This window comes from Streptomyces sp. LaPpAH-108, assembly GCF_000373625.1.
Lineage (GTDB): Bacteria > Actinomycetota > Actinomycetes > Streptomycetales > Streptomycetaceae > Streptomyces.
Genome location: NZ_KB891996.1, coordinates 1 through 115,031 on the forward strand (window position 1 = coordinate 1; position 115,031 = coordinate 115,031).

Below are 115,031 nucleotides of genomic sequence, written 5' to 3' on the forward strand. Positions count from 1 at the left end.
GTTCGTCCTGAGCCAGGATCAAACTCTCCGTGAATGTTTTCCCGTAATCGGGATGAACACCACGATGAGCGGAACAGTCGAGCGGAATAGGCTCGACCGTTCACAGCGTCCTCGCTGTGTTTTTTCAAAGGAACCTCGTCCCGATCGTGATGACCGGAGACGGGGTATCAACTAAATCTGGCGTTGATTTTTGGCACGCTGTTGAGTTCTCAAGGAACGGTCGCTTCCTTTGTACTCACCCTCTCGGGCTTTCCTCCGGGCTTCCCTTCGGTGTTTCCGACTCTATCAGATCGTTTTCCGATCCGATTTCCTCGGTGCTTTCCAGGTTCTCGCTTTCGCGTTTCCCTTTCCGGCGGTTCCGACTCTATCAGAAGTTTTTGGCCGGTCTTACCGGCCGCTCATTTCTGAGTAATCGGAGGTTGCTTCCTCGGAATTGTCTGAGCGACTTCTTCGAGGAGCAGATAGATTCTAGCGGTCAACCTTGAGCTTGTCCAGCTCCAGGCAACTGTTTGACTCTACCTCCCCGGTCGACCCGTGTCAACGGGTTTCTTGGGGCGATCGGAAGATTAGCAGCTCACAGGCCGTTTACGCACATCAGGCGGCGGTGGGGACGGTGGAGCTGCGCTCGGAGGCCAGCAGGTCGCCCGTCTCTCCGGCGCGGACCGCACGTCCGCCGAGGACATAGACGTAGGCCAGGAACGCCAGCTCGGCCACGATGCCGATGCCGATGCGGGCCCAGGTGGGCAGGCCGGACGGGGTGACGAAGCCTTCGATGGCGCCGGAGACGAAAAGGACCAGGGCGAGGCCGATGGCCATGCCGACGGCCGCGCGCCCTTCTTCCGCAAGGGCCGTACGGCGGCTTCGTGGGCCGGGGTCGATCACTGTCCAGCCGAGGCGGAGGCCCGTACCGGCGGCGACGAAGACCGCGGTCAGTTCGAGCAGGCCGTGCGGGAGGACCAGGCCGAGGAAGGTGTCGAGGCGGCCGGCGGAGGACATGAGGCCGAAGCCGACGCCGAGGTTGAGCATGTTCTGGAAGAGGATCCAGAGCACCGGCAGGCCCAGGAAGACGCCCAGGACCAGGCACATCGCGGCGGCCTGGGCGTTGTTCGTCCACACCTGTGCGGCGAAGGAGGCGGCCGGGTGACTGGAGTAGTAGGTCTCGTACTCGCCGCCGGGGCGGGTCAGCTCGCGGAGGTGGGCGGGGGCCGCGATGGTGGCGCGTACCTCCGGGTGCGTGCCGATCCACCAGCCCAGGAGGATCGCGACCGCCGTCGAGACGAGCGCGGTGGGCACCCACCAGTGGCGGGCCCGGTAGACCGCGGCCGGGAATCCCTGGGTCAGGAAGCGGACCGCGTCGCGCCAGGAGGCGCGGCGGGTTCCGGTGACGGCGCTGCGCGCGCGGGCGACGAGTCGGCTGAGCCGCCCGGTCAGCTGGGGGTCGGGGGCGCTGGACTGGATGAGGGAGAGATGGGTGGCCGTGCGCTGGTAGAGGGTGATCAGCTCGTCGGTCTCGGTGCCGTTGAGCCGCCGCCTGCGGCTGGTCAGGGCGTCGAGGCGGTCCCACTCGGCTCGGTGTGCGGAGACGAAGACGTCCAGGTCCATCGGGTCTGCCTGCTCCTCGGCCGTCGTCGTTTGCGCGTACTGATGTCAGCTTGTCGTACCGCGACGCGATGTGCGCTCAGCTTGGCAGACTTGCCTCAAGGGGCGGACCAGGGGAAGGACGGCGGGGCATGAGTGAGCTGGTGACCGGGGAGGCAGTGGCGCTCGAACTGCGGCCCGCCAAGCTGCCGAGCAGGGCGCTGGCCGTGTTTCTGGACCTGGTCGTGGCTGGGTTCGTGTACATCGGGGTCTCCGTCGTGGTCCTGCTGGCGACCGCGTCGCTGGACGACGCGGCGCAGATGGCGTTGTCCGTCGCGGTGTTCCTGCTGGTCCTGGTGGGTGGTCCTATCGCGGTGGAGACGCTCAGCCACGGTCGCTCGGTGGGGAAGCTGGTGTTCGGGCTGCGGGTGGTGCGGGACGACGGGGGGCCGATCCGGTTCCGGCATGCGTTGGTGCGCGGTGCCGTCGGGGTGGTCGAGATCCTGATGACGTTCGGGGTGGTGGCGTGCATCGCGTCGCTGGTGTCGGCGCGCGGGCGGCGGATCGGGGATGTGTTCGCGGGCACGCTGGTGGTGCGGGAGCGGGTTCCGGTGGGGCGGGCGTGGCCGATGCCGGCGCCGCCGCCGTGGGTCGCGGGGCGGTTCGCCGAGCTGGATCTGTCGGCGGTGCCGGACGGGCTCTGGCTCGCGGTCCGGCAGTACCTGGGGCGGATGCGCCAGCTCGATCCGCAGGTCTCGGCGGCGATGGCCGGGCGGCTCGCGGCCGATCTCGCGGGGCGTACGGGGACGGCGGTGCCGCGGGATCTGCCTCCGGCGCTCTTTTTGGCCGCCGTGGTCCAGGAGCGGCAGGCCCGCGAGGCGGCACCACCGGCGGACGGCGCGGGTCGGGGGGCCCTGGCCGGTGGAGAGGTGCCGGGCAGCGGTGGGTACGGGCCGAGCGGTGGGGGCTGGGCCGCGCCGGGAAGCGCTCCGGTGTACGAGGCTCCGGTGGAGCGGGCGTCCTCGGAGAAGCCGCAGGAGTCTCGTTCCCGGCCGACCGGGTTCGTGCCCCCGGCCTGAAGCAGCCCACCCTGAGCCGCCCACACTGAGCGGCCCTGCCTGAGCAACAACCCCGGTGCTCAGGCGAACGTCGACGGCGGGGTCTGCAGGTCTTCCAGCTCGATGCCTGGGGCCGACAGGACCACGTCCCCGGCGAGGTGCACGGTGTGCCGTTCGCCGGTGTCCAGGGCGGTGACCTGGTATTCGTCCACGATCAGGGGGCCGTTGTCAGTGGCGTGTGTTTCTCTGTCGACCAAGGCCCAGGACTGGTCCACGGTGCGTGGGGCGAGCACCGGGTCGGTGAGGGCGACGAGGCGTACACGGGTGGCGTCGGCGGAGGGGGTGAGGCGCAGCAGGCGAGCGGTGGCGACGAGGAACGCGGGGGACGTGCCGGTGAAGGCGTGGGCGCGCACATTGCCTTCGGTGGCCTGTGTCCCGGTGGGGTCCGTGCGGACCCAGGAGATGCCGTCGAGGGCGGCGCCGCGTACCTGCCAGTCGCCCGCGTGGATTTCGAGGCGCAGGGGGCGGCCGAGGTCGTCCAGGGCGAGGTCGACGGAGCCGCTGTGGTCGCCGGTCGGGGTGGTCAGCTGCGAGACGTAGCGCCAGCCGGAGGGGCCGGGGGCGCAGTGGAAGTGTTCTTCCGCGAGAGGGGTGTGATCGTGCGGATCGTGAAGCGAATAGCGGCCACGCGGCATGACGGGTCCTGGGGTCGGGCGGGCTGACGGTGCGGCGGTGAGCCGACGGTCGGCCGGAGCGGGGCAGGCCCCCGGCACGGGGGTGCGGGGGCCTGCCCGGTTCGCTCAGTAGCGGTAGTGGTCCGACTTGAAGGGGCCGTCGACCTCGACGCCGATGTACGCGGCCTGCTCCGGGCGCAGTGTCGTCAGCTTGACGCCGAGCGAGTCCAGGTGGAGGCGGGCGACCTTCTCGTCCAGGTGCTTGGGCAGCACGTAGACGCCGGTCGGGTACTCGTCGGGCTTGGTGAACAGCTCGATCTGGGCCAGGGTCTGGTCCGCGAAGGAGTTGGACATCACGAACGACGGGTGGCCGGTGGCGTTGCCCAGGTTCAGCAGGCGGCCCTCGGACAGGACGATGATCTTCTTGCCGTCGGGGAAGGTCCAGGTGTGGACCTGCGGCTTGACCTCGTCCTTGACGATGCCGGGGATCTTGGCGAGGCCGGCCATGTCGATCTCGTTGTCGAAGTGGCCGATGTTGCCGACGATGGCCTGGTGCTTCATCTTGGCCATGTCGTCGGCCATGATGATGTCCTTGTTGCCCGTCGTGGTGACGAAGATGTCGGCCTTGTCGACGACCTCGTCCAGGGTCGTGACCTGGTAGCCGTCCATGGCCGCCTGGAGCGCGCAGATCGGGTCGATCTCGGTGACGATCACGCGGGCGCCCTGGCCGCGCAGGGACTCGGCGCAGCCCTTGCCGACGTCGCCGTAGCCGCAGACGACGGCGGTCTTGCCGCCGATGAGGACGTCGGTGGCGCGGTTGATGCCGTCGACCAGGGAGTGGCGGCAGCCGTACTTGTTGTCGAACTTCGACTTGGTGACGGCGTCGTTCACGTTGATCGCCGGGAAGAGCAGGTCGCCGTCGCGCTGCATCTCGTACAGGCGGTGGACGCCGGTGGTGGTCTCCTCGGTCACGCCGCGGATCTCGGAGGCCAGCTGGGTCCACTTCTGGGAGCCGTCGCTGATGGTGCGGTTGAGCAGCTCGAGGATGACGCGGTGCTCGTCGGACTCGGCGGTGTCGGGCGAGGGGACCTTGCCGTCCTTCTCGTACTCGACGCCCTTGTGGACGAGGAGGGTGGCGTCACCGCCGTCGTCCAGGATCATGTTCGGGCCGCCGGTGGGGGTGTTCGGCCAGGTCAGCGCCTGCTCGGTGCACCACCAGTACTCCTCCAGCGTCTCGCCCTTCCAGGCGAAGACCGGGACGCCCTGCGGGTTGTCCGGGGTGCCGTTCGGGCCGACGGCGATGGCGGCGGCCGCGTGGTCCTGGGTGGAGAAGATGTTGCAGGAGGCCCAGCGGACGTCGGCGCCGAGCGCGACCAGGGTCTCGATGAGCACGGCGGTCTGCACCGTCATGTGCAGGGAGCCGGTGATGCGGGCGCCGGCCAGCGGCTGCGCCTCGGCGTACTCCTTGCGGATCGACATCAGGCCGGGCATCTCGTGCTCGGCGAGGGTGATCTCCTTGCGGCCGAACTCGGCCAGGGAGAGGTCGGCGACCTTGAAGTCCTGTCGGTTGTCGACAGTCGTCATTGCGGGCTGCTCCTCGGAGTTGGGGCGAGATGGGTGGGGCTGGTCTGCGCGGCGACGGGCACAAGGGTGCCCGAGAAGAGGACACGGGCGTGCCCGGGTGCGCGCAGCGCAGTCCGTCGGAGGCCCTCTCTCCCTCGGACGATCCGCTCAGGACCGCCCGACCGCCATCAGCAGCGACGTCTGGCTCCGTCCCAAGCTAACACCGGAGATGCGGGCTGCCCCAGTCCGCCTCTCGGGTCGGCGGGGTGTCCGGTACGGCGGACGGGGCCCGCCCGGGTGGGGGCGGGCCCCGTCGGACGAGGTGACCGGGTGGCCGGAGCGGTGGCTCAGTGGTCGGCCGGGTGAGGCGTGGGACCGCCCGGGGTGGCCTTGGGGTCCGGGCCCTTGGCGGCCTCGGCCTCGCTGTAGATGTCGGGCTCCAGGTAGATGACGCGGGCGATCGGGACGGCCTCGCGGATGCGGGCCTCGGCGGCGTTGATGGCGTGGGCGACCTCGGTGGCCGTGTCGTCGTGCTCGACGGCGATCTTGGCGGCGACGAGCAGTTCCTCGGGGCCGAGGTGGAGGGTGCGCATGTGGATGACGCCGGTGACCGTGTCGCCGTCGACGATGGCGGCCTCGATCTTCTTGACGTCCTCCACGCCCGCGGCCTCGCCGAGCAGCAGGGACTTGGTCTCGGCGGCCAGGACGAGGGCGATCAGGACGAGCAGGACACCGATGCAGACGGTGCCGATGCCGTCCCAGACGCCGTTGCCCGTCAGGAGGGCGACGCCGACGCCGACGAGGGCGAGGACCAGACCGATGAGCGCGCCGAAGTCCTCCAGCAGGACGACGGGCAGCTCGGGGGCCTTGGCGCGGCGGATGAACTGCGTCCAGGAGAGCTTGCCGCGCAGCTCGTTGGACTCCTTGATGGCGGTGCGGAAGGAGAAGCCCTCGGCGATGATCGCGAAGACCAGGACGCCCACCGGCCAGTACCAGTGCTCCACCGGGTGGGGGTGGCTGATCTTCTCGTAGCCCTCGTAGATGGCGAACATGCCGCCGATGGAGAAGAGGACGATCGAGACGAGGAAGGCGTAGATGTAGCGCTCGCGGCCGTAGCCGAAGGGGTGTTGCGGGGTGGCCTCGCGCTGGGCCTTCTTGCCGCCGATGAGGAGCAGGAACTGGTTGCCGGAGTCGGCGACCGAGTGCACGCCCTCGGCGAGCATCGACGAGGAGCCGCTGAACGCGAACGCCACGAATTTCGCGACCGCGATCGCGAGGTTGGCACTGAGTGCCGCCACGATCGCCTTCGTACCGCCTGACGCGCTCATGTGTCCGCGTGTCCCTTCGCTGTCGTACGTCTACGCCGTCTCGGCGTGTACCCGTCTTTGCCGGTGCTTTGCCGGTGGGCCATTGTTGCAGCCCACCGGAGGGCGGCGTGTCAGTTGCCCACAGGCCCGGTCATACGATCACAGTGGCGCGGAAGACGGTGCCCGTTCCGGCCAGCTCGACGCGCTCACCTGCGGGGACGAAGACCGAGTGGCCCGGGGTCAGCTCGTGCTCGCCCGCGCGGACGGTGCCCGCCGTGCACAGCAGGATCTGCGGGGTGTCGCGGGTCAGGTCACGGATCGCGCCGCCCTCGGGCAGGACGAGGCGGGAGAGCCGGAACTCGTCGATCGGGGTCTCGTAGACCTCCTCCCCCTCCGGCGATGCCTCGGGGCGCAGGACGCCCGGGTCGCTCGAGGCGAAGCGGACGATCCGCAGGAGTTCGGGGACGTCGACGTGCTTGGGGGTCAGGCCGCAGCGCAGGACGTTGTCCGAGTTGGCCATGATCTCCACGCCCAGACCGTCGAGGTAGGCGTGCGGGATGCCCGCGCCGAGGAACAGGGCCTCGCCGGGCTGGAGCCGGACGTGGTGGAGCAGCAGGGCGGCGATGACGCCGGGGTCGCCCGCGTAGTGCCGGGCTATCTGGGCGTAGGGGGCGTAGGGGCCGCCGAGGCGAGTGAAGGCGGCGCTCGCCTCGGCGACGGTGCGGGCCATGTCGTCGCGGTCGGCGGTGAGGATCGCGGTGAGGACTTCACGCAGGGCGGCGTCCTCGGGGCGGGCGCGCAGCGCGTCGGCGTAGGGCTTGAGGGAGTCGACGCCGAGTCCTTCGAGCAGCGCGGCGGCCTCGGCGGCGGGGCGGAAGCCGCACAGGCCGTCGAACTCGGTGAGCGCGCAGATCAGCTCGGGCTTGTGGTTGGCGTCCTTGTAGTTGCGCTCCGGGGCGTCCACCGGGATGCCCCGGCGCTCCTCGTCGGCGTAGCCCTCCCGCGCCTGGGCGAGGTCGGGGTGGACCTGGAGGGAGAGCGGGGCGCCCGCGGCGAGGAGCTTGAGCAGGAACGGCAGCCGGGGGCCGAACTTCGCGACCGCCGCCGCGCCGAGTTCGCGCTCGGGGTCGGCGGCGATGACCTCGGTGAGCGGGCCGCGCGGGGTGCGCGAGGGTGCGCCGGGGTGGGCGCCCATCCACATCTCGGCCTGCGGCTGACCGGTCGGCTCGGTGCCGAGCAGGCGCGGGATGGCGGTGGTCGAGCCCCACGCGTAGGGGCGGACGGTGTTGTCGAGGCGGTCCATGTGTCTTCTCTGTCTCCGTACGTGCGCTGCGCGGCCGGTGCCGGAAAGGGGCGCGGGCCGGGCCGCCGCCGGGTGTGCGGGCGGGCGGTCCGGGAGCAAGGTCAGGCGGCGGAGGCGAGCGCCAGGTAAACGGCGGCGAAATCCGTGACGGCGATCAGTTCCGCGAGGGTCTCCAGATCGGCGCCCTCCTCCGGCTCCAGTTCGCTGATCGGCGTGTCGTGGCTGAGGGCCAGGTCACGGGCGGCGGGAGCGGCGGTGAGACCGCCGATCGGGCGGTCGCGGAGCAGCACCACGCGCGCGTGCAGGGCGGGTGCCTCCTCCACCCGGTCGCGGAAGAAGTCGTCGGGGTCGGCGCTCGCGGCCAGCGGGCCCGCGAGAAGGGCGCTGTGCACGGCAAGGGCCTCGGGGAGTTCCGCGACCAGGGCGGGGCGTCCGGCGAGTTCGGCGAGGGCGTCGGCGAAGCGGCGGCCCGCCGGGCCCGCGGAGGTGCCCTCGGTCCAGACGACCGGGAGCGCGTCGGCCAGTTCGGCGGCCAGGGTCTTCGCCGGGTTGCTGTAGGTCACGAGGGCGGGCCCGCAGCGCTCGGCCACGCGGTCCAGCCGGTCCGCGACCTTCTCCAGGGCCTCCGGGTCGGCCGCGAGCAGACCGACGCGGTCGAGCAGGGCGAGCAGCGGGGTGAGCAGGGCCCAGAAGACGCCGGAGGAGGCTCCGGCGACGGGCTCCCCCTGGTCGTAGGGGGCCGTGGCCATGGGGACGAAGAGGCCGTGCGCCCCGGCGACCGCCTCGGTGAGCGGGGTGCCGGAGGGGGCCACGGCGACGACGGAGCAGCCCCGGCGGTAGGCCTGCTCGGCCAGCAGGGACAGGCCCGGTTCGCTGCCGTCCGGGGTGGCGATCAGCAGCAGGTCCACGGAACCGGCCCAGCCGGGCAGCTCCCAGCGCAGGGCACCGGGGGCGGGGGCCACGCCGCTCGGGGCGAGGCGGATGACCGGGCTGCCGGGTCCGGCCAGGGTGCCGAGCAGGTCGGCGGCGTGGGTGGCGGCGGCTCCGGGCCCCGCGATCAGGACGGCGCGGGGGCGGCCGTCCGGCCGCAGGGCGCCGACGCCCGCCTCGACGGCGTGCCGGGCGGCCGTACGGACCCGGGCTCCGGCCTCCGCCGCCCCGCGCAGGAGCCCTCGGCGGTCGGCCTCGGCGAGGCCCTCCGGGGTGTCCAGGAGCGATTCGTCGAGCATGGGCGGCAGCCTCCGGTCGCCGGGAATCCAGTCGGGGTGGTCGGGCGCGCGGGCCGGGTCGCGCCACGGCTCGGGCGCCCGGCGGTGCTACAGCGGGCGGCGGGCCTCGTCGACGAGCAGGACGGGGATGCCGTCGCGGACCGGGTACGCCAGCGCGCACTCCTGGCCGGTGCAGACCAGCTCGGTGCCCTCGGTGTCCTGCGCGCCGTCCTGCTCCTTGAGCGCGGAATGGCAGGCCGGGCAGGCCAGGATCTCCAGGAGGCCGGCTTCGAGCGCCATGGGGTGTCCCTTCGGGCGGCGGTACGGGATGTACGGATGTGCTGGTCAGGTTACCGCCGTACGACGGGGCGCCGTACGGCCGCGGCCTGGTCCGGCGCCGGTCAGGCGCGGATGATCGCCAGCGCCTCGTCGCGGATCTTCTCCATGGTGGTCTCGTCCTTGGCCTCCGCGTTCAGGCGGAGCAGGGGCTCGGTGTTGGAGGGGCGGACGTTGAACCACCAGTCGACGGCGGAGACGGTGAGGCCGTCGAGGTCGTCCAGGGTGACGCCGGGGCGGCCCTCGTAGGCGGCGCGGATCGCGGCGAGGCGGCCCGCCTGGTCGGCGACGGTGGAGTTGATCTCGCCGGAGCCCGCGTAGCGGTCGTACGCGGCGACGAGGGCGGACAGCGGGCCGTCCTGGCCGCCGAGGGCGGCGAGGATGTGCAGGGCGGCCAGCATGCCCGTGTCGGCGTTCCAGAAGTCCTTGAAGTAGTAGTGCGCGGAGTGCTCGCCGCCGAAGATCGCGCCGGAGCGGGCCATCTCGGCCTTGATGAAGGAGTGGCCGACCCGGGTGCGCACCGGGGTGCCGCCGTGCTCGCGCACGACCTCGGGGACGGTGCGCGAGGTGATCAGATTGTGGATGACGGTGCCCGAGCCGCCGTTGCGGGCCAGCTCGCGCACGGCGACCAGCGCGGTGATCGCGGACGGGGAGACCGGGGCGCCGTTCTCGTCCACGACGAAGCAGCGGTCGGCGTCGCCGTCGAAGGCGATGCCGAGGTCGGCGCCCTCCTGCGGGACGCGCTCGCTCAGGTCCACGATGTTGGCCGGGTCCAGCGGGTTGGCCTCGTGGTTGGGGAAGGTGCCGTCCAGCTCGAAGTACATCGGGACGACGGTCAGCGGCAGTCCGGCGAGCACGGTGGGCACGGTGTGGCCGCCCATGCCGTTGCCCGCGTCCACGACGACCTTCAGCGGGCGGATCGCGCTGAGGTCGACCAGGGAGCGCAGATGGGCCGCGTAGTCGTCCAGCGTGTCGCGCGTGGTGAGCGTGCCCGGCTCGGCGGCCGGTGCCGGGGCGCCCGACTCCAGCCAGCGCTCGACCAGTTCGCGGATCTCGGCGAGCCCGGTGTCCTGGCCGACCGGGGCGGCGCCCGCGCGGCACATCTTGATGCCGTTGTACTGGGCCGGGTTGTGCGAGGCGGTGAACATCGCGCCGGGCAGGCCGAGGGCGCCCGAGGCGTAGTAGAGCTGGTCGGTGGAGCAGAGGCCGATCTCGGTGACGTCCACGCCCCGGTCGGCGGCGCCGCGCGCGAAGGCGCGGGAGAGGCCGGGCGAGGAGGGGCGCATGTCGTGGCCGACGACGATCGCGCGGGCGTCGGTCACCTCGGCGAAGGCGGCGCCGAAGAGCGCGGCCAGGGACTCGTCCCACTGGTCCGGGACCACTCCGCGCACGTCGTACGCCTTCACGATCTGCGACAGATCAGCAGTCACGGCCCAGCCTCCCGAAAGTCCTGTGGGTGCCCAAAACTACCCGCCCGGGGCAATCGGCCGGGCGTGGGACACCACAAGGGCGGTGCGGAGCGGCGGACGCCGCGTCAGTTGTCGGGTGAGCGCAGGACCCGCAGGTGACCGCGGCGGGCCACCTCCATGGGGTCCGCGGTGCGCGCGCCGCCCGCTCCGGCCGCGCGTTCCTGGGGGCGGGCCGCCTCGCGCACGGCGTTGGCGAGGGCTTCCAGGTCGTCACCGCTGGGGCGGGCGGGGGCCGAGCCGTCGAGCAGGCGGACGACCTCCCAGCCGCGCGGGGCGGTCAGGCGCTCGGAGTGCTCGGCGCACAGGTCGTAGCAGTGGGGCTCGGCGTAGGTGGCGAGGGGGCCGAGGACCGCGGTCGAGTCGGCGTAGACGTACGTCAGCGTCGCGACGGCGGGTCGGCCGCAGGCGGTGCGCGAACAGCGACGTACAGGGCTCACGACGTTGGACGGTACCGCACTCTTGAGCGGGCCGCGACGACTCTCCACCAGGTCACTCCCCCGTGTCGTGCTGTGAATCGTCCCACGCGCCCTTCGGAACAAGCCGTGTTGACCTGCTACGACGGGTGTTCGCACCATTCCCCGGCAGGGTGCGAGCGGTCATGAGTCGGTACAAACTTCGTCAATTACGTGGTGTCCGCCGGTCTTGGAGCGTTACGGAAACGAGCCTTGGCCCGGCCGGATCGGTCATCGGGGGACATCGTCGTCCGGTGCGGGGCGCCGCGTGGAGCCGGGCGCGGCGGGCGGGCGGGGACTAGGCTTCACCGGTGATGGACAACCGTGTACCGCCCCGTGCCGCAGGCCCCGGGCCCCGCCGCCGTGATCGTCACGGGCGGGGCATGCGGGGGCCGATCGCGCCTCCCCAGGTGCCGCTGGCCGCCAGTCGTGGCGAGGTGTTCGCGGATCTGGTGCAGGACTCCGTGGACCGGCTGGAGCGGCGGTGGCCGCAGCTGGCCGAGGTCGACTTCCTGGTGCTCGAAGTGCCCCGGCTGGGGGGCCCGGGTGACGCGTGGGCCGACGAGGCCGTGCCGCTCGGCGGGATCATCCCGGCGCGGGAGGGACGGCGGGCCCGGGTCGTGGTGTACCGGCGGCCGGTGGAGATCCGCACCAAGGGCCGCGAGGACCGGGCCACGCTGGTGCACGAGGTCGTCGTGGAACAGGTCGCCGAGCTGCTGGGGCTCACCCCGGAGACGGTCGATCCCCGGTACGGCGAGGACTGACCGGTACGGCGGGAAAAGGCCGGGCCACGCGTGCGTGACCCGGCCTTCCCTGTGAACTCCGCCCCGCCTGGCTACTTCTGAAGGATCGCCAGGTCCTGGTCCGCCTGCGGTACGGACACCAGTCCGCGGTCGCTCGGCAGGGTCTGGACGGTGAAGCCGGGGACGCCCTCCTCGGTCGCCGACAGGGTGCGCGAGCCGTACACCGGGCCGCCGGAGACGGACTCCACCGTGAGCGCGTAGGTGCCGCTCAGGCCCGAGGGGACCGGAGCGTCGACGTTCTGGGTGGTGCCCGCCTTGATGGTGAACGTCTTGGTGGCCGGGCTGCCGCCCTCGCTGCCCGCCGAGGCGGTGACCTTGACGGTGGCGGTGGCGGTGGGCGCGGTCAGGGCCAGGGTGGTGCCCTTGGCGCTGTTGTCGGCCGAGGTCGCGCGGCGGCCGACGGGGGCGGTCGCCGGGATGTACGCCGTCTCCCGCTTGGCTCCCGTGCCGCGTACGACGCGCAGCGCGGCCACCACGGGCACGGAACCGCCGGACGGCGTGAGGATCAGCGAGCCCGCCTGGTCGCGGGTGACGGCGCCGAGGTCGGCGGAGGTGGTCATGCCGGACTTGACGTGCAGCGTCTCGTTCCCCGCCGGGGTGATCGTGCCGTTCGGGGTGGCCAGGCGGATCTTCAGGTCCGCGTCGTCGTCGCCGGGGGTGAAGGCGACCAGGCGCACGTCGGTGGCGTCCTTGGGGATGCCGGGCAGGACCAGGCTGCCCGCCGGGTCGGCGGACGCGGCCAGCCAGTCGCCGCCCCCGGCGTCGTCCTGGGCCTGGACGGTGGCGCCGACCCGGCCGCTGCGCACGGTGACGTGCACGGTCAGATCGGTCTCCCGCTCGTCGGTGAGGGTGGACAGCAGCACCGGTTCGCTCGCGTGCGGCTGGACGGTGATGCCGTCGGCGACCTCCGACTTGATCGCGCCGTCCTTGCCGTAGAGCTTGATGTCCACGACGGCTGCGGAGTCGTCCGGGTTGGTCAGGTGGACGTAGTCGGTGCGGCCCGCCGCGGTGCTCGCGCCGGGGAACCAGAAGTCGGTGTCGGCAGGCGTGCAGGTGACACCCTGGAGGCCACTGCCGGTACCCGCGGCGATCTCGGTGGTCTCCTGGACGGTCCAGCCGGGCGCGTACTTGCCGTCGGCGGTGCCGATGAACGCGGGGGCGTCCGAGCCCGAGGTGTCGCCGGTGGCCGGGGTGCCGGGTGCCTTGGGCTTGAGGGGCGGTGCGGCGGCCGGGTTCTTCTTGCCGCCCTTGCCGCTCTTGCCGGAGCTGTCGGGGGTCTCCTCGGTGGCCGCCTGGAGGGTGGCCTTGCCACCGGCGTCGGTGCCCTTGGTGACGGGCGTGAACGACGTGTACGACGTGTCGGCGATGTCGGAGAAGCTGGGCGCCGGGCAGAGCAGTCCGGTGCGCTGCACGGGCAGTTCGGCGGCGGCCTTCACGCGGCTGTCGCCGGACGCCGGGGGCGGGTCGAACGCCGCGTAGGCGGTGACCGCGGTCAGCGCGGTGGCGCAGGCGAGGAGGGACAGGGTGGTGCGGTTCACTGCTGGCTCCCGTCGTGGCGCTCGTCGCCGGTGCCGTAGGGCTGCTGGGCGGGGTCGTAGCCGTGCGGGTGGGCCGCCGGGTCGTAGGGCTGCGGCTGTCCGGCCGGGTCGCCGTAGCCGTACGGGTCATAGGGGTTGGCCTGGCCCTGCTGGTACGGGTCGTTGCCGTAGGCGCCCTGGTAGGGGTCCTGGTACGGGTACGGGTTCTGGTCGGCCGGGTAGGCCGCGTACTCGCCCTCGGCGTACTCGGACTCCTGCTGGTACTCGGCCTCCGCGTAGGCGGGGGCGTCCCACTCGGCGTAGTTCTGCTGGTGCGGGACGGCGCCTTCGGGGAGTTCCTGCGGGAAGTCGCCCTCGGGGAAGTCCTCGTGCGGGTTCCCGGGGAAGGCGGGGTCCTGCTCGCCGGGCTCCGGCTCCCGCAGCGCGGCCTCGCGCGCGGCCTGTTCCTCGGCCTGGGCGCGCAGACGGCGGGCGCGGCGGCCGTCGCCCGCGAGGTCGTCGGCGGTGGGCAGGTCCTCCTCGGGGAGGTCGTCGTCCACGTCGCGGCGGCGGCCGGGCAGGGCGAGGACGACCAGGACGACCGCGAGCGCGCCCTGGGCCCACAGCCACAGGGTGTGGGTGAAGGGGGCGTCGAAGGTGACGTCCAGCTTGCCGCCGCTCGCGGGGAGCTGGAAGCCCTGGGCCCAGCCGTCGACCGTGGTGCGGGTGAGCGGCTTGCCGTCCAGGGTGGCGGTCCAGCCCTCGGCGGCGGTGTCGGCGAGCCGGAGGACGCGGCCGTCGGAGCCGCTGGGGACCGTGGTGTGGATCTCCACCGGGCCCGCGGCGACAGGCTGGGGCGTGCCGGAACCGCCGCGCTCCACGATGGCGGCGCGGGAGACCTCGGCGTTGACGCGCCACAGCCCGCTGCCGTTCTGCTGGCTGAGGCGGCTCAGGCCGGGGGTGGCGTCCAGGACGCGGCTGAGCTGGCGGGGGGCGCCCTGGTGGACGAGGACGTAGCGCACGGCGAAGCCGCCGAGCTGTCCTGCCTGGTCGGCGCCGGAGCCCGCGACCAGGTTGGCGACGATCTTGTCCAGACGGGTGTTCGCCCCGTCGGAGGCGGTGAACTCGGCGTCGCCGATGCGGGCGCCCGCGCCCCGGACCAGGCTGTAGCGCACCTGGGAGGCGGAGTCGCTGTCCAGGACGAGCGTGCGGGCGCGGTCGCGGGTGGCGGCGTCCTCGGCGACGAACGCGGGGACCTGGGCCGGGTCGCGGCGCTCCAGCGGGCCGTCGGCGCCGCCGATCATCCAGCTCGCGGCGGCCAGGAGCGGGCCGACCGCCGAGGCGAGGGCGATCAGGGCGGCGACCGGCTGGCGCCAGCCGAAGCTCTGCTCGGCCACCCGCGCGCGTGCTCCGTCGGCGCCGAGCGTGGCGGCGGCGAGCAGGGCGATGCCGTAGACGAGGGTGGCGGGTCCGGCCCAGGCGGAGTGGTTGGACAGGACGGCGAGGACGAGGCCGGTCAGGGCGACGGCCCACGCGGTGCGGATGCCCAGCTGCCGCTCCGAGCGCAGCAGGGCGGCGAGCGCGGCCAGGACGATGCCGATGAGCAGCAGGCCGGACACGGTGCCGGAGCCGCCGGGGCTGGTGCCGAGCAGGTCGGACGCCGAGGCGGCGGAGAAGCCGTAGTCCAGCCCCGCCTCGCCGAAGAAGTGCGTCGGGAGCAGGGTCAGCGACCAGGGCGCGAGGACCAGCAGCGGGGTGCCGAGCTGGACGAGGAGGCGCAGCAGGGACGCGATCAGGTCCGAGCGGCGCAGCACCAGGACACCGAGGCCGAGCACCAGCGCGGCGGGCCAGACGATCGGGGTGAACGCCGTGGTGATGGTCAGCAGCAGCGCGTACGCCCAGGTGGCGCGCCAGCTGCCGCGACCGCCCGAGGTGTGGGTGAGGCCGCTGGCGGCGACACCGGCGCGCGCGATGAGCGGCAGCAGCACGGCGAGGACGGCGGTCCCGATCCGGCCGCCCGCGAGGGCGCCGGTGACGGCGGGCAGGAAGGCGTAGGCGATGGCCGCCCAGGCGCGCAGCAGCCGGGAGTCGACCAGGGGCCGGGAGGCGAAGTAGGCGGTGAAGCCCGCGAGCGGCACCGAGCCGACCAGCAGCACGGTGACGGCGAGGCCGGTGGAGCCGAGGAGCAGGGAGGCCAGCGAGGCGAGGACGGCCAGGTACGGCGGCGCGGCGGGGGTGCCGCCCGCGCCCGCCGGGTGCCAGGCGGCGCCGTAGGTGGCCCACAGGTCGCTCGCTCCGGCCGGGACGGGCAGCAGGGCACCGCCCGCGAGGGCGCCGCCGCCGAGCAGGGCGCGGCAGGCGACGAGGGAGATCAGCAGCAGGCCGAGGAAGAGCACCGGGCCGGGGTTGCGGGCGATGCGCTTGAGGCGGGCGTACCGCTCGACCTCGAAGAACTCGTCGTCGCTTCCGGTGTCCCCGCCGCCGCCGTGCCGTCCGACGGGGGTGGTGTCGGACTCGGAGTTGGTGGAGAAGTTGGCCGCGACCTGCTCGATCGTGACCCGGATGGTCGCGCCGGGCGGCGGGAAGAGCGGGCGGAGTTCGTCCTTGTCGACGACCGGGCGCCCGCGTCGCTTGCGGGCGGCGAGGACGCGCTCGGGGCGCAGCAGGGTGCCGAGCAGACCCCGGATCTCGTCCACGGCCTGTCCTGGCACCTTGCCGACGAGATAGGCGAGGGTGCGCAGGAGGGTGCCGAGGACGAGCCGCAGAAGCACCCAGGGCAGGGCGGCGGTGCGGGTGTTGACGAGCAGGGTGTGGACCGCGCCCGCCTTGTCGACCTTGTGCGGGGAGGCGGCGGTGCGGCCCGCGCAGTCCACCGCGCGGCGCTCGCGGGAGGCGGCCTCGGCGTGCCGGACGACCGCGTCGGGGGCGATCAGGACGCGGTGACCGGCCAGATGGGCGCGCCAGCACAGGTCCACGTCGTCCCGCATGAGGGGCAGCCGGCGGTCGAAGCCGCCCAGTTCCTCGAAGACGTCGCGCCGGACGAGCATGCCCGCGGTGGAGACGGACAGGACGGGGCGTACGTGGTCGTGCTGGCCCTGGTCCTGCTCGCGGCGGTCCAGGCCGGTCCAGCGGCGACCGGAGTTGGCGATGGAGACGCCGACCTCCAGGAGCTGCCTGCGGTCGTACCAGCCGCGGAGCTTGGGGCCGACGACGGCCACGTCGTCGCGGCCCAGCTCGAGTTCGTTGTCCACGACGCGCAGCAGCTGGGCGAGCGCGTCGGGCTCGGGGGCGCAGTCGTCGTGCAGCAGCCAGAGCCACTGGACGGGTTCGCCGTGCGCGGGTCCGGGCCGGTCGTAGGCGTCCTCGCCCCAGGTGCCGCCCGGTGTGTTCCAGCCGCCGAGGCTCCGGAGGTAGGGCAGCTCGTCGGCGGTGAGGACGGGGGCGTGCCGGTCGGCCTCCTCGACGGCCGCGCCGAAGCCGGTGCGCCGGGCGAGGTGCAGGACGTTGGCGTCACCGAGCGCCTCGGCGACCAGCTGGGCGGAGTCGTCCGCGCTGCCGGTGTCGGCCGCCACCGCGTACTGCACGGGGCGCTCCTGGCCGATCAGCCCGGCGAGGGCGTCGGGCAGCCAGCGGGCGCCGTCGTGGGTGACGAGGACGGCGGTCACCACATGACGCGGGAACTCAGGGGTGGCAGCGTCGTGTTGGGCTGCCGTATGGCTGTGCACGGACATCGAGGTACGGGCCCCGGTTCGATGGACTGCGGTGGACGCGTGCGCCCCTGGTGCGGGGCGGGGCGTCTCGGACGAGCGCCCACACTATCGGCTGACCATGGCGACGGCCCGCCGCCTGTGGATAACCCACGGGCGACGGGCCGTTCGCACCTTATGCACGGAACCTCTCCCGCCGTTCGGTCGTCAACGGCCGGGAAGTGATCGGGAGTCGATCAGACGGCGGCCTTCTTCAGGCGGCGCCGCTCACGCTCGGACAGACCGCCCCAGATGCCGAACCGTTCGTCGTTGGCGAGGGCGTACTCGAGGCATTCGGAGCGGACCTCGCACGCGAGGCAGACCTTCTTGGCCTCTCTCGTCGAGCCGCCCTTCTCGGGGAAGAAGGACTCGGGATCGGTCTGGGCGCACAGCGCGCGCTCCTGCCAGCCGAGCTCCTCGTCCGCGTCGTCGACCAGCAGTTGCTGCACCAGCTCGGTCATGTGCGCCCCTCGTCCGTCTTTCGCGTCCCCGTGCGTAGCCGTAACCGTCCGGCTGAACGACACGAGTGAAATTACAAGTGTGCTGCTCCGGGCGAGTCAAGCCGAGATCTGCTATTGAGCCCGTTATTCACTCTGCGGAACCAAGGCCGTGCGGTAAGTGTTCAAATCGCCATAAACCTTGACGCGCGTGCGGGCCCGGAAGGACGGCGGACCTCGCACACCTCTGTACGAGGAGAGACGCCCTCGTGTTCGTCCCCGTTCCGCGTGGCGTGGGCACGCGGTCCGCGCTCGACACCCGGATGTGCCCCATGTGTCCCGGCCGTCGGATGAACAAACCTTTCACCTCGCAGATGAACCGGATGAGGTGAAACATGTCCCACATTCCGGGCATCGAGTTGACATCGCTGGTGTGAGCCGCTGTCCTGGTGGGCATGTTCGCGAACTTGGCGCTCACCTCGACCCGCACCGGCGGGTCCTTCGGTGCTGCCCTCGTCCGCCGCAGCTGTTGCTGTTGTCCCAGCTGTTGAGCCCACCGCGCTCCAGCTGACACCGGACCCATCCCGGACCGGTCGCCTCTCCCCGTCCTGACACCCGCTCCAGGACACCCCGCACGCCCGCGATCCGGGCGGCCCCGCGTGCACCTTCCGCCCCCACTCCTCTTCCGAGGGACCACAGCACCCCCATGAACAGCGACAACGACCTCCAGATCGCCGGCGACATCCTCGAAGTGCCGCATCTGCTCCAGCCGCCCCGTGAACACCCGGTGACCGTCGCCGAGTTCGCCGGGCTCGCCCGCGCCGTCGCCGCCGACCGCGCCCAGTGGGCCCATCTGGTCCGCTACGACGCCACGACCCGCTGGTACCACCGGCTGCGCACCGGGCCCGGTTACGAGGTCTGGCTCCTGTCCTGGGTGCCGGGCCAGGGCAGCGGGCTCCACGACCACGGCCGCTCCTCCGGTGTCCTCACCGTCCTGGAGGGCAGCCTGACCGAACGCACCGAGCGCGGCACGCGGGCGCTCGCGGCGGGGGCGCAGCGGGTCTTCGCGCCCGGATACGTGCACGAGGTGGTCAACGACTCCCTGGAGCCCGCGGTCAGCCTGCACATCTATTACCCGGGCCTCACCGCGATGCCGATGCACACGTCGGCCCACGGCGAGGCGCACGGCGAGCCGCGGGCCGAGCCGTGCCCGGCCGTGGTGTGAACCACTCCCCCGGCTGAGCGCTCACGGCGGCTGACAGACTGTGGTCATGCGCATTGTGGTTCTGGCAGGCGGCATCGGCGGTGCCCGGTTTCTGCGCGGCCTCAAGAAGGCCGCCCCGGACGCGGACATCACGGTCATCGGCAACACCGGCGACGACATCCATCTCTTCGGTCTGAAGGTCTGTCCGGACCTCGACACCGTGATGTACACGCTCGGCGGCGGCATCAACGAGGAACAGGGCTGGGGCCGGGAGGACGAGAGCTTCCGGGTCAAGGAGGAGCTGGCTGCCTACGGCGCCGGTCCCGGCTGGTTCGGTCTGGGCGACCGGGACTTCGCGACCCACATCGTGCGGACGCAGATGCTGGACGCCGGGTTCTCGCTGAGCGCCGTCACCGAGGCGCTGTGCGCCCGCTGGCAGCCCGGTGTGAAGCTGATCCCGATGACCGACGACCGGGTGGAGACCCACGTGGCCGTCGAGGTCGAGGGCGAGCGCAAGGCCGTCCACTTCCAGGAGTACTGGGTGCGGCTGCGCGCCTCCGTGCCCGCCGAGGCCGTCGTACCGGTCGGGGCCGAGCAGTCCAAGCCCGCGCCTGGCGTCCTGGAGGCGATCGCCGAGGCGGACGTCGTCCTCTTCCCGCCGTCCAACCCGGTCGTGTCGGTGGGCACGATCCTCGCGGTGCCCGGGATCCGGGAAGCCATCGCGGAGGCGGGCGTACCGGTGGTGGGGCTCTCCCCCATCGTCGGGGACGCGCCCGTGCGCGGGATGGCCGACAAGGTGCTCGCGGCGGTCGGCGTGGAGTCGACGGCGGCGGCCGTGGCCGCGCACTACGGCTCGGGCCTCCTTGACGGCTGGCTGGTCGACACCGTCGACGCGGGCGCGGTCGAACAGGTGGAGGCGGACGGCATCCGCTGCCGGGCCGTACCGCTGATGATGACCGATGAGGAGACGGCCGCCGCCATGGCACGCGAGGCGCTGGCGCTGGCCGAGGAGGTGCGGGCCGCGTGACCCCGAGCGAGTACCGCGTCTGGGCCCCCGAGGGGCTGCCGGAGGTGGCGCCGGGCGACGATCTGGCCAAGCTGATCGCGGGCGCCGAACCGGGGCTCGCCGACGGGGACGTCCTGCTCGTCACCTCCAAGATCGTGTCCAAGGCCGAGGGCCGGATCGTGGAGGCCGCCGACCGTGAGGCCGCGATCGACGCCGAGACGGTCCGGGTGGTGGCCCGGCGCGGTCCGCTGCGCATCGTGGAGAACCGGCAGGGCCTGGTCATGGCCGCCGCCGGGGTCGACGCGTCCAACACGCCCGGGGGCACCGTCCTGCTGCTCCCCGAGGACCCGGACGCCTCCGCGCGCGCGATCCGCGAGGGCCTGCGGGCGGCGCTCGGTGTGGAGGTGGGCGTGGTCGTCACCGACACCTTCGGGCGGCCGTGGCGCGCGGGCCTGACCGACGTGGCGATCGGCGCCGCCGGGGTGCGGGTCCTGGACGACCTGCGCGGCGGCACCGACGCGCACGGCAACCCGCTCTCCGCCACCGTCGTCGCCACCGCCGACGAACTCGCCGCGGCGGGCGACCTGGTCAAGGGCAAGGCCGCCGGGCGCCCGGTGGCCGTCCTGCGCGGCCTGCCGCACGTGGTGACGGGCCCGGACGAGAACGGCGCGGACGAGAACGGCGCGGGCGCGCGGGCGCTGGTGCGCTCCGCGCGCGACGACATGTTCCGGCTCGGCACCTCCGAGGCGGTACGCGAGGCGGTGACCCAGCGGCGCACGGTACGGGCCTTCACCGACGAGCCGGTGGACCCGGGCGCCGTCCGCCGCGCGGTGGCCGCCGCCGTGACCGCGCCCGCGCCGCACCACACCACGCCCTGGCGGTTCGTGCTCCTGGAGTCGGCCGAGTCCCGGCTGCGGCTGCTCGACGCGATGCGGGACGCCTGGATCGCGGACCTGCGCCGGGACGGCAAGAGCGAGGAGTCCATCGCCAAGCGGGTCCGCCGGGGCGACGTGCTGCGCAACGCGCCGTATCTGGTCGTGCCGTGCCTCGTCATGGACGGCTCGCACACCTACGGCGACGCGCGGCGCGACGGTGCCGAGCGGGAGATGTTCGTGGTCGCCATGGGCGCGGGCGTGCAGAACCTGCTGGTCGCGCTGGCCGGGGAGCGGCTGGGCTCGGCCTGGGTGTCGTCCACCATGTTCTGCCGGGACGTCGTGCGCGAGGTGCTGGAGCTGCCCGCCGACTGGTCCCCGATGGGCGCGGTCGCGGTCGGCCACCCGGCCCAGGACCCGGCCGCGCGCCCGGCGCGGGACGCGGGGACCTTCATCGAGGTGCGCTGAAGGGGGGCGGGGGCTGCCCTAGTCTCGTAGGGCAGCCCCCGCCCCCTCCGCATCCCTAGGACCTCATCCGTGGCAGGACGTTTCGCTCCCCGGCCCGTGCCGCGTACGACCGTGCGCGGCGGGGAGGCGCCGGTGTCCGCCGCGCTGCCCGGGCAGGCGACCGCGCCCCGCACCCGCACCTGGGTGCCGGACGGGCCGCTGGATCTCGGTCTGGTACTCGGGCCGCTGCGGCGCGGGCCCGCCGACCCGATGTTCCGGGCGACGCGCGACGGGTCGGTGTGGCGGGCCTGCCGTACGCCCGCCGGTGCGGGCACGCTGCGGGTGTCCGCGCGGGGCGGCGAGGTGTGCGGTGAGGCGTGGGGCCCCGGCGCCGAGTGGCTGCTCGACCGGCTGCCCGAGCTGCTGGGCGCCGCCGACGACCCCGGGGCGTTCGAACCCCGGCACCGGATCGTGGCCCTGGCCCGGCACCGGCGCCCCGGGCTGCGGCTGACCCGCACCGGGCTCGTGCTGGAGTCGCTGATCCCCTCGGTCCTGGAGCAGAAGGTCACGACCGACGAGGCGTACCGGGCCTGGCGGCTGCTGGTGCGCCGGTTCGGGGAGCCCGCGCCGGGCCCCGCCGGTACGGGCGAGCGCCCGATGTGGGTCATGCCCGCGCCCCGGACCTGGGCGCTGATCCCCTCCTGGGAGTGGCACCGCGCGGGTGTCGACGACAAGCGCGCCTCGACGATCCTGCGCGCGGTACGGGTCGCTGCGCGCCTTGAGCGAGTTACGGCCCTGCCTGCCGCCGAGGCGCGGGGCCTTCTGGAGGTCGTGCCCGGCATCGGGCCCTGGACCTCGGCGGAGGTGGTTCAGCGCAGCCATGGTGCCGCCGACGAGGTGACCGTCGGCGACCTGCATCTTCCCCGCATCGTCGGGTGGGCGCTGGCGGGGGATCGTGACGCCGACGACTCGGTGATGCTGCGCTTGCTCGAGCCGTATGCTCCGCAGGGGCAGCGGCATCGGGCGGCTCGGTTGATTCTGCTGAGCGGGAGTGTGCCGGCTCGGCGGACGCCGAAGATGCCTCGGGTGGACATCGGGCGGTTGTAGGGCTTGGGGCTGCGCCCCGTTCGGGGCTTCGCCGTCGGGGTTCTGAAGAGTGCCGGGTGCGGGTGCTTCGTGGCTTGTCGCGCAGTTCCCCGCGCCCCCTTCGGGACGTGCCCCTTGTTCGCCCCAGTCCCCCTACATGTCGGACGAGAAGCGCACCGCGCCCGCCGGGATCTGCGCCCCGCACCACACCCGGACCCCGTCGCGCAGTTCGTTGTCCGGGCCGACCACCGCTCCGTCGCCGACCACCGCCCCGGTCACCACGGAGCGCTCGCCCACCCGGGCCCGTGAGCCGATGAGCGAGTCGGTGATCACCGCGCCCGCCTCGACGACCGCACCCGGCAGGATCGCCGAGCCGGACACCCGCGCGCCCTCCGCGACGAAGGCGCCCTCGCCCACCACCGTGCCGCCGGTCAGCTTGGCGTCGGGGGCCACCGTGGCCGTGGGGAGGATCAGGCGGTCGCCGCGGCGGCCCGGGACGGCCGGGGAGGGGGCGCGGCCCAGAACCAGGTCGGCCGAGCCGCGGACGAAGGCGGCCGGGGTGCCGAGGTCGAGCCAGTAGGTGGAGTCGACCATGCCCTGGAGGTGGGCCCCGGCGGCAAGGAGTCCGGGGAAGGTCTCGCGCTCGACGGAGACGGGGCGGCCCGCCGGGATCGCGTCGATGACGGAGCGCCGGAAGACGTAGGCGCCCGCGTTGATCTGGTCGGTGACGATCTCCTCGGGGGTCTGCGGCTTCTCCAGGAAGGCCAGCACCCGGCCGGTGTCGTCGGTGGGGACCAGGCCGTACGCCCTCGGGTCGGTCACCTTGGTCAGGTGGAGAGAGACGTCCGCGCCGGTGGACTCGTGGGTGTCCACCAGGGCCCGGATGTCGAGGCCGGTGAGGATGTCGCCGTTGAAGACGAGGACCGGCTCGTCGGGGCCCGAGTGCAGCCGCGCGGCGACGTTGCGCAGCGCGCCGCCCGTGCCGAGGGGTTCCCGCTCGGTGACGTACTCGATGTGCAGGCCGAGCGCGGAGCCGTCGCCGAAGTACGGCTCGAAGACCTCGGCGAGATAGCTCGTGGCGAGGACGATGTGCTCGACGCCCGCCGCTCTGGCCCGGGCCAGCTGGTGGGTGAGGAACGGCACCCCGGCCGCCGGGACCATGGGCTTGGGCGTGTGCACCGTCAGCGGTCGCAGCCGGGTGCCCTTGCCGCCGACCAGGAGGATCGCTTCTGTCACCTGTCGTCTCTGCTTCCTGCCGGGACCGCCAAAACGTCTCGTTTCGGCCGGCCAGTGTATGCAGACCGTGCGACGGTGCCCCGGGTGGCCGCGCGGTGTTCCCCTGGATCGGCGTGCGGTCTTCCCCCGGCCGCACCCGCCGTCTCCCCCGCCCGCCCCCCGACGGCCGTGAACGCGCCACATTGGTCGTGCGCTCTTCCCCTACGGGTAGAGGTTGCCACCCCCGGCCCCCGGGCAACCCTGGCACCGGATCACCCCGGCACCGGACCACCCGGTGCGCACGGCCGGTGCCGCGTACTCTTGCGCGGGTGACTGCCACCGATCGCACCCCCGCCGACCTGCTGCGTTCCGCGCTCGCCGCGGACGCGGGCCGCCCCCTGGTGACGTACTACGACGACGCCACGGGCGAACGTGTCGAGTTGTCCGTGGCCACCTTCGCCAACTGGGTGGCCAAGACCGCCAATCTGCTCCAGGGCGAGCTGTCCGCCGGACCCGGTGACCGGGTGGCGCTGCTGCTGCCCGCGCACTGGCAGACGGCCGTATGGCTGCTGGCCTGTGCGTCGGTGGGCGCGGTGGCCGACGTGGACGGCGACGCCGCCGCGGCCGACGTGGTGGTCAGCGGCCCGGACTCCCTCGAGGCGGCGCGGGCGTGCCAAGGCGAGCGGGTCGCCATGGCGCTGCGCCCGCTGGGCGGCCGGTTCCCCGTGGTCCCGGACGGCTTCCTCGACTACGCGGCCGAAGTCCCGGGCCAGGGCGACCGGTTCGCGCCCTTCGCGCCCGTGGACCCGGAGGCGCCCGCGCTGATCGTGGCCGGGGCGGAGTTCAGCGCGGCCGAGGTCGTCGAGCGGGCCCGCGCGGCGGCACCCGCGCTGGATCTGACCGGGCCGGGCTCCCGGCTGCTGTCGGGGCTGCCGTACGACACCTGGGAGGGGCTGAGCGCGGGTCTGTACGCGCCGCTGGCCGCCGGTGGTTCGGTGGTGCTGTGCCGCAACCTGGACCGGCTGGACGCCGACGCGCTGGCCAAGCGCATCGAGGCCGAACGGGTCACGGCCACGCGCCACTGATCCACCGGCCGCGTCCTCACCCGTCCGGCGCAGCAAAGGGCGGCCCGGGGCCCGTATCGCCGCCATGGTCGTAGAAGAGGGATGTGACGCTCGTACGCCATGGATCGGGGTGGACCTGACGTGCCCGACAGCGCAGGCAGGCCACCCGCTCCCGGCCCCGGGTCCTCGGCCACCGGGGACGGGCTGGCCCGGCGGCGCAGGCGCCGGTGGGTCAGGGGTACGGCGCTGGGCTCGGCCGCGCTGCTGCTGGCGGCGGCCGGAGCGGGCTGGGCCGTCTACGACCGGCTCAGTTCCAACATCACCCCCGACGACGCGGCGGCCCGCGAGCTGGCCCGCTACGAACGCGAGCGGCCCACCGCGCTGGTGAAGGACGCGCAGAACATCCTGCTGATCGGGTCCGACACCCGGGCCGGGGACAACGGCGCCTACGGGCGCGACACGGGCAGCGCGCGGGCCGACACCACGATCCTGCTGCATCTGGCCGCCGACCGGCGCAGCGCCACCGCCGTCTCGCTGCCCCGCGATCTGATGGTGCACGTCCCCGAGTGCGTGAGCGCGGACGGGGGCCGTACCGAGCCGGTGTTCGCGATGCTCAACCGCGCCTTCCAGCTGGGTGGTTCGGCCTGCACGATCCGTACCGTCGAGGAGCTGACCGGCATCCGCGTGGACCATCACATGGTCGTGGACTTCAGCGGGTTCAAGGAGATGGTGGACGCCGTCGACGGGGTGCGGGTGTGTCTGAAGGAGCCCGTCGACGACAAGGCGGCCAAGCTCAAGCTGCCCGCGGGCGCGGTGACCCTCGACGGGGAGCAGGCGCTCGGCTATGTACGCGCCCGCAAGACCCTCGGCGACGGCAGCGACACCGACCGGATGGAGCGCCAGCAGCTCTTCCTCGGCGCGCTGGTCGACAAGGTGCGCGGCAGCGACGTGCTGCTGAACCCGGTGAAGCTCTATCCGGTGCTGGACGCGGCGACCTCCGCGCTCACCACGGACCCGGAACTGGCCAATCTGCGGGGTTTGTACCAGTTGGTGCGCGGGATGCGTGACATCCCCACCGAACATGTGCAGTTCCTGACGGTTCCCCGCGAGGCGTACGTCTACGACTCCAATCGCGACCAGCTCGTGGAGCCGGACGCCGGGCGCCTCTTCGCGCGACTGCGGGCGGATCGGCCCGTCGCGGTGGCCAAGGACACTTCGCCTGAAAACACCGGTAATGCCCATCAGCAAGGCTCCACGAACGACCCTTCTCCGGTACCGACTTTTCACGGGAACACGGCCGCCGAACGGGCCTGTGAGTAATGCGCGCACCAAAACGGCGAACTTTTGTTCAGGAATATGGGCGGGATTGCCCGGTTGTAGGAACGTGGAATTTGTCACGCCCGTCGCCCGACGCTGAACTGGGCGGATAGTGTGAGCGATCCGATGCACCCGGCCCCTCGGTTCAGGCCCTGAGGCCGTGCGTCGATTCACCGAGACCCGAGCGCCTACGAGGGGGAAGGCGCCGCGTGGCCCCGACGGAGGATTCGGACAACCGTGGACGCGCAAAGCCGTGGGCGGGCGGACAACATCGACCCCGCAGACCAGTGGGTGCTCAATCCGAACACCGGCGAATACGAACTGCGACTAAATCCTTCCGGAGCGCAATCACCGGTTCCCGGTCCGCGGAGGTCCGCCCCCCGTGACAACGGCGCCGCGCCCCCGCGCCGGCGGGGCGACGCCCCGCCCCGGGAGCCCCGTGAGCGCGAGGCGGAGGTCCCGCAGCAGCCGCGTCGGCGCCGGGGGGCCGAGCCCGAGCCGGAGCCGCAGGGACGGCGCGGCAGCCGACGGCCGCCGCAGAAGCCCAAGAAGTCGAAGGCGAAGAAGATACTCGCCTGGACGGGCGGCAGCATGGCGCTCGTCCTGGTCGCCGTGGGCTCGGCGGGCTACTTCTATCTGAAGCACCTGGAAGGCAACGTCGCCACGACCGACGTCGGCAGCGTGGCCAAGAAGGGCTTCAGCAAGGACGACGCCTTCAACATCCTGATCATCGGTACGGACAAGCGCACCGGCAAGGGCAACGAGGGCTACGGCGACAAGAACAGCGTCGGCCACGCGGACACCAACATCCTGCTGCACGTCGCCAAGGACCGTACGAACGCGACCGCGCTGAGCATCCCGCGCGACCTGATCGTGGACATTCCGGACTGCAAGACCGTCGAGCCCGACGGCAAGGAAGACATCATCAGCGGCACCGACCAGCACCGCTTCAACGAGAGCCTCGGTCAGGAGGGCCGCAACGCGGGCTGCACGATGCAGACCGTGCAGGCCGTCACCGGCATCCGGCCCGACCACTTCATGATGGTCGACTTCAACGCGGTGAAGACGCTGACCACGGCGGTGGGCGGTGTCGAGGTGTGCCTGGCGCACGCGGTGGACGACCGGGACTCGCACCTCAAGCTGCCCGCCGGAAAGTCGAACGTCGAGGGCGAGCAGGCGCTGGCCTTCGTCCGCACCCGGCACAGCTTCGGCAACCAGGGCGACCTGGACCGCATCAAGGTGCAGCAGCAGTTCATGGGGTCGCTGATGCGCAAGATGTCCTCCAGCGACACCCTGACCAACCCGGCCAAGCTGCTGGACCTGGCGGAGGCCGCCACGAAGGCGCTCACCGTCGACCAGGGCATCAAGTCCGTGAGCACGCTCAAGGACATCGCCCTGGAGATGAAGAAGGTCCCGCCGAAGAACATCACCTTCCTGACCGTGCCGGTGAAGGACAACCCGGCGGACGGCGTCATCCACAAGACCGTGATCGTCGACCCGGTCGCGGCTCCCCCGATCTTCGACGCCATCAACAACGACGTCTCCTTCACGGACGTCAAAAAGAAGAAGAAGGCCGCCAAGGACGCCCAGGCCGCCCGGCTCAAGGGCAGCCGGTCGGCCGCCTCCGACGTACGGGTGCGCATCCTCAACGGCGGCGCACAGGCGGGCAGTGCGCAGGCGACCCTCCAGTGGATGCAGACCGACAAGGGCATCCTCAAGTCGGAGAACGCGGGCAACGCCCCGGCCGAGCTGAGCAGGACCACTCTGGAGTACGCGCCCGACCAGGCGTCCCAGGCGCGTGAACTGGCCGCGCTCATGGGCCTGTCGGGCTCCGCGCTCAAGCCGGGCAAGAGTGTGACCAACAGCCAGGGGCTGCCCGCGATGACGCTGACCCTCGGCAAGGACTTCAAGGGCGCGGGCGTCTCGATGACCGCCCCGTCGAAGGCGCCGGAGGTCGCGGAAAAGTCGACGGCCGACAAGGCGCAGTGTGCCTCGTAGGCAACACATCGTGACGAACGGTTCGTAGGTAACGGTTCGGGCCCGTCGTGCGTCTATAAGGACGCGGGACGGGCCCGTTTGCTTGGTGCGGTACAGGAGGCGGGGGAGTTGGCGCAGAGCGGCATACGGGGGAAGGCCGGTCCGGAGGAGGCGGCGACGGCCGCACCGGGCGGCCGGGGCCCTTCAGGCGGCGGACGAGGGGCCCGGCGGCAGCGCGGGCGCGGGCGGCGGGTGCTGCGCTGGGCGGTGATCGTGCTGGCCCTGGCGATACTCGGGTCGGCGGGGGCCGGCTATCTCTACTATCAGCACCTCAACGGCAACATCACCAAGGGCAGCAGGATCAGCGGCGACGACTCCAAGGTGCGCCGCGCCCAGCCGGACGCGGCGGGCCGTACCCCGCTGAACATCCTGCTCATCGGCTCCGACAGCCGTAACTCCGCCGAGAACGTCAAGCTCGGCGGCAGCAAGGACAACCGGGGCAACCCGCCCCTCGGCGACGTGCAGATGCTCATCCACCTCTCGGCGGACCGCAAGAGCGCCGCCATGGTGAGCATCCCGCGCGACACCCGCGTGGCGATCCCCAAGTGCGTGGACCCCGGCACCAAGCGGGTCTACCCGCCCACCGAGGACATCATCAACACCACGCTGGCCCGGGGCGGCGCGGGCTGCACGCTGGCCACCTGGGAGAAGCTGACCGGCGTCTACATCGACCACTGGATGACCATCGACTTCGCCGGTGTGGTGCGGATGGCCGACGCGGTGGGCGGGGTCGAGGTGTGCGTGAACCAGAACGTCTGGGACCACTCGACGCCCGCCCAGCGCGGCGGCTCAGGACTGAAGCTGAAGGCCGGTCACCGCAAGGTGAAGGGCGTACAGGCACTCCAGTGGCTGCGCACCCGGCACGCCTGGGGCAGCGACGTGATGCGCGCCCGCGCCCAGCACATGTATCTCAACTCGATGATCCGCACGCTCAAGGGACAGAACGTCTTCACCGACAGCGGGCGGCTGATGGACCTGGCCGAGGCGGCCACCAAGTCCCTGACGGTGTCCCAGGAGATCGGCACGGTCAAGAAGCTCTACGACCTCGGCACCCAGCTGAAGGCCGTCCCGGCGAACCGGATCACCTCGGTCACCATGCCCAACGTGGAGGACCCGCTCAACAGCGAGCACGTGGTGCCGCAGCAGGCCGAGTCCGAGAAGCTGTGGGCGATGCTCCGCGACGACGTGGCGCTGGACCGCAACGGCAAGCCGTCCAAGCCCAAGTCCCCGCCCGCCAAGGACCCTTCGCTCCAGCCGTCCCAGCTCGGGGTGGTCGTGGCCAACGGCACCGGCAGCGCGACACAGGCCGCCGTGCCGGGCCGCGCGGCGGCGATCGACACGGTGCTGGCCCAGGCCGGGTACACCAGGGCGACGAAGGACACCTCGGCCGCGCTGTCCGAGGACGAGACGGTGGTGCGCTATCCGAGCGCCGACCTGGAGGGCGACGCGCAGGGCGTGGCCAAGGCGCTCGGCGTCCCGCTGGGCCAGGTGGAGCGCTCCACGGACGTCTCGGGCGTGACGGTGGTCGTCGGCGCGGACTGGCGCACCGGCACCGCGTACCCGAAGAAGTCCGCCCCGAAGGCCGGTGACATCCCCGAGGGTTCCGACGCCATCAACGGCTCGGACACCTCCGCCTGCATGGACGTGTACAAGCCCTACCAGTGGTAGGACACGCGTGAAGGGGCCCCTCCCCGCGCGACGCGAGCGGAGGGGCCCCTGCGGCCGACGTACCGTCAGCGGGCTTCGAGCACCGCCGGACGCCGCGAGGCGATGACCCGCCGCGCCAGGGACCTGGGGCTGGTCAGGAAGCCGAAGCCCCAGGACATGTGCATGGTGGCCAGGGCGAGCGGGATCTGGAGGCGGGCCTTCGGCGGGAGGCCCTTGCCCGCCGGGAGGGAGCCCGCGACGATCGCCGCGAGGTAGCCGCCGGGGATCACCAGGCCCCACGGGGTGAGCGCCACGCCCACCACGAGCCCGGCCGCGATCGCGCACACGGCGGCCGGCGGGGCGAGGTAGCGCAGGTTGATCGAGCCCTCGTGGTAGCGGGCGACGACATGGCGCCAGCGCCCGTAGTCCTTGTACTGCTTGGCGAGCGCCCTGACGCTCGGGCGGGGCCGGTACGACACCTTCAGCTCGGGCGAGAACCAGATGAGGCCGCCCGCCTCACGGATGCGGAAGTTCAGCTCCCAGTCCTGGGCGCGGATGAACTCCTCGTTGTAGCCGCCCTGCTGCTCAAGCGCCTCGCGGCGGAAGACGCCGAGGTAGACCGTCTCGGCGGGAGCGGCCTGGCCGCCGGTGTGGAAGGCGGCGTTGCCGACGCCTATCTTCGAGGTCATCGCGGCGGCGACCGCGTGCTCCCAGTCGTTCTCGCCCTCGGCGTGCATGATGCCGCCGACGTTCTGCGCGCCGGTCTCCTCCAGGAGGCGGACGGCGGTGGTGAGGTAGTTCGGCGAGAGCATCCCGTGCCCGTCGACCCGGACCACGACGGGGTGCCGGGACGCCTTGATCGCCGCGTTCAGCGCGGCGGGGGTGCGGCCGGTCGGGTTGGGGACCGTGTGCACGCGGGGGTCTTCCGCCACCAGCTCGGCCGCGATCTCGTCCGTGCGGTCCGTGGAGGGACCGAGGGCGATCACGACCTCCATCTCACCGGCGTACTCCTGCGCGAGAATCGCCTGGACGGCCCCGCGCAGATGCCGTTCCTCGTTGAGGACGGGCATGATCACAGATACAGCGGGGAGCCGCACGTCGGGCTTGGCGTTCATAAGGGCCTCACGTTACCGCGAATGGGGGACACCGGTGCGCGCCGCCGGGGCTGCGACGCGGGCTGGAGATCGTATCGGCCTACGGTTCCTACAAATCCCCGTTCGGCGCAGCCCGGAGGTGTCCCTTGCCCAGACCGCCTCGGCCCCCCTCCTCCACGGCCAAGGGCGGTGCGGCCCCTGGCCCGCAGCGCCGTCCGCAGCCGCCCGGGCGGGCGCCACGGGCGGCCCTCGTACGGCGCCGCAAGCCACGCTGGGGCATGCGGGCGGTGACCGCGCTGTCGGTGGTGGTGCTCGCCTCCGCCGGGATCGGCCACGCGCTCGTCACCGGGCTCGACTCGGGCATCGCGCGAGTGGACGCCTTCAAGGACATGAAGAACCGGCCCGCCGCGGGCCACGGCATGAACGTCCTGCTGGTCGGCACCGACGGGCGCGACAAGATCACCGAGCAGGAGCGGCAGGCGTACAAGCTGGGCGGCGCGCCCTGTCACTGCACCGACACGATCATGATCGTGCACATCTCGCAGGACCGGGACCGGGCGAGCGTGGTGAGCCTGCCGCGCGACTCGTACGCCGAGGTGCCCGCCCATGTCGACCAGACCACCGGTGAGCCGCATCACGCGCATCCCCTCAAGCTGAACGCGGCCTACGCCGAGGGCGGGCCCCAGCTGACGGTGCGCACGGTGGAGGCGATGACCCATGTGAAGATCGACCACTATCTGGAGGTCGACTTCGCGAGCTTCATGCGGACCGTGGACGTGCTCGGCGGGGTCACCGTCTGCACACCGACCCCGCTGAAGGACTCGTACACCGGGCTCGACCTCGCGCCGGGCAACCACGACCTCACCGGCGGGCAGGCGCTGCAGTACGTGCGCGCCCGGCACGTGGACGGGGCGAGCGACCTGGGGCGGATGCAGCGGCAGCAGCGGTTCATGGCCGCGCTGATCGAGCGGGCGACCTCCTCGGGGGTGCTGCTCAACCCGATGCGGTTCCGGGACGTGGCGCGGGCGGTGCTCGGGTCGGTGCGGGCGGACGCCGGGTTCGGCACGAACGAGCTGCTGGACCTCGGGCGGGCGATGCGGAACTTCTCCCCCTCGTCCTCCGAGTTCACCACGGTGCCGATCGGGCAGATGGGCTACGTCGTCAACGGCATCGGCTCGACCCTGAAGTGGGACCAGGCCAAGGCGGACCGGCTCTTCGCCGCCCTGCGCGAGGACAAGCCGCTGGCCCCGGTCCGCGCGAAGCACGCCCCCGCGGCGACCACCGTCGAGGTCGCGCCCTCCTCGATCCGGGTCCGGGTCGAGAACGGCACCGGCACGGCGGGGCTCGGCCGCAAGGTGGACGCCGCGCTCGCCTCCACCGGCTTCGCGACCACCCACCAGCCCGTCACCGGCCACCCGGTCCCCCGCACGGTCATCTCCTACGACCCCCGCTGGGACCGCTCCGCCCGCTCCCTCGCCGTCGCCCTCCCCGGCAGCGAACTCCACCCGGTCCCCGGCCAGGGCCCCGTCCTGCGCGTCACAGCGGGCCCCGACTTCAAGAACGTCCACAAGGTCAAGGGCCCGGACACGGCCCAGCCGGACTCCCCCGTGGTGCACGGGGACGAGGTGGTGTGCTCGGACAAGGTGTGAGGGCTCCGCCGGCTCGCCGGGGGGGGGAGGTTCGGCGGGGCTTGACTGGTTCGGCAGGGACCGGCGGGCCGAGCGGAGTTACGGCGACTCAGCGCGGTTCCGACGGGCCCGGCGGGTTAGGCGGGCCCGGCAGGGACTCGGCCAGGTTCCGGCGGCCCGGCAGGCCCCGCAGGAAAAGGACACGACAGGAACCGACACCGCCGAACCCCCGGAGGGGACCGTCAGTCCTCGATGCCGTCGGCCGCCCGCTGCTCCCGCAGCTCGCGGATGGCGCGGCGGCGGGCCAGGCGGTGGCTGCGGCGGGCCAGGCGGTGGCTGCGGCGGATCTGGGCTTCTTGGTGGCGGCGGCGGTCGCGTTCGGTCTCGGGGAGGACCGGGGGGACGGCGCGGGGCTTGCCGTCGGCGTCCACGGCCGTGAAGACCAGGTAGGCCGAGCCGACCTGGGTGGGGGGCGCCGACTCGTTCCAGCGCTCGGCGAGGACGCGGACGCCGATCTCCATGGAGGTGCGGCCGGTCCAGTTGACCTGGGCCTTCACATGGACCAGGTCACCCACGCGCACCGGCTCCAGGAAGGCCATCTCGTCCATGGACGCGGTGACGGCGGGGCCCCCGGAGTGCCGGCCGGCGACCGCACCCGCGGCGTCGTCGACCAGTTTCATGATCACCCCGCCGTGGACCGACCCCAGGAGGTTGGTGTCGTTGTGGGTCATGATGTGGCTGAGGGTGGTACGAGAAGCCGAGGTGGGCTTGCCCGGGATCTCCGGAAGCTCGCTCGGCGAGACCTGGTCTGTCATGTCCCCCACTTTAAGCGGAAGCCGCATTAGCGATATTTGTGTCGCCTTCGCAACAGCCCCGCTCCGATTTTCCGACAACCCTTGTAAGGCGCCTGCCCGCACCCTGCACACTTGGGCCCATGAATGACTGGCCCGAGGGATGGTCCGACGACGAACGCGGACCCCGCTACGGACGCGGCAGCACCGGCGCGCAGCCGGAAGGCGCGCGCTCGATGCGTCAGGTGAGGCGCGGCCCGGTACCCCCGGGTCAGCGCTCGTACGGCTCCCAAGGCCCCGCCGCGCCGCCGTACGGCGCCGGGGTGCCGCAGCAGCCGTCGTACGTCGACGGCCGGGGGAACGCCGGGTACGACAGCGGCTACAACACGGGCCAGGTCTACGGCGGCGGCGGTCCCGGCGGCCCGGCCGCCCCCGGCACCCGCGCTCCGCGCCCCGCCCCGAACTGGGGCCGCCGGATCAAGCTGACGACGATCACCGTGCTGAGTGTGCTGATCGTCACGTCGGTCGCGACCTACTTCTGGGCCGACTCCAAGCTGCACCGCGACGTCGACCTGTCCAAGGTGATCGACCGGCCCGCCGAGGGCGAGGGCACGAACTATCTGATCGTCGGCTCCGACAGCCGCAAGGGCATGTCGGACGAGGAGAAGAAGAAGCTGCACACCGGCTCCGCCGAGGGCCAGCGCACCGACTCGATGATGATCCTGCACGTCGGCTCGAACGGCGACACCCTCATATCCCTGCCGCGCGACTCGAACGTCACGATCCCGAGCTTCAAGGGCTCGGACTCCGGCAAGCTCTACCCGGCCTCCGGCACCACCAAGCTGAACGCGGCGTACGCCAAGGACGGCCCCACGCTCCTGGTCCGCACGGTCGAGTACAACACCGGCCTGCACATCGACCACTACGTCGAGATCGGCTTCGCGGGCTTCGCCAGCATCGTGGACGCCGTCGGCGGGGTGGAGATGAACCTCGACCAGGGCTTCAAGGACAAGTACTCCGGCGCCGACTTCAAGGCGGGCAAGCAGACCCTCAACGGCGAGCAGGCCCTCGCCTTCGTCCGCACCCGGCACGCCTTCGCGGCCTCCGACCTCCAGCGCACCAAGAACCAGCAGAAGTTCCTCTCCGCGCTGTCCCACCAGGTGGCCACCCCGTCCACCGTCCTGAACCCCTTCAAGCTCTACCCGACCATGAGCGCGGGCCTGGACTCCCTCACGGTCGACAAGGACATGAGCCTGTGGGACCTGGCCTCCATGTTCTGGGCCATGAAGGGCGTCAGCGGCGGCGACGGCACCTCCATGAACATGCCCGTCTCCGGCTCGGTCGGCGGCAACCTCGTCTGGGACAAGGCGAAGGTCCAGACCCTGGTGAACGAGCTGAAGAACGACGAGAAGGTGACGGTCACGGGCAACTGAGCCCCTGACGCACGAGAGGTGCCTGCCCGCGTGACGGGGAGGCACCTTTCGCGTATCCGGGCGATGTCAGCACGCGCACAGACAGAACGGATGCCCCGCCGGGTCCGCGTAGACCCGCCACGTGCGGTCGGTGTCCTCCGTGTCCAGGGGCTTCGCGCCGAGCGAGAGCGCGTGCTTCTCGGACGTGTTCAGGTCCTCCACCGTCAGGTCCAGGTGGAACTGCTGGGAGGCGTCCGGGGCGGGCCAGGCCGGCGGGACGTGGCCGGGGGCCCGCTGGAAGGCGAGGGTGGGCCCGGCGGGGGTCTTGAGGTCGATCCAGGTGTCGTCGCCCTCCGGGGTGCCGCCGAGGAGGCCCGCGTAGAAGGCGGCCAGGGCGTGCGGGTCGGGGCAGTCCAGAACGATCGCGCCCAGTGTGGCGAGGGGCATGGCTTCCTCCTCGAACATGGTTACCCATAGGGTCGGGCAACCGGTAACGGTTACCTCATGCTCCCGCAATGGAGGTAACGTCGCAAGCATGAGTGACAGATCGGCCGCCCCCGGGAACCTGGTCCTGGTGGAGTCCCTGGTCAACAGCCTGGACATCGAGAGCGGCCGCGACCTGCTCGACACGGAGGAGGGCCGCGCGCGCCTCGGGATCGGCCCGGAGGACGTGGCGGACGCCCGCAGGCTGCGCGAGTCCCTGCGCGCCGCCCTGCTCGCACACGCCGGGCACCGGCCGCACCGTACGGTGACCCCGCTCGGCGACCTGCTCGCGCACGCCCCGCTGCACCTCGCCGTGGACGACACCGACGGCTCCGCCCGCCTCACCCCCGCCGACCCGGCCCCGCTGCTCTCCCGCGTCGCCGCCGCCGTCGCCGAGGCGCTGGTCGCGGGCACCTGGCAGCGGCTCAAGGCGTGCGAGGCGCCCGACTGCCACTGGGCGTACTACGACCGCAGCCCGGCCGGACGCGGGCGCTGGTGCTCGATGCAGGTGTGCGGGGCCCGCGCGAAGATGCGGCGCTACCGGGCCAAGGACGCCAAGGACGCCAAAAGCACCAAGGACGCCGACGCCACCGAAAAGGCCGACGGCACCACCCCGCACACCAAGGGCAGGTAAGGGCCCGGGGGTTGCGCGGCCACGCTCGCGCCCCGTGGTGCACAATGCGCACAGACGCCGGTTCGGCCGACTGAGCCTCGGCCGAACCGGCGTCCCCGGCGCAGCCGAACCGGCGTACCCCCGAAGGGCGTTACGCGGTCGGGCGGCCCATCGCGCGGTAGGTCCACCCGGCCCGCCGCCACAGCTCGGCGTCGAGCGCGTTGCGCCCGTCGAGCACCACCCGCTCCGCCGCGACCGCGGCCAGCTCCGCCGGGTCCAGCTCGCGGAACTCCCGCCACTCCGTCAGATGCAGGACGACGTCCGCGCCGCGCACCGCCTCGAGGGCCGAGTCCGCGTAGCCGAGCGTCGGGAAGACCTTGCGGGCGTTGTCCATGCCCTTCGGGTCGTACACCGTGACCTGGCCGCCCTGGAGGTGTATCTGCCCGGCGACGTTCAGCGCGGGCGAGTCCCGTACGTCGTCCGAGTCGGGCTTGAAAGCGGCGCCGAGCACCGCGACGCGCTTGCCGAGGAACGAGCCGCCCCCGACCGCCTCCCGCGCCATCTCGACCATCTGGCCGCGACGCCGCATGTTGATGGAGTCGATCTCGCGCAGGAAGGTCAGTGCCTGGTCCGCGCCCAGCTCACCGGCGCGCGCCATGAAGGCGCGGATGTCCTTCGGCAGACAGCCGCCGCCGAAACCGATCCCGGCGCGCAGGAACTTGTGGCCGATCCGCTCGTCGTAGCCGATGGCCTCCGCGAGCTCGGCCACGTCGCCGTCGGCGGCCTCGCACACCTCGGCCATGGCGTTGATGAAGGAGATCTTGGTGGCGAGGAAGGAGTTGGCCGCCGTCTTGACCAGCTCGGCGGTGGGGAAGTCGGTCACGACGAACGGTGTGCCGTCCTCGATCGGCGTGGCGTACACCTCGCGCAGCAGCTTCTCCGCGCGCTCGCTCCGCACGCCGACCACGATCCGGTCGGGGTGCAGAGTGTCCTTGACGGCGAAGCCCTCGCGCAGGAACTCCGGGTTCCAGGCCAGCTCGGCGTCGTCGCCCGCGGGCGCGTGCTCGGCGAGGTACGCGGCGAGGCGGCCCGCCGAGCCGACCGGCACGGTGGACTTGCCGACGACCAGCGCCGGGCGCCTCAGATGCGGGGCGAGCGAGGCGATGGCGGCGTCGACGTACGACATGTCGCAGGCGTACTCGCCGTGCTTCTGCGGGGTGTTCACACAGACGAAGTGCACGTCGCCGAACTCCGCGACCTCCGCGAAGTCGGTCGTGAACCGCAGCCGCCCCGTCGACCCCTCGATGCCCGAGACATGGCGGCGCAGCAGCTCGTCGAGCCCCGGCTCGTACATCGGGGTCTCACCGCGCTCCAGCAGGGCGATCTTCTCCGGCACCACGTCCAGGCCCAGCACCTCGAAGCCGAGTTCGGCCATGGCCGCGGCGTGTGTGGCGCCGAGATAGCCGGTGCCGATCACGGTGATCTTCAGGCTCATTGCTGCTCCAGCCAGGGGGTACGTCGACGGTGCGGAGCCCGAGCATAGTCGTGCCCCGCTCGGGGCAGGTCTCCAGCTGTCGCCAAGCTCACGTATGCGGGCCTCGGGCAGCCCTCTAAACTTCAGTTACTTAACGGTAATTAGCGTCAGTACCACAGCGTCCTTGGAGCGTGAGAGACCGTGGCCGGATCGGCTGACTTCGACCTGTACCGCCTGTCCGAGGAGCACGACATGCTCCGCGACGCCGTCCGCTCGCTGGTCGAGGCGAAGATCGCGCCGTACGCCGCCGCCGTGGACGAGGAGGCCCGCTTCCCGCAGGAGGCGCTGGACGCCCTCGTGGCGGGCGACCTGCACGCGGTGCACGTCCCGGAGGAGTACGGCGGCTCGGGCGCCGACGCGCTCGCCACGGTGATCGTGATCGAGGAGGTGGCCCGCGCCTGCGTCTCCTCCTCCCTGATCCCGGCCGTGAACAAGCTCGGCTCGCTCCCGGTGATCCTCTCCGGCTCCGAGGAGCTGAAGAAGAAGTACCTGGGCCCGCTCGCCAAGGGCGACGCGATGTTCTCGTACTGCCTCTCCGAGCCGGACGCCGGTTCGGACGCGGCGGGCATGAAGACCAAGGCCGTGCGCGACGGCGACTTCTGGGTGCTCAACGGCGTCAAGCGCTGGATCACCAACGCGGGCGTCTCCGAGTACTACACGGTGATGGCCGTGACCGACCCGACGAAGCGCTCGAAGGGCATCTCCGCCTTCGTGGTCGAGAAGTCGGACGAGGGTGTCTCCTTCGGCGCCCCGGAGAAGAAGCTCGGCATCAAGGGCTCCCCGACCCGCGAGGTCTACTTCGACAACGTCCGCATCCCCGCCGACCGCATGATCGGCGAGGAGGGCACCGGCTTCGCGACGGCCATGAAGACCCTGGACCACACCCGCATCACCATCGCGGCCCAGGCCCTCGGTGTCGCCCAGGGCGCCCTCGACTACGCCAAGGGCTACGTCCAGGAGCGCAAGCAGTTCGGCAAGCCGATCGCGGACTTCCAGGGCATCCAGTTCATGCTGGCCGACATGGCCATGAAGATCGCCGCCGCCCGCGCCCTGACCTACCAGGCGGCAGCCGCCTCCGAGCGCGGCGACAAGGACCTCACCTTCCAGGGCGCCGCCGCCAAGTGCTTCGCCTCGGACGTCGCCATGGAGGTCACCACCGACGCCGTCCAGCTCCTCGGCGGCTACGGCTACACCCGCGACTACCCGGTCGAGCGCATGATGCGCGACGCCAAGATCACCCAGATCTACGAGGGCACGAACCAGGTCCAGCGGATCGTGATGGCGCGGAACCTGCCGTAATTCCGGCCTCTTGAGCCAAGCAGACCTGACGGCCCCCGGCACTTTGTCGGGGGCCGTCGTCGTGCCGTGGCTTCGCACTCACGCGCCGTGCGCCTCGTTCTGGTGTCGCCGCATTCTCACGTTGGCATCCGAGACGGCGCTGTAGTCGCCTGCCGATCGCGCGTTCTTACGAGCGACCGAAAGAGAAAGACAGTCGGGGCAGCCCGGCCGGGGGGACGGCTCGGGCGGAAACTCCGGCCACAACGTGGTTTCGACTACGGGACCGGACGTTCTCTCTTGGCTCTCCATGGCGCCATCTTGGGAGGGCCACGTCCGCGCCTCTAGCCTGTTTCCTGTTCCCGCAAGAATTCGTCCCGGATACCTTCGAGCAGATTCCGCATGTCGTCTCCGGCAAGTGCCACCTGCTCAAACCCGTCGAATTTCCGCACATAAACAGCGACGTCTCTAGGGTCCGTGACAAGCACTTCCGCATGCACCGTTTCCACCGTGACCATACGGTCGTCGCGGATCGCGAACGAGTGGTTCGCCATATCGTTCTGCTGAATGTCCAGAGGAACCACGCGAATGTCGACGTGAGCAAGTCGTGAAACCGACACGATTCGATCCAGCTGTGCGGCCATTACGGATGGCGCGACAATCCTCCATCGCAGCACGGGCTCAGTGATGATGAACCGCAAAGACTTCGAGCTGTCGTAGAGGACGGCTTGTCGGTCCAATCGGCCGCTGATCGTGCGGGCCAGGGTGTCGTCGCTCAGGTCGTGGCGTTGCAGCACGGCCCGGATGTACTCGGGGATCTGAAGCAGACCAGGGACCAACGCCGGCTGGAACATGCGCAGCATCGACATCTGCGCTTCGAGCGCCTTGACCTCTTGCTGCCCCTTGTGCACTCCCACCCGCTTGAGCAGCCGCCACTCGGTCGTCTCGGTACCGGCGGTGCGGGCGGCTTCGGTGTATTCGGCCCTGATCTCGTCGCTCACACCGATGGCGAGAAGGATGCGTTCCACGTCCGCCGCGCTGGGTGCCAGCTTCGCGTTCTCGATCTTGGATAGCTTGGACGGAGACATGAGAGCGCTGCGGGCGACTGCCTTGGCCTCCTTTTCGGATGCCTGACGCAACGCCCGCAGCGCAGCCCCCAACTGTGCCCTGTTCACACTCCGTGCTTGGCCCACCATGCGGGGAACGGCTCCGCGTGGGTGAGTGCCAGGTCGCGGTACTGCTTGAATCGCTCCGCCTGTTCCACCGGCAGAACCTCCGACCCCAAGTACTTACCGCCTCCGTCGTAGCTCATCACGGCCACCGATTCGGAGTCGAAGAACCAGAAGTCCGGCACTGCCTCCAAGGGGTTGGGTTTCTCCGTGACATCGAGGATGAAGAACTCCTCCCCGCCGGTCATGTTCTTCCGGTAACCCCAGCCGAGTTCGAACCGCAGGTAGTCCGTGAGCGGGCGGGACAGAATGTGCACCCGGTAGAGCCGCTTGCCGGTGCCGGTGTACGAACGAAGCCTTTCGACCCACCCCGCGTTGTAGTCGTCAGGCTGGGGCTCTCCGGCCAGGAACGCGTGATACGCGTCGACGCTGCCGAACTTGCTGTAGTCGTCCAGGGTTTCGAGCCGGAACGCCTCACGCTCGAACGCGTCGAAGAGGTCTCCGAGGGTCCTAGACGAGGTGGTCACGGATGGCCTTCCGGATCAGTTCCATCGGGATTTCGACCAGAGTTTCATGGTCCGGAATGTCGGGCCCGTGATCGGTCGGAGTCTCACCCTGCACCAGGAAAGTCCCGCGATCCGTGGCGTAGATCGTCGGGCACTCGGTGACATTCGCACGTACTGACCAGCTTGGTGACCTTCATGATCCGGGTTCCCCTCTCCCATGGCCGCTGCCGGTACCGCGCCTGGTCGATGGTCCCGAGACCGGAGCGCAGGGGTCAAGCGATCACGGTTGAAGGAACGGGAAACCGCCCGGCCTAGCCTTCCTTCGCCGCCTCGATGACCTCCTCCAGCGTCGCCCGGGACCGCTTGAGGTCGGTGATCAGGCGGTCGATGCGGTCGCGTTCGGCGGTGAGGTCTTCGAGGAGGCGGGGGGTGGCGGTCGCGGAGGGGCCGCCGTCCTGGTCGCGCATGCAGGGGAGGAGGTCGCGGATCTTGGGGCTGTGCAGGCCCGCCGCGTAGAGCTCCTGGATGCGGACGACGCGGTCCACGGCGGTCGCCGGGTAGTCGCGGTGGCCGCCGGGGGTGCGGTCGGCGGAGAGCAGGCCCTGGGTCTCGTAGTAGCGCAGGGACCGCTCGCTCACTCCGGTGCGCCGGGCCAGTTCACCGATCCGCATGGCAGCCTCCGCTCCGCATGGCGCCCTCCGCGCTTGAATCTGACATCAGTGTCAGCTTCTACGGTACGGCCATGACGGACTTCCTGGCCCCCGCCCGGCTCGGCCGGCTGGCGCTCCCCCACCCTCTCGTGATGGCCCCGCTGACCCGTAACCGCGCGGAGCCCGACGGCACGCCGACCCCGCTCATGGCCGAGTACTACGCACAGCGCGCCTCCGCCGGTCTGATCATCGGTGAGGCGGCGACGCCCAACGCGGTCGGACAGACGTACCCGGACATCGCCGCCCTCCACACCGACCGGCACACCGAGGGCTGGCGGAAGGTGACCGAGGCCGTCGCAGAAGCCGGTGGGCGGATGTTCCTCCAGCTCCAGCACGGCGGGCGGGTCAGCCATCCGCTGACCACCGGGCTGACCCCCGTGGCGCCCTCTGCCGTCCCGCTGCCCGAGACGATCTTCACACGGGAGGGGCGTCTTCCCGCCCCCGTGCCCCGGGCGATGACCACCGACGACATCCACGCCACCGTCGCCGACTTCGCCGAGGCCGCGCGCCGGGCGGTCGACGCCGGGTTCGAGGGGGTGGAGGTGCACTCGGCCAACGGGCATCTGCTGCACCAGTTCCTCGCCGGGAACACCAACCTCCGTACCGACGCGTACGGCGGGGCCGTCGAGCGGCGGGTGCGGTTCACCGTGGAGGTGACCGAGGCCGTCGCCGAGGCGATCGGGGTCGAGCGGGTGGGGGTGCGGATCTCGCCCGGCGGCACGGTCAACGGCATCCGCGAGGACGACACCGACGCCCTCTACCCCGCGCTCGTGCACCGGCTGCGCGAGCTGGACCTCGCCTATCTGCACCTCGTGCGCGCCGAGCCCGGCAGCGCGCTGTACCGGCGGCTGCGGGCCGACTGGCCGGGCGTCCTGATCGGCAACCCCGTGCTGACCGACCTCACCACCGAGGCGGTCGCCCGGGCCTGCCGGGAGATGCTGGCCGCCGGAGCCGAACTGGTCGCGCTGGGGCGGCCGTTCCTCGCCAACCCGGATCTCGTCGAGCGGCTGCGCCGGAACGCGCCGCTCAATCCGCTCCGCGAGCGGTATCTGATGTACGTGGGCGGGGCCGACGGCTACACCGACTACCCCGCCCTCGTCGGCTAGCCGTCCAGGGACTCGATCGTCGCCGTGGACGCCGGGCGCGTGGCGCGCAGGCCGCGGGAGACGTCCTCTGCGGCGCCGAGGGCGCGGACCGCGTTCTGCCAGGTCAGCTTGGCGAGGTCGGGCTTGGACCAGCCCCGGTCGAGGAGTTCGGCGATGAGGTTGGGGTAGCCGGAGACGTCGTTGAGGCCGTCGGGGGTGAAGGGGGTGCCGTCGTAGTCGCCGCCGATGCCGAGGTGGTCGATGCCGGCGACCTCGCGCATGTGGTCGAGGTGGTCGGCGACGGTGGACACCGTGGCGATGGGGCGCGGGTGGGTCTCCTCGAAGGCGCGGTGGACCTTCATTCCCGCCTCGGTGGTGTCGAGGTGGTGGAAGCCGTGCGCCCGCATGTTCTCGTCGGCGGCGACCGTCCAGTCGACGGCGGCCTGGAGGACGAACTTCGGTACGAAGGTCACCATGGCCATGCCGCCGTTGGCGGGGAGGCGTTCCAGCACGTCGTCCGGGACGTTGCGCGGGTGGTCGCACACCGCGCGCGAGGACGAGTGGGAGAAGATCACCGGCGCCGAGGAGGCGTCCAGCGCGTCCCGCATCGTCGTCGCCGCGACGTGGGAGAGGTCGACGAGCATGCCGAGGCGGTTCATCTCGCGCACGACCTCGCGGCCGAAGGCCGTCAGACCGCCCGCCTTCGGCTCGTCGGTCGCCGAGTCCGCCCAGTCCACGTTGTCGTTGTGGGTGAGCGTCATGTACCGCACACCGAGCGCGTACAGGCCCCGCAGCGTGCCCAGCGAGTTGGCGATGGAGTGGCCGCCCTCGGCGCCCATCAGGGAGGCGATACGGCCCGAGGCGCGCGCCGCCTCCATGTCCGCGGCGGTCAGCGCGGGCGCCAGCGCGTCCGGGTACCGCTCGATCAGCCGCGTCACGCAGTCGATCTGCTCCAGCGTCGCGGGCACCGCGTCGGGCAGGTCCGAGCGCACGTAGACCGACCAGTACTGCGCCCCGACGCCGCCCTCGCGCAGGCGCGGCAGGTCGGTGTGCAGATGGGCGTTCTGGTGACCGGCGATGTCCCGCGCGGTCAGGTCGTAGGCGACCTGCTCCCGCAGCGCCCACGGCAGGTCGTTGTGGCCGTCGACCACGGGGAACTCGCGCAGCAGCGAGCGGGCTTCGTCCAGGGAGGTCATGCGCGTCCTACTTTCCGAATCCGAAGCCGTTCGAGCCCTCGACCTTGGAGCGCAGGCGCTTGCCCTTCTCGGTGGCCTGGTCGTTGAGGTCCTGCTGGAAGTCGCGCATCCGCTGGAGCAGGTCCTCGTCGTGGGCGGCGAGCATGCGGGCCGCGAGGAGACCGGCGTTGCGGGCACCGGCGACGGAGACCGTGGCGACCGGGACACCGGCGGGCATCTGGACGATCGACAGCAGGGAGTCCATGCCGTCCAGGTACTTCAGCGGGACCGGCACGCCGATCACCGGGAGCGGGGTCACGGAGGCCAGCATGCCGGGCAGGTGGGCGGCGCCGCCCGCGCCCGCGATGATCGCCTTGAGCCCGCGCTCGGCGGCCTGCTCGCCGTAGGCGATCATCTCGCGCGGCATCCGGTGCGCGGAGACGACATCGACCTCGTAGGGGATCTCGAACTCGTCCAGTGCCTGGGCGGCGGCTTCCATGACGGGCCAGTCGGAGTCCGACCCCATGACGATGCCAACGAGGGGGCTCATTCGGTGATCGTGCCCTTCAGATAGCCGGCTGCGTGACGGGCGCGTTCCAGTACGTCGTCCAGGTCGTCGCCGTAGGTGTTGACGTGACCCACCTTGCGGCCGGGTTTGACGTCCTTGCCATACATGTGGATCTTCAGCTGGGGGTCGCGGGCCATGCAGTGCAGGTACGCCGAGTACATGTCCGGGTAGTCGCCGCCGAGGACGTTCACCATGACCGTCCAGGGGGCGCGCGGGCGCGGGTCGCCGAGGGGGAGGTCGAGCACCGCGCGGACGTGGTTGGCGAACTGCGAGGTGATCGCGCCGTCCATGGACCAGTGGCCCGAGTTGTGCGGGCGCATGGCCAGCTCGTTGACGAGGACGCGGCCGTCGCGGGTCTGGAACAGCTCGACGGCGAGGTGGCCGACGACGCCGAGTTCCTTGGCGATGGTCAGCGCCATCTCCTCGGCCTTCAGCGCCAGTCCCTCGTCCAGGCCGGGCGCGGGGGCGATCACGGTGTCGCACACCCCGGCGACCTGGCGGGACTCCACGACCGGGTAGGCGACGGCCTGGCCGTGCGGGGAGCGTACGACATTGGCGGCCAGCTCGCGGACGAAGTCGACCTTCTCCTCGGCGAGGACCGGCACACCGGCGCGGAAGGGCTCGGCGGCCTCCGCCACGGAGTCCACGACCCACACGCCCTTGCCGTCGTAACCGCCGCGCACGGTCTTGAGGACGACGGGGAATCCCTCGCCCTCCGCCGCGAACGCCGCCACGTCGGCGGGATCGCGCACGATGCGGTGGCGCGGGCAGGGCACCCCGATCTCGGTGAGCTTCGCGCGCATCACGCCCTTGTCCTGGGCGTGCACGAGCGCGTCGGGCCCCGGGCGCACGGGGATGCCGTCCGCCTCCAGGGCCCGTAGGTGCTCGGTCGGCACGTGCTCGTGATCGAAGGTGATCACGTCACAGCCGCGCGCGAACTCACGCAGCGTGTCCAGGTCGCGGTAGTCGCCGATGACGACATCGCTGACGACCTGCGCCGCGGAATCCTGAGGGGTGTCACTGAGGAGCTTGAACCTGATGCCCAACGGGATGCCCGCCTCGTGCGTCATACGCGCGAGCTGCCCCCCGCCGACCATGCCGACTACCGGGAACGTCACCCCCCTAGCGTATCGGCCGCGCGGACCGGCCCGGCTCGCGCGCGTGCGTACGCCCCCGTGCGCGTTCTCTTACCCGCCCCTTGCCCGGCTCTTGCCGACCCGTTTCCCGGCTGTGGCCCGGTGGGCGGGCATCGTGAAGGTCGCGTGGATAGCATGGCTGGGCCTATGGAAGCTACGGACGGGAGCTGCACAGCCATGGAACACCGTTCCTCGGGGCTGCACCGGCTCGCGCGCGAGCTGGCCAAGTTCGGTGCCGTCGGCGGTGCCGGTGTCCTGGTCAATCTGGGCGTGTTCAACCTGGTCCGGCACGTGTCCGACCTGCCGGTGGTGCGCGCCAGCATCATCGCGACCATCGTCGCGATCATCTTCAACTACGTGGGCTTCCGTTACTGGACGTACCGGGACCGCGACAAGGGCGGGCGCACCCGGGAGCTGACGCTGTTCCTGGTGTTCAGCGCGATCGGCCTGGTCATCGAGAACGGCGTACTGTACCTGGCCACCTACGGGTTCGGCTGGGACACCCCGCTGCAGAGCAACGTCTTCAAGTTCCTCGGCATCGCCGTCGCGACGCTCTTCCGCTTCTGGTCGTACCGCACCTGGGTCTTCCGCGCGCTGCCCGCCGGGGGCGACTCGGTCGTCAAGGGCTCGGGCGGGCCCCGGCCGGACGAGAAGGAGCGGGTGCGCTAGCCGGGTTCCCGGTCCGTCGGCGCCCGTCCTCAGCGGACCGTGGGCCGCCCCTCGCCGTCCGCCTTGGGCGACGGGGCCGTACGGGACAGGAAGAGGCCGAAGACCGCGGGCTGGGTCTGGAGCAGTTCCAGGCGGCCCCCGTCGGCCTCGGCCAGGTCACGGGCGACGGCGAGCCCGATCCCGGTGGAGTTGCGGCCGCTGATGGTCCGCTCGAAGATCCGCGCGCCGAGGTCGGCCGGGATGCCGGTGCCCTCGTCGGTGACCTCGATGACGGCCTGGTTGCCGATGACCCGGGTGCGCAGGGCGACGGTGCCGCCGCCGTGCATCAGCGAGTTCTCGATCAGCGCGGCCAGCACCTGGGCGACCGCGCCGGGCGTGCCGACCGCCTTCAGATGCCGCTTGCCGGAGCTGACGATGGCCCGGCCCACGCTGCGGTAGGCGGGGCGCCACTCGGCGAGCTGCTGCTGGATGACCTCGTCCAGGTCGAAGGAGACGGCGGAGCCGGTGCGCGGGTCGCGCGAGTTGGTCAGCAGCCGCTCCACCACGTCGGTCAGCCGCTCCACCTGCGCCAGCGCGATGGTGGCCTCCTCCTTCACCGTGTCCGGGTCGTCGGTGAGGGTGATCTCCTCCAGGCGCATGGACAGCGCGGTCAGCGGCGTCCGCAGCTGGTGGGAGGCGTCGGCGGCCAGGCGCCGTTCGGCGGTGAGCATCCGGCCGATGCGCTCGGCGGAGGAGTCGAGCACGTCCGCGACCCGGTCCAGCTCGGGGACGCCGTAGCGCTTGTGCCTGGGGCGGGGGTCGCCGGAGCCGAGGCGTTCGGCGGTCTCGGCGAGGTCGGTGAGCGGGGAGGCGAGCCGGTTGGCCTGGCGTACGGCGAGCAGGACGGCGGCGATCACGGCGAGCAGCGCGACCAGGCCGATGATCAGCAGGGTGCGGCCGACCTCACGGGTCACGGCGGAGCGGGGCTCCTGCACGGTGACCGTCTCGCCCTCCTCGCCGCGCTGCGTGGAGTGGATGACGTCGCCCTTGGGCCGGGTGCCGATCTCGATCGGGGCCCGGCCGGGGATGCGGATGACGGCGTACTGGTCCTTGCTGACCGGGTTGCGCAGCGCCTTGGCGTCGACGTGCTCGGAGGCGAGGATGCGGCTGTCCACGATGCTGGCCAGCCGGACCGCCTCGGACTCGACGCGTTCCTGGGCACTGTTGCTGATCGTCCGGGTCTCGACGATCACCAGGGACACCCCGAAGACCGCGATCACCACCAGCACGACGGCAAGCGTGGACTGAATGAGACGACGACGCACGAGGGCCCTCCGCTAGAACTAAGGACCACCAGTCTCCCCCGCCCAGCTGCAGCCCCCTAAGGGGCGCGGGGAACTGCGCGAATGCCCACGACGAGGGGGAAAGCCGCCGACGAACCGGCAGCCCCTCCCCGGAAGGCGAAACTCAGCTCTTCTCGAACCGGAACCCGACTCCACGCACCGTGGCGATGTACCGCGGGTTAGCCGCATCATCACCGAGCTTCTTCCGCAGCCACGAGATGTGCATGTCCAGCGTCTTGGTGGACGACCACCACGTCGTGTCCCACACCTCCCGCATGAGCTGGTCACGCGTGACGACCCGCCCCGCGTCCCGGACGAGCACCCGCAGCAGGTCGAACTCCTTGGCCGTGAGCTGAAGTTCCTCCTCCCCCATCCACGCCCGGTGCGACTCGACGTCGATCCGTACGCCATGGGTGGCCGGCGGCTGCTGCGGCTCGGTCGCGCCGCGCCGCAGCAGGGCCCGGACGCGGGCGAGCAGTTCGGCGAGGCGGAAGGGCTTGGTGACGTAGTCGTCGGCGCCCGCGTCGAGGCCGACGACGGTGTCCACCTCGTCGGCGCGCGCGGTCAGGATGAGGATCGGCACGGTGTGGCCGTCGGCACGCAGTCGGCGGGCGACCTCAAGGCCGTCCATGCCGGGCAGGCCCAGGTCCAGCACGACCAGGTCGACACCGCCCTGCATTCCGGCGTCGAGCGCGGTGGGGCCGTCCTCGCGGACCTCGACCTCGTAACCTTCCCGGCGCAGGGCGCGGGCCAGCGGCTCCGAGATGGACGCGTCGTCCTCGGCGAGCAGTACACGGGTCATGAGGTGATGGTAGACCGCCCGCGCGGGGAGTCGGGGTGTGGTCGGCCACCGCGCTCTTACCTTTGTCCCCCGCTGGTACAAACCAGTGCTCGCGGCGTGGGATCGTGGAAGAGCCTTGGAAACCACTTGCGCGGTTCCCCTGTTTCCTGTGATCCGCGTCTCAAGTCCTTCCATATCCGGCAGTCTCCTGCCGTATGGTGATCTGAACGCCTGTAGCACACACCGGGGACCTCTTGGCGGGCACATGTCGCCAAGGGTCTCTTTCTTTGGTGTGCGGGCTGGACAACGTCCGGCCTTGAAAGGAATGACCTCTGGCCGGGCTCCGGACGCAGTGACGCGTACGGGGCGTGGATCCCGGTGGTCGCCGTCCGCCGCTCCCTCGGGAGGCGGGGCCCCCTTGGCGTGGGGGTGGACGTCCGACCTGCCGGTGCCGGCCGCACCCCCACCGGGCGCGCCGCGCTCCAACGCGCGTCCCGACCAGCAAGGAACGACCATGGCGTCCAGCCTGACGAAGGACTCGGTCCGCCCGGACATCGGGGCCGAGAAGACCTTCTTCGGCCACCCCCGCGGACTGGCCACCCTCTTCATGACCGAGATGTGGGAGCGTTTCTCCTACTACGGCATGAGGGCCCTGCTCCCGCTGTACCTGGTCGCCCCCAGCGGCCTGCACATGAACGCGGGCACGGCGACCGCGATCTACTCCGTGTATGTGTCGCTCGTCTACCTGCTCGCCCTTCCCGGCGGCTGGGTCGCGGACCGTCTGCTCGGTCCTCGCCGGACGGTGGCCGTTTCCGGTCTGATCATCATGCTCGGCCATCTGTGCCTGGCGCTGCCGGTCTCCGCGAGCTTCTTCGTGGGCCTGGGTCTGGTCGCGATCGGTTCCGGTCTGCTGAAGGCCAACATCTCCACCATGGTCGGCCACCTGTACAAGGGTCCGGACGACGCGCGCCGTGACGGTGGCTTCACGCTCTTCTACATCGGCATCAACCTCGGTGCCTTCATCGCGCCGCTGATCATCGGCACGGTCGGTGAGAACGTCGGCTGGCACCTCGGCTTCGCCATCGCCGCGCTCGGCATGGCCCTGGGCCTGGGCCAGTACCTGCTGGGCGGCCGTCACCTGAGCGAGCAGAGCAACGTCGTCCCGACGCCGCTCACCGCCGAGGAGAAGCGCTCCACGCTGCGCAAGGGCCTGATCTGGCTCGCCATCGCCGTGGTGTTCTACGGCATCGTCGGCGGCACCGGTCACTTCACCCTGAACTGGGCGCTGATCCCGCTGACGATCATCGGCCTGGTCATCCCGATCATGGTGATCGCCCGTATCCGCCGGGACAAGGAGCTGGACGACTCCGAGCGCTCGAAGGTGTCCGCGTACATCTGGTTCTTCGTCGCCGCGGCCGTGTTCTGGATGATCTACGACCAGGGTGGTTCGACCCTGTCGATCTTCGCCGACGCGTCGGCCAAGAACACGATCGCCGGCTGGAACTTCCCGGTCTCCTGGTACCAGTCGGTCAACCCGGTCATGATCATGGCCCTGGCCCCGGTGTTCGCCTGGCTGTGGCTGTGGCTGAACCGGCGCGGCAAGGAGCCGAGCACCATGGTGAAGTTCGCCTCCGGTCTCGTGCTGGTCGGTGCGTCCTTCTTCCTCTTCCTGGCTCCGCTGTCCATCGCCGAGGGCGGTCACAAGGCCGCCGCGCTGTGGCTGGTCGCGATCTACTTCGTGCAGACCGTCGGTGAGCTGACGCTGTCCCCGGTGGGTCTGTCCGTGACCACCAAGATGGCGCCGAAGAAGTACGCCTCCCAGATGATGGGCGTCTGGTTCCTCGCGGTCACCGCGGGCGACTCGGTCACCGCCCTCCTGTCCAACCCGGCCATCGGCGGCGTCAACCTCGACCGCATGGGCTTCGTCGGCCTGGAAGCCGTCCTCGCGGTCGTCGCCGGCATCGCGGTCTGGATGTACCGCAAGAAGGTCAAGGCGATGATGGGCTCGGTCAACTAGCCCACCCCCTGCCCGCTCCGCGAGAGGGGCCCCGCATCCTCGAGATGCGGGGCCCCTCTCGCGTACCGCTGCCACCCGGTGCGCGGGATGACGCTGGGAGCCTCTCCGCCCAGGAGCGACAGTGGCGGCGCAGCCCTCGGTTCGGCGGAGCACGCGACCAACGACGTCCTCCCCCGCAGAGTCGTCAGCGGAGAGGGACGCGCGGCCACCCCTCGCAGGGGCACGTACGACTGGCGACCGCCACGGGGCGGCCCGATCCACGCGGGTCCGCGCGACGGCACTCCTCGGACGAGCCCGAGACCGGCAGCCCGGCTGACGAGCACGGCCCTCGGCGCCGAGCCGATATCGCGAAGCGTCCGCGCAGGAGGCACGTGCGGCCGGGGCCCGCCACGGGCGGGGCGCACGGTCCGGACGGCGACACTCCGCAAGGGAAGCCCGCCCGGCAGCCCCGACAACGAGCGACGCCCTCGCGACGAGGTCATCCACAGGGAGGCGTATCGCGCGGGACACGTGGTGCCACAGTTCGTTCTAGGGCGGGAGTGATCCGCGTGGGCCGGGCGGCGGCCACTCCGCAACGAGATACGCCCTCCCGGCGGGATCGTCCGCAGGGAGGGCGTATCTCACGGCAAGCGCGCTTCGGTTCCAGTCAAAGCGCCGCAGGCTTCAGGCTGGGGCGCCCAGTTCGGCCCATACCGTTTTGCCGGGGCTGTTCGGGGTGCGGACCACGCCCCAGTCGAGGCAGAGGCGTTGGACGATGAACATGCCGTGGCCGCCGGGGCGGCCCGCGCGGTGCGGGGTGCGGGGGGCGGGCTGGCCGGTGCCGCGGTCGCGGACCTCCAGGCGGATCACCTTGCGGTCGCAGGTGAGGTACAGCTCGTCGGGGCCCCCGGCGTGCAGGCAGGCGTTGGTGACCAGCTCGGAGACGACGAGCAGGACGTCCTCGGCGGCGGCGCGCTGCTCGGCCCCCGAGGCGGGCAGCCAGCCCCACGCGTACAGCGCCTGGCGGGTGAAGTCCCGGGCGAGCGGCACCACCCCGCTCTCGCCGTCCAGGCTCAGCCGACGGGCCTGCTGCCCCTGGGCCTGCCGCGCACCCTCGGCGGGCGCGGGCGGCGCGGCTGCCCCCGCGGACGCGCCGTCGGACGGCGCACTCCCCTCGGGCACCCCGGAAGCGCCGCTCGGCTCCGGGCCGCGGTCGCCCGGCGAGTAGGGCCGGGTGGTGCTCATCAGCGCTTCACCTCACCGATTCACCAGTTCACGATTCAAAAGTCCGACTCCGTTCGGATCGCGGGCGGTCCGCCCGCCGGGCGGCCGGGCCGTCGCCTGCGCCGCCCTCGCCCGCACGCCTCCACCCCTACGTCGCGTCCAGGCCGTCCGCCGGTTCCCGGGAGGGAGCGGCCGTCGGCCGACCGATTCAGAATGTCTCCTGCCCGACCGAGGCCGCGGAACACCCGCGTGTTCCGCGTGACCGGTGCGCCGGGCGGGCGCGATCGTGCGAGGGGCGCGGCGTCAGCCGTCCTCGCCCGCCAGCGCGGCGTCCAGGGAGTCATGGACGGTGAACACCGCCTCCGCCCCCGTGATCTCGAACACGCGTGCGACCACCGGCAGCATTCCCGCCAGATGGACCCCACCGCCCGCGGCGTCGGCCTTGAGCCGGGCGCCGAGCAGGACATTGAGGCCCGTGGAGTCGCAGAACTCCAGTCGCGAGCAGTCCACGACGAGCCGCGAGAAGCCCTTCGCCAGGAGGTCGTCGAGCGGCTCGCGCAGTAGATCGGCGGTGTGGTGATCGAGTTCACCCGCCGGTGTCACTACGGCGCTGGAGCCCTCTTCCCGCACCTCCACCAGAAGCCGGCCCGACTGTGCGCTGCCGACCGTCCCGTGGTCCATGCCGTCTCTCTCCCGAGGTCGTGGCTGCTGATGCCCTCGAACACTACGCCTTCCCCCCGCACTCCGACACCCGAACAACCCCGCAAAACCGGGCATATCGCCGCACAAGGAACTTGCCACCGGCTCGGTGGAGCGGGTAGGGCTAGTAAGGACACAACACACCCCCACCCCGGCTTCGGAGGCGCCGCACACCGCAGTGCACGTATTTCGGCTTCGGCAGCCTTATGCCGAGAACGATGGAGGACACCCATGTCACCCCGGCTCGACGCATCGCATACCCCGATCGCGACGTCGACACCCCCACCGGACCAACTGGATCATGCCATCGATCCTCTCGACCCCCTGGCAGGTCTCCCGGAGATCCCGCCCTTCGACGAGGTCGGCCCGGTGGACGCGCGGGCACTTTCCAAGACCCTCTTCGAGCGCCTCGAGACGCTGGAGGAAGGCACCCATGAACACGCGTACGTCCGCAACACCCTCGTCGAACTCAATCTGGCGCTCGTCAGGTTCGCCGCGTCGCGCTTCCGCTCCCGCAGCGAGCCGATGGAGGACATCGTCCAGGTCGGCACGATCGGCCTGATCAAGGCGATCGACCGCTTCGAGATGGCACGCGGCGTGGAGTTCCCGAGCTTCGCGATGCCGACCATCATCGGCGAGATCAAGCGCTTCTTCCGCGACACCTCGTGGTCCGTGCGCGTACCGCGCCGACTGCAGGAGCTGCGCCTGGACCTGGCCAAGGCCGGGGACGAGCTGGCCCAGCGCCTGGACCGCGCCCCGACCGTCGCGGAACTGGCCGAGCAGCTCGGCATCTCCAACGAGGAGGTCGTCGAAGGCATGGCCGCCTCGAACGCGTACACCGCCGCCTCGCTGGACGCCCAGCCCGAGGAGGACGACTCCGAGGGCGCGCTCGCGGACCGCATCGGCTACGAGGACCACGGGCTCGAAGGCATCGAGTACGTCGAGTCGCTGAAGCCGCTGATCGCCGAACTCGCGCCCCGCGACCGGCAGATCCTGTCCCTGCGCTTCGTCGCGGGCATGACCCAGTCGGAGATCGGCGACGAGCTGGGCATCTCCCAGATGCACGTCTCCCGGCTGCTGTCGCGCACGCTGGTACGGCTGCGCAGGGGGCTCACCGTGGAGGAGTGAGGCAGACGCCTCGCCCTCGGTCATGAGGCGGCTCGGCTGACAGTGCCGGGCCGCCTCACCGTGTTCCCGGGGGGCGGCCGGGGCGACCGGGGTTTTGTCAGGTGCCCCTCACAAGGGGCCCGTCACACCACCCGTACGCCCCCGCGCCACACCGCCTCGACCAGCGGGACGCCCGGCCGGTAGGCCAGATGCACATGGCTCGGCGCGTCCAGCAGGACCAGGTCGGCCCGGCTGCCGGGCGCCAGGCGGCCGATGTCGGTGCGCCGCAGGGCCGCCGCACCGCCCGCCGTGGCGGACCAGACCGCCTCGTCGGGGGTCATGCCCATGTCCCGTACGGCCAGCGCGACACAGAACGGCACGGACGAGGTGAAGGACGAGCCGGGGTTGCAGTCCGTGGAGAGCGCGACCGTGGCCCCCGCGTCCAGCAGCCGCCTGGCGTCCGGCCATTGCGCCCGGGTGGAGAACTCGGCGCCGGGCAGCAGCGTGGCCACCGTGTCGCTGTGGGCCAGCGCGTCCACGTCGGCGTCGGTCAGATGCGTGCAGTGGTCGGCGCTGGCCGCGTCCAGCTCGACGGCCAGCTGGACGCCGGGGCCGTAGGAGAGCTGGTTGGCGTGGATGCGCGGGTGCAGCCCCTTGGCCCGGCCCGCGGTGAGGATCGCGCGGGCCTGGTCGCCGTCGAAGGCGCCCTTCTCGCAGAACACGTCGATCCAACGGGCGTGCGGGGCGCACGAGTCCAGCATCTCGCCGGTCACCAGGGCGACGTACGCGGCCGGGTCACCGGCCAGCTCCGGCGCGACGATGTGGGCGCCGAGATAGGTGACCTCGTCGATGTGCCGGGCCGCCAGGCGCAGGGCGCGGGTCTCGTCCTCGACGGTCAGGCCGTAGCCCGACTTGGTCTCCATCGTGGTCGTGCCCTGGCGCAGCGCCTCGGCGAGGTGGCGGGTGAGGCCCGCCTCCAGTTCCGCGTCGCTCGCGGCGCGGGTGGCCGCGACGGTGGTGCGGATGCCGCCCGCCGAGTAGGAGCGGCCGGACATGCGGGCGTTGAACTCGGCCGTGCGGTCCCCGGCGAACACCAGGTGCGAGTGGGAGTCCACGAAGCCCGGCAGGACCGCCTTTCCCCCGGCGTCGAGGCGATTGTCAGTGGCGGGTGCTTTGCTTGACTCACCGGCCCACACGACGCGTTCGCCGTCGATGACCAGGGCCGCGTCCTGGATGAGTCCGAGGGGAGTCCCGTCACCGAGGGAGGGGTCGTTGGTGACCAGCGTGGCGATGTGGGTGATGGCGGTGCTGCTGCTCATGGTGTCCTCGTGGGTGCCGGTGGGGGTCAGCCACTCAGGGCCGCGATCGCGTCCGCGAGCGCACGCGGCACATCGGGTACGAGCGCGTGCGCCCCGTCGCGTACGACGTGCCGCCCGCCCACGACCGTGTGCCGTACGTCCGCGGCGCTCGCCGCGAATACGGCCGTCTCGGCGCCGAGCCGGGGTGGCGGCCCGGCCGTCCTGACCGAGTCGAGCGCGAGGGTCGTGAGGTCGGCCGCGCGCCCGGGTTCGATGGCGCCCGCCTCCGGCCAGCCGAGCGCGGCGTGACCGTCCTCGGTGGCGGCGCGCAGCAGCGCGGCGGCGGTCCAGTGGCCCCGGGTGCGGGTGCGCAGCCGCTCGTCCAGTTCCATGGCGCGCGCCTCTTCGAGCAGGTCGATGACGGCGTGGCTGTCGGAGCCGAGGGAGAGCGGTGAGCCCGCGCGCTGGAGGGCGACGGCGGGTCCGATGCCGTCCGCGAGGTCGCGCTCGGTGGTCGGGCACATGCAGGTGCCGGTGCCGGAGCCGCCGAGGAGCCGGATGTCCTCCTCGGTGAGGTGGGTGTTGTGCACCCCGGTGGTGCGCGGCCCGAGCACACCGTGGTCCGCGAGCAGCCGGGTCGGGGTGACCCCGTGGGCGGCGAGACACGCGTCGTTCTCGGCGGTCTGCTCCGAGAGGTGTACATGCAGTGGGGCCCGCCGTTCCTCGACCCAGCGGGCGACGGTGGCCAGCCCCTCGGCGGGCACGGCCCGTACGGAGTGAATGGCCGCGCCGATCCGTGCGTGATCCCGTTCCTTGAGAACTGAACAGCGTTCGGCCCAGGCTTCCGCACTGCCGTCGGAGAAGCGGAGCTGGTGGGCGGTGGGCGGCTCGCCGAAGCCGGAGGAGAGATAGGCGGTGTCGAGCAGGGTGATCCGGATGCCTGCCTCGGCGGCGGCCTCGATCAGCGCCTCGCCCATGGCGTTGGGGTCGGCGTAGCGAGTGCCGCCCCGGTCGTGGTGCAGATAGTGGAACTCGCCGACGCAGGTGATCCCGGCGAGGGCCATCTCGGCGTACACCGCGCGGGCCAGCGCGTGGTACGTCTCGGGGGTCAGCCGGTCCGCGACGGAGTACATCACCTCGCGCCAGGTCCAGAAGGTGCCGCTGCCGACCTGGACGGTGCCGCGCAGGGCGCGGTGGAAGGCGTGCGAGTGGGCGTTGGCGAGTCCCGGCAGGGTGAGTCCGCGCAGGATCTCGGCGCCGGGCGGCGGGGCGTCCGTACCGGTGCGGACGGCGGTGATGCGGCCGTCCGCCACCTCGACGGTCACGCCGGGCTCGACATAGTCACCGAGCCAGGCGTGCTCCAGCCAATAGGTTCCCTCGGTCACCTGCGGGCCAGTCCTTCCAGTACGTCGGCGAGCGCGCGCACCCCGGCCACGCAGTCGTCCTCGGCGGCGAACTCGGCCGGGGAGTGCGAGACACCGGTGGGGTTGCGTACGAACAGCATGGCGGTCGGCACGCTCGTCGCGAGGATTCCGGCGTCGTGCCCGGCCCCGGTCCCGAGCACCGGCACCTTGAGGTCGGCGTCCCGGCCGAGCAGCCGGGCGAGTTCGTCGCGCAGCGCGTGGTCGAACTCCACGACGGGCGTGAACGACTCCCGTACGACCTCCAGGTCGATCCCGTGCGCCTGTGCGTGCTCCCGCGCGGCGCTCTCGATCTCCCGCACGACCGTGTCCAGGGTCTCCTGCCCCGCCGCCCGGGAATCGAGCCACCCGCGCACCAGGGAGGGGATGGCGTTGACCCCGTTGGGCTCGACGGCGATCTTCCCGAAGGTGGCCACGGCACCGGCGAGTTCGGCGGCTCGCCGCGCGGCGAGCACGGTCTCCGCGTAGACCGGCATCGGATCACGCCGGTCCCCGAGCCGGGTCGTCCCCGCGTGATTGGCCTCGCCCCGGAAGTCGAACCGCCACCGCCCGTGCGGCCAGATGGAACTGGCGATGCCGACCTGGTCCCCGGACAGGTCCAGCGCCCGGCCCTGCTCGACATGCAGCTCGACGAACGCCCCGATACGGGCGAGGCGTTCGCGATCGGCCCCGATCCTCTCCGGGTCGTACCCGGCGGCCTCCATGGCCCGCGCCAGCGTGACCCCGTCCTCGTCGGTGAGCCGATGAGCCTGCTCCACGGTCAACTGCCCGCTGCTGAGCCGCGACCCCACACAGGCCAGCCCGAACCGCGCCCCCTCCTCGTCCCCGAAGTTGACGATCCCGAGCGGCCGGTCCAACTGGGCTTTTCGGGACCTCAGTTCATCGAGTGCGGCAAAGGAGGACACGACCCCGAGCGGCCCGTCGAAAGCCCCGCCATCCGGCACGGAGTCGAGATGCGACCCGGTGACGACGGCATCCCCCTCGGCGGGATCACCGAGCCAGGCCCACTGATTCCCGTTCCGGTCGACCTCATAGACCAGCCCGCGCGCTTCGGCATGCCCCCGGAACCACTCCCGACAGTCGGCATCGGCACCAGTCCAGGCATAACGCCGATAGCCCCCGGAGGCGGAGCTACGCCCGATGGGCAACAGCTCGGCCCACATCTCTTGGAAGGGCACAACGCCTCGTACGGGCTGTGGGCAGTCGTTCCGCAGGGCGGAACGGGTGGGCACGGCCCGGCCCGCAGTCGGCGACGAGACCTCAGCCCCCACCGAAGAGCTGCCGTCCGTCACGCGTCGTCACCCTCACGCATAGGCACCCGCACACCCCGCTCCTCAGCAACGGACTCCGCGATGTCGTACCCCGCGTCCACATGCCGAATGACACCCATACCGGGGTCATTGGTAAGAACGCGCTGGATCTTCTCCCCGGCCAGCACCGTACCGTCCGCCACCGTGACCTGCCCCGCGTGAATGGACCGCCCCATCCCCACCCCACCCCCATGGTGGAGGGAAACCCACGACGCCCCGGAAGCCACATTGACCATCGCGTTCAGCAACGGCCAGTCGGCAATCGCGTCGGACCCGTCGAGCATCGCCTCCGTCTCCCGGTAGGGAGAGGCGACGGACCCACAGTCGAGGTGATCCCTACCGATCGCCAGCGGAGCGGCAAGCTCACCGCTCGCGACCATGTCGTTGAACCGCTCGCCCGCCTTGTCCCGCTCCCCGTACCCGAGCCAGCAGATCCGCGCGGGCAGCCCCTGGAAGTGCACCCGCTCGCCGGCCATCTTGATCCACCGGGCGAGGGACTCGTTCTCGGGGAACAGCTCCAGCATCGCCTTGTCGGTCTTGGCGATGTCGGCGGGGTCGCCGGAGAGCGCGGCCCAGCGGAAGGGGCCCTTGCCCTCGCAGAAGAGCGGCCGGATGTAGGCGGGCACGAAGCCGGGGAAGGCGAACGCGCGGTCGTACCCGGCGAGTTGGGCCTCGCCACGGATGGAGTTGCCGTAGTCGAAGACCTCGGCGCCCGCGTCCATGAAGCCGACCATCGCCTCGACGTGCCGGGCCATGGACTCGCGGGCCCGCGTGGTGAACCCGGCCGGGTCCTTCGCCGCGTAGGAGGCCATGTCCTCGAAGTCGACGCCGACCGGGAGGTAGGCCAGCGGGTCGTGCGCGGAGGTCTGGTCGGTGACGATGTCGATGGGGGCGCCCATGGCGAGCAGCTGCGGGACCAGTTCCGCCGCGTTGCCGAGGACGCCGATGGAGAGCGGGCGGCGGGCGTCGCGGGCCTCGGTGGCGAGCTGGAGGGCGTGCTCCAGGCTGTCGGCCTTCACATCGAGGTACTTGTGCTCGATGCGGCGCTCGATGGCGCGGGGGTCGACGTCGATACAGATCGCCACGCCGTCGTTCATGGTGACCGCGAGGGGCTGGGCGCCGCCCATGCCGCCGAGTCCGGCGGTCAGGGTGATGGTGCCCGCGAGGGTGCCGCCGAACTTCTTCGCGGCGACGGCGGCGAAGGTCTCGTAGGTGCCCTGGAGGATGCCCTGGGTGCCGATGTAGATCCAGGAGCCCGCGGTCATCTGGCCGTACATGGTGAGGCCGAGGGCTTCCAGGCGGCGGAACTCCTCCCAGTTGGCCCAGTCGCCGACGAGGTTGGAGTTGGCGATCAGGACGCGCGGGGCCCACTCGTGGGTCTGCATGACGCCGACCGGGCGGCCGGACTGGACCAGCATGGTCTCGTCCTGCTTGAGGGTGCGCAGCGTGCGGACCATGGCGTCGAAGGAGCGCCAGTCGCGGGCGGCCTTGCCGGTGCCGCCGTAGACGACGAGCTGGTCGGGGTGCTCGGCGACCTCGGGGTCGAGGTTGTTCTGGAGCATCCGCAGGGCGGCCTCCTGCTGCCAGCCGAGCGCACTCAGTTCGGTGCCGCGCGGTGCTCGTACGGGCCGAGGTCCTGACATCTTCGTCCTCCTGTAGCTACGGCTATTCACATCCTCCAGTCGTGAATAGGGCTAGTCAATAGCGCGGGGCGGCCCCGTCCGCGCGTCGCGGGTGTTTGGCTGGAACCGACGGCAGACGCGAGGACCGCAGGAGGGGCACCCCGTGAAGCAAGGCACCAAGCACGGCACCGAGCAGGATCTCCCGGAGCACAACCACCCCGACGAGGACGACGGCGCGCAGGCCCGCGCCGCCCGCCGCGACGCCGCCGTCCGCGCCGCCGTGGCGCAGGGTCTCCTCGGCCCGGACACCCCGCTCGTCGCCCTCCTGGACGTCACCGGCATCCGCGCCTCGGCATCCGCCCTGCGCGCCGCGTTCGACGCCGTGGTGCCGCCGGGCACGCCCGTGCTGCACGCCTTCGCCGTGAAGGCCGCCCCGCTGGTCCCGGTGCTGAGCCTGCTGGAGACGGCGGGCCTGGGCGCCGAGGCGGCGAGCCCCGGCGAGCTGGCGCTGGCCCGCGCGGCCGGGGTGCCCGCCTCTCGCACGGTCCTCGACTCCCCCGCCAAGACCACCGGCGAGCTGCGCGAGGCGCTGGCGCTCGGTGTCGCCGTGAACGCGGACAGCCCGCAGGAGCTGGACCGCCTGGACGCACTGGTGCGCACCGCGCCGACCCGTTCCCCGCTCGGCATCCGGGTCAACCCGCAGCTCGGCGCCGGTTCCATCGGGGCGACCTCGACGGCGACGGCGACCTCCAAATTCGGGGTGGGGCTGCGCGACGACGGGGCCCGGGAGTGGGTGGTCCGGGCGTTCCTGGACCGGCCCTGGCTGACCCGGCTGCACACCCACACCGGTTCGCAGGGCATCCCGCTGCCGCTGCTCGCGCGGGGCGTGGCGGAGGCGTACGCGCTCGCGGAGGAGGTGAACGCGCGGGCCGGGCGGCAGCAGATCGACACGGTCGACATCGGCGGCGGTCTGTCGGTGGACTTCGGCTCGGAAGCGGCCGGTCCTGGTCACGCGCGGTACGCGCGGCTGCTGGCCGAGGAGGTGCCGGGGCTGTTCGACGGGCGGTACGGCCTGGTGACCGAGTTCGGCCGCTCGCTGCTCGCCAAGCACGGCACGGTGGTGGCCCGGGTGGAGTACGCCAAGAGCGCGGGCGGGCGGCGGATCGCGGTGACGCACGCGGGGGTCCAGGTGGCGACCCGGACGGTGTACGCGCCGCGGCTGTGGCCGCTCAGGATCGCGGCGTACGACGCCGAGGGGCGGCCCAAGTCCGGGCCCGAGGTGGTGCAGGACGTGGCGGGTCCGGCCTGCTTCACGGGCGACCTGCTGGCCGAGGGGCGGGCGCTGCCCGCGCTGGAGCAGGGGGACCTCGCGGCGGTCCTGGACACGGGCGCGTACGCCTTCGCCCATCACTACCCCTACAACTCCCTTCCCCGGCCCGGGATCTACGGCTTCATGCCGGACGGCGCGGGGGGCGTGGCGTTCGCGACCGTACGGGCCCCGCAGACGGTGGCGGAGATCGTGGCCGAATCCGGAGGGGCGCACGCCGCCGCCCTCACGACCCTGGACGCGCCCGGGAGCCGTTGACGCGGACCGTACGGCCCATGGACAAAGGGACCAACGTCCTTGAAACGAGGGCCAATCGACTCACATTAGTACGCCGGGCGCACGTTCCAACGGAAAATGCCAAAGCCCTCACCCGTCACGCACACGATGCGTAGTGTCGTTGTCACTCAACCGGAGTCACAGGCGGGAGGGGAGCCACGGTGCCCGGAATCGACGAGTGCTTACTGGAAGCCATGCGGCTGCCCGGCGCCCGGGGGGCGGCGCTGGTGGACTGGACGAGCGGACTGGCCCTCGGCACCGTCGGGGAGGCGCCCGGCGGCGACCATGAGACCACCGCCGCCGAGGCCGCCGAACTGGCCCGGATGACCGCCGAGCACGGCGCGTTCGCCGCCGCCGGGCCGGACGAGGGACGGCCACCGGTCGAGGACGTGATCATCAGCAACCACGACAGCTACCACCTGCTGAGATTCGTGGACACGTCCTTCGACAGCAGCGTGTTCCTGCATCTGTGGCTCGGCCGCGAGGAGGGCAATCTCGCCCTCGCCCGCATCCGGCTCGGCGAGATGGCCTCCCGGCTGGTGCTGGGATGACCGTGGTCGAGATACCTCTGCCGCTGCCGGTGCGGGACAGAACGGGACCGCGCGAGAGGGCCGCGGGCGCGGTCTCCCCGATGCTGCGGCGCCTGGCCGAGGAGGAGGCCACCGGCGTCCTGGTCCGCGAGCACGGCACGCTCCATCTGGTGCGGGGGCGGGTGGTGCACGCCGAGAGCCCTTTCGCCCCCGGCCTGGACGTGCTCCTCACGGCCCACGGCACCCTCGCCGCCACCGCCTGGCAGCGGGCGGCCGAGCGGACGGCGACCGTCCCGGAGGCCGCCCGGCTGCTGCTGGACTCCGGGCTGCTGCCCGAGGGCGCGCTGGAGCTGTGCCACCTGGACGCGCTGTACGACGCCGGGTACTTCGCGCTCGCCCCGAGCAGCACCCCGGGCCGCTTCCGCTACGACGGCACACCGGGCGCGGGGCCGCTGCCCTCGGTCCCGGTGGTCGCGCTGGAGCGCGAGACGCTGCGCCGCCGGTTGCTGCTGCACCGGCTGTGGCCCGACCCGGCGACCGACAGCGCCCCGCTGACCCGGGTCGCGCCGGTGGCGGCGGCGCCGGTCACCGCCCGCCGCAGGGCGGTCCTGGAGCGGGCCGACGGCGTGCGGACGGCCACCCTGATCGCCCGGGAGCTGGGGCGGCAGGCGTTCCACACGCTGGTGGACGTCCGCCGTCTCGCGGCGGCCGGGCTGCTCACCCCGGTGCGCGACATCCCGGTGCGCGACGCCCCCGCACGCGACACCCCGGCGCACGCCGCCCCGGTGCGCCGCGCGCCCGAACCGCCGCCGTTCCCGCCGACTCCCCCACTGCTGACGGTCACCGACCCCGACATCGCGCTGCTGAAGAGGCTCAGGGATGCGCTGGAGGCCCTTTGAACGGCACCGCCCCGCCGAGAGGACAGAGCTGATGCTGCGTGAACAGGACCTGGAAGCCGTCCTGGACGAGCTGCGGCGGCTGCGCACCCGGGTACCCCAGCTCACCGGCGCCCTCGCGGCGGGCGTGGACGGCCTGGTCGTCGCCCACGACACGCCCGGCGTCGACCCCGACGGCCTCGCGGCGCTGACCGCGGCTTCGCTCGGGGTCGCCGTACGCGTCGCCGAGGCCACCGGCAACGGCGGCTTCCGCGAGCTGCTGGTGCGCGGCGAGCGGGGCTACGTCGCGACCTACGCGGCCGGGCGCACCGCTGTGCTGACCCTGCTCGCGCAGGACCGGGTCAACGTCGGACGGCTGCACCTGGAGGGCCGCCGCTCCGGCGCCCGGGTCGGCGAGCTGCTCGACGCCGCCGAGGCCGAGGCGCGCGCCCGCCCCGCCGAGCGGCCCGCCCGGGCCGCGCCCGCCGCCCGCACCCGCACTCCGCGCGTCCTGCGGACCCCGACCACCGAGACACCTACCGCAACCGACAGTTGAACCTCCGAAAGGACCCCACCATGGCGAACACCGAGACGGCGCTGAAAGAAGCGCTCACGACCATCGAGGGCGCCACGGGCGTCGCGCTCGTCGACTACACCAGCGGCATGGCGCTGGGCACGATGGGCGGCAGCAAGACCTTCGACCTGAACGTCGCCGCCGCGGGCAACACCGACGTGATCCGCGCCAAGATGCGCACGATGGAGCACCTGGGCCTGAACGCCGAGATCGAGGACATCCTCATCACGCTGTCGGACCAGTACCACCTGATTCGCCTGCTCACCGGGCGCGGCGGCAACGGCCTCTTCCTGTACCTGGTGCTGGAGTCGAACCGGGCCAACCTGGCGATGGCCCGGCACCAGCTGAAGCGGATCGAGGCGGACCTGGAGGTCTGATCAGCCTTGACGTCTGATCGTCCTGGAGGTCTGATCAGACGGCGGCCGGAGTACGGCGGCGGGCCCCGCCCGGGGCCGCGTCGCCGGCCGCGACGCCCGTGGTGCGCAGCCCCTTGACGGTCTTGCCCGCGGGCGCGCCGCCCCGGTCGTCCAGCCAGTCGACCCGCACCCACAGCAGGGCGTCCAGGGCGCGTTCGCGCCGCCCGATCCAGGACGCCTTCAGCCGCAGCCCGAGCCCGGCCCCGGCGAGCAGCAGGCCCCCGGCCATGGGCACCGCGAAGGCGCTGCCGAGCGCGGCGGCGAAGGCCAGGAGCAGCCACCAGCGGTGTCCCCGGCGCCAGGTGCGCACGGACACCCGGCGGTCCTGGAGCACATCGTGCCGTCCCGCCCGGGCCGCACCGCGCGCGAGAGCCACGTACCGCTTCCGGCGCACGAGCGCCACCACGGCGGCGGCCCCGGCGAACAGCACGACTCCGGCCACGATGCCGGGCGTTCGGCCCGTCAGCCCTGACGGCACCGCGCCGATCCCGGCCGCGAGAACCCCGAGCCAGGTCAGCGGGGCGGCCCCGGCCCGTACGACGACGGCCACCCGGGCCAGCCCGTGTCCGCCGCGTCCGCCGTTTCCGCCGCGTCCTTCACGCGCCACGTCACCCTCCCGTGTCACGAGTGCGTCGATCACCCGGTCCGCGCCGGGGATCACCTGTGTCAGCGCGGCACGCTAGCGCCGGAACCTGAGACGCGTCTTAAGAACGCGCCGGTTCATTCCACGAACAGCCCACGGGCCGCGGCCCGCGCGTCGAACTCCTCCAACCGGGCCTGCGCGTCCGGGAGTCCGTCGCACAGGGCCTCCAGGAGCACCCGGCCGAGCATCATCGGCGCGCACGGGGTGTCGAAGGCGAGCCCGGTGCCGACGGCGGCGGGCAGCAGCAGGTCGGAGTGCTTGGCGACCGGCGCGAAGACGGAGTCCGCGACGGTGACGACGGTCAGCCCCGCCTCCTTGGCGTGCGCGAGGGCGTCGAGCACCTCACGCGGATGCCGGGGCAGCGCGAAGCAGAGCAGCGCGGAGGCACCGGCCCGTACGGCGGCGTCGATGCGGTCCTGCACCATGGAGCCGCCCTCGTCGAGCAGCCGTACGTCCGGGTGGACCTTGGCGGCGAAGTAGGCGAAGCCGAAGGCCTGCGGGGCCGCCGCGCGCAGCCCGAGCACCGGCAGCGGCCGGGAGGCGGCCAGCAGCAGGCCCGCCCGCTGGACCGGGGCCGGGTCGGCGAGCAGGTCGGCCAGGTGCCGCAGGTTCTCGATCTCGGCCTCGACGGCCTGCTGGTACTCGTTGAACGAGCCCTGTTCGGCGGCCGGTTCGACCGGAACGACCTCGCGCAGATGGCGGCGCAGCGCCGGGTAGCCGTCGAAGCCGAGCGCGACCGCGAACCGGGTGACCGACGGCTGACTCACCCCGGCCAGGTCCGCCAGCTCCACGCTGGACAGGAACGGCACATCGGCGGCCCGCCGCACCATGCTGTGCGCGATGCGCCGCTGGGTCGGTGTGAGCCGGTGCCCCTCGAAGAGCGCCTGCAACCGTTTCGCAGGACTGTCGCCCACACTCATCCCTCTCACCGGCCCCACCCGCTATTCACTCCAAACGCTCCCTGCATACCGTTATACAGGGGTGGCGTCCGCGATGCCCGGGGTATGGCGGACGAGGGCGGAGAAAGGGAAGGCGAGCAGCGCGCGAGGGCGCGGAAGGCGGCTTGCGCGGGGACCGCCGCACCCCCGTCACCGGGGGGCGGGACGACGGCGGTCCCCGCGAGGGACGCGCGCCGGGTCAGGCCTGGCGGGCGCGTCCTTGGCGTCCATGGAGGTCCGGGAGCCGCTCCGGAGGTTCCTGGGACGCCGTACGGCACCGGCCGGGGCGGGGAGCCGCTCCCGCCCTGCCGGTACCCCTTACTGTGGCGGACCCGTGTTAAGCACGTGCTGCGCGCACGTGACACCCAGATGCCACGTGCGCCACGGATCATGGAGATCGGGGCGAATGCCCTACCGCTTGCCGCCCTTGGCCAGGAAGGACAGCAGGTCCTGGCGGCTGACCACACCGGTCGGCTTGCCCTCGACCAGCACGATCGCGGCGTCCGCCGAGCCGAGCACCTGCATCAGGTCCGCGACCGGCTCACCGGAGCCGACCTGCGGCAGCGGGGCCGACATGTGCTTCTCCAGCGGGTCCGAGAGCGAGGCCCGCTGCGAGAACAGCGCGTCCAGCAGCTCGCGCTCCACGACCGAGCCGACGACCTCGGCGGCCATCACGTCGGGGTGACCGGCACCCGGCTTGACGACCGGCATCTGGGAGACGCCGTACTCGCGCAGCACCTCGATGGCCTGGCCCACGGTCTCCTCGGGGTGCATGTGCACCAGGGAGGGGATGGAGCCGTGCTCCTTGTCGCTGAGCACGTCGGCGACGCGGGCGCTGGGGCCCTCGTCCTCCAGGAAGCCGTAGTCGGCCATCCACTCGTCGTTGAAGATCTTCGAAAGGTAGCCGCGACCGCTGTCCGGGAGCAGGACGACGACCACGTCGTCCGGGCCCAGCCGCTCGGCCACGCGCAGCGCGGCGACGACCGCCATGCCGCAGGAGCCGCCGACGAGCAGGCCCTCCTCCTTGGCGAGGCGGCGGGTCATCTGGAAGGCGTCCTTGTCGGACACCGGCACGATCTCGTCGGCCACGGTGCGGTCGTAGGCGGTGGGCCAGAAGTCCTCGCCGACGCCCTCGATCAGATACGGGCGCCCGGAGCCGCCGGAGTAGACCGAGCCCTCCGGGTCGGCGCCGATGACCTTGACCTTGCCGTCGCTGGCGTCCTTCAGATAGCGGCCGGTGCCGGAGATGGTGCCGCCGGTGCCGACGCCCGCCACGAAGTGCGTGATCTTCCCCTCGGTCTGCTCCCACAGCTCGGGGCCGGTCGAGTGATAGTGGGAGAGCGGGTTGTTGGGGTTGGAGTACTGGTCCGGCTTCCAGGCGCCCGGCGTCTCACGCACCAGCCGGTCGGAGACGTTGTAGTAGGAGTCCGGGTGCTCCGGGTCCACGGCGGTCGGGCAGACCACGACCTCGGCGCCGTACGCGCGCAGCACGTTGATCTTGTCCATGCTGACCTTGTCGGGGCACACGAAGATGCACTTGTAGCCCTTCTGCTGGGCCACGATGGCCAGGCCGACGCCCGTGTTGCCGCTGGTCGGCTCGACGATCGTGCCGCCCGGCTTCAGCTCGCCGCTCGCTTCCGCCGCCTCGATCATGCGCAGGGCGATGCGGTCCTTCACGGAACCGCCGGGGTTGAAGTACTCCACCTTGGCCAGGACGGTGGCCTGGATGCCCTCGGTCACGTTGTTGAGCTTCACCAGCGGGGTGTTGCCGACGAGGCTGATCATCGAGTCGTGGAATTGCACCGTTGTCTCCGGTTGCTTGCAAAAACAGTGGTCGTAGTTGTTTCCGCCAGCCTACGGCCCCCGGGTGACGCCGGACGGACCTTCACTCCCTGTGGAGATTGGCGCACGTGCCGTACGGGGCAAGGAGTGGGTGTACGGCTAGGAGGAGGTGGCGGCGTCGCATGGCGAACCTGTCGAGGGCGAGAGTGGCCCGGCGCATCGCGGCCGGGGCGGCGTACGGCGGCGGCGGTGCCGGGCTGATCGGGGTGGCCGCGGTCGGCCTGGTGCTGGCCGAGATGCGGCTGGCCCGGCGCCAGGTGAGCAACGGGGCGACCGGCGGCCGGGTGCCACAGGCCGACGGGGTGTACGGCGCCGGGTTCGAGGAACCCGGTGAGCCGCCGCTGCGGCTGACCCTGCTCGGCGACTCCACGGCGGCCGGACAGGGCGTGCACCGGGCGGGGCAGACCCCGGGCGCGCTGCTGGCCTCGGGGCTCGCGGCGGTCGCGGAGCGGCCGGTGGTGCTGAAGAACGTGGCGCTGCCCGGCGCCCAGTCCGACGACCTGGAGCGCCAGGTGTCCCTGGTCCTCGCCTCCCCGCTGCCGGTGCCGGACGTCTGCGTGATCATGGTCGGCGCGAACGACGTGACCCACCGGATGCCCCCGACCCGCTCGGTGCGCCATCTGTCGGCGGCGGTACGGCGGCTGCGCACGGCCGGTGCCGAGGTGGTGGTCGGCACCTGTCCCGACCTCGGCACCATCGAGCCGGTGCAGCAGCCGCTGCGCTGGCTGGCCCGGCGGGCCTCGCGGCAGCTCGCGGCGGCGCAGACCATCGGGGTCGTGGAACAGGGCGGGCGCACGGTCTCGCTCGGCGATCTGCTGGGCCCGGAGTTCGCGGCGAACCCCCGCGAGCTGTTCGGCCCGGACAGCTACCACCCCTCGGCGGAGGGGTACGCGACGGCGGCCATGGCGGTGCTGCCGACGGTGTGCGCGGCGCTCGGCCTGTGGCCCGCCGAGGAGGAGGGGCCGGACGTGGCGCGGCGCGAGGGCTTCCTGCCGGTGGCACGGGCGGCGGCCGAGGCCGCGGCGGAGGCGGGCACGGAGGTCACGGCCGCGATGCCGTCAGGTCCGCGCGGACCGTGGGCCCTGCTGAAGCGGCGGCGCAGGCGGGGGGTGCCGGAGACGGAACCGGCGACGCCGTCGTCGTAGCCGGGCGGGCGGCGCGAACGACTGGCGAGCCGAGTAAAGGCAGCCAAGCAAGCGCTTAGACAATTGCGGCCAGTGTCACACCCGCACCCGGGTGACCCAGGCCATACGTACGGGTAACTTCCGAGTGGGCCTTGCCCTTTCTTCCCTACGCCACTGGAGCCGTGATGCCCGAAGCCGTCATCGTGTCGACCGCCCGCTCCCCCATCGGCCGCGCCTTCAAGGGCTCCCTGAAGGACCTGCGCCCGGACGACCTGACCGCCACGATCATCCAGGCGGCGCTCGCCAAGGTCCCCGAGCTGGACCCCAAGGACATCGACGACCTGATGCTCGGCTGCGGCCTGCCCGGCGGCGAGCAGGGCAACAACCTGGGCCGGATCGTGGCCGTGCAGATGGGCATGGACCACCTGCCGGGCTGCACGATCACCCGTTACTGCTCCTCCTCGCTCCAGACCTCCCGCATGGCGCTGCACGCCATCAAGGCCGGCGAGGGCGACGTCTTCATCTCGGCCGGTGTCGAGATGGTCTCCCGCTTCGCCAAGGGCAACTCCGACAGCCTGCCCGACACGCACAACCCGTTCTTCGCCGAGGCCGAGGCCCGTACCGCCGAGGTCGCGCAGCAGGAGGGCACGACCTGGCACGACCCGCGCGAGGACGGCCTGGTCCCCGACGCGTACATCGCGATGGGCCAGACCGCCGAGAACCTGGCCCGGCTCAAGGGCGTCACCCGGCGCGAGATGGACGAGTTCGGCGTCCGCTCGCAGAACCTCGCCGAGGAGGCCATCAAGAACGGCTTCTGGGAGCGCGAGATCACCCCGGTCACGCTGCCCGACGGCACCGTGGTCGCCAAGGACGACGGCCCGCGCGCGGGGGTCACCCTGGAGGGCGTCGAGGGCCTGAAGCCGGTGTTCCGCCCCGACGGCCTGGTCACCGCGGCCAACTGCTGCCCGCTGAACGACGGCGCCGCCGCCCTGGTCATCATGAGCGACACCAAGGCCCGCGAGCTGGGTCTGACCCCGCTCGCCCGGATCGTCTCCACCGGAGTCTCCGGCCTCTCCCCCGAGATCATGGGCCTCGGCCCGGTCGAGGCGAGCAAGCAGGCGCTGCGCCGCGCCGGGCTCTCCGTCGGCGACATCGACCTGGTCGAGATCAACGAGGCGTTCGCCGCCCAGGTGATCCCCTCCTACCAGGAGCTGGGCATCGACCTGGACCGGCTGAACGTCAACGGCGGCGCCATCGCGGTCGGCCACCCCTTCGGCATGACCGGCGCCCGCATCACCGGCACGCTGATCAACTCCCTCCAGTTCCACGACAAGCAGTTCGGTCTGGAGACCATGTGCGTCGGCGGCGGCCAGGGCATGGCGATGGTCGTCGAGCGCCTGAGCTGACCGCGCCCGGCCCGACGAGCTGATCGACCCTCGGTGACCGCTCGGGCACCGAGGGTCCGAAAAGGCCCGGAACCCGGGAAACCCCCTGGGCGCTGGGCCTTTTTGTGATCCAATCTCCCTCAGGGTGTGACCTATCTCGCTCGATGGGGGATCGACGCAGGTCAGTGCCGTGGGCCGGGAGGCGCCGCGCGCCGCCGAGGCAGAAGTTCCGTCCGTTTCGTGACGTTACGCACTGACAGCCGGTCAGTCCGCCCTTCAAGCTGTTGTAGGAAGTCGGGGGTCGACTTTGAACCTGGGAGTACGTCAGTGAGCGCCATGCCCATCGCCCTGCTGCTCACCACGGTCGCCACGGGCGCCGTGGGCGTCGCCGTCCTGTGCACCGTGCTGCGGCTGCGCCGCCAGCTCACCGAGCTGCAGGCCCAGCTCGCGGACGACCAGGCCGCCGCCCTGCGCACCCTGCTGCCCGCCGCCCGCACCACCGCCGACGCCGAGGAGATACGCACGGCCGTGGCCGAGGCGCTGGCGGAGGAGCGGGAGCGCGAGCTGGCCGAGGCCCGCGCGTTCTGGGCCGCCCAGGAGGCGCGCGACTCCTCCGACGCCCCCTCGCTGCACGGCCTGGCCGACGTCGAGCCCTTCCTGCCCCGGCAGGCGGACTTCGCGGGCCTCGAGCCCGTGGCCGAGCCCGCCGTCGAGGCCGAGGAGCAGAGCGGGGAGTCCCCGGAGCTGGCCGCGGCCCGCCGCCGTCACCCCTCGCACCCCGACTTCGTCCCGGTGCAGCAGACCGCCGGACACGAGGACGAGCGCGCCGCCACCACCCTGGAGCAGCTGGCCACCCAGCAGGTCGCGCTCAGCGACGTACGCCCCGGCCCGCTCGGCACCCTCGACGTCTACGTCTTCGCCGACGGCACCACCCTGTGCATGACCCCGGGCCACCGCGAGACGGCGGAACGGCTCGCGACCGCGCTGCGCTCGGGCGAGTCGCCGTATCTGCTGGGCGGATCGGGCATCTCCGGCGCCTACACGCTGACCTTCGCCTGCGGCGACGAGACGGTGTACGTCCTCGCGGACCGCGTCATCGCGTCCCTGTGAGCGCCGGGGCCGTCACACCCCGGCCCGCTTGCGGGCCTCCTCCACCAGCTCGACCGCCTCGGCGACCTCCTCGTCGGTGCTCAGCACCAGTGCGAGGTCGTGCCCGGCGACGGTGATCTGGTCGGCCGCCGCGAACATCCCGGCGTCCGGCATCTCGCGGGGCTCGGTCCCCGGCTCCTCCACCGCCTGCGTGCGCCGGGCCATCTCCCGGGCCAGCGCCAGGGCCTCGGCGGCGGCGCTGCGTTGCAACCGGCTCTGCGGGGCCGCGCGCAGCCGGTCGGCGAAGTGTTCCACTGCTTTGGTCAGGGGCGTCGTATCGAGCACCGCCCGAGCGTAACGCGGGCACTGTTGCCAAGCGGGCCGTGCTCGGGCACGGTGACGGTGAGGACCGGCCTGTATCCCCTTTGCGTTCGGAGGCGCCGATGTCCCAAGTCTTCTCCGAAGAGACCCATCGCAACATGCTTGCCCGCATCCCCCACTGCACCGGCCGCGCCGTCTCCGACTGGCTGCGCGCGGTGGAGGAGGGGCCCGCCCTCGCCCGCTTCGAGGAGAAGGTCAGCTGGCTGCGGCACGAGCACAATCTGGCCTACGGCCATGCCAAGGCGATCATCCATGAGTACGACTTGAGGAGGGCGGCGCGCAAGCTGCGCTAGCGCCCCCGGACACACGCGAAGGGCCCCCGGTACCGAACCGGGGGCCCTTCGCGTGCGCTGCGGGAGGTCCGCTAGTCGTTGTTGCTGAAGATCGCGACCAGGCGGAGCATCTCGATGTAGATCCACACCAGGGTCATGGTGAGACCGAACGCGGCGAGCCAGGACTCGTCGCGCGGGGCGCCGTACGCGATGCCGTCCTGGATCTGCTTGAAGTCGAGCGTCAGGAAGAACGCGCCGAGCAGGATCGCGATGATGCCGACGATCGCGCCCAGCGGGCCCATGCTGCGCAGTCCGCCGTCCTCGGCGACGCCGAACGCGACCAGCAGCAGGTTGACCGCCATGACGACCACGAAGGCGATCGCGATGGCCATGCCGATGCGGGCGTAGCGCGCGGTGACGCGGATCCAGCCGGCCTTGTAGACCAGCAGGGTGGCGCCGGTGACCGCCATGGTGCCCAGCACCGCCTGGAAGGGGGCGCCGCTCCAGCGGCTGTTGAACATCTCGCTGAACACGCCGAGGAAGACGCCCTCGAAGGCCGCGTAGGCCAGGATCAGCGCGGGGGACGGGGTGCGCTTGAAGCTCTGCACCATCGCCAGGACGAAGGCGATGATCGCGGCCCCGATCGCCAGGCCGTAGCTGGTCGTGGAGACCGGCAGCAGCGTCCAGGCGAGGACGGCGCCGACGACGACCGTGCCGAGCGTGAAGGCCGAGCGGGTGACGACGTCGTCCATCGTCATCCGGCCGGCGGCGGGCGGGGCCTGCGGCGGGGCGCCGTGCGCGAGGTCGGGCTGCGCGTACGGGTTCTGGGCGTACGGATTCTGCGCGTAGGGGCTGCCCTGTGCGTACCCGGCCTGCGGTGCGGTGTTGAAACCGGCGTAGCCGTTGTCGCGGCTGAACTCCCGTCGCGAGAAGACCGGGTTGCTGCTCCTCATTTCACTCCTCCACGGCCACCCTGCGCGGCCTTGGGCTCAAGAGTAATGGATTGGCAAAGGAAGGACCGTAATCCTTGAGGAGGATCTTTCCCTCGCCATGCTGCCGAACACGTTATGCCGAACCGGTGTTCCCGGCCATGGAACAAGTAATGCCCGAGGGACGTACGGACCCCGTAAACGAAGGGTGTCCGGCGCCCGTACGAAAGGGGCCGGCCGCCGGTCCGCGGGAGGCGCTCGCGGTACCGGCGGCCGGCCGGGCGGGACGGTCAGGGCGCGGTCAGTGGCGCGGCCAGCCGTCCAGTCGGCGGTGCAGGGTGACGTCGGGCCGCTCGTGGCCCTTGGGCGCCTTGGCCACGGCGCTCTGCAGGATGCCGTTGACCTCTCCGGCCAGCGCGTCCACCTTGGTCTGCAGCTCGGTCGCGGGCAGGCCGGAGCGGGTCAGCGCGTCCAGCCGGCGCTGGATGTCGTTGAGCTGGCGGCGGGCGCTCGCGTCCAGCTTGAGCGGGTTGGGCGTGGAGACGACGAACTGGTAGGCGCCCGCGAGGGTCTGGCAGCCGTTGCAGTACTTGTTCGCCGCGTCGCTGACGTTGACCGCCTTGAGCCGGTGCACGTCCCCGGCGATCGTGACGATCTGGAAGGACAGCGCGACCGAACGGCACTTGTCGTCGACCGAGCAGCCCATGGAGACGGCGCGGGCCTGGTTGCGCACGGAGGCGGCCCGGACGTTGCCGAACTCCCGGACGGTGAAGGAGTCCTTCGCCTGGGTGTGGTGCAGCCGGTTGGCGTTGGTGAACACGTTGTCCGAGACGATCGCGGCGCGGGCGGGCCCGGTCGCGGCGTGGGCCGGGACGGCGGTCGCCACTCCGGCGGCACCGGCGGCGAGGAGGACGGTGCGGACCGCGCGTCCGTTGAACGGACCGCTGTTCGCGCGTGGCTTTCGATGACTTCCCATGGAGTCTCCTGGAAGAAGTGGATGCGAGGTGGTTCAGGGGGGTGCGACCCGCGTGGTCACACAGGGCCGGAGGGGGTCAGGACGACGCTCCCTGGGCCGGGGGGCTGGTGGGCGGAGGCGTGCTTCCGGGCGGCTCGCTCGCGGGGACGCTCTCCGTGGGGGTCGGGCTGGGGCTGTCGGTGGCGGAGTCCGTGGGCTCCTGCGTCGGGTCGCCGCCCGTACCGCCGTTGCTCCCGGAGTCACCGGGCTGGGTGGTCCCCTTGGTCGGCTTCTTGCCGGGCTTCGCCGAGGGCGAGCCGGACGGCTCCGGCGCGGACGCGGACGCGCTGCCGGAGGCCGGGGCGCTCGGGCTGCCGGAGGCACCGGAGGGTGCCGCGCCGGGCACGGCCGAGGGGGAGACGGACGCGGTGCCGGGGCTCGCGGAGGGTCCGCCCGTGCCGCTGTCCGGGGTGGACGCGTCCATGGGCGGCGGCGCGGTCGTGGGCACCCCGGGCTGGAGGATCGGCGCGATCGGCGGCTTCTTGGGCAGCGGCTTCGGGGTGGCGCCGGACATCCAGGCGTAGCTGAGGCCGCCCAGGCCCACGAGCAGGGCCGCGCACAGCGTGACGCGCAGCGCGGGGCGCCCGGCGGTGGAGCGCTTGGCGGCCCGGAAGAGACGGCCGCCGATCTTGATGGTGAGGTAGATGACACCCGCCATCGGGCACAGCAGCATGAAGCTGCCGAGCACGCCGACCAGGCCCTCGACGATCTTGCCGTCGGCGAAGGCGGAGCCCGTGCCGACCAGTTGCTCGGTCAGCGAGCGGACCATGGTGGAGATGATGCGCGGCAGGTTCCACAGGCCGTAGCCCAGCTCGGCGATGATCAGCGGGATCATCGTCAGCACCCAGGTCGCCACGATGACGCGCGCCGACTTCTTCAGCCCGGCGACCTCGACGCGGGCCGCCCGTCCCTTGGCGGTGGGCAGCAGGGAGAGCAGGATCGGTTTGATCTTGCCGTAGAGGTCGGGGACTCCGGCGAGGTCGCCCAGGATGTAGTAGCCGTCCAGGCGGACGGCCGGCATCAGCTGTTCCAGGATCTCGAAGTGCCCGAGATAGACCGCGGCCAGGAAGAAGGGCTCCCCGGTGGCGAAGTAGGCACCGGCCATGGCCAGCATGAAGACGACGTTGAAGTAGACGCCGCCGAAGTCGGTGCGGATACGGCCGCCGCGGTTGATCCGGTAGACGTCGGTGACGTCGGTGTACATGGACGGCCAGATGAGGAAGAGGCCGCAGCCGATGCAGCCGGGCCGGGCGCCGCCGTATCTGCACGCCGAGGCGTGGCCGAACTCGTGGAAGACGAGGGAGGCCACGGTGAGCAGGAAGACGATCAGGATCAGCAGCGGCTGGTCCAGGACCTCAAGGACCGGTTCGATCGCCCCGAAGAAGCCGAACAGCCACACGTCCATGGCGACGGCCGCGAGCAGCACGGCGGCGACGACCGGCGGGCGGTGCAGCCACTGGAGCGACCGGGCGATCTTCGCGGTGCGGCGCTCGTTGAAGATCACCCGGTGGCCCTTGAGGGCCAGCAGCAGGTCGGAGCGCGGGGCGTCGACCTCGTCGCTCTCCTGGCCCTCGGGGACGGTCACGCCGAGCGGTTCGAGCTTGTTCTCCACCAGGTAGCGGATGTTCTCGCCGCTGACCTCGCGGCCGAAGCGCGCGCTCACCCGGTGGGCGATGGTGTCGATGTCGCGGACGCCGTCGACGGACGACGCCACGAGATACAGCAGCCGTGACAGCTGCACGACCTGCCCGTCCCCCCGACGGGCGATGTACTTGGGCTCGGTGAAGCCGGACCCCTGGTACTCGCCGTGCAGCTGCAGCCCCGCGCTGATGCGCGGAACGGGCCGGGACGGCACCTCCGCGTCCGGCAGGCTGCCGGCCGCTACCTGCTCGTACGTCACCGGCCAGCCACCGGGCCCGGGCAGCGGGCCGGTGTCGTAGAGCGTGGATGTGCCGTTTCCCGACACCGTCATGTGTGGTCTCCCCCCACGTCATGGCCGCCGCTTCCCCCCGGCATGGCCGCGGGGGCGGACCGCCCCGGACTCGGGCACGGTCCGCCCCCGTGACCGCCTGTGCGGCGGTGCCGTTACTGCTTGACGGAGATCGCCTGACCGGCCTGCGACTGCGCGTCCGACCACAGCGAGTGGTCGTTCGCGGCGAGCGACTGGTTCTGCGCCTCGATGTTCGCGATGTGCTTGGTGACGTTGGTCGTCTTGTTGAAGCTGAACTTCAGCTTGCCCAGGGCCTCACGGCCCGGCAGCAGCTCCGCGGACTCGGCGTCCAGGTCACGCATGTCCATGCTCATGATGGTGGTCCTTCCGGAAAGATCTCGATGGGCGGTGGTGCGCGGGTGTTACTGGGAAACGCTGATGGTCTGGGCGGCACCGGAGCTGGCGACGGAGTACGCCGAGTGGTCGTTCAGCGCGGCGGACTGGTTCGAGGCCGCGATGTTGGCGACGTGCTTGGAGACGTTCGTCGTCTTGTTGAAGCTGAACTTCAGCTTGCCCAGGGCCTCGCGACCCGGCAGCAGCTCCGCGGACTCGGCCTCGAGCTCGTGAGCGTCCATCATGATCAATTCCCCCTTGGGAATAGGCATTTCCGGTCGAACGGAGTCAGGTTCCCCCCGGACTCTGTCCGACTTGGTCGGACGAGCTGTCCAACGAGATTGGACACTAGGGCCTCACCGGGGCACTCCGCAACCCGTTCGGGGAATCACCCTTTCGGCCGTGCCCCTACTCGCCCGTAGAATCCCCCCGACAGCGAGGTTCGGCGAGCGGCGAGCAGGACGACCGGGAAGTGACCAGGTGACCAACGCACTGCAGCAGCTGATTCGCGAGCGCCTGGACCGTGAGGGCTGGTCCTACGGCGACGTGGCCAGACGCGGAGACATCCCCCGCTCCACCGTCCACCACCTGGCCACCGCCGAGCGCGTGGTGCGGATGCCCCAGGCCACGACCCTGGAGGGACTGTCCAAGGGACTCGGACTCCCGTTGGACACCGTGCGGCGCGCGGCGGCCGAGGCGTGCGGCATCCATGTGTACGGCACGGCCGGGAACGGCGCGGCCGACGCCGGAGCGACCGGCGACCCCGAGGTCGACCTCCTCATCGCCAGCGTGCAGCAGCTGTCCTCCGACGACCGGCGCCATGTCACCGCCCTGGTGGAGTCCCTGCTCGGCCGCTCGGCCAAGCGCCCGCCGGAGAGCTGACCGCCGCGTCCGCCGGAGGGCTGACCGCCTCTGGCCGCGGTTGCCCGGTCTTCGGCCCACTCGGGGCCCAAGTCGGAAAAAGAATGCAACTGGGCCCGAATATGCCGAGATACCCCGCTAGTCTCACGACTGCCCGAGGAGCGAGAGCCGCACGACCCCGGGCCCTTGGGGGGAACGTGTTGTTCGTGCATGGCGGGCCGGCCACCGCGGTGGTCCGCGGCCCCGACGGCGAATCCGTCGTCCTGTTCTCCGGCGAACTGCCCGAGACCCTCACCGACGCCTCGGTCGGCGAACTCCTCGACCTGGCCGCCGCGATCCTGAACCAGGAAGAACTGACCCTCTTCCACACCTGCCTCCTCGCCCTGCGCGCCAACGGCATGCGCGCGGGACGCCGGATCGAGGCGGACGGGGTGGTGCTGACGGTGTACGAGGGCTGAGCGCACGAAGACTGAGCGTGCGAGAGCTGGGCCCCGGGGGGGACGGCAGCGGTGCTCGGAGATGGCCGAGGCGCCGGCCGTTTCGGCAGGTCAGGCGCCTGGTGAAGTGCCCGGAGCCGGACTTGAACCGGCACGCCCGCGAAGGGGCAGCGAGGTTTAAGCTCGCCGTGTCTGCATTCCACCATCCGGGCAGGCCATGGGCTCCGCTTCGAGCTCCCGAGCCTATCGGGAGGCTCCCCGAGGACAGCGGAGAGTACGGACCGATGTTGTCTTATTTTATTGATGTCTGAGGGTGCATCAGACCACGGTGCACGCCATCCGCACTTGCCAACAGCGTGACGCGGCCGGGCACGCACCGCACGGGGAATGACGGAATTTCACCTACCGAACGAGGGCGGCCCACCTGTTCCCGGCGGAAGCGGTCCCAGCAGGTCCCGGCCCCGCGTCAGCCCCGGGCCCGCCCCGCGCCACCCGGGTGGCCTCAGGGTCCGGCGTCCTCCCCAGGTATGACACCGGGGCGTCCCGTCCGACCGCAGTCGGTTCCGGGAACGGGAACAGCGGCTGACCGGGGCGGGGGAACGGGAAGGGACGATGGAAGCCAGTCCCCACAGCCGTACCGACAGGAGCGCCCTTCCGTGACCACCACACCCACCGCAGGCCGGAGCACCGCCGTGGCCGCGCGCGCCACGGAGCTGTCCAAGATCTACGGGCAGGGCGAGACCCGGGTGGTCGCCCTCGACCAGGTCTCCGTCGACTTCCGTCAGGGCGAGTTCACCGCGATCATGGGCCCCTCCGGCTCCGGCAAGTCCACGCTGATGCACTGCGTGGCCGGGCTCGACTCCTTCTCCTCGGGGTCGGTGCGCATCGGTGACACCGAGCTGGGCTCGCTGAAGGACAAGCAGCTCACCCGGCTGCGCCGCGACAAGATCGGCTTCATCTTCCAGGCGTTCAACCTGCTCCCCACGCTGACCGCGCTGGAGAACATCACGCTGCCCATGGACATCGCGGGCCGCAAGCCCGACAAGGCGTGGCTGGACCAGGTCATCGACATGGTCGGGCTGTCCGGGCGCCTGACCCACCGGCCCGCGCAGCTCTCCGGCGGCCAGCAGCAGCGCGTCGCCGTCGCCCGCGCGCTGGCCTCCCGCCCCGAGATCGTCTTCGGTGACGAGCCGACCGGAAACCTCGACTCCCGCTCCGGCGCCGAAGTCCTCGGCTTCCTGCGCAACTCCGTGCGCGAGATGGGCCAGACCGTCGTCATGGTGACCCACGACCCGGTCGCGGCGGCCTACGCGGACCGCGTGATCTTCCTCGCCGACGGCCGGATCGTGGACGAGATCCAGGACCCCACGGCCGACAGCGTCCTCGACCTGATGAAGCAGTTCGACGCGAAGGGCCGTACCAGCTGATGTTCCGCACCGCCCTGCGCAACGTCCTCGCGCACAAGGCCCGGCTCCTGATGACCGTGCTCGCCGTCATGCTCGGCGTGGCGTTCGTGTCCGGGACGCTGGTCTTCACCAACACCGTCTCCGATGCCTTCCAGAACAGCTCCGCCAAGGGCTTCGACGGGGTCGACGTGGCCGTCACCCCCCGCCACCAGGCGTCCAAGGGCGACCAGGTCGGCCACAACCCCGAGCTGACCGACGCCCTGCTCCAGAAGGCCGCGACGACCCCGGGGGCGCGGTCCGCCACCGGTGTCGTCGGCGGCTTCACCGCCCTCGCGGGCAAGGACGGCAAGCTGGTCGGCAGCGGCTGGCAGTCCTCCGGCGGCAACTACTGGGGGACGAAGGACCCCCGCTACCAGCTCGTCTCCGGCCACGCCCCGCACGGCGCCGACGAGATCGCGCTCGACTCCAAGACCGCGCAGCGCGCCGGGTACAAGGTCGGCGACAAGGCCCGCCTCTCGGTCGACGGCCCGATCCTCACCCCGCGCGTCAGCGGCATCTTCACCACCGACGACGGCAACGTGTCGGCGGGCGGCAGCCTCACCCTGTTCGACACGCCGACCGCGCAGACCCTGTTCGGCAAGAAGGGCACGTACGACGAGATCGACGTGAAGGCCGCGCCCGGCACCAGCCAGGGCGCGCTCAAGTCGGCCCTGGACAAGACGCTGCCCACCCAGCTGGTGGAGACCACCACCGGCAAGAAGCTCGCACAGGACCAGGCGAAGCAGATCGCCGAGGGCATGAGCGGCCTCACCAAGGTCCTGCTGGTGTTCGCCGGGATCTCCCTGTTCGTCGGTCTGTTCATCATCGCCAACACCTTCACCATGCTGGTCGCCCAGCGCACCAAGGAACTGGCCCTGCTGCGCGCGGTCGGCGCCTCCCGGAGCCAGGTCACCCGCTCGGTGCTGACCGAGGCGGTCGTGGTCGGCGCGATCGCCGCGATCGCCGGACTCGCGGCCGGTGTGGGCATCGGCGCGGGACTGCGCTCCCTGCTCGGCACCATCGGCGCCGAACTGCCCGACGGCCCCCTGGTCATCACGCCGGGCACGGTGGTGGCCGCCCTCGTCGTCGGCATCGTCGTCACCGCGCTGGCCGCCTGGCTGCCGAGCCGCCGCGCCGCGAAGATCCCGCCGATGGCGGCCATGAACAGCATCCACGCCAAGGCCACCACCAAGTCCCTGGTGCTGCGCAACACCCTGGGCGCGCTGTTCGCCGGTGCCGGTGTCGCCGTGGTCCTCGCGGGCCGGACGATGAGCACCGACAGCGGGCAGGTCGCGATGGGACTGGGCGCCGTCCTGCTCATCATCGGCGTGTTCGTGCTGACGCCGCTGCTGTCGCGCCCGCTGATCGCCGCCGCCGCGCCCGTGCTGCGCCTGTTCGGCATCTCCGGCAAGCTGGCCCGCCAGAACTCGGTGCGCAACCCGCGCCGTACGGCGGCCACCGCGTCCGCGCTGATGATCGGCCTGACCCTGATCACCGGTATGACGGTGATGGCGGGCAGCCTCCAGAAGTCAATCGACAAGATGGCGAGCGACTCGATCAGCGCCGACTACGTCGTCTCGATGTCCACCCAGGGACCGCTCTCCCCCAAGGTGGCCGAGAAGATCGCCGCCGTCGACGGGGTCGCCGCGAGCAGCCCGCTGCGCAACGCGCCCTCCCGCATCGACGGCAGGACGGAGTACCTGACCGGCGTCGACAGCCGTTCGATCGGTGAGCTGACCAACCTGAAGACGGACCAGGGCACCTTCACGGTGAGCGGCACCCGCGTCGTCGTGGACAAGGACCGGGCGAAGGACTACGGCTGGACGGCCGGTTCGCACCTCACCGTGCACTACGCCGACGGCAAGGCCCAGAAGCTGACCATCGCCGGGGTCTACGAGGGCAACGCCATGACCCGCGGCATCATGATCGACAACCGCACCCTCACCCCGCATCTGACCACCCCGTCCGACATGCAGGTCATGGTCAAGATGAAGGACGGCGCCTCGGCGGCGGCCAAGGACCACCTGGAGAAGGCCCTCGGCTCCAACCCGGCGATCGCGGTCCAGGACAAGAAGGACATCTCCGACGGCGTCGCGAAGTTCTTCACCTTCATGCTGAACATGCTCTACGGCCTGCTCGGCATGGCGGTCGTCATCGCGGTCCTCGGTGTCGTCAACACCCTGGCGATGTCGGTCTTCGAGCGCTCGCAGGAGATCGGGATGCTGCGCGCGATCGGTCTGGAGCGCCGGGGCGTCAAGCGCATGGTGCGCCTGGAGTCCCTGGTGATCTCCCTGTTCGGCGGTGTGCTCGGCATCGGTCTGGGCGTGTTCTTCGGCTGGGCGGCCGGTGCGCTGATCGGCACGCAGATGCCGACCTACCAGCTGGTGCTGCCCTGGGACCGGATCGCGCTCTTCCTGGTCCTGGCGGCCCTGGTCGGCGTCCTGGCGGCGCTGTGGCCGGCCCGCCGGGCGGCCCGTCTCGACATGCTGACGGCGATCAAGGCCGAGTAGCGGCCCGCGTACGGCGAAGGGGCCCCGTTCGGGAACAGGAACGGGGCCCCCTTCGCGTGCGTCAGCCGTGCCAGGTGCGCGGGCGCGGCGGGAGGCCCGAGGTGCCCGGCTCGGGGGTGCGGACGGCGAGGACCTGGTTGACGCCGATCCGGTTGCGCTCGAAGGCCAGCGCCGAGGCGGCCATGTACAGCAGCCAGACCCGGGCGCGGCCGTACCCGGCGAGCCGTACCGCCCGCTCCCAGTCCGCCTCAAGGCGGGTGACCCAGGCGCGCAGGGTCAGGGCGTAGTGCTCGCGCAGCACCTCCACGTCCCGCACCTCGAACCCGGCGCGCTCCAGCTGGGTGACGGTGGTGCCGAGGGGGGCGAGTTCGCCGTCGGGGAAGACGTAGGCGTCGATGAACGCGTCCACCTCGTACGCCGACTCGTCCCGCTGGGGACGGCGGGCGATCTGGTGGTTGAGCAGCCGTCCACCGGGCTTGAGCAGGCCGTACAGGTCGCGGGCGTAGTCCAGATAGCGTTCGGCGCCGACGTGCTCGGCCATGCCGATGGAGGAGATCGCGTCGTAGGGGCCGTCGCGTACGTCGCGGTAGTCCTGGACGCGGATCTCGACCCGGTCGGTCAGGCCCTCGTCGGCGACGCGCTTGCGGGCGTAGGCGGCCTGTTCCTGGGAGAGGGTGACGCCGACGACGCCGACGCCGTGCTCGCGGGCCGCGTGGATGGCCATGGAGCCCCAGCCGCAGCCGACGTCGAGCAGCCGCTGACCGGGCTTCAGACCGAGCTTGCGGCAGACCAGTTCGAGCTTGTCGCGCTGGGCGGACTCCAGGGTGCCGCCTGCCTCGGGGGCCTCCCAGTAGGCGCAGGAGTAGACCATGGAGGGGCCGAGGACGATCTCGTAGAAGTCGTTGCCCACGTCGTAGTGGTGGCTGATGGCCCGCTTGTCGGTGCGCCGGGTGTGCAGATGGCGGCGGGCGCGGACCTCCTCGCGCGGCGGGGCGGGCGGCAGCGGGGGTCCGGCCAGCCGCAGCAGTTCGCGGATGCCCGCCCGGACGACGGGGTCGCGCAGGGCCTCGGCCAGCGTGCGGGAGTCCTCCCCGCGCTCCCAGATCAGCCCGGCCATCGCGCCGAGGGCGCTGTACAGGTCGCCCTCGATGTCCAGGTCGCCGGAGACCCAGGCGCGGGCGAGCCCCAGTTCCCCGGGCTTGAAGAGGATGCGGCGCAGCGCCCGGCGGTTGCGCACGACGAGTACGGGAACGTTCGGCGGACCCGCCTGGGAACCGTCCCAGGCACGGATCCGCACCGGGAGCGGGGCTCCCAGCAGTTGCTCGGCAACACTCACCAGTCGCGACGCGGCGTCGGCCACGGTGCACACCTCCAAGACGGCGATCCCGGATGTCCGTTACCACGTAAACGACCGGACTACCCGGCACAGTCCCGCAATGGAGTTACAACAGGGCAAAAGAGCGTAGGCCGCACGGCGGCACGAACGCCGAAGGGCTCCCCGCACCACGGACAGCGGGGGAGCCCTTCGGATGAAGCGGGTGACCTGAGGTCAGGAGGCCTTGGCCTTCTCCTCGGTCTTGGCGGCGGCGGGAGCCGGGGCGGGCTTGGCGGCCTCGTAGAACTCCTCGCGCGGGTGCTCCATGGCGCCCAGCGAGACGACCTCGCGCTTGAGGAACATCGCGAGCGTCCAGTCCGCGAAGATACGGATCTTGCGGTTCCAGGTCGGCATCGCAAGACCGTGGTAGCCGCGGTGCATGTACCAGGCGAGACGGCCCTTGAGCTTGATCTTCATCTTGCCCATGACGATCATCGCCACGCCCTTGTGCAGGCCGAGACCCGCGACGGCACCCTTGTTGGCGTGCTCGTACTCCTTCTGCGGGAAGCCCCGCATGCCGGAGACCACATTGTCGCCGAGGACCTTGGCCTGGCGCAGCGCGTGCTGGGCGTTCGGCGGGCACCAGGCGTTCTCGTTGCCCGCCTTGCGGCCGACGAGGTCCGGGACCTGGGCGTTGTCGCCCGCGGCCCAGATGTAGTCGGTGCCCTTGACCTGGAGGGTCGGCTCGCAGTCGACGTGACCGCGCGGGCCGAGCGGCAGGCCGTAGCGGGCCAGCGCCGGGTTGGGCTTGACGCCCGCGGTCCACACGATGGTGTCGGAGTCGACCTCGAGGCCGTTCTTCAGCACGACGTGGCCGTCGACGCAGGAGTCCATGGAGGTGGAGAGGTAGATCTCCACGCCCCGGCTCTCCAGGTGCTCCTTGCCGTACTGGCCGAGCTTCGGGCCGACCTCGGGAAGGATCTTGTCGGCGGCGTCGACCAGGATGAACCGCATGTCCTCGCGGGACACGTTCTTGTAGTACTTGGCCGCGTCGCGGGCCATGTCCTCGACCTCGCCGATGGTCTCCGCGCCCGCGAAGCCACCACCGATGAAGACGAAGGTGAGCGCCTTGCGGCGGATCTCCTCGTCGGTCGTGGAGTCGGCCTTGTCCAGCTGCTCCAGGACGTGGTTGCGCAGGCCGATGGACTCCTCGATGCCCTTCATGCCGATGCCCTGCTCGGCGAGGCCGGGGATCGGGAAGGTACGGGAGACCGCGCCGAGCGCGACGACCAGGTAGTCGAAGGGGAGTTCGTACGCCTCGCCCACGAGCGGGGCGATGGTCGCTACCTTGCGGTCCTGGTCGATGGTGGTGACCCGGCCGGTGAGGACCTCGGCCTTCGGCAGCACGCGTCGCAGCGGGACGACGACATGCCGGGGCGAGATGCTGCCGGCGGCGGCTTCGGGCAGGAAGGGCTGGTAGGTCATGTACGACCGGGGGTCGACGACCGTGACGGTCGCCTCGCCGTAGCGCATCTTCTTGAGGATGCGCCGAGCTGCGTACAGGCCTACGTACCCACCGCCTACTACGAGGATCCTGGGACGCTCCGTGGTGCTCATGCCATCGAGTATCCACCTGCTCCTGAGGGGTAGCTCGTGCGCCCCTTCACAAGGTTGGAGAGGGCCTGTGTTATCCTCCGCCGCCCACGTGACGCAGATCATGTTCCGCGCGGGGAACTCAAGGTCGTTCTGACCCGTTGTCAAGGCCGCGTGAGCTGGCCCTCCGGCTTCTCGACCCCCTCATGGATCACCGTCCGGAGACCCCTCGGACACCTCCACGAAACACCCGCGCAACGCTCTCGTGAGCACCCCTCAAGGGCCGTTGAGCCCTCGAATGGGTCAATGTGGCCCCTTGTGTTGCCCCCGGGGGCCGAATTCCTTGTGAAGAACTTCACGAAGCTTTCCGGCGAAGGGCCGCGAAGCGGCGTGTCGGCCGCCCCGCGACCCCGCTCATCCGTCGTACGGCCTGCTCAGCCGCTCGCTACCGGGTGGTAACGAGCCTGCTGGGCAAGGCCGTACGGATGCGCCGTACGGGCAGGTCCCCGAGCGCTACGCCAGGGAGAACGCGATGCCGTCGAGGATGTCGTGCTCGCTGACGACGACCTCCTCGGCGCCGATCCGCTCCATGAGGGCGAGCAGGACCAGCGCGCCCGCGCCGATGACGTCCACACGGCCGGGGTGCATCGAGGGGACCTCGGCGCGCTCGGCGTGGGTGGAGGAGAGCAGCCACTCGGTGATCTGGCGGACCCGGCCGCGCGTCATGCGGGAGTGGTGGATGCGCGCGGGGTCGTACTCCGGCAGCTCCTGGTCGATCGCGGAGACGGTGGTGACCGAACCGGCGAGGCCGACCAGGGTGCGCGCCTCGCGCAGCGGGACGCTCTTCTCGGCGAGGTCCAGCGCGGCCTCGATGTCGGCCCGCATGGCGGCGACCTGCTCGGGCGTGGGCGGGTCGGTGACCCTGCCCTCCTCGACCAGATGGCGCTCGGTCATGCGCACACAGCCCACGTCCACCGAGCACGCGGCGCGCACCCGGTCCTCGCCGACGACGAACTCGGTGGAGCCGCCGCCGATGTCCACCACCAGATAGGGCTGGGCGAAGCCGTCGCCGCCGGTCAGCTCCTTGGTGGCGCCGGTGAAGGAGAACTCGGCCTCCTGGTCGCCGGAGATGACCTCGGGGTCGACGCCGAGGATGTCCACGACACCACTGACGAACTCGTCCCGGTTCTCCGCGTCCCGGGAGGCGGAGGTGGCCACGAACCGCACCTTGTCGGCGCCCAGTTCGCGGATGACCCCGGCGTACTCGCGGCACGCGGCGAAGGTCCGCTCCAGCGCCTCGGGGGCGAGACGGCCGGTGCGGTCGACGCCCTGGCCGAGGCGGACGATGGTCATACGGCGGTCCAGCTCGCGCAGCTCGCCCGTCGCGGGGTTCACGTCGGCGACGAGCAGGCGGATGGAGTTGGTGCCGCAGTCGACGGCGGCGACACGGGTGAAGCCGTCGGCGGACCCCGCGGGCTCCCCGGCCGTCGCCTCAGCCGTCTCCGGGGCGGCCGTCCCGCACGCGCCGCCCTCCGGCGTCACGCACGGGCCCTTCGCCCACCACTCGGGCAGCATCGCGATCGTCTCGTCGCCCAGCGGGTTCACCCCGGGGCCCGCGGCCAGCGAGTGGGCCACGAGGACGTGCAGGCACTTGACCCGGTCGGGCATGCCGCCCGCGCTGGGGAAGCCCGCCAGGACCTCGATCTCGTCGCGGCGCCGGATGTAGTCCTCGTGCGCGGCGCGGTAGGCGGCGGCCAGCTCGGGGTCGGTCTTCAGCCGCTCGGTCATCTCCTTCATGACGCCGTTCGCCTCCAGCGTGCCGATCGCCGAGGCGGCGCGCGGGCACGTCAGGTAGTACGTCGTCGGGAAGGGCGTGCCGTCGGGCAGCCGGGGGGCCGTCTCCACGACGTCCGGCTGCCCGCAGGGGCACCGGTGGGCGATGGCCCGCAGACCGCGCGGCGGACGGCCGAGCTGCTGCTTGAAGGCCGCCACGTCGGCTGCGGTGGGCTCGGTGCGCAAAGTGGGCGGCGGGGGCGTTTCCATGACTGCTTCCAGAGTGGCTTTCTGTGGGTCACCGGCGGGTGCCGGTCACTGGTCGGAGGCGTCGGCCTTGTCGACGCCGTCCCAGACGTTCGCGTACCAGGGCCGGTGGGCGGCCCCCTTGTCGGCGCGGGACTGCTTGGCCGCGCCGGGGTCGATCACCACGTACCCGGTCTCGCCGGGCAGCACGTAGTGCAGCCTGCGCCGGATCTGCTGTTCGGCGTAGGCGTCGTCCTGCCAGCGCGCCTTGATGTCGCGCAGTTCCTCGACGCGCGCGCGGGCCTGCTGCTGGCGGCGCTGGAGGTCGGCGATCTCGGCGCGCTGGGAGACGTACTGGCGCATCGGGTAGGCGAGCGCGACGATCAGCGAGCACAGCACCATGGCGAGCAGGGCGGCGCGGCCGGTGAGCCGGGAGCGGCGGGCCTGCCGCTTGGTCTGGGAGCGGTAGACACGGGCGGCCGTCTGCTCGCCGAGCAGCCGCAGCCTGGTCGTGGTGGAGAAACGGTCCCGGTCCCTCGTGGCCATCTTCCCCGCCTCCCGTTCACGCGTACGTCCCCGGACACGGTACGGGACCGGGTCCGGGGACGTAGGACGACTGGCGGGAGCCGGCTCCCGCGCAGGCTCAGCCCTTGAAGCGCGGGAAGGCGCTGCGGCCGGCGTAGACCGCGGCGTCGTCGAGGATCTCCTCGATGCGCAGGAGCTGGTTGTACTTGGCGACGCGCTCGGAGCGGGCCGGGGCGCCGGTCTTGATCTGGCCGCAGTTGGTGGCGACGGCGAGGTCGGCGATGGTGACGTCCTCGGTCTCGCCGGAGCGGTGGGACATCATGCACTTGTAGCCGTTGCGCTGGGCCATCTCGACGGCGTCCAGGGTCTCGGTCAGCGAGCCGATCTGGTTGACCTTGACCAGCAGGGCGTTGGCGATGCCCTCCTCGATGCCGCGGGCCAGGCGCTCGGGGTTGGTGACGAACAGGTCGTCACCGACGATCTGCACCTTGTCGCCGAGGCGGTCGGTGAGGACCTTCCAGCCGGCCCAGTCGTCCTCGAACAGCGGGTCCTCGATGGAGACCAGCGGGTAGGCCGCGACCAGCTCCTCGTAGTACTCCGTCATCTCGGCGGCGGAGCGCTCCTTGCCCTCGAAGAGGTACTTGCCGTCCTTGTAGAACTCGGACGCGGCGACGTCGAGCGCCAGGGCGACCTGCTCGCCGGGGACGTAACCGGCCTCCTGGATGGCCTCGATGATGAGGTCGAGAGCCTCGCGGTTGGAGCCGAGGTTGGGGGCGAAGCCGCCCTCGTCGCCGAGACCGGTGGCCAGACCCTTGCGCTTCAGGACCTTCTTGAGGGTGTGGTAGACCTCGGCGCCCCAGCGGACGGCCTCGGAGAAGGACTCCGCGCCGATCGGCGCGATCATGAACTCCTGGATGTCCACGTTGGAGTCGGCGTGCGAGCCGCCGTTCAGGATGTTCATCATCGGCACCGGCAGCAGGTGCGCGTTGGGGCCGCCCAGGTAGCGGAAGAGCGGCAGGTCGCTGGCCTCGGAGGCGGCGTGGGCGACGGCGAGGGAGACGCCGAGGATGGCGTTGGCGCCGAGCGAGCCCTTGTTGTCGGTGGCGTCCAGGTCGAACATGGCCTGGTCGATCAGGCGCTGCTCGGTGGCGTCGTAGCCGACCAGCTCCGGGCCGATCTGCTCGATGACGGCGAGGACGGCCTTCTCGACGCCCTTGCCCTGGTAGCGGTTGGGGTCGCCGTCACGAAGCTCGATGGCCTCGAAGGCACCGGTGGAGGCGCCGGACGGAACGGCGGCACGACCCGTGCTGCCGTCGTCGAGGCCGACCTCGACCTCGACCGTGGGGTTGCCTCGGGAGTCCAGGATTTCCCGGGCTACGACGACGTCGATGGACGGCACGAGCATCTCCTTCTTGGATGTGACGCTGAGATGTGCGGGGCGGTGTGCCTCACGGCACTGCCTTGCGACTAGAGCCTAACCGTCCCCGGGGTGTCGGCCGTCGACCGACCGTCCCGTGGACAGGGAGACCGTACTCATTGTTCACGCCCGGAACAAAGGGGTGCCGGGGGGTCTGGCCAGCGGGGTGCCGCACGGCCGGTGCGAGGCGGTGCGGGTACGGGCCTCCGGGGCGGCCGACGGGGCCGCGAAGCCCCGCTCCGGCGCGTACGGGGGAACACGCACCGGTGCGGGGCCTGGTGGGGGGAGGGGGCTCACCGCGGCCGTATGCGGGGGCGGCGGTGCGGTGAGCGGGTGCGGGGGCGCCGCTCGTCGAGCGGGCGGCGCGCGGGGCCGCTACTTCAGGTGCAGCATCTGGCCGGGGTAGATGAGGTCGGCCTTCTGGACGATGTCCTTGTTGAGGTCGAACAGCTTCTTCCAGCCGCCCTTGACGTGGTGCCGGGTGGCGATGGTGCTGAGCGTGTCGCCCTTGACGACCTTGTACTCGCCGTCGCCCTTCTTGACCTTCTGGCCGGTCGGGGTGGTGACGGTGGCGGCGGGACGGTTCGCGGAGCGCGAGGCGGTCTCGGGGGCGGTGGTGCGCGCGGCGGCGTCCGTCGTGGCCTTGGCGGTGTCCGTGGTGGTCTTCGCCGTGGTGGACGGGGTGCTCGCGGCGGTGGAGCTGTACGGCGTGCTGGACAGGCCCGTGCCGCAGACCGGCCAGGCGCCCTTGCCCTGAGCGGCGAGGACCTTCTCCGCGATGGTGATCTGCTGGTCCTTGGTGGCCTTGTCGGCGGTGGCGGCGTACTGCGCGCCGCCGTAGGCGCCCCAGGTGGCGGCGGAGAACTGGAGGCCGCCGTAGTAGCCGTTGCCGGTGTTGATGGCCCAGTTGCCGCCGGACTCGCACTGGGCGACGGCGTCCCACTCGGAGGCGGTGGCGGCGGAGGCGTTGCCGGCCGTCATCAGCGGACCGGCGATCGCGGCGCCGGCGACACCGGCGAGCGCGAGGGTGCGGACGGCCTTGGCCGGGCGACGGTGCGTGCCCTTGCTGGAAAGCAGCATGGATCGATCCCCTCACCGACGCCTGCGAGGTGAGCTGTCGGGTTCGGGCCGGTTGAGTTGCCCGGCCACCCTCCCCGTCGTGGAGAAGGTGGCTTCACCCCAAGCCCGTCCCGGTGTCAATCACCGGTCGGGGCACTTACCTTGGTTCCCCCGCTCCTGCCGGCGGCGCTTGACGCGTCGACTGTTCCCGGGTGACCGCTGGCAGGATTCGGCGTGCCGGTCATCGGGGCTCGTGGTGACGAGCGGACCGACCGTAGACACGGACAGAGGGGAATTTCAAAGACGATCAGGGCCTCTGAGACTCATCCCACACTTTCGCCAAATAGGACATACGGCCAGAAGAGGGACGTCAATCCCGCCTCGAATCGGGCTACTTGCCCTCCGCCCCGCCGGGCACCTTGAGCTTCTGACCAAGGACAAGGGCGTCCGGGTCGCCACCGATGGTCTTCTTGTTCGCGGAGTAGAGCGCCTGCCAGCCGCCGTCGACACCAAGGGAGTCGGCGATGGATTCCAGCGTGTCGCCCTCGTGGATGGTGTATGTGGTCGCGGAGGGCAGGGCGTGGCGCCCGCTGTTGTCCGCCTTCTGACCGCTTGTCACGCTTTCGTCCGCGCTGCCACCCCGGTGACGGCCGCCACCGGTGAGCGCGCCGGTGTCGACGAGGCTCCAGGAGCCGCCGTCCTGCCAGGCGTCGTCGGACTCCTCGGAGGCGGGGGCGGAGTAGTCGCCGGAGGTGCCCGCGTCGCCGCCGGAGGCGGAGGCGCCGGACGTGGCGTCCTTGTCCTTGCCGGAGCCCTTGGCGTCCGCGTCCTTGTCCTTGCCCTTGGACGGCTTGGCCGACGCGTCGGCGGAGGAGTCGTCCGAGGCCGACGCGGAGGGCGAGTCCGACGGCTCGGCCGAGTCGGACGAGCCGGACTTACCGGCGGATTCCGACGCGGACGGCGAGGCACTGTCCTTGCCCTTGCCGTCGGAGGAACCGGCGCTCGGGGACGCGGTGTCCGCGACTCCCGTGTCCACGTTCACCGAGGCGGAGTCGGAGGTCAGACCGGCCGTCAGGGCGCAGGTCGCCCAGTGGGTGGTGCCCTGCTCGGCGAGGATCTTCTCGGCGACGGAGATCTGCTGGGAGCGGCTGGCCAGGTCGGCGGTGGCCGCGTACTGGTTGCCGCCGTACTTGTCCCAGTCCTCCTGCGAGATCTGGAGACCGCCGTAGTAGCCGTTGCCCGTGTTGGCGCTCCAGGAGCCGCCGCTTTCGCACTCGGCCACCTTGTCCCAGGTGGTGCCGTCGGCCGCGTGGGCGCTCGCCGCGCCGAGGAGCGGGATCGCGATGGCGGAGGTGGTCACACCGGCCGCGACGAGGAGCGCCGGAGCCTGGCGGGGGCGACGGTGACGACCGTTCCCGGAGAGCATACGGGGGCCTTTCGTACGACAGCAGTACGGCGTGGCGAGTGGTGCTCGGCGCCACACTGATGGGTGAACGTATAGGCAGACGATCGCTTGTCACAAGTTCATGCCGCACAGATCACGTGAAGATCACATCGTTGAGTGTCCGTCATGTTCCTGTTTGCCGGTGCGTGTTCCGTGGGTAGGGCTGACGGATCGCGCTGCGGTCCAGCTCAGTTGTGCTGCGGCCCGATCGGCGTGAATTCGACCGGGAGCGTGCGCAGTCCCCGCATGATGAGCCCGCCCCGCCAGCGCAGTTCGGCCGGTTCGACGGCGAGGCGCAGATCGGGCAGCCGGGTGAAGAGGGTGGCCAGCGCGGCCTGCCCCTCCAGGCGGGCGAGCGGGGCGCCCAGGCAGTAGTGGATGCCGTGGCCGTAGCCGAGGTGCTGGTTGTCGGCGCGGCCGAGGTCCAGCACGTCCGGGTCGGGGAAGCGCGCGGGGTCGCGGTCCGCCGCCGCGAGCACCACCAGCACCGGGTCTCCGGCGGCGACCTCCTGGCCGCCGAGGGTGAGCGGCTCGGTGGCGAACCGCCAGGTGGCCAGCTCCACCGGGCCGTCGTAGCGCAGAAGTTCCTCCACTCCGGTCTGGAGCAGGCCCGTCTCCCCGGCTGCCAGGGAGCGCTGGAGGCGGACGCGCTCCTCGGGGTGGGTGAGCAGGGCGAGAGTGCCGTTGCCGATCAGATTCACGGTGGTCTCGAAGCCGGCGAACAGCAGGATGAACGCCATGGCCGCTGCCTCGTTCTCGGTGAGGTGCTCACCGTGGTCCGAGGCCCGGATGAGGCCCGAGATCAGGTCCTCGCCGGGGGCGGGTTCGGCGGGCAGCGCGGCCCGCTTGCGGTGGATCAGCTCGGCCAGATAGCCGCGCATCTTCTTCACCGAGCGCGCCACCCCGCCCCGGGGGCCGCCGCCGTGACGGATCATCATGCCCGCCCAGTCCCGGAAGTCGTCCTGGTCCTCGCGGGGGACGCCGAGCAGGTCGCAGATGGCGTAGATCGGCAGCGGGAAGGCGAAGTCGTGGATGAGGTCGGCGGAGCCCTTCGCGGCGAAGGACCCGATGAGGTCGTCGGTCAGCTCCTGCACCCGGGGCGCGAACTCGGCCACCCGGCGCGGGGTGAACGCCTTGCTGACCAGTCGGCGCAGCCGGGTGTGGTCCGGCGGGTCGATGTTCAGCAGGTGCGTCATCAGGTCCGCCTTGCGCTCACCGGGGATGCCGGTCTTGCCCTTGGCGTGCGCGGGCTCGTCGTGATGCGCCGGGTTCTTGCTGAGCCGGGCGTCGGCGAGCGCCTGCCGGGCATCGGTGTACCGCGTGACCAGCCAGGCCTCCACCCCGCTGGGCAGCCTGGTCCGGTGCACGGGCGCGTGCTCGCGCAGCCAGGCGTAGGCGGGGTAGGGGTCGGTGGCGAACTCCCAGGTGAAGAGGTCGGGGGCGGGCTCGCCGGGGCGGTCGCAGGAGGGCTGATCGGTCACAGGTCGACGGTATCCCGGGGGCCGGGCGGGGCACCCGGCCAGGCTCTTCGCTACGCGGCGTCTGAACCGTTCCCCTCCGCCGTACGTATCGCATCCCGGTAGGTCCGTGCGGCGGCTCGCAGTGCCGTCTCGGGGTCGACCCCCTCGGACTCGGCGCGGGCGGCCAGGGCCAGGAGTTCGTAGCCGATGCCGTCGCCCTGAGGAAGGGGGACGTCCAGGTGGGCGGTGCGGGCGCGGGAGGCGAGCTTGGCGGCCAGCGCGAGACCGGGCTGGCCGAGCGGGACACCCTCGGTCACCGAGGTGCGCCGCTTCTCCTCGGCCTTGGTGCGCAGCCAGTGCCGCTTGACGTCCTCCGGGGTCTCGGCCGTCTCGTCGCCGAAGACGTGCGGGTGGCGGTGGATGAGCTTGGTGACGATGCCCCCGGCCACGTCGTCGATGTCGAAGGGGACATCGGGGTCCTCGGCGGCGATGCGGGCGTGGAAGACGACCTGGAGCAGCACGTCGCCCAGCTCCTCCCGCAGCTCCTCGCGGTCGCCCGCCTCGATCGCCTCGACCAGTTCGTACGCCTCCTCGATGCCGTACTTGGCCAGGCCCTCGTGGGTCTGCCGGGAGGACCACGGGCACTCGGCGCGGATGCGGTCCATGACCTGCACCAGGTCGAGGAGGCGGGCGCCGGGCAGGTCGTAGGAGGCGGGCAGCAGCTCCAGGTCGGGCATCCGCACCCGGCCCGACCCGGCCAGGCGGGCCAGGCCGTCGGTCAGGGCGGGCTCGCCCTCGCCCGTGGCCACGACCACCACCGTGCGCCCGCCCGCGCAGGCGTCGACCAGCTCCTCGGCGGTCGGGGCCGCCTCCGACACCGCTATTCCGGCCTCGCGCAGATAGGGCACCTGCGGGTGCGCGCCGTCGGCGCACAGCACGGCGTCGGCGGCGTGCAGGGCCTGCCAGGCGGGCCAGGACAGCAGGCCGGGGGCGACACGGTGGCTGGTGGTGAGCAGGACGATGCGGCCGGGGGCGGCTTCGGTGCTGGTTGCGTTCACGATCCGAACGTAACCCACGGTGCGCGGGGGCGTCGCGAGTTGTCCACAGGGGCCGGGGAGTCCTGTGATCGTAGGACCGCGGCCACCGCTGTGGCCGCCTGAGCAGCCGACCCGCCAGGCCGCCTCAGCCGCTAGGCCGACTGCGCCGCCGACGCGTCCCGCACCCATGGTGTCCTGACGTCCACCCGGCTGCTCTTGGTCGTGTCCCAGGTGCCGTAGCGCGGGTTGAGGTCGATGCGGAGCTTCTTCGACGCCTGAGACAGGGCCTTCCAGAAGGCGGGCTGGGTGGTGTCGGTGCCGAGCTTGGCCGCGAGCTTCTGGGCCTCGATCTGGAGGCGGAGGTTGTCGTCGAGACGTTCGGGGGCGATGCCGTACTTCTGGAGCCACGCCGCCTCCAGGCCCTTGGCGCCGCCCGCCTGCTGTTCGAGGTCGGAGCGCAGCTTCTGGACCTCCTTGCGGGAGACGGTGACCCCCGCGTCGTGCGCGGCGCGGGCCAGCACCTGGTCCAGGACCATGGTGTGCAGGGTGTCGCGGGTGAGGCTGCCGCTGGAGGCGAGGACCTGCTGGTACTGCGCCGGGTCGGGCGCCGAGGCCCGCTGGGCCGCGCGTACCTCGTTCACCCGGCTCTCCAGCTGGGCGACGGTGATGCGCTGCCCGCCGACGACCGCCGCCGCGCCCGGGTGCGCGTCGCTCCCGCAGGCGGTGAGGAGGGGGGCCGCGGCGACGATCGCGGCGGAGAGGACGAACGCGGTACGACGGCGGCGGTGCAAGGGGACCTCCTGAGGAGTTTGTGCGGCGGTGCACAAGGTCTTGCGGTGATCGATGGTAGGCAGCCGAACTGCTCCGGCCAACCCATCGGACCAACGATTCACCACGAGTTCGGGCACCGCCGCGTCACTCCGGCGGGGGTGTCAGCCCGTGATGGCCACCGGCGCGTCCCAGGCGTCGCGGTCCACGGTGAGCGTGACGCCGCCGTGCGACTCCTTGCTGTTCACCATGTACTGGTGGGCGCGGCTGTGGCCGGTGAACCGCTGGGCGTCCCAGGGCCAGTCGGACGTGGTGGTGTTCTTCTTGTCCCACAGCGCGTACCAGAGGTTGCCCGGCAGGTCGCTCGTGTCGGACGCGGTGGCGATCGCCTTGGCGCTGGAGCTGGTGAAGCCGTAGTAGCCCGCGCGGTAGGTCTTGGCGTGCAGGGCCTTGTCGAACGCGCGCACATAGGTGAGCACGGTGTCGTTGCACGCCTTGTTCGTCGTGTCGTACGGCTCCATGTCCAGATAGACGGGGCTGCCCTTCTTCATGCCGAGCGCGGACGCCTTGGCCACGGCGTCGGCGGCGTCGGACGCGCCGAGGGAGGCGGCGTCGGCGGCCGTCATCTTCTCGGGGTTGGAACCGGTCTGGCAGGACGGCTGGGCACCGACGTAGAGGGGTATGAGTTTCCAGCCGAGCGCGCTGACCGACTTCACCCAGGAGGCGGTGAGGTTGGGCTGGGCGCAGCCGCGGTTCTTGCCGCCCACGTAGACGGCGGCGGCGCCGTAGAAGCCGGTGTGCCACGCCTTCATGGTGGACAGCGAGGGTGCGGTGCAGGTGTCGAAGGCCCGCCCGGTGAACGTCTTCTGCGCGGGCCAGGTCGTCGCGGCCATGGACGCCGTGGCCGCCACTCCGGCCCCCGCCACGACGGCCGCGCCGGCCGCCGTCCACGCGAGGTGTCTGACCTTCTTCGACTGCCGGTGTCCGGCCATTTCCCCACCCCTGTGTACGCGTGTGCGCGAACGAACGGACGGACGCGTCGGCGTCCGTCGCGTGCAACGTAGTCGACGGCACGCGTGTGCGAGGAAACGGAAACCCCGTGCTTGTCCACGACTTTTACAAGGACATGCCATGGATCGGGAAAATGTCCGGGCACCGGGCCGATGCCGTACAACTCGCGCCGCTCCCGGCAGGTCTCCCCGTCGCTTCACCCCCTTTTCCCGCACCATCCTCGGAGTCCCAGATGGCCATCAGCGCCCGCCGTGAACGACAGCTGCTCGAAGCGGCGACCCCCCTGCTTCTTCCGGACGAGCGGGTGGAGATGACCAGCCTGGCGGCCGTCGGCACCGTCTCCGTGAAGAAGCAGGTGCTCACCGCCGCCGTGGTCGGCATCCTCAGCGCGGGCACCGTGATGGCCACGGTCAGGCCCCGCCCGATGTACCTCGTCCTGACCGACCAGCGCGTCCTGTTCTTCGACGGCCCGAACGGCGGCAAGCCGGGCAAGCTCCTCGTCAACTTCCCCCGGCCGTACCTCTCCACGGGCAGGACGAAGAAGGGCTTCCTCGGTCTGACCTACCTCACCCATCTCACCCTGGAGGGTCAGGAGCAGAGCCTGAAGGTGCTCTTCCCCGTCCAGCACCGCAAGGACGGCCCGAAGTTCGTCGCCGCGCTCCCGATGACGCGCTGAGCCTGCGCTCGCGCGCTCAGCCCCGCACCTGGCCCAGCCACTGCAGGGTGCGCCGGATGTCGGCGGCCAGCGGGTGGCCCATGCCGTGCACCCGCTCCACGTCCATCAGCAGCCGCGCCAGCATGTCGTGGGCGGCCGGGCGGTCGCCCAGGGCGAGCAGCAGATGGCCGATGCGGCGGCGGACGTCGTGGGCGAGCTGGGGGTCGCCGGAGACGTACCGGTTCTCGTAGTACGGCAGCAGCGCGCGGTACTCCGCGAGCGCCGCCGCCGGTTCGCCCAGCTGCTCCAGGCACTGCGCGGCCTCGTAGCGGTGGCGCAGGGACTGCGGGTCGGCCTGGCCCGCCTCGGCGGCGCGTTCGTCGGCGAGGCGGCGCAGTTCGGGCAGCGCGCGCCGGTACTGGCCGTCGTCCAGGAGCGTGGCCGCGTACTGCTTGCGCAGGGTGCGCACGACCGGGGAGTGCTCGCCGTGCTGTTCGGCGGCGGCGGGCAGGATCGCGCCCAGGATGTCGACGGCCTGGGTGATGCGCCCCTCCCCCAGCAGCCGCTTGACCTCGTCCACGGCCGCCGCCACGTCCGGCTTGTCGTCCACCGGTGGCGTGGGGGCGACCTGCGCGGGCTGCGGCGCCGGGATGCGGGCGCGGTCCGGCCAGGGGGCGTGCGGGCGCAGGAAGGGGCGCGTGGGGTCCAGCGGCGCACCGGTGGGGGTGCCGCGCGCGGGCAGCAGCGGCACCAGGTGCTCGTACACCTCCTGCGCGGAGGCCGGACGGTCCTGCGGGTCCTTCGCGAGCAGCCGCAGCACCAGCCGCTCCAGCGGTTCCGGCACCTCCGGGCGCAGCCTGCGCACCGGGAGCGGCGGCTCGTACAGATGCCGGTGCAGCACGCCGAGCGCGGTGGACCCGGCGAACGGCACCTCCCCGCTGAGCAGTTCGTGCAGCAGCACCCCGAGCGCGTACAGATCGGTGTACGGGCCGACCGCGCCGCCCATCGCCTGCTCCGGCGCCATGTAGGCGGGCGAGCCGATCGGGGAGCCGGTGTGGGTGAGGCGGGTGGTGTCGGTGTCCATCACCGAGGCCACGCCCAGGTCGAGAACGGTGACCGTGCCGTCCTGCTTCACCATCACATTGCGCGGCTTGAGGTCGCGGTGGACGATCGGCACCGCGTGGACCGCGCTCAGCACCGCGCACAGCTGCGCGGCGACCGTCACCGCCCACGGCCACGGGTAGGGGTCGTGCTCCGCGAGATGGTCGGAGAGGTCGGCGCCGTCCACGTACTGCATGACGAGGAACAGCTCCTCGCCCTCGCTGCCCGCGTCGTGCACGGTGACCAGGCCCGGGTGGTCGACCTGCGCGGTCACCCGGCACTCGCGCAGGAACCTGCGGCGCAGCTCGTCCGCCTCCTGCCCGGCCACCTTGTCGGGGCGCAGCAGCTTCACCGCCACCCGCCGGTCCAGTCGGCGGTCGTACGCCGTCCAGACCTGGCCCATGCCGCCCTGGCCTATGAGGGTGGCCAGTTCGTACCGGGCCGCGATCACCCGTCCCTGTGTCACCGTCACCGTCCGCCCTCGTGGCCGTCGTGCTTGCGCAGATAGTCGCTCAGCTCGTCCAGCTCGGCGCGCACCTGGTCGATGCGTGCGGGGGCGGGGCGGCTGGGCGGCTGGGGCGGGAGGTTCTGCGGGAGAACGGGGTGGGGCGGCGGCGCGGGTGCGTACGTCTGTGCCGCCGGGTCGGCGTGGTGCGGGGGCGGCATCGGCGCGGGCGGGGTCGCGTACGGCGGGGCGGGCGGGTAGCCGTACGCCATGGGCGCCGTCCGGGCGTGCGGGGGCGCGTAACCCGCGTGCTGGAAAGCCCTGTTGTGGTGACCGATGTCCACGACCAGGTAGTAGACGGCGGCGGCCAGGGCGACGAACAGGATCGTGGCCGCCGCGGCGTCGCTCCTCGGGTCCGTCTCCGGCACCTCGCCGATCACGGCGACACAGCCGACGGACAGCACCAGGCTCGCCCAGGCCACCAGCCAGTCGTACCACCGCCCGCGCAGGAACGCGGCCCGGAACAGCGGCACGCAGGCGAAGAAGCCGCACGAGAGCAGGGCACAGGCCGTCATGAACACCCGAAGGGCGATGACGGTCCCCGCGCCGCGGGTGGGCGGCTGCGCGCCGTGGCCGTACATGACTGCTCCCGGACCGGTTCGTTGTCGGAGGTCGAGCGTATAGGCCGACACCGACAAGGCGTTACGAGTTGTACCGAACCGTTGTCCGGGCCTCCGGTATGTTCCGCGCGCCCGCCTGACCGCAGGTCACTCCGGTGCGACGGTGCCGTCCGTGAGCCCGTCGTACATACCGCGCAGCAGCTGCTCTCCGAGCCGTCCCGCGTGGCGCAGCGCCCGCTCGAACTCGTCCAGGGCGTGGAACCGGGCGCCGTAGCGGAGCTGTTCGGCGAGCGGGAGCCGGGGCAGTTGCAGACGGCGCACGTCGAGCCGGGTGGCGGTGGAGGCGTAGCTGCTGGCCTGGCGGTTGTTGGCGGTGCCGCGCAGGAACCCGGCGAGGAACCATGGATCGAGGGCGCCCGGGTCGGGACGCAGCAGCACGAGGTTGCGGCCGAGGGCGGCGCCCGCCGTGGCCTCGTCCACCACGCGCGCGACCGAGCCGCCGCCGAGCACGGGGACGACCACGTCGCCCGGTTCGGTCAGCACCGTCTCGTCGTCGCCGTCCGTGAGGGTGCCGGAGGGGGGTGATCCGGCGAGGACGTCGTGGTCGGTGAGGACGGGGAGGCGGGTGGGGGTGGGCGTGGGCGTGGCCGCGGGGTGGCCGACGAAGCCGGTGCCGGGGGTGGGGGTGGGGAGGCCGGAGGTGCCGGGGGTGCCGGGTGCCGCGCCGGTGCGCAGGACGAGGGCGCCGCCGCGCGCGAGTTCGCCGACGGTGGTGAGCGGCCAGCGGGTGGCGGGCGCGGGGGCGGCGGGGGGCGGGGCCAGTTCGGCGGTCAGGCGCAGGGTCTCCCCGAGGCGTTCGCGGACCTCCGCGAGCTGTTCGGCGCCGTCCGCGGCGGCCGGGGGCGGGAGGTGGCGGGCCGGGGCCAGGTCCACGTCGTCGTCGAGGAGTTCGATGACCGGCACGGAACGCGCGAGCCCGGGGCGCTCCGCGAGCCGCCCCGCGCGCGCGAAGTCGCGCCAGGCGTCGAGCGCCGCGTCCCGCACCGCCTGCCAGTCCGGACCGCCGCGCGCCTCACCGGCGAACCGGCCGGTGTCCACGAGCAGCACCTCGGGCGTCACGGGCGTACGCCCTGGCCTGCTCAGCACCCAGACGTGCAGCGGGATGTTGTACGGCGGCGCCGCCCCGACCGGCAGCGCGATGACGGCACGCAGCGCGCCCCGCCGCAGCAGATCGGCGCGGATACGGCGCCCGGAACGCCGCGAGGCCGTGGCCGGCGGCATCAGCAGCACGGCGGTGCCGCCGTCGGCCAGCCGGGCCAGCGCGTGCTGCACCCAGGCCAGCTCGGACTCGGTGCGCGCCGGGAAGCCGTACTCCCACCGGGGGTCGTACGCCAGCTCGTCGTGCCCCCAGTTGCGCTCGTTGAACGGCGGATGGCACAGGACGGCATCCGCGCGCAGCTCCGGGAACGCGTCGGCGCGCAGGGTGTCGCCGACGGCCCCCCGGACGGTCGCCCGGCTGTGCAGGGCGAGCCGCAGCGCGGTGAGCGCGGCGAGGTCGGGGGCGCTGTCCTGGGCGTACAGGGCCTGGTCGGGGCGGGATTCGACGGCGCGCAGCAGGGCGCCGGTGCCGCAGGCGGGGTCGAGAACGGTGCGGGCGGGGCCGGTCAGGTCGGCCAGGTCCGCCATGAGCCCGGCGAGTTCGGCGGGGGTGAGCGTGTACTGGCGCGGGTTCGCGTCCAGGTGCCGGCCCAGCAGGAACTCGAAGGTCTGCCGCGCCCCCAGCTCCCCCGCGAGTTCGGCTGCGCCGCGCAGGAGGGGGGCGGAGGGGAGGAGCTGGGGGCCGGTGGGGGTGTGTACGGCGGGGGTGGGGGGTGGGGTGTTGGCAGGCGCGGTGTTGGCGTGCGCGGTGTGAACGGGTGGGGTGTGCACGGGCGCGGTGTGAACAGGCGCGGCGGTATAAGCGGCGGGGCCGGTGTTCACAGCGGCGGGGGAGGCGGACGGCGGCGGGGTGTTCGCGCCGGGGTGGCCGTTCACAGGGAGCGGGCTGTTCACAGGCGGGGGGCTGTTTACGGGGTGCGGGGTGTTCACGGCGTGTGGGGTGTTCACAGCGGCGGGGCCCGTTTCGGGGCGGCGCGTGTGAACACCGCGCTTCGGCGCGATGCCGAAGCGCGGGCCGATCACCTCGTTCAGCGCGCCGGGCAGCATCGCGGCCAGGCGCTCGTCGGAGCCTGCGCTGACGTCCAGCCAGACGGTGGGCCGTTCCTGGATGAGGAGCAGGACGCAGCCCACGTGCACCAGGGCGGTGACGGGGCCCTCGGGGTGCCCCGCGAGCTGCTGCCAGACCCGCTCGCGCAACGGCACTTCGGCGAGTTTCCCCTGCTTGCGCAGCCATGCCTCGACTTCCGCGAGGGCGAAGGAGGGGCTGGTCTCGGTACCGCCGACCGGCTTGGGGAAGTCACCGTGCCTGCGCCGCCAGTTGCTGACGGCGGCCCGGCCCACACCGGCGAGCCGGGCGATCCCCGCCGCGGTCACCTCTGTCGCGTTGTCCTGCACCGGCTCCACTCCCCTCGTCGCGTGTGTGCACCGAGCATACCGAGGCACGCAAGACTTACCGATTCACAGCTGTGCACTACCCATGCCCTGTAAACCGTGTTGACTCGGTTCACAGGCTCTGCTCTTATTGACCCAGCGAACGAGCGACCAGCCGGAGGGGGCGGTCGCACGCATCGGGGAGGGGATCGTCATGGGCTTGAAGGGCAGGATCGCGCTGAACGCCGCCCTGGGGGTCGTCGTCATCGGTGTCGTGTCCGCGAACGCCGGCCAGGGAACGGACGGCGGCCCCGACGGCCCGCACCACGGCCCCTCCGCCTCGTCGGAGGACGGTGCCGAGGGCGCCGGGCCCGGCGGCGACACCGGACCGGGCGCACGAACGGCCGCCTTCGGCGGTGACGGTGCGTACCGCGTCGGCGCCGACATCCGGCCCGGCACCTATCGCACCACCGGCAACACCGGCGGCCACTGCCGCTGGGAGCGCGCCGAGGACGCCTCGGGCTCCCTGGGGTCGGCGCTGGCCGGCGGGAGCGTGGGCGGCACCGGGTATGTCACCGTCGAGGCCACGGACAAGCTGTTCAAGTCCAGCGGCTGCGCCCAGTGGCGGGCCGTGCCGGTCGCGCCGAGGGGCAGGCCCGGTACCTCGATGGACGGCGACGGGGGCATGTTCCGGGTCGGCGCCGACATCGTGCCGGGCACCTACCGGTCGAGCGGCAACGCCCCCGGCTCCTGTTCCTGGGAGCGCACCGAGGACGCTACGCACGAGCCCGGTTCGGTTCTCGCCGAGGACGACGTGACCGGCACGGCCGTCGTCACGGTCCGCGCCACGGACGGCTACTTCAGGACGACCGGCTGCGGCGACTGGAAGAAGACGCGCTGACCCGGCGTCACCGCCGCCCCCGCACCGCACTCCGCTGCTCTCCCCTGCCTTTTCCACTCCCTCCCGCCTCACTGCCTCCACCTGACTGCCTCCACCTCGCTTCACCCCACTTCACTTCCTCTCGTCACACCTCATCTCAAGGAACCGACATGCGCCGTACCGCACTTGCCGCCGTCTGCCTCGCCACCGCTGCCGCCGCCGGGCTCACCGGTTGTCTGCCGGGGGCGGACGCGGCGCCGAAGGGACCGTTCGCCGGGCTGAGCGGCGGCGAGATAGCCGACCGTGCGATGAAGACGACCACCAAGGCGTCGACCCTGCGGATGCAGGGCACCCTCGCCGACGGCGGCGAGGACATCAAGATCGACATGGCCCTGAGCAAGAAGGGCGAGTGCGCCGGCACGATGGGCATGGGCGGCAAGGGCAGCGCCGACCTGATCAAGAGCGGCGACACCGTCTACATGCGGTACAACGAGGCGTTCCTGCGCGACCAGGGCAAGGGCGAGTCGAAGGCCGACACCGACGCGGTCGTGAACATGATGGCCGACAAGTGGACCAAGATGGCGGCGACCGGCAAGGACGCCAAGGACATCGCGGGCTTCTGCGATCTGGACTCGGTCCTGGCCGGGGCGACCGACGTCAACTCGGACGCCACCCGCGGCAAGACCACCACCATAGACGGCACCCCGGCCCTCACCCTCCACGAGAAGGACGGCAAGGACCGCTACACCCTCTACGTGGCGACCAAGGGCAAGCCCTACCTGCTGCGCGTCGACAGCTCCGCGGGCGCCAAGGAGCCGGTCCACCTCTCCTTCCGCGACTACGAGAAGCCGGTCGAGGCCAAGAAGCCCGCGGGCAAGATCATCGACCTGGACACCCTGGGCGACTGACCCCGCGCCTCAAAGCCGGTGCCGCATCCACACATTGGGCTCCACATACACCGCGTACCCCCGCTCCGGTTCACAGTGGACCGGAGACAGGGCACCGGGCACCTCCACGGCGCCCCGGGTGTCGAACGGCAGACCGGTCCAGCGCCGCCACTCCTCCAGGGAGGCCGCGACCGTCATGGACGCGGGGGCGACGGAGTCCACGGTGGCACCGGCCCGGGCGTGCACACGCAGCCAGGGGTCGTGCGGAAGCCCGTCGGGGCGCAGCCGGTGGGCGTACTCGGTCATCGGGGTGCGGGGTTCGAGGTGCTTGGCGCTGGGACGCACGGGAGCGACCACCTCCGCGAAGCCCCGGGCCCGGGCGTTGTCCCGCAGCGCCGAGAGCATGACGGCGGACAGTCCACGGCCCTGGGCGTGCGGGGCGATGACGACGGCGATCGCGCAGACCGTGTCGGGGCGGGTGTCCCGGCGCAGGTCGGCGAAGGCCCAGAGCAGGATCTGGTCCCAGCCCCGGGCGGGCAGCGCGCCGCGTCCTTCGGCGGCGAGAGCGAACGGCACGCTGAAGGCATGGGCGACGACCTCGCCGTGCTCGTCCTCGGCGAACAGCGCGTACGCGGGCAGTTCGACGGGGATGCGGCCGTAGTGGGCGGTGCCCACCGGGTCGTGGGTCACGAACTCGGGCCAGCTGTCGGCCATCTCCAGCACCGCCGCCAGCCGTTCGGGCCGGTCGGCGAGGCTGCTCACCTGCACGTCCATGCGGTCACCGTAGGTCTGACGGGCCGGGCCGGGAAACGGTTTTCCCGGCCCACCGGGCCCTACCGCGACACCGGCGCCCTACCGCGACGCCGCTGCCCTGCCACCGCTCAGCGTGCCCGGAAGCGCGACGGGGCCTTCGTCGGGTTGCCGCCCGACGGGAGCTTCTGGCCGGGGCAGGTCGTCAGGACCTTCTTCATGGCGGTCTTCTCGGCGGAAGTGACCCAGAGGCCGTACTTCTTCTTGACGGCGACCTGAGCGGCGACGTAGCTGCAGCGGTAGGACTTCTCCGGGGGTACCCAGGTGGCGGTGTCGCCGTCGCCCTTGCCCCGGTTGGTGCTCGCGTCGACCGCCAGGAGGTTGAGGGGGTCGTTGGCGAGGGCTATGCGCTTGCTGGGCTCCCAGTACTTGGCGCCCTTCTGCCAGGCGTCCGAGAGGGCGACGACGTGGTCGATGTCGACCAGGCTGCGTCCCCGCTGGTAGGTGATGGTCTTGCCGGAGTAGGGGTCGGGCTTCAGGATGCCGAAGGTCACCTTGCACTGGCCTCCGCTGAACTTCACCTCCTTCAGGTCGCGCTTGAGGATGTCGTCACGGGTGTCGCAGGAGTTGGAGTCGGTGTCCGCCCAGGCGCTGCCGAAGCGGTCGCGGGCGTAACCGGTCTTCGGCGCGCGGCCCTTGACGGGCAGTGCCTCGGCGGCGCTCAGGGCCGCGCCGGTGGCTCCGGTCTCCTCGGGGCCGGAGGAGCCCTTGGTCTGCTCGGTCCGGCATCCGGTCACGGCGGCCGTCATGACCATGGCGATGACCGCCCCGCCCCACAAGCGCCTCACGGTGCGCCCCCCTCGTTCGCGCCTGCCCGTCCACCGGTGCGGACGGTTCGATCCGCCCTCTACCGTAGCCGCCGGGCGGTGGCTGACGAACAGGAACAAGAGGGGCGTTCAGGGGCATCGGGTGTATCAGGGGCTCATGTTCCTCCCTGCCTCCACGAGTTCGCGCGCCTTGTTCACACGGTGCCTATCCCCAGGGTCGATTCCGAGGGGAGCAGACCGGAGGAGAGGACCGCGACCCAGTGGTCGCCGAGCAGGTCGGCCAGCCGGTCGGCGGCGGGCGCCCCGAGCGCCTGCCACGGGGCGGCGGCGAGACGGTCGGTGTGCTCCTCGACGCGGCGGCGCAGGGCGCGGCCCGCGTCCGTGGCCATGCCGTCCGGTTCCACCAGGCCGCGCCCGGCGAGGCGTTCGCGCGCGGCCTTCCACTCGCCGGGGCTCCAGCCGCGGCTCTCGAAGCGTTCCACGGACGCGGCGCCTATCGCCGCGAAGGACACCAGCGACTCGACCGGATCGAGGTCCGCGATCAGCAGGGCGGCCAGATGGCCGTCGCCCCGGTGTTCGCGCAGGATCGTGGCCGCGTGCCACAGCTGGAGGTGCGGGGGCTCGGGCCAGGGCAGTTCGGCGTTGGCGGCGGCGAGGGGGCGGCCCTCGGTGCCCGCCGCCTCGGCGGCCTGCCGGGCGAGCGCGGCGGCCTCGGCCAGCTCTGGGCTGTCGACCCGGTCACCGAGGACGGCCCGGTAGGCGCCGTCGATGCCGCGCAGCCGGGCGGCCAGCACCTCGCCCGGGGCCGCGACGTCCCACGCGCCGTCCATGTGCCGGGCGACCATGCGCGGGCTGAAGCTGTAGAACGCGGAGGTCACCCGCTCGGCGCCGACCGGGCCCAAGGGGGCGGCACGCAGCGGGAAGTAGCTCGGCCAGCGGTCCCCGGTGTCGTACCCGAGCGCCGCCGACTCCCGGTCGACCTCGGGCGCGTAGTAGAGCAGCGCGTGGAACGGTTCCAGCAGGTGCCAGAGCTGGCGCACGCGTGCCGTCCCCACGGTTTCCTCGGACATGCCGTGACTCCTCCCCCGTACGCGACCCGGACGGGCCGCCCGAACTTGACACTGTCCAGATTGCCGGGACCGGCAAAACTTGTCAATGCCTAGATCGGGCGTACTCTGGTACGCATGAGTTCTTCGAAGTCGGCGTCCGCCGGGCGGCGTTCGTCGTATCACCATGGCGATCTGCGGCGTGCCGTGCTCACCGCCGCGCTCGACGCCATCGCCGCCGAAGGCCCCGCCGGGCTGAGCCTGCGCGACCTCGCCCGCCGGGCCGGGGTCTCGCACGCCGCGCCCGCGCACCATTTCAAGGACCGCACCGGGCTGCTCACCGCCATCGCGGCGGAAGGGTTCGGGCTGCTGGCCGAGGCCGTGCGGGAGGCGCCGGACCTGCGGGAGGCGGGCGTACGTTACGTCCGTTTCGCGCGCGAGCACCCCGCGCACTTCCAGGTGATGTTCTCCCCGGAGCTGCTGCGCGCCGACGATCTCGAACTGACCACCGCCCGCGCCCTGGCCGGTGACGCGCTGAGCGCCGTCGTCGCCGCCGTGGACCCCGGCGACCGGGGGCCGGACGCGCGCCTCGCCAGTGTCGCCGCCTGGTCCCTGGCCCACGGCTTCGCCACCCTGCTGCTCGGCCACAACCTCGACGCACCGGTGGGCGGCCAGGACCCCGAGGAGGTGTTCCACGCACTCACGGCGATGCTGTTCCACTCGGCGGACGAGGACCGGGCCGCCGGGGACCGACCCGCCACGACCTGACGGCCTGGCCCGGCCCGGCCCGCCCACTACGGCACCGGCACCGGCACGACGACGGGCGCGCCCCCAGAGGGAGACGCGCCCGCCATCAGAGCCGTAGAACTGCGGAGCCGTGAACCCGTGGAGCCGTCACCGCCCCGCGACCGTCACGATCCCAGGATCGACGCCAGGAACTCCCCCACCCAGCCCAGCAGTTCGCGCCCGACCAGCGGCTTGCCGCCGACCTTCGCGGTCTTGGGGCGCGGCACCAGCACCTGGTGCGCGTTCGCCTTGACGAGCGAGCCCGGGTACAGCCGCTTGAGCCGCAGCTCCTGCGACTCGCGCAACTCCACCGGCGCGAAGCGGATGTTGTTGCCCTGGAGGACGATCTCGCCCACCCCGCAGGCCCGCGCGAGCATGCGCAGCCCGGCGACCAGCAGCAGGTTCTCCACCGGCTCGGGCAACTTGCCGTAGCGGTCGGTGAGTTCCTCGCGGACGGCCTTGACGTCCTCCTCCGAGTTGGCGGCGGCGATGGCCCGGTACGCCTGGAGGCGCAGCCCCTCGCCGGGCGCGTAGTCGTGCGGGACGTGCGCGTCGACCGGCAGCTCGATCTTGACCTCGAGCGGCGGCTCCTCCTCGATCTCGCCGGTCTCCAGCTGGCGCCGGTAGTCCGCGACCGCCTCGCCGACCATGCGGACGTACAGGTCGAAGCCGACGCCCGCGATGTGCCCGGACTGCTCGCCGCCGAGCAGGTTGCCCGCGCCGCGGATCTCCAGGTCCTTCATGGCGACGTACATGCCCGCGCCCATCTCGGTGTGCTGGGCGATGGTGGCCAGGCGTTCGTGCGCGGTCTCGGTGAGCGGCTTCTCCGGCGGATACAGGAAGTACGCATACCCGCGCTCGCGGCCACGGCCGACCCGGCCGCGCAGCTGGTGCAGCTGGGAGAGGCCGAAGTTGTCGCCGCGCTCCACGATGAGCGTGTTGGCGTTGGAGATGTCGATGCCGGACTCCACGATCGTCGTGGAGACCAGGACGTCGAACTTCTTCTCCCAGAAGTCCACCACGACCTGTTCCAGGGCCTGTTCGGACATCTGGCCGTGCGCGGTGGCGATGCGCGCCTCGGGGACGATCTCGCGCAGCCGGGCGGCGGCGCGGTCGATGGACTCGACCCGGTTGTGGATGTAGAAGACCTGGCCCTCGCGCAGCAGTTCACGGCGGATGGCGGCGCCGATCTGCTTCTCCTCGTACGGTCCGACGAAGGTGAGGACCGGGTGGCGTTCCTCGGGCGGGGTGGTGATCGTGGACATCTCGCGGATGCCGGTGACCGCCATCTCCAGGGTGCGCGGGATGGGCGTGGCGGACATGGTGAGCACGTCCACGTTGGCGCGCAGCTTCTTCAGCTGCTCCTTGTGCTCGACACCGAAGCGCTGCTCCTCGTCGACGATGACCAGGCCGAGGTCCTTGAACTTGGTCTCGGAGGAGAACAGCCGGTGGGTGCCGATCACCACGTCCACCGAGCCGTCCTTCAGGCCCTCCAGGACGGCCTTGGCCTCGGCGTCGGTCTGGAAGCGGGACAGGGCGCGCACGTTCACCGGGAACTGCGAGTACCGCTCGGAGAAGGTGCCGAAGTGCTGCTGCACCAGCAGGGTCGTGGGCACGAGCACGGCGACCTGCTTGCCGTCCTGGACGGCCTTGAAGGCGGCGCGGACCGCGATCTCGGTCTTGCCGTAGCCCACGTCGCCGCAGATCAGGCGGTCCATGGGGACCGTCTTCTCCATGTCCTCCTTGACCTCGGCGATGGTGGTGAGCTGGTCGGGGGTCTCCGCGTACGGGAAGGCGTCCTCCAGCTCGCGCTGCCAGGGCGTGTCGCCGCCGAAGGCGTGGCCGGGGGCGGCCATGCGCGCGCTGTACAGCTTGATCAGGTCGGCCGCGATCTCCTTGACGGCCTTCTTGGCGCGCGCCTTGGTCTTCGTCCAGTCGGCGCCGCCCAGGCGGTGCAGGGTGGGGGCCTCGCCGCCGACGTACTTGGTGATCTGCTCCAGCTGGTCGGTCGGGATGTAGAGCCGGTCGCCGGGCTGGCCGCGCTTGGCGGGCGCGTACTCCACGACCAGGTACTCGCGGGTGGCACCCTGGACGGTGCGCTGCACCATCTCGATGTAGCGGCCGACGCCGTGCTGCTCGTGGACGATGTAGTCGCCCGTCTCCAGGGTGAGCGGGTCGATGGTCTTGCGGCGGCGCGCGGGCATCCGGGCGCCGTCGCGGCCCGCGGCCTTCTGGCCGGTCAGATCGGTCTCGGTGAGGACGGCGAGACCGAGCGCCGGATCCACGAAGCCATGGTCGATCGAGCCGCAGGAGACGTGCACCAGGGACGGGCTCAGCTCGCCGAGGTCGGGGTCCAGGCGGGCGGCGATGCCCTCGCCGCCCAGCACCTCGGCCGTACGGGCCGCCGGGCCGTGGGCCTCGGTGACGAAGACCGTGCGCCAGCCGTCGGACAGCCAGCCCTTGGTGTCGGCCAGAGCGCGCGCGGTGTCGCCCCGGTACGCCTCGGGGGCGCGCATCCCGAGCTTGAGCGTGTCGCCGTCCAGTTCCTCGTCGGCGGCGAACGGCGAGACCGACCACCACATCATGTCCAGCTCGCGCGCGCGGTCGCGCACGTCCGCGATGGACCACAGGGAGGCCGCGCCCACGTCGATGGGCGCCTCGCCGCCGCCCGCGCTGGCCGCCCAGGACGCCTGCAGGAACTCCTGGGAGGTGGCGACGAGGTCGGCCGCGCGCGTACGGACCCGCTCCGGGTCGCAGACGACGGTCATGGCGCCCTTGGGGAGCACGTCGATGAGCAGTTCCATGTCGTCGACCAGGACCGGCGCCAGGGACTCCATGCCCTCCACGGCGATGCCCTCGGCGATCTTGCCGAGCAGTTCGCCCAGCTCGGGGTGGTCCTCAGCGAGGGCCCGCGCGCGGTCGCGTACGTCCTCGGTGAGCAGCAGCTCGCGGCAGGGCGGGGCCCACAGACCGTGCTCGGCGATCTCCAGGGAGCGCTGGTCGGCGACCTTGAAGTAGCGGATCTCCTCCACGTCGTCGCCCCAGAACTCGACGCGCAGGGGGTGTTCCTCGGTGGGCGGGAAGACGTCGAGGATGCCGCCGCGTACGGCGAACTCGCCGCGCTTCTCCACCAGCTCCACGCGCGCGTACGCCGCCGCCGCGAGGGCTTCCACCGTCTCGTTCAGGTCGGCGCTCTGGCCGGTACGGAGCGAGACGGGCTCCAGGTCGCCCAGGCCCTTGACCTGGGGCTGGAGCACGGAGCGCACGGGGGCGACGACGACGGAGACCGGGCCGGTCTCGGGGTCGTCGGGGCGGGGGTGGGACAGGCGGCGCAGGACGGCGAGGCGGCGGCCCACGGTGTCGCTGCGGGGGCTGAGGCGCTCGTGCGGAAGCGTCTCCCAGGAGGGGTACTCCACCACGCCCTCCGGGGGCAGCAGGGAGCGCAGCGCGGCGGTCAGGTCCTCCGCCTCCCGGCCGGTCGCCGTCACGGCGAGCACCGGGCGGGCGGCCTCGCGGGCGAGGGCGGCGATCGCGAAGGGGCGGGCGGCGGGGGGACCTACGAGGTCCACGTGCGTGCGGTTGCCGTCCGCTGCCGCCGTGGTCGCTTCCGCGAGGGCGGGGTCCTTGACTACTGCGTCCAGCAGACCGTGCAGGCTCATGCGAGGGGCTTTCCGTCCAGGGAAGGGGAACGCGAACGGCCCGACTCGTTTCACGGGCCGGGGGTACGTTCCAGCGTACGTCGCTGCCGCTGGGCTTGGTCGGGGCTGTGGACAACCTCCGCTCGTGTACCAGGGGGCTCTGCCCCCTGGACCCCCGATTTGCCCACCCGACCCCGCCCGTCTCGGTCACCTGAAAAGTGGGGCTTGAAAAACACCTGTGCCCCGCAGGCTCTTCGAGCCTGCGGGGCACAGAATCAAACACCCTCTACTCCGTCGCGATCGCGTTCAGCACATTCATCCGTCCCGCCCGGAACGCCGGGATCAGTGCCGCGAACAGGCCCACGAAGGCCGAGGCGATGAAGACCGTGATGATCGTCGGCCAGGGGATCTCCAGGACGGTCAGGCCCTCCAGGGCGAGGAGTTTCTGGGCGGTGGCGCCCCAGCCCATGCCGAGGCCGAGGCCGAGGAGGGCGCCGAAGAGGGCGATGACGACCGACTCCAGGCGGATCATGCGGCGCAGCTGGCGGCGGGAGAGGCCGATGGCGCGCATGAGGCCGATCTCGCGGGTGCGCTCGACCACGGAGAGGGCGAGGGTGTTCACCACGCCGAGGACGGCGACGATGATCGCGAGGGCCAGGAGGCCGTAGATCAGGTTCAGCAGCTGGCCGATCTGGTCCTTGAGGGCCTTCTTGTAGTCGGTCTGGTCGCGCACGGTGTACTGCGGGTAGTCGTGCAGGGCCGACTTGAGCGCCTTGTAGGCGGCGGCCTGGCGGCCGTCCTTCGCCGTGGCGAAGACCAGGATGTCGAGCGGCATCCGGTCGGCGGGCACGTACCGCTTCGCCGTGGCGATGGAGGCGTACATCGCGCCCTTGTCGACCACCACGTCGTCGCTGGTGATCGCGCGGACCGTCAGCGTGGCGGTGCGGGCGTCCTTGAAGGCGACCGTGACCGTGGAACCGACCTTGATCTTGTGCTTGCGGGCGAAGCCCTCGGGCACGGACATCGAGTCGGCCCGGTAGGCGTCGGCCAGCGTGCCCGAGACGGTCTCGGTGCGCAGGTCCTCGGCGTAGGTCGGGTCGGCGGCGTTGATCGTCTGGTTCTTGCTGACCTTGCCGTCGGGGGTGGTCAGGTGCGCCGGGACGATCTTGTACTCGGTGACCCGCTCCAGGTCCGGCGTGTCCTTGACCACCCGCACCGCCTGCGGGGTGATCAGGCCGCCGTTGTCGTTCTGGATGATGAAGTCCGTGCCCACGGTCTTGTCGAGCTGGTCGGTGGCGGAGGCCACCATGGACGAGCCGACGACCGAGAGGCAGGCCACCAGGGCCAGGCCGATCATGAGGGCGGCGCCGGTCGCGCCGGTGCGGCGCGGGTTGCGCAGCGCGTTGCGCTCGGCCATGCGCCCGACCGGGCCGAAGACCCTGAGGACGATCGCGCCGAGGACACGCACCACGCCGGAGGCGAGCAGCGGGCCGATGACGACGAAGCCGAGCAGGGTCAGCACGATGCCGAGGCCCAGCCAGCCCGAGCCGGTCGTGGCCTGGTCGGTGCTGGCCGCCGCGTAGAGGCTCGCGGCGCCCGCGCCGGTCAGGACCAGGCCGATCAGGGCCCGTACGACACCCGCCCTGGCGTCGGCCGGGGCGCCCGCGTCGCGCAGGGCGGCCATCGGGGAGACCTTCCCGGCGCGGCGGGCGGGCAGGTAGGCCGCCAGGACCGTGACGACCACGCCGAGCAGCAGGCCGAGGGCCGGGGTGGTCCAGGCCACCGTCAGGTCGTCGGTGGACAGATGCATGCCGATCGCGCCCATGAGCTTCATCAGGGCGACGGCGATGCCGATGCCCGCGCCGACGCCGAGGACGGAGCCGAGCACGCCGAGCAGCAGGGCCTCGACGAGCACCGAGCGGTTGACCTGGCCGCGCGAGGAGCCGATGGCGCGCATCAGGCCGATCTCGCGGGTGCGCTGGGCGACCAGCATCGAGAAGGTGTTGACGATCAGGAAGATGCCGACCAGGAAGGCGATCCCGGCGAAGCCGAGCATCGCGTACTTCATGACGTCGAGGAAGCTCTCGACGTCCTTCTGGTTGGCGTCGGCGACCTCCTTGGCCGTCTGCACCTTGTAGCCGCCGCCGAGCGCGGCCGTCACGTCCTTCTTCAGCCGGGCGTCGGAGACTCCCTTGGCGGCGGTGACGTTGACGTTGGTGTAGACGCCGGTGCGGCCGACCAAGGTCTGCTGGGCGGTCTTGGTGTCCAGGTAGAAGATCGCCGCGCCGGGGTTGGTGACGGTGAAGGTGGCGATGCCGGACACGCGCGCGTGGTGCGTGCCGAGCGCGGTGATCAGGCCGATGTCGTCACCGAGGCGCAGATGGTGCTTCTTCGCGGTGTCCGCGTCCACCATGATCTGCCCCGAACCATGGGGCGCGGCACCGGTGGTGACCTTCATGGTGCGCGCGTCGTTGCCGTTCCAGCTGCCGACGATGGTGGGCGCCCCGCTGGTGGGCGAGAGCCGTTCCTTGTCCGCGTCGACGACGGTGACCTGGGTGGAGAACACCGTGCCCTCGGCCGACCGCACCCCCTCGGCCTTGCGGATCTCGCCGAGCACGGAGGCGGGCATCACCGGCGGCTTGCCGGTGCCGGACTGGGTCTCCCCGGTGTCGGACGCGCTCTTGGCGCTCACCGTGACGTCCGAGGACGTCGCCTGGAAGAGCTTGTCGAAGGTGGTGTTCATGGTGTCGGTGAACACCAGGGTGCCGCAGACGAAGGCGACCGACAGCAGGACCGCGATCGCCGAGAGCGCCATACGGCCCTTGTGCGCGAAGAAGTTGCGCATCGAGGTCTTCAGCACGGTCATGAGGTGCGCCCCCGCGCGTCGAAGTCCTTCATGCGGTCCAGGACCTGCTCGGCGGTGGGGCGGCGCATCTCGTCCACGATCCGGCCGTCGGCCAGGTAGAGCACGCGGTCCGCGTAGGAGGCGGCGACCGGGTCGTGGGTGACCATGACGATGGTCTGGCCGAGGTCGTGCACCGAGCGGCGCAGGAAGCCGAGGATCTCGGCGCCCGCGCGCGAGTCGAGGTTTCCGGTCGGCTCGTCACCGAAGATGATCTCCGGCCGGGCGGCGAGCGCACGGGCCACGGCGACGCGCTGCTGCTGGCCGCCGGAGAGCTGGGTCGGCCGGTGCTTGAGCCGCTCGGCCAGGCCGACGGTCTCCACGACCTTCGCCAGCCACTCCCGGTCGGGCTTGCGGCCCGCGATGTCCATGGGCAGCGTGATGTTCTCCAGCGCGTTCAGCGTCGGCAGCAGGTTGAACGCCTGGAAGATGAAGCCGATCCGGTCGCGGCGCAGCTGGGTCAGCTTCTTGTCCTTGAGGCCGGTGATCTCGGTCTCGTCCAGGTAGATCTGACCGCTGGTCACCGTGTCGAGCCCGGCGAGGCAGTGCATCAGGGTGGACTTGCCGGACCCGGAGGGGCCCATGATCGCGGTGAACTGTCCGCGGTCGATGTCCACGTCGACATGGTCGAGCGCGACGACCCGGGTCTCCCCGGCGCCGTACGCCTTCACGACCTGCCGCGCCCGCGCGGCCACGGCCGTAGGTCCTCCAGTGCCCCCGTGCCTGGGTACGGTCACAGCCGATGTCACGGTATGTCTCCTATGGGATGGCAGGTCGGAGCGCGCGCCGGTGGCGCGTGCGTTCGTACGGGTTCTTGCCGGTGATTCTCGCGGGCCCCGGGGGTGCCGCGCGCTGGTGCGGAGCCCCCGGTCCGGGTGGGGCAAACCCCACCCCGGCGACTCGGGTCCACCGCCCCCCCAGCGGCGTAAAGCCAGGTTAAGGAGCGAAGGGGCGCCTTCTCGTCCTCCGGGGGGACGAACGCCCCCCGACCCGCAGTACGGAGATACCCCTAGGGGTGCTCCACCATCGGGTGGAGACGTTCTCAGGGTCGTCTCCACCCCCGGCCCGCCCAGCCTCCACCCTCACGTGGCGTCAGGGTCAACCCATGTGCCCCCGCGTCCCGCACGGACGGCCGCCGCGACGGTCCCTGCGCGCGTGAAGCGTGTACGGGACACCGAGGGGCGGCGGATCAGGGTCGGCGGGCGCGGGGATCAGGGTCGGCGGCTGAGGGGGCCGCAGGTCGCGCGCCGCAGAGCGGGGTTCAGCGCCTGGCCGCCGCCATGGACGCGTCCAGCCGGTCGCGGAGGTGGTCGATCTGCTGGCGTACCTCGTCCCAGATCTCGCCGTGCTCGCGCAGCAGACGCTCGGTCTCGCGGGCGGTGCGCTCCTCGTGGGCCAGCGCCGCGTCGAGGACTTCGGCGGCCCGCGCGTCCGCCACCTCCTGGAGCCAGGGCGCGCGGTCCTTCTCCGCCGCGAGCCTGCGCTTCGCCTCCGCCAGCGCGGCCTCGGCCCGGGCCTGCCGCTGCGCGGTGCCCGCTTCGAGCGCCGCCGCCCGCTCCGTCAGCTCGCGCTCGGCCGCCGCACGGCGCGCCGCGTGCTCCCCGGGCTGCGCGGCGAGCAGGGCGGCGGCACGCTCACGGGTCTCGCGCAGCCCCTCCAGCGCCGTCCGGCGCAGCTCGCGCACCTCGTGCCGGGTGCCGACGCGCAGCTCCTCCGCCTCGGTACGGGCCGCGTGCAGCCGCCGCTCGGCGCTCTCCACCGCCTCGGCGCGCAGCGCCTCCGCCGCCTCCCGCGCCGCGCGGCGCACGCCCCGCGCGTGCTCCTCGGCGGCCGTGACCTGCTCGCGCGCCTCGGCCCGGGCCTGCTCGCGCAGCCGTACCGCCTCCGTGCGCACCAGCCGGAACACCGTGCCCGCGGGCTCACCGAGGCTGTCGTACGTCTGCGGTTCCAGCCGGGAGGCCCGCTCGCGCAGCCGCGCCGACTCGGCCGCCATGTCCCGGGCCAGGACGGTCAGCCGGGCGACGCGCTCCCAGGCCGTGTCGCGGTCCCGCGACAGGGCGGCCAGCTGTGCGTCGACCTGGCCGGGGTGGTAGCCGCGCCCCCGGGCGGTCCCGAAGCCGTACGGCGTCGCCGATGCGCTGCTCACCCGTGGAACCCCTCTCCGCCCGGACAGTCCGACATACCCGACAGAATGATGGGATGCATGTCGAAATGAGCTGAAGAGACGCCTGGGTTCGTCAATGCGGTCGGGCCCTTCACTCCCGCGAGTGAAGGGCCCGGCGCGAACGGCGGAGGAGAGCGGCTGCCGCTACAGCAGCCCGTCCCACATCTGTTCCAGCAGCACCGACCACCAGGTCTCCGGCGAACCGAGCGCCGCCGGGTCCAGCGAGGCCAGCTGCGCCTGGAAGTCGACGGTCCAGCGGCCCGCCTGCTCCTGGTTCAGGCCGTAACGCAGCCGCCACATCCGGCCGAGCAGCGCCAGACAGCGGGTGAACTCCGGCAGCCCGGTGTTCACGAACTGCGGCGGCACCGGGGCACCGCCAGGACCGGCCTCCACCGGCACCGCCACGATGTTCGCCGTGCCGTACTGCACACAGATCGCCTTGCCGAAGTCCGTGCCCATCACCAGGTACGACCCCGCGTCCGACGCGGGCCGCACCCCGCGCTCGGCCGCCAGCTCCGCCAGCGTCGGCACCGGACGGCCCGGCTGGGCCTGCGCCCAGAAGAACGGCCCCATGTCCAGCGGGAGTCCGGCCACCACCAGCGTGTGCGCCACGACCGGCGGCACCCCCTGCCGCGACACCGCCTGCTGGTCGAACCGGTGCACCCCCGGCCCGAACGCCGCCGCCAGCTCGTGCGCGATGCCCTCCGGCGGCACCGGCGGGACCGGCTGCACCGGCGGCAGCGGGGCGCGCACCGGCGCGGGCCGCGCGGGACCGTCCGCCACCTGGTGCAGCTCGCCCTGATGGGCCAGCAGCTCCTGCATGCCCTGCTGCCTGCTCGCGTGATCCGTGCCGTACGGCGCGATGCTCGCGATCCGCGCCTGCGGCCACTGCTCCCGGATCATCCGCGCGCAGTACGCCCCCGGCAGCTCGCACGACTCCAACTCCGTGTGCAGCTCAAGGACTTGGTCCGGCGGCACGTTCATCGCCCGCAGCTCGTGGAAGATCTGCCACTCCGGGTGCGGCATCCCCGGCGCGGACCGCCGGATCAGCTGCTGCTCGGAACCGTCCTGGGCGCGATAGCGCAGCACGGCCTGGTAGCCGGGGCCGACCGTCGGCTGCGCCGGGGGCGGATAGCCGTACGCCGGGGGCTGACCGGGCAGCGGCGCACCCGGCGGAGGCAGCGGGGCGCCGTGCGGGGGCATGGCACCGGGCGGCGGCGTCGCGCCGGGGGGCGGCGTCGCGCCGGGGGGCGGGGGCATCGCTCCCGGGGGAGGCATGGCACCCGGGTACGGCACGGCGCCGGACGGCACGGGACCGGTGGGCGCCGGACCGGTGGGCGGGGGCATCGCACCCGGCGGTGCGAAACCGGGGGGCGGGGTCGCCCCGGCGGTCGGAGGCATGGCACCCGCGGGGGGCGGCATCGCACCCGGCGGGGGCAGCGGGGCGCCGTGCGGGGGCGTCGCGCTCGCCGGTGCGGGCTGCGGCGCACCCGGCACGGCCTGACCGCCCGGGGCGGGCGACGCGTACGAGGCCGACGGCACACCCGGCACACCCGGCGCGGGCTGCGGCGGCGGAGGCACACTCGGGCCACCCGGCGGGGGCGCGGCCAGCACCGTCTCCGCGTGGTCGACACCGGGGGCACTGGCGGGCCTGGGCGCGGGCGGCGCACCCGGCGCGGGCCGCTGCGGCGCACCCGGCGCCGTGGCCTGCGGGGCAGCACCGTCCGGGCCCTCCGGGCCGAGCGCCGAGACCAGTTGGGTCGGTACGTACGCGTCCCCGCCCGCACCGGCAGAGCGCGCGCCCGGCGTGCCGGGGGCGCCCGGCGGGGGCGGGGGCGGGCCGGGGGTCTTGCGCGGCGGAGGCGCGGCCTTGCTCGTCACGGCGTCGGCGATGTCACCGGCGTCCGAGGGCAGCGGGCGTCCCGGACGCGCGTCGGCACCGCCGCCCGGCGGGTAGGCGTAACCGGGCCGCGCGACACCAGGGTCCGGCACCTCCGGGGTGACCGCCGTGGGCGGCAACTGGCTGCCGCCCGACATCAGCGCGGTCTTGGCGTCCGGCTCGGACGCGGGCGGACGCGGAGCGCCGTCGCCCACCGGGGGCGAGAACACCGTGGCGGGCAGCGGTACGGAACGGTCCTCGCCCTCATCGGCGTTGGTGTCCGTACCGGCCCAGGGCGTCTTCGCGGAGGAGTCCTCGGCGGCGGGCCACGCCGCACCGCCCCCGTCCCCCACCGGCACCCCGGGCTGCGTCTCGGCGAGCCCGCCACCGGAGCCCGTACCCGAACGCTCACGCGGACCCGGCACACTCCCCGAGCCAACACCGCTGCCAGAAGCCGGAGTTGGTGAAGAGACACCCCCCAGCTTCTTCTCCGCCGCCTCCTGCAGCCACTCCGGCGGAGACAGCAGGAACGACGTCTGGTTCAGGTCCACCCGCGCCGCCGCGGGCACCGGCGCCGCGTCCTCCGGCTCGTCGGGACGCCCGTACGTCTCCTCGTACCGGCGGATCACCTCACCCACCGGAAGCGCGGGCCACAGCGTCGCCTCGCCGCTGTCCCGGGCGATGACCAGGCGCTGGGCACCCGCGTCCACGCGCGGACCCTCCGCACGGTCCTCGCCCCAGACCACGAAGCCCAGCTCGAACTCCCGCACCCGCACCTCACGGTGCTGATAGGCGGGAACGTCCCCGTTGATCCATTCCTCGGCGCGCTCCTGCGCCTGTGCGAACGTCACCATCGCCGGAAGCTCACTCCCCCGCAGCCGAGGACACCGGCACCGCACGCGCGAAACCGCCGTCCACCATCAGACCCGCCACCGTCTCCAGCTCCGGCGGATCGCCCGCGAGCCGCGACAGGAACGCGTCGAAGTCGTCACCGCACGGCAGCAGCAGCCGCTCCACCCGCTCCGCCGGAGACCACGCCGGATCCACGTCCCGTACGTCGTCGTACGCGCAGAACCACACCGAACCGGCCCGCTCGCCCCGGACCTTC

The 115,031-nt window shown here is 71.9% G+C and carries 98 protein-coding genes, 1 tRNA gene, 2 pseudogenes and 1 riboswitch (1 of these 102 running past the window's edge); of the genes and pseudogenes, 35 read left to right on the forward strand and 66 right to left on the reverse strand.

Annotated features, from left to right (window positions below; all coding sequences use genetic code 11):
- Nucleotides 1–594: 594 nt before the first annotated feature.
- Nucleotides 595–1,602: a stage II sporulation protein M gene (locus tag B079_RS0122240; protein ID WP_018548049.1), complete on the reverse strand. Its 1,008-nt coding sequence runs from the start codon at nt 1,600–1,602 to the stop codon at nt 595–597.
- Nucleotides 1,603–1,730: 128 nt separating this feature from the next.
- Here B079_RS0122240 and B079_RS0122245 point away from each other — a divergent pair, with 128 nt between their 5' ends.
- Nucleotides 1,731–2,657 carry an RDD family protein gene (locus B079_RS0122245; RefSeq protein WP_018548050.1) on the forward strand — a complete coding sequence of 309 codons (927 nt, stop codon included), beginning with the start codon at nt 1,731–1,733 and terminating at the stop codon, nt 2,655–2,657.
- A 59-nt stretch (nt 2,658–2,716) separates the two neighbouring features.
- Here B079_RS0122245 and B079_RS0122250 read toward each other — a convergent pair whose 3' ends face one another.
- The 8 genes from B079_RS0122250 to B079_RS0122285 all read right to left on the reverse strand — a co-directional run bounded on the left by B079_RS0122250 (nt 2,717) and on the right by B079_RS0122285 (nt 10,981).
- Nucleotides 2,717–3,331, reverse strand: a complete 615-nt coding sequence (locus B079_RS0122250) for a hypothetical protein (RefSeq protein ID WP_018548051.1) — start codon at nt 3,329–3,331, stop codon at nt 2,717–2,719.
- A 105-nt stretch (nt 3,332–3,436) separates the two neighbouring features.
- A complete protein-coding gene (ahcY, locus tag B079_RS0122255; RefSeq protein ID WP_018548052.1) occupies nt 3,437–4,894 on the reverse strand; it encodes an adenosylhomocysteinase in 1,458 nt (485 codons plus the stop codon).
- Between the two features lie 326 nt (nt 4,895–5,220).
- Nucleotides 5,221–6,201 (reverse strand): cation diffusion facilitator family transporter, encoded by a 981-nt coding sequence (locus tag B079_RS0122260; protein WP_018548053.1) that lies wholly within the window; start codon nt 6,199–6,201, stop codon nt 5,221–5,223.
- A gap of 130 nt (nt 6,202–6,331) precedes the next feature.
- On the reverse strand, nt 6,332–7,483 hold the full coding sequence (gene manA / locus B079_RS0122265) for a mannose-6-phosphate isomerase, class I (protein ID WP_018548054.1): 1,152 nt from the start codon (nt 7,481–7,483) through the stop codon (nt 6,332–6,334).
- A gap of 101 nt (nt 7,484–7,584) precedes the next feature.
- Nucleotides 7,585–8,712 (reverse strand): SIS domain-containing protein, encoded by a 1,128-nt coding sequence (locus B079_RS0122270; RefSeq protein WP_018548055.1) that lies wholly within the window; start codon nt 8,710–8,712, stop codon nt 7,585–7,587.
- Between the two features lie 87 nt (nt 8,713–8,799).
- Complete coding sequence (locus tag B079_RS0122275; protein WP_018548056.1) at nt 8,800–8,991, reverse strand: Trm112 family protein; 192 nt, start codon at nt 8,989–8,991, stop codon at nt 8,800–8,802.
- A gap of 101 nt (nt 8,992–9,092) precedes the next feature.
- The gene (locus B079_RS0122280) at nt 9,093–10,457 is read right to left on the reverse strand and encodes a phosphomannomutase/phosphoglucomutase (RefSeq protein WP_026248944.1); all 1,365 of its coding nucleotides are present in this window, start codon (nt 10,455–10,457) and stop codon (nt 9,093–9,095) included.
- Nucleotides 10,458–10,561: 104 nt separating this feature from the next.
- The gene (locus B079_RS0122285; RefSeq protein ID WP_018548058.1) at nt 10,562–10,981 is read right to left on the reverse strand and encodes a DUF3499 domain-containing protein; all 420 of its coding nucleotides are present in this window, start codon (nt 10,979–10,981) and stop codon (nt 10,562–10,564) included.
- A gap of 281 nt (nt 10,982–11,262) precedes the next feature.
- On the opposite strand from B079_RS0122285, the gene B079_RS0122290 reads away from it, so the two are divergent.
- A complete protein-coding gene (locus tag B079_RS0122290) occupies nt 11,263–11,712 on the forward strand; it encodes a metallopeptidase family protein (RefSeq protein WP_078496059.1) in 450 nt (149 codons plus the stop codon).
- A gap of 71 nt (nt 11,713–11,783) precedes the next feature.
- Here B079_RS0122290 and B079_RS0122295 read toward each other — a convergent pair whose 3' ends face one another.
- The 3 genes from B079_RS0122295 to B079_RS0122305 form a co-directional block, all read right to left on the reverse strand.
- Nucleotides 11,784–13,289 carry a DUF5719 family protein gene (locus tag B079_RS0122295; RefSeq protein ID WP_018548060.1) on the reverse strand — a complete coding sequence of 502 codons (1,506 nt, stop codon included), beginning with the start codon at nt 13,287–13,289 and terminating at the stop codon, nt 11,784–11,786.
- Nucleotides 13,286–16,999, reverse strand: a complete 3,714-nt coding sequence (locus B079_RS0122300; protein WP_086022408.1) for a glycosyltransferase family 2 protein — start codon at nt 16,997–16,999, stop codon at nt 13,286–13,288. The genes B079_RS0122295 and B079_RS0122300 overlap by 4 nt, the downstream gene beginning before the upstream one ends.
- Before the next feature lie 212 nt (nt 17,000–17,211).
- On the reverse strand, nt 17,212–17,475 hold the full coding sequence (locus B079_RS0122305) for a WhiB family transcriptional regulator (protein WP_003975777.1): 264 nt from the start codon (nt 17,473–17,475) through the stop codon (nt 17,212–17,214).
- 682 nt (nt 17,476–18,157) lie between these two features.
- Here B079_RS0122305 and B079_RS0122310 point away from each other — a divergent pair.
- From B079_RS0122310 to B079_RS0122325, 4 genes are all read left to right on the forward strand, one after another.
- Nucleotides 18,158–18,676, forward strand: coding sequence for a cysteine dioxygenase (locus tag B079_RS0122310; RefSeq protein WP_018548062.1), 519 nt, complete (start codon nt 18,158–18,160; stop codon nt 18,674–18,676).
- Between the two features lie 46 nt (nt 18,677–18,722).
- The gene (cofD, locus tag B079_RS0122315; protein WP_018548063.1) at nt 18,723–19,682 is read left to right on the forward strand and encodes a 2-phospho-L-lactate transferase; all 960 of its coding nucleotides are present in this window, start codon (nt 18,723–18,725) and stop codon (nt 19,680–19,682) included.
- A complete protein-coding gene (locus B079_RS0122320; RefSeq protein ID WP_018548064.1) occupies nt 19,679–21,001 on the forward strand; it encodes a coenzyme F420-0:L-glutamate ligase in 1,323 nt (440 codons plus the stop codon). The genes cofD and B079_RS0122320 overlap by 4 nt, the downstream gene beginning before the upstream one ends.
- 69 nt (nt 21,002–21,070) lie before the next feature.
- A complete protein-coding gene (locus tag B079_RS0122325; protein WP_026248946.1) occupies nt 21,071–22,087 on the forward strand; it encodes a DNA-3-methyladenine glycosylase family protein in 1,017 nt (338 codons plus the stop codon).
- A gap of 132 nt (nt 22,088–22,219) precedes the next feature.
- Here B079_RS0122325 and B079_RS0122330 read toward each other — a convergent pair whose 3' ends face one another.
- Nucleotides 22,220–23,302: a sugar phosphate nucleotidyltransferase gene (locus tag B079_RS0122330; RefSeq protein ID WP_018548066.1), complete on the reverse strand. Its 1,083-nt coding sequence runs from the start codon at nt 23,300–23,302 to the stop codon at nt 22,220–22,222.
- 308 nt (nt 23,303–23,610) lie between these two features.
- Between B079_RS0122330 and B079_RS0122335 the strand changes: the two genes are divergently transcribed.
- From B079_RS0122335 to B079_RS0122350, 4 genes are all read left to right on the forward strand, one after another.
- Nucleotides 23,611–24,366, forward strand: coding sequence for a TIGR03089 family protein (locus tag B079_RS0122335; protein WP_018548067.1), 756 nt, complete (start codon nt 23,611–23,613; stop codon nt 24,364–24,366).
- A gap of 120 nt (nt 24,367–24,486) precedes the next feature.
- A complete protein-coding gene (locus tag B079_RS0122340) occupies nt 24,487–25,665 on the forward strand; it encodes an LCP family protein (protein WP_018548068.1) in 1,179 nt (392 codons plus the stop codon).
- A 234-nt stretch (nt 25,666–25,899) separates the two neighbouring features.
- Nucleotides 25,900–27,660 carry an LCP family protein gene (locus B079_RS0122345; RefSeq protein ID WP_026248947.1) on the forward strand — a complete coding sequence of 587 codons (1,761 nt, stop codon included), beginning with the start codon at nt 25,900–25,902 and terminating at the stop codon, nt 27,658–27,660.
- A 108-nt stretch (nt 27,661–27,768) separates the two neighbouring features.
- Complete coding sequence (locus B079_RS0122350; RefSeq protein ID WP_026248948.1) at nt 27,769–29,367, forward strand: LCP family protein; 1,599 nt, start codon at nt 27,769–27,771, stop codon at nt 29,365–29,367.
- A 65-nt stretch (nt 29,368–29,432) separates the two neighbouring features.
- On the opposite strand, the gene B079_RS0122355 is transcribed toward B079_RS0122350, so the two are convergent.
- A complete protein-coding gene (locus B079_RS0122355; protein ID WP_018548071.1) occupies nt 29,433–30,461 on the reverse strand; it encodes a glycosyltransferase family 2 protein in 1,029 nt (342 codons plus the stop codon).
- Nucleotides 30,462–30,718: 257 nt separating this feature from the next.
- Between B079_RS0122355 and B079_RS0122360 the strand changes: the two genes are divergently transcribed.
- Nucleotides 30,719–32,089 carry an LCP family protein gene (locus tag B079_RS0122360; RefSeq protein WP_018548072.1) on the forward strand — a complete coding sequence of 457 codons (1,371 nt, stop codon included), beginning with the start codon at nt 30,719–30,721 and terminating at the stop codon, nt 32,087–32,089.
- Between the two features lie 221 nt (nt 32,090–32,310).
- On the opposite strand, the gene B079_RS0122365 is transcribed toward B079_RS0122360, so the two are convergent.
- A complete protein-coding gene (locus B079_RS0122365; protein WP_018548073.1) occupies nt 32,311–32,883 on the reverse strand; it encodes an acyl-CoA thioesterase in 573 nt (190 codons plus the stop codon).
- Between the two features lie 119 nt (nt 32,884–33,002).
- Between B079_RS0122365 and B079_RS0122370 the strand changes: the two genes are divergently transcribed.
- On the forward strand, nt 33,003–34,292 hold the full coding sequence (locus B079_RS0122370; RefSeq protein WP_018548074.1) for an LCP family protein: 1,290 nt from the start codon (nt 33,003–33,005) through the stop codon (nt 34,290–34,292).
- 66 nt (nt 34,293–34,358) lie between these two features.
- On the opposite strand, the gene B079_RS0122375 is transcribed toward B079_RS0122370, so the two are convergent.
- Nucleotides 34,359–34,718, reverse strand: a complete 360-nt coding sequence (locus tag B079_RS0122375; protein ID WP_026248949.1) for a VOC family protein — start codon at nt 34,716–34,718, stop codon at nt 34,359–34,361.
- A gap of 88 nt (nt 34,719–34,806) precedes the next feature.
- Here B079_RS0122375 and B079_RS32580 point away from each other — a divergent pair, with 88 nt between their 5' ends.
- Complete coding sequence (locus tag B079_RS32580; RefSeq protein WP_018548076.1) at nt 34,807–35,388, forward strand: CGNR zinc finger domain-containing protein; 582 nt, start codon at nt 34,807–34,809, stop codon at nt 35,386–35,388.
- Between the two features lie 130 nt (nt 35,389–35,518).
- Here the strand turns inward: B079_RS32580 and B079_RS0122385 are convergent, their stop codons facing one another.
- The gene (locus B079_RS0122385; protein ID WP_018548077.1) at nt 35,519–36,862 is read right to left on the reverse strand and encodes a UDP-glucose dehydrogenase family protein; all 1,344 of its coding nucleotides are present in this window, start codon (nt 36,860–36,862) and stop codon (nt 35,519–35,521) included.
- 180 nt (nt 36,863–37,042) lie between these two features.
- On the opposite strand from B079_RS0122385, the gene B079_RS0122390 reads away from it, so the two are divergent.
- Nucleotides 37,043–38,200: an acyl-CoA dehydrogenase gene (locus tag B079_RS0122390; protein WP_018548078.1), complete on the forward strand. Its 1,158-nt coding sequence runs from the start codon at nt 37,043–37,045 to the stop codon at nt 38,198–38,200.
- Between the two features lie 320 nt (nt 38,201–38,520).
- Here the strand turns inward: B079_RS0122390 and B079_RS0122395 are convergent, their stop codons facing one another.
- The 4 genes and pseudogenes from B079_RS0122395 to B079_RS0122405 all read right to left on the reverse strand — a co-directional run bounded on the left by B079_RS0122395 (nt 38,521) and on the right by B079_RS0122405 (nt 40,522).
- A complete protein-coding gene (locus B079_RS0122395; protein ID WP_018548079.1) occupies nt 38,521–39,351 on the reverse strand; it encodes a helix-turn-helix domain-containing protein in 831 nt (276 codons plus the stop codon).
- Nucleotides 39,348–39,872, reverse strand: a complete 525-nt coding sequence (locus B079_RS0122400; protein ID WP_018548080.1) for a DUF6879 family protein — start codon at nt 39,870–39,872, stop codon at nt 39,348–39,350. The genes B079_RS0122395 and B079_RS0122400 overlap by 4 nt, the downstream gene beginning before the upstream one ends.
- Nucleotides 39,856–40,048: pseudogene (locus B079_RS36030) on the reverse strand (hypothetical protein). The gene B079_RS0122400 and the pseudogene B079_RS36030 overlap by 17 nt, the downstream one beginning before the upstream one ends.
- A gap of 114 nt (nt 40,049–40,162) precedes the next feature.
- Nucleotides 40,163–40,522, reverse strand: coding sequence for a MerR family transcriptional regulator (locus B079_RS0122405; protein WP_018548081.1), 360 nt, complete (start codon nt 40,520–40,522; stop codon nt 40,163–40,165).
- 71 nt (nt 40,523–40,593) lie between these two features.
- Between B079_RS0122405 and B079_RS0122410 the strand changes: the two genes are divergently transcribed.
- Nucleotides 40,594–41,667: an alkene reductase gene (locus B079_RS0122410; RefSeq protein WP_018548082.1), complete on the forward strand. Its 1,074-nt coding sequence runs from the start codon at nt 40,594–40,596 to the stop codon at nt 41,665–41,667.
- Here the strand turns inward: B079_RS0122410 and B079_RS0122415 are convergent.
- The 3 genes from B079_RS0122415 to B079_RS0122425 are packed head-to-tail and all read right to left on the reverse strand — an operon-like array spanning nt 41,664 to nt 44,507.
- A complete protein-coding gene (locus B079_RS0122415) occupies nt 41,664–42,842 on the reverse strand; it encodes a dipeptidase (RefSeq protein WP_018548083.1) in 1,179 nt (392 codons plus the stop codon). The genes B079_RS0122410 and B079_RS0122415 overlap by 4 nt on opposite strands.
- A 7-nt stretch (nt 42,843–42,849) precedes the next feature.
- The gene (gene purE / locus B079_RS0122420; protein WP_018548084.1) at nt 42,850–43,347 is read right to left on the reverse strand and encodes a 5-(carboxyamino)imidazole ribonucleotide mutase; all 498 of its coding nucleotides are present in this window, start codon (nt 43,345–43,347) and stop codon (nt 42,850–42,852) included.
- Between the two features lie 20 nt (nt 43,348–43,367).
- Entirely contained in the window at nt 43,368–44,507 is a 1,140-nt protein-coding gene (locus B079_RS0122425; protein ID WP_026248950.1) for a 5-(carboxyamino)imidazole ribonucleotide synthase, read from the reverse strand.
- A 195-nt stretch (nt 44,508–44,702) separates the two neighbouring features.
- Between B079_RS0122425 and B079_RS32585 the strand changes: the two genes are divergently transcribed.
- Nucleotides 44,703–45,194 (forward strand): GtrA family protein, encoded by a 492-nt coding sequence (locus B079_RS32585; protein ID WP_018548086.1) that lies wholly within the window; start codon nt 44,703–44,705, stop codon nt 45,192–45,194.
- Between the two features lie 29 nt (nt 45,195–45,223).
- Here B079_RS32585 and B079_RS0122435 read toward each other — a convergent pair whose 3' ends face one another.
- Nucleotides 45,224–46,498 carry an ATP-binding protein gene (locus B079_RS0122435; RefSeq protein WP_026248951.1) on the reverse strand — a complete coding sequence of 425 codons (1,275 nt, stop codon included), beginning with the start codon at nt 46,496–46,498 and terminating at the stop codon, nt 45,224–45,226.
- A 142-nt stretch (nt 46,499–46,640) separates the two neighbouring features.
- Nucleotides 46,641–47,318 carry a response regulator transcription factor gene (locus B079_RS0122440; RefSeq protein WP_018548088.1) on the reverse strand — a complete coding sequence of 226 codons (678 nt, stop codon included), beginning with the start codon at nt 47,316–47,318 and terminating at the stop codon, nt 46,641–46,643.
- A gap of 493 nt (nt 47,319–47,811) precedes the next feature.
- On the opposite strand from B079_RS0122440, the gene B079_RS0122445 reads away from it, so the two are divergent.
- Nucleotides 47,812–49,314 (forward strand): oligopeptide:H+ symporter, encoded by a 1,503-nt coding sequence (locus tag B079_RS0122445; RefSeq protein ID WP_018548089.1) that lies wholly within the window; start codon nt 47,812–47,814, stop codon nt 49,312–49,314.
- 663 nt (nt 49,315–49,977) lie between these two features.
- Here B079_RS0122445 and B079_RS0122450 read toward each other — a convergent pair.
- Nucleotides 49,978–50,538 carry an ATP-binding protein gene (locus B079_RS0122450; protein ID WP_018548090.1) on the reverse strand — a complete coding sequence of 187 codons (561 nt, stop codon included), beginning with the start codon at nt 50,536–50,538 and terminating at the stop codon, nt 49,978–49,980.
- A 282-nt stretch (nt 50,539–50,820) separates the two neighbouring features.
- The gene (locus B079_RS0122455; RefSeq protein ID WP_018548091.1) at nt 50,821–51,198 is read right to left on the reverse strand and encodes an STAS domain-containing protein; all 378 of its coding nucleotides are present in this window, start codon (nt 51,196–51,198) and stop codon (nt 50,821–50,823) included.
- 249 nt (nt 51,199–51,447) lie between these two features.
- Between B079_RS0122455 and B079_RS0122460 the strand changes: the two genes are divergently transcribed.
- Nucleotides 51,448–52,344: an RNA polymerase sigma factor SigF gene (locus B079_RS0122460; RefSeq protein WP_018548092.1), complete on the forward strand. Its 897-nt coding sequence runs from the start codon at nt 51,448–51,450 to the stop codon at nt 52,342–52,344.
- Between the two features lie 122 nt (nt 52,345–52,466).
- Here B079_RS0122460 and hutI read toward each other — a convergent pair whose 3' ends face one another.
- The 4 genes from hutI to hutU all read right to left on the reverse strand — a co-directional run bounded on the left by hutI (nt 52,467) and on the right by hutU (nt 57,995).
- Nucleotides 52,467–53,642 carry an imidazolonepropionase gene (gene hutI / locus B079_RS0122465; protein WP_018548093.1) on the reverse strand — a complete coding sequence of 392 codons (1,176 nt, stop codon included), beginning with the start codon at nt 53,640–53,642 and terminating at the stop codon, nt 52,467–52,469.
- A gap of 26 nt (nt 53,643–53,668) precedes the next feature.
- A complete protein-coding gene (locus tag B079_RS0122470; protein ID WP_018548094.1) occupies nt 53,669–55,006 on the reverse strand; it encodes a formimidoylglutamate deiminase in 1,338 nt (445 codons plus the stop codon).
- On the reverse strand, nt 55,003–56,205 hold the full coding sequence (locus tag B079_RS0122475; protein ID WP_078496076.1) for an allantoate amidohydrolase: 1,203 nt from the start codon (nt 56,203–56,205) through the stop codon (nt 55,003–55,005). The genes B079_RS0122470 and B079_RS0122475 overlap by 4 nt, the downstream gene beginning before the upstream one ends.
- Before the next feature lie 125 nt (nt 56,206–56,330).
- Complete coding sequence (gene hutU / locus B079_RS0122480; RefSeq protein ID WP_026248953.1) at nt 56,331–57,995, reverse strand: urocanate hydratase; 1,665 nt, start codon at nt 57,993–57,995, stop codon at nt 56,331–56,333.
- Nucleotides 57,996–58,137: 142 nt separating this feature from the next.
- On the opposite strand from hutU, the gene B079_RS0122485 reads away from it, so the two are divergent.
- The 5 genes from B079_RS0122485 to B079_RS0122505 all read left to right on the forward strand — a co-directional run bounded on the left by B079_RS0122485 (nt 58,138) and on the right by B079_RS0122505 (nt 61,933).
- Nucleotides 58,138–59,559, forward strand: a complete 1,422-nt coding sequence (locus B079_RS0122485) for a diaminopimelate decarboxylase (protein ID WP_018548097.1) — start codon at nt 58,138–58,140, stop codon at nt 59,557–59,559.
- Nucleotides 59,560–59,738: 179 nt separating this feature from the next.
- Nucleotides 59,739–60,128 (forward strand): hypothetical protein, encoded by a 390-nt coding sequence (locus tag B079_RS0122490; protein WP_026248954.1) that lies wholly within the window; start codon nt 59,739–59,741, stop codon nt 60,126–60,128.
- The gene (locus B079_RS0122495) at nt 60,125–61,006 is read left to right on the forward strand and encodes a hypothetical protein (RefSeq protein ID WP_018548099.1); all 882 of its coding nucleotides are present in this window, start codon (nt 60,125–60,127) and stop codon (nt 61,004–61,006) included. Before B079_RS0122490 ends, B079_RS0122495 begins: the two co-directional genes overlap by 4 nt.
- Nucleotides 61,007–61,037: 31 nt before the next feature.
- Nucleotides 61,038–61,538 (forward strand): roadblock/LC7 domain-containing protein, encoded by a 501-nt coding sequence (locus tag B079_RS0122500; protein WP_018548100.1) that lies wholly within the window; start codon nt 61,038–61,040, stop codon nt 61,536–61,538.
- A 20-nt stretch (nt 61,539–61,558) separates the two neighbouring features.
- Nucleotides 61,559–61,933: a hypothetical protein gene (locus tag B079_RS0122505; RefSeq protein ID WP_018548101.1), complete on the forward strand. Its 375-nt coding sequence runs from the start codon at nt 61,559–61,561 to the stop codon at nt 61,931–61,933.
- A 34-nt stretch (nt 61,934–61,967) separates the two neighbouring features.
- Here the strand turns inward: B079_RS0122505 and B079_RS0122510 are convergent, their stop codons facing one another.
- From B079_RS0122510 to B079_RS0122520, 3 genes are all read right to left on the reverse strand, one after another.
- Nucleotides 61,968–62,579, reverse strand: coding sequence for a hypothetical protein (locus B079_RS0122510; RefSeq protein WP_234016849.1), 612 nt, complete (start codon nt 62,577–62,579; stop codon nt 61,968–61,970).
- A gap of 113 nt (nt 62,580–62,692) precedes the next feature.
- A complete protein-coding gene (locus tag B079_RS0122515; protein WP_026248956.1) occupies nt 62,693–63,535 on the reverse strand; it encodes a MurR/RpiR family transcriptional regulator in 843 nt (280 codons plus the stop codon).
- A 429-nt stretch (nt 63,536–63,964) separates the two neighbouring features.
- On the reverse strand, nt 63,965–65,356 hold the full coding sequence (locus B079_RS0122520; RefSeq protein ID WP_018548104.1) for a cystathionine beta-synthase: 1,392 nt from the start codon (nt 65,354–65,356) through the stop codon (nt 63,965–63,967).
- Nucleotides 65,357–65,517: 161 nt separating this feature from the next.
- Here B079_RS0122520 and B079_RS0122525 point away from each other — a divergent pair, with 161 nt between their 5' ends.
- The 3 genes from B079_RS0122525 to B079_RS0122535 all read left to right on the forward strand — a co-directional run bounded on the left by B079_RS0122525 (nt 65,518) and on the right by B079_RS0122535 (nt 69,014).
- Nucleotides 65,518–66,540 carry an SGNH/GDSL hydrolase family protein gene (locus B079_RS0122525; RefSeq protein WP_018548105.1) on the forward strand — a complete coding sequence of 341 codons (1,023 nt, stop codon included), beginning with the start codon at nt 65,518–65,520 and terminating at the stop codon, nt 66,538–66,540.
- Between the two features lie 164 nt (nt 66,541–66,704).
- Nucleotides 66,705–67,925: an acetyl-CoA C-acetyltransferase gene (locus B079_RS0122530; RefSeq protein WP_018548106.1), complete on the forward strand. Its 1,221-nt coding sequence runs from the start codon at nt 66,705–66,707 to the stop codon at nt 67,923–67,925.
- A gap of 306 nt (nt 67,926–68,231) precedes the next feature.
- Complete coding sequence (locus tag B079_RS0122535; RefSeq protein ID WP_026248957.1) at nt 68,232–69,014, forward strand: hypothetical protein; 783 nt, start codon at nt 68,232–68,234, stop codon at nt 69,012–69,014.
- Between the two features lie 12 nt (nt 69,015–69,026).
- Here the strand turns inward: B079_RS0122535 and B079_RS0122540 are convergent, their stop codons facing one another.
- Nucleotides 69,027–69,338 carry a hypothetical protein gene (locus tag B079_RS0122540; RefSeq protein WP_199779957.1) on the reverse strand — a complete coding sequence of 104 codons (312 nt, stop codon included), beginning with the start codon at nt 69,336–69,338 and terminating at the stop codon, nt 69,027–69,029.
- Nucleotides 69,339–69,436: 98 nt separating this feature from the next.
- On the opposite strand from B079_RS0122540, the gene B079_RS0122545 reads away from it, so the two are divergent.
- On the forward strand, nt 69,437–69,667 hold the full coding sequence (locus B079_RS0122545) for a DUF4287 domain-containing protein (RefSeq protein WP_018548109.1): 231 nt from the start codon (nt 69,437–69,439) through the stop codon (nt 69,665–69,667).
- A gap of 71 nt (nt 69,668–69,738) precedes the next feature.
- On the opposite strand, the gene B079_RS0122550 is transcribed toward B079_RS0122545, so the two are convergent.
- From B079_RS0122550 to B079_RS0122570, 5 genes are all read right to left on the reverse strand, one after another.
- Nucleotides 69,739–70,599, reverse strand: a complete 861-nt coding sequence (locus B079_RS0122550) for a Bax inhibitor-1/YccA family membrane protein (protein WP_018548110.1) — start codon at nt 70,597–70,599, stop codon at nt 69,739–69,741.
- A gap of 277 nt (nt 70,600–70,876) precedes the next feature.
- Nucleotides 70,877–71,551 (reverse strand): hypothetical protein, encoded by a 675-nt coding sequence (locus B079_RS0122555; protein ID WP_018548111.1) that lies wholly within the window; start codon nt 71,549–71,551, stop codon nt 70,877–70,879.
- A gap of 76 nt (nt 71,552–71,627) precedes the next feature.
- Nucleotides 71,628–73,562: a M50 family metallopeptidase gene (locus B079_RS0122560; protein WP_018548112.1), complete on the reverse strand. Its 1,935-nt coding sequence runs from the start codon at nt 73,560–73,562 to the stop codon at nt 71,628–71,630.
- Between the two features lie 113 nt (nt 73,563–73,675).
- Nucleotides 73,676–73,894, reverse strand: a complete 219-nt coding sequence (locus tag B079_RS0122565) for a hypothetical protein (RefSeq protein ID WP_018548113.1) — start codon at nt 73,892–73,894, stop codon at nt 73,676–73,678.
- Nucleotides 73,895–73,942: 48 nt separating this feature from the next.
- Nucleotides 73,943–74,158 carry a hypothetical protein gene (locus tag B079_RS0122570; protein ID WP_018548114.1) on the reverse strand — a complete coding sequence of 72 codons (216 nt, stop codon included), beginning with the start codon at nt 74,156–74,158 and terminating at the stop codon, nt 73,943–73,945.
- Nucleotides 74,159–74,393: 235 nt separating this feature from the next.
- Here B079_RS0122570 and B079_RS0122575 point away from each other — a divergent pair, with 235 nt between their 5' ends.
- Entirely contained in the window at nt 74,394–74,795 is a 402-nt protein-coding gene (locus tag B079_RS0122575) for a helix-turn-helix domain-containing protein (RefSeq protein ID WP_018548115.1), read from the forward strand.
- A 185-nt stretch (nt 74,796–74,980) separates the two neighbouring features.
- Complete coding sequence (locus tag B079_RS0122580; protein WP_234016850.1) at nt 74,981–75,232, forward strand: hypothetical protein; 252 nt, start codon at nt 74,981–74,983, stop codon at nt 75,230–75,232.
- 107 nt (nt 75,233–75,339) lie between these two features.
- Here B079_RS0122580 and B079_RS0122585 read toward each other — a convergent pair.
- Nucleotides 75,340–75,423 (reverse strand) — tRNA-Leu (locus tag B079_RS0122585).
- Nucleotides 75,424–75,867: 444 nt separating this feature from the next.
- On the opposite strand from B079_RS0122585, the gene B079_RS0122590 reads away from it, so the two are divergent.
- Nucleotides 75,868–76,638, forward strand: a complete 771-nt coding sequence (locus B079_RS0122590; protein WP_018548117.1) for an ABC transporter ATP-binding protein — start codon at nt 75,868–75,870, stop codon at nt 76,636–76,638.
- On the forward strand, nt 76,638–79,166 hold the full coding sequence (locus B079_RS0122595; RefSeq protein ID WP_018548118.1) for an ABC transporter permease: 2,529 nt from the start codon (nt 76,638–76,640) through the stop codon (nt 79,164–79,166). Before B079_RS0122590 ends, B079_RS0122595 begins: the two co-directional genes overlap by 1 nt.
- A 61-nt stretch (nt 79,167–79,227) precedes the next feature.
- Here B079_RS0122595 and B079_RS0122600 read toward each other — a convergent pair whose 3' ends face one another.
- From B079_RS0122600 to B079_RS0122650, 12 genes and pseudogenes are all read right to left on the reverse strand, one after another.
- Nucleotides 79,228–80,526, reverse strand: coding sequence for an SAM-dependent methyltransferase (locus B079_RS0122600; RefSeq protein WP_026248959.1), 1,299 nt, complete (start codon nt 80,524–80,526; stop codon nt 79,228–79,230).
- A gap of 189 nt (nt 80,527–80,715) precedes the next feature.
- Nucleotides 80,716–82,098: an NAD(P)/FAD-dependent oxidoreductase gene (locus tag B079_RS0122605; RefSeq protein WP_078496062.1), complete on the reverse strand. Its 1,383-nt coding sequence runs from the start codon at nt 82,096–82,098 to the stop codon at nt 80,716–80,718.
- Nucleotides 82,099–82,587: 489 nt separating this feature from the next.
- Entirely contained in the window at nt 82,588–83,490 is a 903-nt protein-coding gene (locus tag B079_RS36035; protein ID WP_026248960.1) for a Ppx/GppA phosphatase family protein, read from the reverse strand.
- 225 nt (nt 83,491–83,715) lie between these two features.
- Nucleotides 83,716–84,117, reverse strand: a pseudogene (locus B079_RS36040) (DUF501 domain-containing protein); the annotation flags it as partial.
- 45 nt (nt 84,118–84,162) lie between these two features.
- Nucleotides 84,163–84,639: an FtsB family cell division protein gene (locus tag B079_RS0122615; protein WP_018548122.1), complete on the reverse strand. Its 477-nt coding sequence runs from the start codon at nt 84,637–84,639 to the stop codon at nt 84,163–84,165.
- Between the two features lie 97 nt (nt 84,640–84,736).
- Nucleotides 84,737–86,023, reverse strand: coding sequence for a phosphopyruvate hydratase (gene eno / locus B079_RS0122620; RefSeq protein ID WP_018548123.1), 1,287 nt, complete (start codon nt 86,021–86,023; stop codon nt 84,737–84,739).
- Nucleotides 86,024–86,410: 387 nt separating this feature from the next.
- Entirely contained in the window at nt 86,411–87,115 is a 705-nt protein-coding gene (locus B079_RS0122625; RefSeq protein WP_018548124.1) for a transglycosylase family protein, read from the reverse strand.
- Between the two features lie 4 nt (nt 87,116–87,119).
- Nucleotides 87,120–87,293, reverse strand: a riboswitch (cyclic di-AMP (ydaO/yuaA leader).
- A gap of 192 nt (nt 87,294–87,485) precedes the next feature.
- Nucleotides 87,486–88,520, reverse strand: a complete 1,035-nt coding sequence (locus tag B079_RS0122630) for a transglycosylase family protein (protein ID WP_018548125.1) — start codon at nt 88,518–88,520, stop codon at nt 87,486–87,488.
- Between the two features lie 206 nt (nt 88,521–88,726).
- Nucleotides 88,727–90,019, reverse strand: a complete 1,293-nt coding sequence (locus B079_RS0122635; protein ID WP_018548126.1) for a cytochrome P450 family protein — start codon at nt 90,017–90,019, stop codon at nt 88,727–88,729.
- Nucleotides 90,020–90,069: 50 nt separating this feature from the next.
- Nucleotides 90,070–91,056 (reverse strand): nucleoside triphosphate pyrophosphohydrolase, encoded by a 987-nt coding sequence (locus B079_RS0122640; RefSeq protein WP_026248961.1) that lies wholly within the window; start codon nt 91,054–91,056, stop codon nt 90,070–90,072.
- Nucleotides 91,057–91,187: 131 nt separating this feature from the next.
- Nucleotides 91,188–91,826 carry a SurA N-terminal domain-containing protein gene (locus B079_RS0122645; protein WP_018548128.1) on the reverse strand — a complete coding sequence of 213 codons (639 nt, stop codon included), beginning with the start codon at nt 91,824–91,826 and terminating at the stop codon, nt 91,188–91,190.
- 141 nt (nt 91,827–91,967) lie between these two features.
- Nucleotides 91,968–92,795: a glycoside hydrolase domain-containing protein gene (locus tag B079_RS0122650; protein ID WP_018548129.1), complete on the reverse strand. Its 828-nt coding sequence runs from the start codon at nt 92,793–92,795 to the stop codon at nt 91,968–91,970.
- Between the two features lie 251 nt (nt 92,796–93,046).
- On the opposite strand from B079_RS0122650, the gene B079_RS0122655 reads away from it, so the two are divergent.
- Nucleotides 93,047–93,490: a hypothetical protein gene (locus tag B079_RS0122655; RefSeq protein WP_018548130.1), complete on the forward strand. Its 444-nt coding sequence runs from the start codon at nt 93,047–93,049 to the stop codon at nt 93,488–93,490.
- A 16-nt stretch (nt 93,491–93,506) separates the two neighbouring features.
- On the opposite strand, the gene B079_RS0122660 is transcribed toward B079_RS0122655, so the two are convergent.
- The 3 genes from B079_RS0122660 to B079_RS0122670 form a co-directional block, all read right to left on the reverse strand.
- The gene (locus tag B079_RS0122660) at nt 93,507–94,973 is read right to left on the reverse strand and encodes a serine/threonine-protein kinase (protein ID WP_234016859.1); all 1,467 of its coding nucleotides are present in this window, start codon (nt 94,971–94,973) and stop codon (nt 93,507–93,509) included.
- A gap of 65 nt (nt 94,974–95,038) precedes the next feature.
- Entirely contained in the window at nt 95,039–95,656 is a 618-nt protein-coding gene (locus tag B079_RS0122665) for a hypothetical protein (RefSeq protein ID WP_018548132.1), read from the reverse strand.
- 126 nt (nt 95,657–95,782) lie between these two features.
- Nucleotides 95,783–98,188, reverse strand: coding sequence for an N-6 DNA methylase (locus tag B079_RS0122670; RefSeq protein WP_026248962.1), 2,406 nt, complete (start codon nt 98,186–98,188; stop codon nt 95,783–95,785).
- Nucleotides 98,189–98,378: 190 nt separating this feature from the next.
- On the opposite strand from B079_RS0122670, the gene B079_RS0122675 reads away from it, so the two are divergent.
- Nucleotides 98,379–99,065 (forward strand): hypothetical protein, encoded by a 687-nt coding sequence (locus B079_RS0122675; protein ID WP_018548134.1) that lies wholly within the window; start codon nt 98,379–98,381, stop codon nt 99,063–99,065.
- Between the two features lie 149 nt (nt 99,066–99,214).
- Nucleotides 99,215–99,952 (forward strand): hypothetical protein, encoded by a 738-nt coding sequence (locus B079_RS0122680; protein WP_018548135.1) that lies wholly within the window; start codon nt 99,215–99,217, stop codon nt 99,950–99,952.
- A gap of 9 nt (nt 99,953–99,961) precedes the next feature.
- Here the strand turns inward: B079_RS0122680 and B079_RS0122685 are convergent, their stop codons facing one another.
- The 3 genes from B079_RS0122685 to B079_RS0122695 form a co-directional block, all read right to left on the reverse strand.
- Nucleotides 99,962–100,705 (reverse strand): GNAT family N-acetyltransferase, encoded by a 744-nt coding sequence (locus B079_RS0122685; RefSeq protein ID WP_018548136.1) that lies wholly within the window; start codon nt 100,703–100,705, stop codon nt 99,962–99,964.
- Nucleotides 100,706–100,812: 107 nt separating this feature from the next.
- Nucleotides 100,813–101,529, reverse strand: a complete 717-nt coding sequence (locus tag B079_RS0122690) for an HNH endonuclease family protein (protein ID WP_026248963.1) — start codon at nt 101,527–101,529, stop codon at nt 100,813–100,815.
- Nucleotides 101,530–101,702: 173 nt separating this feature from the next.
- On the reverse strand, nt 101,703–102,578 hold the full coding sequence (locus tag B079_RS0122695; RefSeq protein ID WP_018548138.1) for an SCO6745 family protein: 876 nt from the start codon (nt 102,576–102,578) through the stop codon (nt 101,703–101,705).
- Between the two features lie 114 nt (nt 102,579–102,692).
- Between B079_RS0122695 and B079_RS0122700 the strand changes: the two genes are divergently transcribed.
- Nucleotides 102,693–103,322: a TetR/AcrR family transcriptional regulator gene (locus B079_RS0122700; RefSeq protein ID WP_026248964.1), complete on the forward strand. Its 630-nt coding sequence runs from the start codon at nt 102,693–102,695 to the stop codon at nt 103,320–103,322.
- Nucleotides 103,323–103,465: 143 nt separating this feature from the next.
- Here B079_RS0122700 and mfd read toward each other — a convergent pair whose 3' ends face one another.
- The 6 genes from mfd to B079_RS0122730 form a co-directional block, all read right to left on the reverse strand.
- Complete coding sequence (gene mfd / locus B079_RS0122705) at nt 103,466–106,999, reverse strand: transcription-repair coupling factor (protein ID WP_018548140.1); 3,534 nt, start codon at nt 106,997–106,999, stop codon at nt 103,466–103,468.
- A gap of 265 nt (nt 107,000–107,264) precedes the next feature.
- Complete coding sequence (locus B079_RS0122710) at nt 107,265–109,844, reverse strand: ABC transporter permease (RefSeq protein ID WP_018548141.1); 2,580 nt, start codon at nt 109,842–109,844, stop codon at nt 107,265–107,267.
- Complete coding sequence (locus B079_RS0122715; RefSeq protein ID WP_026248965.1) at nt 109,841–110,629, reverse strand: ABC transporter ATP-binding protein; 789 nt, start codon at nt 110,627–110,629, stop codon at nt 109,841–109,843. Before B079_RS0122715 ends, B079_RS0122710 begins: the two co-directional genes overlap by 4 nt.
- 512 nt (nt 110,630–111,141) lie before the next feature.
- Nucleotides 111,142–112,026, reverse strand: coding sequence for a hypothetical protein (locus B079_RS0122720; protein ID WP_018548143.1), 885 nt, complete (start codon nt 112,024–112,026; stop codon nt 111,142–111,144).
- 162 nt (nt 112,027–112,188) lie between these two features.
- Entirely contained in the window at nt 112,189–114,777 is a 2,589-nt protein-coding gene (locus tag B079_RS0122725) for an SUKH-4 family immunity protein (RefSeq protein ID WP_018548144.1), read from the reverse strand.
- A 10-nt stretch (nt 114,778–114,787) separates the two neighbouring features.
- Nucleotides 114,788–115,031 carry the 3' portion of an SMI1/KNR4 family protein gene (locus tag B079_RS0122730; RefSeq protein WP_018548145.1) on the reverse strand. Its footprint extends 749 nt past the window's final position, so 244 of the gene's 993 nt are visible here — the last part of the coding sequence; its start codon lies beyond the right edge, outside the window; the stop codon is at nt 114,788–114,790.

Bases quoted from the DNA above. Each gene is read 5' to 3' on its own strand.
- B079_RS0122710 (WP_018548141.1), bottom strand. From the start codon at position 109,844: ATGACCGTGCTGAAGACCTCGATGCGCAACTTCTTCGCGCACAAGGGC.
- B079_RS0122385 (WP_018548077.1), bottom strand. From the start codon at position 36,862: ATGAGCCTGAAGATCACCGTGATCGGCACCGGCTATCTCGGCGCCACA.
- B079_RS0122530 (WP_018548106.1), top strand. From the start codon at position 66,705: ATGCCCGAAGCCGTCATCGTGTCGACCGCCCGCTCCCCCATCGGCCGC.
- B079_RS0122270 (WP_018548055.1), bottom strand. From the start codon at position 8,712: ATGCTCGACGAATCGCTCCTGGACACCCCGGAGGGCCTCGCCGAGGCC.
- B079_RS0122310 (WP_018548062.1), top strand. From the start codon at position 18,158: ATGAACAGCGACAACGACCTCCAGATCGCCGGCGACATCCTCGAAGTG.
- B079_RS0122360 (WP_018548072.1), top strand. From the start codon at position 30,719: ATGCGGGCGGTGACCGCGCTGTCGGTGGTGGTGCTCGCCTCCGCCGGG.
- ahcY (WP_018548052.1), bottom strand. From the start codon at position 4,894: ATGACGACTGTCGACAACCGACAGGACTTCAAGGTCGCCGACCTCTCC.
- B079_RS0122685 (WP_018548136.1), bottom strand. From the start codon at position 100,705: ATGGACGTGCAGGTGAGCAGCCTCGCCGACCGGCCCGAACGGCTGGCG.
- B079_RS0122615 (WP_018548122.1), bottom strand. From the start codon at position 84,639: ATGGCCACGAGGGACCGGGACCGTTTCTCCACCACGACCAGGCTGCGG.
- B079_RS0122445 (WP_018548089.1), top strand. From the start codon at position 47,812: ATGGCGTCCAGCCTGACGAAGGACTCGGTCCGCCCGGACATCGGGGCC.
- B079_RS0122405 (WP_018548081.1), bottom strand. From the start codon at position 40,522: ATGCGGATCGGTGAACTGGCCCGGCGCACCGGAGTGAGCGAGCGGTCC.
- B079_RS0122565 (WP_018548113.1), bottom strand. From the start codon at position 73,894: ATGAGCATGGACATGCGTGACCTGGACGCCGAGTCCGCGGAGCTGCTG.
- B079_RS0122460 (WP_018548092.1), top strand. From the start codon at position 51,448: ATGTCACCCCGGCTCGACGCATCGCATACCCCGATCGCGACGTCGACA.
- B079_RS0122450 (WP_018548090.1), bottom strand. From the start codon at position 50,538: ATGAGCACCACCCGGCCCTACTCGCCGGGCGACCGCGGCCCGGAGCCG.
- B079_RS0122260 (WP_018548053.1), bottom strand. From the start codon at position 6,201: ATGAGCGCGTCAGGCGGTACGAAGGCGATCGTGGCGGCACTCAGTGCC.
- B079_RS0122660 (WP_234016859.1), bottom strand. From the start codon at position 94,973: ATGGGCCAGGTCTGGACGGCGTACGACCGCCGACTGGACCGGCGGGTG.
- B079_RS0122555 (WP_018548111.1), bottom strand. From the start codon at position 71,551: ATGGGAAGTCATCGAAAGCCACGCGCGAACAGCGGTCCGTTCAACGGA.
- B079_RS0122375 (WP_026248949.1), bottom strand. From the start codon at position 34,718: ATGCCCCTCGCCACACTGGGCGCGATCGTTCTGGACTGCCCCGACCCG.
- B079_RS0122355 (WP_018548071.1), bottom strand. From the start codon at position 30,461: ATGAACGCCAAGCCCGACGTGCGGCTCCCCGCTGTATCTGTGATCATG.
- B079_RS0122250 (WP_018548051.1), bottom strand. From the start codon at position 3,331: ATGCCGCGTGGCCGCTATTCGCTTCACGATCCGCACGATCACACCCCT.
- B079_RS0122410 (WP_018548082.1), top strand. From the start codon at position 40,594: ATGACGGACTTCCTGGCCCCCGCCCGGCTCGGCCGGCTGGCGCTCCCC.
- B079_RS0122240 (WP_018548049.1), bottom strand. From the start codon at position 1,602: ATGGACCTGGACGTCTTCGTCTCCGCACACCGAGCCGAGTGGGACCGC.
- B079_RS0122370 (WP_018548074.1), top strand. From the start codon at position 33,003: ATGAATGACTGGCCCGAGGGATGGTCCGACGACGAACGCGGACCCCGC.
- B079_RS0122440 (WP_018548088.1), bottom strand. From the start codon at position 47,318: ATGACCCGTGTACTGCTCGCCGAGGACGACGCGTCCATCTCGGAGCCG.
- B079_RS0122275 (WP_018548056.1), bottom strand. From the start codon at position 8,991: ATGGCGCTCGAAGCCGGCCTCCTGGAGATCCTGGCCTGCCCGGCCTGC.
- B079_RS0122595 (WP_018548118.1), top strand. From the start codon at position 76,638: ATGTTCCGCACCGCCCTGCGCAACGTCCTCGCGCACAAGGCCCGGCTC.
- B079_RS0122305 (WP_003975777.1), bottom strand. From the start codon at position 17,475: ATGACCGAGCTGGTGCAGCAACTGCTGGTCGACGACGCGGACGAGGAG.
- cofD (WP_018548063.1), top strand. From the start codon at position 18,723: ATGCGCATTGTGGTTCTGGCAGGCGGCATCGGCGGTGCCCGGTTTCTG.
- B079_RS0122700 (WP_026248964.1), top strand. From the start codon at position 102,693: ATGAGTTCTTCGAAGTCGGCGTCCGCCGGGCGGCGTTCGTCGTATCAC.
- B079_RS0122550 (WP_018548110.1), bottom strand. From the start codon at position 70,599: ATGAGGAGCAGCAACCCGGTCTTCTCGCGACGGGAGTTCAGCCGCGAC.
- B079_RS0122665 (WP_018548132.1), bottom strand. From the start codon at position 95,656: ATGTACGGCCACGGCGCGCAGCCGCCCACCCGCGGCGCGGGGACCGTC.
- B079_RS32580 (WP_018548076.1), top strand. From the start codon at position 34,807: ATGAGTGACAGATCGGCCGCCCCCGGGAACCTGGTCCTGGTGGAGTCC.
- hutI (WP_018548093.1), bottom strand. From the start codon at position 53,642: ATGAGCAGCAGCACCGCCATCACCCACATCGCCACGCTGGTCACCAAC.
- B079_RS0122455 (WP_018548091.1), bottom strand. From the start codon at position 51,198: ATGGACCACGGGACGGTCGGCAGCGCACAGTCGGGCCGGCTTCTGGTG.
- B079_RS0122495 (WP_018548099.1), top strand. From the start codon at position 60,125: ATGACCGTGGTCGAGATACCTCTGCCGCTGCCGGTGCGGGACAGAACG.
- B079_RS0122245 (WP_018548050.1), top strand. From the start codon at position 1,731: ATGAGTGAGCTGGTGACCGGGGAGGCAGTGGCGCTCGAACTGCGGCCC.
- B079_RS0122290 (WP_078496059.1), top strand. From the start codon at position 11,263: ATGGACAACCGTGTACCGCCCCGTGCCGCAGGCCCCGGGCCCCGCCGC.
- B079_RS0122525 (WP_018548105.1), top strand. From the start codon at position 65,518: ATGGCGAACCTGTCGAGGGCGAGAGTGGCCCGGCGCATCGCGGCCGGG.
- B079_RS0122560 (WP_018548112.1), bottom strand. From the start codon at position 73,562: ATGACGGTGTCGGGAAACGGCACATCCACGCTCTACGACACCGGCCCG.
- B079_RS0122650 (WP_018548129.1), bottom strand. From the start codon at position 92,795: ATGGCCGGACACCGGCAGTCGAAGAAGGTCAGACACCTCGCGTGGACG.
- B079_RS32585 (WP_018548086.1), top strand. From the start codon at position 44,703: ATGGAACACCGTTCCTCGGGGCTGCACCGGCTCGCGCGCGAGCTGGCC.
- eno (WP_018548123.1), bottom strand. From the start codon at position 86,023: ATGCTCGTGCCGTCCATCGACGTCGTCGTAGCCCGGGAAATCCTGGAC.
- B079_RS0122675 (WP_018548134.1), top strand. From the start codon at position 98,379: ATGGGCTTGAAGGGCAGGATCGCGCTGAACGCCGCCCTGGGGGTCGTC.
- hutU (WP_026248953.1), bottom strand. From the start codon at position 57,995: ATGTCAGGACCTCGGCCCGTACGAGCACCGCGCGGCACCGAACTGAGT.
- purE (WP_018548084.1), bottom strand. From the start codon at position 43,347: ATGGGGTCGGACTCCGACTGGCCCGTCATGGAAGCCGCCGCCCAGGCA.
- B079_RS0122680 (WP_018548135.1), top strand. From the start codon at position 99,215: ATGCGCCGTACCGCACTTGCCGCCGTCTGCCTCGCCACCGCTGCCGCC.
- B079_RS0122570 (WP_018548114.1), bottom strand. From the start codon at position 74,158: ATGATGGACGCTCACGAGCTCGAGGCCGAGTCCGCGGAGCTGCTGCCG.
- manA (WP_018548054.1), bottom strand. From the start codon at position 7,483: ATGGACCGCCTCGACAACACCGTCCGCCCCTACGCGTGGGGCTCGACC.
- B079_RS0122505 (WP_018548101.1), top strand. From the start codon at position 61,559: ATGGCGAACACCGAGACGGCGCTGAAAGAAGCGCTCACGACCATCGAG.
- B079_RS0122605 (WP_078496062.1), bottom strand. From the start codon at position 82,098: ATGAGCACCACGGAGCGTCCCAGGATCCTCGTAGTAGGCGGTGGGTAC.
- B079_RS0122655 (WP_018548130.1), top strand. From the start codon at position 93,047: ATGGCCATCAGCGCCCGCCGTGAACGACAGCTGCTCGAAGCGGCGACC.
- B079_RS0122415 (WP_018548083.1), bottom strand. From the start codon at position 42,842: ATGACCTCCCTGGACGAAGCCCGCTCGCTGCTGCGCGAGTTCCCCGTG.
- B079_RS0122475 (WP_078496076.1), bottom strand. From the start codon at position 56,205: ATGTGGGCCGAGCTGTTGCCCATCGGGCGTAGCTCCGCCTCCGGGGGC.
- B079_RS0122625 (WP_018548124.1), bottom strand. From the start codon at position 87,115: ATGCTGCTTTCCAGCAAGGGCACGCACCGTCGCCCGGCCAAGGCCGTC.
- B079_RS0122515 (WP_026248956.1), bottom strand. From the start codon at position 63,535: ATGAGTGTGGGCGACAGTCCTGCGAAACGGTTGCAGGCGCTCTTCGAG.
- B079_RS0122500 (WP_018548100.1), top strand. From the start codon at position 61,038: ATGCTGCGTGAACAGGACCTGGAAGCCGTCCTGGACGAGCTGCGGCGG.
- B079_RS0122725 (WP_018548144.1), bottom strand. From the start codon at position 114,777: ATGGTGACGTTCGCACAGGCGCAGGAGCGCGCCGAGGAATGGATCAAC.
- B079_RS0122545 (WP_018548109.1), top strand. From the start codon at position 69,437: ATGTCCCAAGTCTTCTCCGAAGAGACCCATCGCAACATGCTTGCCCGC.
- B079_RS0122365 (WP_018548073.1), bottom strand. From the start codon at position 32,883: ATGACAGACCAGGTCTCGCCGAGCGAGCTTCCGGAGATCCCGGGCAAG.
- B079_RS0122630 (WP_018548125.1), bottom strand. From the start codon at position 88,520: ATGCTCTCCGGGAACGGTCGTCACCGTCGCCCCCGCCAGGCTCCGGCG.
- B079_RS0122300 (WP_086022408.1), bottom strand. From the start codon at position 16,999: ATGTCCGTGCACAGCCATACGGCAGCCCAACACGACGCTGCCACCCCT.
- mfd (WP_018548140.1), bottom strand. From the start codon at position 106,999: ATGAGCCTGCACGGTCTGCTGGACGCAGTAGTCAAGGACCCCGCCCTC.
- B079_RS0122695 (WP_018548138.1), bottom strand. From the start codon at position 102,578: ATGTCCGAGGAAACCGTGGGGACGGCACGCGTGCGCCAGCTCTGGCAC.